The sequence below is a fragment of the Amphritea sp. 1_MG-2023 genome, assembly GCF_030547545.1.
Lineage (GTDB): Bacteria > Pseudomonadota > Gammaproteobacteria > Pseudomonadales > Balneatricaceae > Amphritea.
Genome location: NZ_JAUOQE010000004.1, coordinates 1 through 115,343 on the forward strand (window position 1 = coordinate 1; position 115,343 = coordinate 115,343).

General features: G+C 48.6%; 104 protein-coding genes and 1 tRNA gene (1 of these 105 running past the window's edge). 31 read left to right on the forward strand and 74 right to left on the reverse strand.

What is annotated here, in order from left to right:
- The 11 genes from Q4488_RS03565 to ylqF all read right to left on the reverse strand — a co-directional run.
- Positions 1–830: transposase (locus Q4488_RS03565; RefSeq protein WP_303579087.1), on the reverse strand; the 830-nt coding region annotated here is incomplete at its 3' end.
- Between the two features lie 83 nt (positions 831–913).
- The gene (locus Q4488_RS03570) at positions 914–1,525 is read right to left on the reverse strand and encodes a sulfotransferase family 2 domain-containing protein (RefSeq protein ID WP_303579088.1); all 612 of its coding nucleotides are present in this window, start codon (positions 1,523–1,525) and stop codon (positions 914–916) included.
- A 197-nt stretch (positions 1,526–1,722) separates the two neighbouring features.
- Positions 1,723–1,875 carry a transposase gene (locus Q4488_RS03575; RefSeq protein WP_303579089.1) on the reverse strand — a complete coding sequence of 51 codons (153 nt, stop codon included), beginning with the start codon at positions 1,873–1,875 and terminating at the stop codon, positions 1,723–1,725.
- 2 nt (positions 1,876–1,877) lie between these two features.
- Positions 1,878–2,660, reverse strand: coding sequence for a transposase (locus Q4488_RS03580; protein WP_303579090.1), 783 nt, complete (start codon positions 2,658–2,660; stop codon positions 1,878–1,880).
- Between the two features lie 568 nt (positions 2,661–3,228).
- On the reverse strand, positions 3,229–3,489 hold the full coding sequence (locus tag Q4488_RS03585) for a hypothetical protein (protein ID WP_303579091.1): 261 nt from the start codon (positions 3,487–3,489) through the stop codon (positions 3,229–3,231).
- An 86-nt stretch (positions 3,490–3,575) separates the two neighbouring features.
- Complete coding sequence (locus Q4488_RS03590; RefSeq protein ID WP_303579092.1) at positions 3,576–3,878, reverse strand: type II toxin-antitoxin system RelE/ParE family toxin; 303 nt, start codon at positions 3,876–3,878, stop codon at positions 3,576–3,578.
- A complete protein-coding gene (locus Q4488_RS03595; protein WP_100689219.1) occupies positions 3,866–4,123 on the reverse strand; it encodes a type II toxin-antitoxin system Phd/YefM family antitoxin in 258 nt (85 codons plus the stop codon). The genes Q4488_RS03590 and Q4488_RS03595 overlap by 13 nt, the downstream gene beginning before the upstream one ends.
- A gap of 508 nt (positions 4,124–4,631) precedes the next feature.
- Positions 4,632–5,810, reverse strand: a complete 1,179-nt coding sequence (locus tag Q4488_RS03600; RefSeq protein WP_303579093.1) for an NAD(P)/FAD-dependent oxidoreductase — start codon at positions 5,808–5,810, stop codon at positions 4,632–4,634.
- 76 nt (positions 5,811–5,886) lie between these two features.
- Positions 5,887–6,132: a CDGSH iron-sulfur domain-containing protein gene (locus Q4488_RS03605; RefSeq protein WP_303579094.1), complete on the reverse strand. Its 246-nt coding sequence runs from the start codon at positions 6,130–6,132 to the stop codon at positions 5,887–5,889.
- Between the two features lie 89 nt (positions 6,133–6,221).
- On the reverse strand, positions 6,222–6,497 hold the full coding sequence (locus tag Q4488_RS03610; RefSeq protein ID WP_303579095.1) for a hypothetical protein: 276 nt from the start codon (positions 6,495–6,497) through the stop codon (positions 6,222–6,224).
- A gap of 1 nt (position 6,498) precedes the next feature.
- Positions 6,499–7,455, reverse strand: coding sequence for a ribosome biogenesis GTPase YlqF (gene ylqF, locus Q4488_RS03615; RefSeq protein ID WP_303579096.1), 957 nt, complete (start codon positions 7,453–7,455; stop codon positions 6,499–6,501).
- 176 nt (positions 7,456–7,631) lie between these two features.
- Between ylqF and Q4488_RS03620 the strand changes: the two genes are divergently transcribed.
- A complete protein-coding gene (locus Q4488_RS03620; RefSeq protein ID WP_303579097.1) occupies positions 7,632–8,855 on the forward strand; it encodes an EAL and HDOD domain-containing protein in 1,224 nt (407 codons plus the stop codon).
- A 90-nt stretch (positions 8,856–8,945) separates the two neighbouring features.
- On the opposite strand, the gene maiA is transcribed toward Q4488_RS03620, so the two are convergent.
- The 6 genes from maiA to Q4488_RS03650 form a co-directional block, all read right to left on the reverse strand.
- Entirely contained in the window at positions 8,946–9,578 is a 633-nt protein-coding gene (gene maiA, locus Q4488_RS03625; RefSeq protein ID WP_303579098.1) for a maleylacetoacetate isomerase, read from the reverse strand.
- 88 nt (positions 9,579–9,666) lie between these two features.
- The gene (locus Q4488_RS03630; RefSeq protein ID WP_303579099.1) at positions 9,667–10,581 is read right to left on the reverse strand and encodes a LysR family transcriptional regulator; all 915 of its coding nucleotides are present in this window, start codon (positions 10,579–10,581) and stop codon (positions 9,667–9,669) included.
- A 160-nt stretch (positions 10,582–10,741) separates the two neighbouring features.
- A complete protein-coding gene (locus Q4488_RS03635) occupies positions 10,742–11,224 on the reverse strand; it encodes a universal stress protein (protein WP_303579100.1) in 483 nt (160 codons plus the stop codon).
- Between the two features lie 55 nt (positions 11,225–11,279).
- Positions 11,280–12,608 carry a TRAP transporter large permease gene (locus Q4488_RS03640; RefSeq protein ID WP_303579101.1) on the reverse strand — a complete coding sequence of 443 codons (1,329 nt, stop codon included), beginning with the start codon at positions 12,606–12,608 and terminating at the stop codon, positions 11,280–11,282.
- Positions 12,609–12,659: 51 nt separating this feature from the next.
- A complete protein-coding gene (locus Q4488_RS03645; protein WP_303579102.1) occupies positions 12,660–13,175 on the reverse strand; it encodes a TRAP transporter small permease in 516 nt (171 codons plus the stop codon).
- Positions 13,176–13,185: 10 nt separating this feature from the next.
- Entirely contained in the window at positions 13,186–14,208 is a 1,023-nt protein-coding gene (locus tag Q4488_RS03650; RefSeq protein ID WP_303579103.1) for a TRAP transporter substrate-binding protein, read from the reverse strand.
- A 584-nt stretch (positions 14,209–14,792) separates the two neighbouring features.
- Here Q4488_RS03650 and paaX point away from each other — a divergent pair.
- Together paaX and Q4488_RS03660 are read left to right on the forward strand one after the other, a co-directional pair.
- Positions 14,793–15,713, forward strand: a complete 921-nt coding sequence (paaX, locus tag Q4488_RS03655; protein ID WP_303579104.1) for a phenylacetic acid degradation operon negative regulatory protein PaaX — start codon at positions 14,793–14,795, stop codon at positions 15,711–15,713.
- A 103-nt stretch (positions 15,714–15,816) separates the two neighbouring features.
- Positions 15,817–16,395 carry a DUF2889 domain-containing protein gene (locus Q4488_RS03660; protein ID WP_303579105.1) on the forward strand — a complete coding sequence of 193 codons (579 nt, stop codon included), beginning with the start codon at positions 15,817–15,819 and terminating at the stop codon, positions 16,393–16,395.
- Between the two features lie 222 nt (positions 16,396–16,617).
- Here Q4488_RS03660 and Q4488_RS03665 read toward each other — a convergent pair whose 3' ends face one another.
- The 4 genes from Q4488_RS03665 to rluC form a co-directional block, all read right to left on the reverse strand.
- Positions 16,618–17,565 carry an RluA family pseudouridine synthase gene (locus tag Q4488_RS03665; protein WP_303579106.1) on the reverse strand — a complete coding sequence of 316 codons (948 nt, stop codon included), beginning with the start codon at positions 17,563–17,565 and terminating at the stop codon, positions 16,618–16,620.
- An 80-nt stretch (positions 17,566–17,645) separates the two neighbouring features.
- Positions 17,646–18,620: an HTH-type transcriptional regulator CysB gene (gene cysB / locus Q4488_RS03670; RefSeq protein WP_303579107.1), complete on the reverse strand. Its 975-nt coding sequence runs from the start codon at positions 18,618–18,620 to the stop codon at positions 17,646–17,648.
- A 95-nt stretch (positions 18,621–18,715) separates the two neighbouring features.
- Positions 18,716–19,822: a hypothetical protein gene (locus tag Q4488_RS03675; RefSeq protein ID WP_303579108.1), complete on the reverse strand. Its 1,107-nt coding sequence runs from the start codon at positions 19,820–19,822 to the stop codon at positions 18,716–18,718.
- 22 nt (positions 19,823–19,844) lie between these two features.
- Positions 19,845–20,813, reverse strand: a complete 969-nt coding sequence (gene rluC / locus Q4488_RS03680; protein ID WP_303579109.1) for a 23S rRNA pseudouridine(955/2504/2580) synthase RluC — start codon at positions 20,811–20,813, stop codon at positions 19,845–19,847.
- A gap of 501 nt (positions 20,814–21,314) precedes the next feature.
- Between rluC and rne the strand changes: the two genes are divergently transcribed.
- A complete protein-coding gene (gene rne / locus Q4488_RS03685; RefSeq protein ID WP_303579110.1) occupies positions 21,315–24,566 on the forward strand; it encodes a ribonuclease E in 3,252 nt (1,083 codons plus the stop codon).
- Between the two features lie 363 nt (positions 24,567–24,929).
- On the opposite strand, the gene murB is transcribed toward rne, so the two are convergent.
- The 8 genes from murB to Q4488_RS03725 are packed head-to-tail and all read right to left on the reverse strand — an operon-like array spanning position 24,930 to position 31,857.
- On the reverse strand, positions 24,930–25,955 hold the full coding sequence (gene murB, locus Q4488_RS03690; protein WP_303579111.1) for a UDP-N-acetylmuramate dehydrogenase: 1,026 nt from the start codon (positions 25,953–25,955) through the stop codon (positions 24,930–24,932).
- Complete coding sequence (locus Q4488_RS03695; RefSeq protein WP_303579112.1) at positions 25,952–26,425, reverse strand: low molecular weight protein-tyrosine-phosphatase; 474 nt, start codon at positions 26,423–26,425, stop codon at positions 25,952–25,954. The genes murB and Q4488_RS03695 overlap by 4 nt, the downstream gene beginning before the upstream one ends.
- A gap of 16 nt (positions 26,426–26,441) precedes the next feature.
- Positions 26,442–27,206, reverse strand: a complete 765-nt coding sequence (gene kdsB, locus Q4488_RS03700; RefSeq protein WP_303579113.1) for a 3-deoxy-manno-octulosonate cytidylyltransferase — start codon at positions 27,204–27,206, stop codon at positions 26,442–26,444.
- A gap of 5 nt (positions 27,207–27,211) precedes the next feature.
- A complete protein-coding gene (locus Q4488_RS03705) occupies positions 27,212–27,397 on the reverse strand; it encodes a Trm112 family protein (RefSeq protein ID WP_303579114.1) in 186 nt (61 codons plus the stop codon).
- Positions 27,398–27,448: 51 nt separating this feature from the next.
- Positions 27,449–28,444, reverse strand: a complete 996-nt coding sequence (gene lpxK, locus Q4488_RS03710) for a tetraacyldisaccharide 4'-kinase (protein ID WP_303579115.1) — start codon at positions 28,442–28,444, stop codon at positions 27,449–27,451.
- A gap of 2 nt (positions 28,445–28,446) precedes the next feature.
- Entirely contained in the window at positions 28,447–28,866 is a 420-nt protein-coding gene (locus Q4488_RS03715) for a biopolymer transporter ExbD (RefSeq protein WP_303579223.1), read from the reverse strand.
- Positions 28,867–28,878: 12 nt separating this feature from the next.
- Positions 28,879–29,499, reverse strand: coding sequence for a MotA/TolQ/ExbB proton channel family protein (locus Q4488_RS03720; RefSeq protein ID WP_303579224.1), 621 nt, complete (start codon positions 29,497–29,499; stop codon positions 28,879–28,881).
- Positions 29,500–29,559: 60 nt separating this feature from the next.
- Positions 29,560–31,857: a DNA internalization-related competence protein ComEC/Rec2 gene (locus Q4488_RS03725; RefSeq protein ID WP_303579116.1), complete on the reverse strand. Its 2,298-nt coding sequence runs from the start codon at positions 31,855–31,857 to the stop codon at positions 29,560–29,562.
- Between the two features lie 104 nt (positions 31,858–31,961).
- Here Q4488_RS03725 and Q4488_RS03730 point away from each other — a divergent pair, with 104 nt between their 5' ends.
- Entirely contained in the window at positions 31,962–32,597 is a 636-nt protein-coding gene (locus Q4488_RS03730) for a DUF2062 domain-containing protein (RefSeq protein ID WP_303579117.1), read from the forward strand.
- Positions 32,598–32,641: 44 nt separating this feature from the next.
- Here Q4488_RS03730 and lolD read toward each other — a convergent pair whose 3' ends face one another.
- Positions 32,642–33,328 carry a lipoprotein-releasing ABC transporter ATP-binding protein LolD gene (lolD, locus tag Q4488_RS03735; protein WP_303579118.1) on the reverse strand — a complete coding sequence of 229 codons (687 nt, stop codon included), beginning with the start codon at positions 33,326–33,328 and terminating at the stop codon, positions 32,642–32,644.
- Positions 33,321–34,565: a lipoprotein-releasing ABC transporter permease subunit gene (locus Q4488_RS03740; protein WP_303579119.1), complete on the reverse strand. Its 1,245-nt coding sequence runs from the start codon at positions 34,563–34,565 to the stop codon at positions 33,321–33,323. The genes lolD and Q4488_RS03740 overlap by 8 nt, the downstream gene beginning before the upstream one ends.
- 98 nt (positions 34,566–34,663) lie before the next feature.
- Here Q4488_RS03740 and Q4488_RS03745 point away from each other — a divergent pair, with 98 nt between their 5' ends.
- The 3 genes from Q4488_RS03745 to Q4488_RS03755 are packed head-to-tail and all read left to right on the forward strand — an operon-like array spanning position 34,664 to position 36,412.
- Positions 34,664–35,230, forward strand: a complete 567-nt coding sequence (locus tag Q4488_RS03745) for a PilZ domain-containing protein (RefSeq protein ID WP_303579120.1) — start codon at positions 34,664–34,666, stop codon at positions 35,228–35,230.
- Complete coding sequence (locus Q4488_RS03750) at positions 35,223–36,071, forward strand: DNA replication terminus site-binding protein (protein ID WP_303579121.1); 849 nt, start codon at positions 35,223–35,225, stop codon at positions 36,069–36,071. Before Q4488_RS03745 ends, Q4488_RS03750 begins: the two co-directional genes overlap by 8 nt.
- Positions 36,072–36,079: 8 nt before the next feature.
- Positions 36,080–36,412, forward strand: coding sequence for a hypothetical protein (locus tag Q4488_RS03755; RefSeq protein ID WP_303579122.1), 333 nt, complete (start codon positions 36,080–36,082; stop codon positions 36,410–36,412).
- Between the two features lie 349 nt (positions 36,413–36,761).
- Here the strand turns inward: Q4488_RS03755 and sthA are convergent, their stop codons facing one another.
- The 10 genes from sthA to Q4488_RS03805 all read right to left on the reverse strand — a co-directional run bounded on the left by sthA (position 36,762) and on the right by Q4488_RS03805 (position 47,196).
- Positions 36,762–38,162 carry a Si-specific NAD(P)(+) transhydrogenase gene (sthA, locus tag Q4488_RS03760; protein ID WP_303579123.1) on the reverse strand — a complete coding sequence of 467 codons (1,401 nt, stop codon included), beginning with the start codon at positions 38,160–38,162 and terminating at the stop codon, positions 36,762–36,764.
- A gap of 119 nt (positions 38,163–38,281) precedes the next feature.
- A complete protein-coding gene (nqrM, locus tag Q4488_RS03765; RefSeq protein WP_303579124.1) occupies positions 38,282–38,521 on the reverse strand; it encodes a (Na+)-NQR maturation NqrM in 240 nt (79 codons plus the stop codon).
- Between the two features lie 9 nt (positions 38,522–38,530).
- Positions 38,531–39,565 (reverse strand): FAD:protein FMN transferase, encoded by a 1,035-nt coding sequence (locus tag Q4488_RS03770; protein WP_303579125.1) that lies wholly within the window; start codon positions 39,563–39,565, stop codon positions 38,531–38,533.
- A 7-nt stretch (positions 39,566–39,572) separates the two neighbouring features.
- Positions 39,573–40,799 carry an NADH:ubiquinone reductase (Na(+)-transporting) subunit F gene (nqrF, locus tag Q4488_RS03775; RefSeq protein ID WP_303579126.1) on the reverse strand — a complete coding sequence of 409 codons (1,227 nt, stop codon included), beginning with the start codon at positions 40,797–40,799 and terminating at the stop codon, positions 39,573–39,575.
- 37 nt (positions 40,800–40,836) lie between these two features.
- Positions 40,837–41,445: an NADH:ubiquinone reductase (Na(+)-transporting) subunit E gene (gene nqrE, locus Q4488_RS03780; protein WP_303579127.1), complete on the reverse strand. Its 609-nt coding sequence runs from the start codon at positions 41,443–41,445 to the stop codon at positions 40,837–40,839.
- Positions 41,445–42,104, reverse strand: coding sequence for an NADH:ubiquinone reductase (Na(+)-transporting) subunit D (locus tag Q4488_RS03785; protein ID WP_303579128.1), 660 nt, complete (start codon positions 42,102–42,104; stop codon positions 41,445–41,447). Before Q4488_RS03785 ends, nqrE begins: the two co-directional genes overlap by 1 nt.
- Positions 42,105–42,107: 3 nt before the next feature.
- Complete coding sequence (locus tag Q4488_RS03790; protein ID WP_303579129.1) at positions 42,108–42,896, reverse strand: Na(+)-translocating NADH-quinone reductase subunit C; 789 nt, start codon at positions 42,894–42,896, stop codon at positions 42,108–42,110.
- The gene (locus Q4488_RS03795) at positions 42,883–44,094 is read right to left on the reverse strand and encodes an NADH:ubiquinone reductase (Na(+)-transporting) subunit B (protein ID WP_303579130.1); all 1,212 of its coding nucleotides are present in this window, start codon (positions 44,092–44,094) and stop codon (positions 42,883–42,885) included. Before Q4488_RS03795 ends, Q4488_RS03790 begins: the two co-directional genes overlap by 14 nt.
- A 2-nt stretch (positions 44,095–44,096) precedes the next feature.
- Positions 44,097–45,434 (reverse strand): Na(+)-translocating NADH-quinone reductase subunit A, encoded by a 1,338-nt coding sequence (locus tag Q4488_RS03800; protein ID WP_303579131.1) that lies wholly within the window; start codon positions 45,432–45,434, stop codon positions 44,097–44,099.
- Positions 45,435–45,759: 325 nt separating this feature from the next.
- The gene (locus tag Q4488_RS03805) at positions 45,760–47,196 is read right to left on the reverse strand and encodes a glyceraldehyde-3-phosphate dehydrogenase (protein WP_303579132.1); all 1,437 of its coding nucleotides are present in this window, start codon (positions 47,194–47,196) and stop codon (positions 45,760–45,762) included.
- Between the two features lie 320 nt (positions 47,197–47,516).
- On the opposite strand from Q4488_RS03805, the gene mfd reads away from it, so the two are divergent.
- Complete coding sequence (gene mfd / locus Q4488_RS03810) at positions 47,517–50,963, forward strand: transcription-repair coupling factor (protein ID WP_303579133.1); 3,447 nt, start codon at positions 47,517–47,519, stop codon at positions 50,961–50,963.
- 2 nt (positions 50,964–50,965) lie between these two features.
- On the forward strand, positions 50,966–51,697 hold the full coding sequence (locus tag Q4488_RS03815; RefSeq protein ID WP_303579134.1) for a CsiV family protein: 732 nt from the start codon (positions 50,966–50,968) through the stop codon (positions 51,695–51,697).
- Positions 51,698–51,833: 136 nt separating this feature from the next.
- On the opposite strand, the gene Q4488_RS03820 is transcribed toward Q4488_RS03815, so the two are convergent.
- The 6 genes from Q4488_RS03820 to sohB form a co-directional block, all read right to left on the reverse strand.
- Complete coding sequence (locus Q4488_RS03820) at positions 51,834–52,244, reverse strand: DUF2750 domain-containing protein (protein WP_303579136.1); 411 nt, start codon at positions 52,242–52,244, stop codon at positions 51,834–51,836.
- Positions 52,245–52,285: 41 nt separating this feature from the next.
- On the reverse strand, positions 52,286–53,407 hold the full coding sequence (locus tag Q4488_RS03825) for a mechanosensitive ion channel family protein (protein WP_303579137.1): 1,122 nt from the start codon (positions 53,405–53,407) through the stop codon (positions 52,286–52,288).
- Between the two features lie 18 nt (positions 53,408–53,425).
- A complete protein-coding gene (gene nagZ / locus Q4488_RS03830) occupies positions 53,426–54,445 on the reverse strand; it encodes a beta-N-acetylhexosaminidase (protein ID WP_303579138.1) in 1,020 nt (339 codons plus the stop codon).
- Between the two features lie 7 nt (positions 54,446–54,452).
- Positions 54,453–54,929 (reverse strand): L,D-transpeptidase, encoded by a 477-nt coding sequence (locus Q4488_RS03835; protein ID WP_303579139.1) that lies wholly within the window; start codon positions 54,927–54,929, stop codon positions 54,453–54,455.
- 23 nt (positions 54,930–54,952) lie between these two features.
- Complete coding sequence (locus Q4488_RS03840; protein WP_303579140.1) at positions 54,953–55,612, reverse strand: TetR/AcrR family transcriptional regulator; 660 nt, start codon at positions 55,610–55,612, stop codon at positions 54,953–54,955.
- 143 nt (positions 55,613–55,755) lie between these two features.
- Complete coding sequence (gene sohB, locus Q4488_RS03845; protein ID WP_303579141.1) at positions 55,756–56,826, reverse strand: protease SohB; 1,071 nt, start codon at positions 56,824–56,826, stop codon at positions 55,756–55,758.
- Positions 56,827–56,951: 125 nt separating this feature from the next.
- Between sohB and Q4488_RS03850 the strand changes: the two genes are divergently transcribed.
- Positions 56,952–57,287 (forward strand): SCP2 sterol-binding domain-containing protein, encoded by a 336-nt coding sequence (locus tag Q4488_RS03850; RefSeq protein WP_303579142.1) that lies wholly within the window; start codon positions 56,952–56,954, stop codon positions 57,285–57,287.
- Here the strand turns inward: Q4488_RS03850 and nudC are convergent.
- Complete coding sequence (gene nudC / locus Q4488_RS03855) at positions 57,284–58,060, reverse strand: NAD(+) diphosphatase (RefSeq protein WP_303579143.1); 777 nt, start codon at positions 58,058–58,060, stop codon at positions 57,284–57,286. The genes Q4488_RS03850 and nudC overlap by 4 nt on opposite strands.
- A gap of 244 nt (positions 58,061–58,304) precedes the next feature.
- Between nudC and nhaB the strand changes: the two genes are divergently transcribed.
- The gene (nhaB, locus tag Q4488_RS03860; RefSeq protein ID WP_303579144.1) at positions 58,305–59,804 is read left to right on the forward strand and encodes a sodium/proton antiporter NhaB; all 1,500 of its coding nucleotides are present in this window, start codon (positions 58,305–58,307) and stop codon (positions 59,802–59,804) included.
- 137 nt (positions 59,805–59,941) lie between these two features.
- Here nhaB and dnaQ read toward each other — a convergent pair whose 3' ends face one another.
- The 3 genes from dnaQ to Q4488_RS03875 are packed head-to-tail and all read right to left on the reverse strand — an operon-like array spanning position 59,942 to position 61,890.
- Positions 59,942–60,661: a DNA polymerase III subunit epsilon gene (gene dnaQ / locus Q4488_RS03865; protein WP_303579145.1), complete on the reverse strand. Its 720-nt coding sequence runs from the start codon at positions 60,659–60,661 to the stop codon at positions 59,942–59,944.
- A gap of 10 nt (positions 60,662–60,671) precedes the next feature.
- The gene (rnhA, locus tag Q4488_RS03870; protein ID WP_303579146.1) at positions 60,672–61,121 is read right to left on the reverse strand and encodes a ribonuclease HI; all 450 of its coding nucleotides are present in this window, start codon (positions 61,119–61,121) and stop codon (positions 60,672–60,674) included.
- A complete protein-coding gene (locus Q4488_RS03875) occupies positions 61,105–61,890 on the reverse strand; it encodes a class I SAM-dependent methyltransferase (protein ID WP_303579147.1) in 786 nt (261 codons plus the stop codon). Before Q4488_RS03875 ends, rnhA begins: the two co-directional genes overlap by 17 nt.
- A 123-nt stretch (positions 61,891–62,013) precedes the next feature.
- Between Q4488_RS03875 and gloB the strand changes: the two genes are divergently transcribed.
- From gloB to Q4488_RS03910, 7 genes are all read left to right on the forward strand, one after another.
- Complete coding sequence (gene gloB, locus Q4488_RS03880) at positions 62,014–62,805, forward strand: hydroxyacylglutathione hydrolase (RefSeq protein WP_303579148.1); 792 nt, start codon at positions 62,014–62,016, stop codon at positions 62,803–62,805.
- 87 nt (positions 62,806–62,892) lie between these two features.
- A complete protein-coding gene (locus Q4488_RS03885) occupies positions 62,893–64,539 on the forward strand; it encodes a LysM peptidoglycan-binding domain-containing protein (RefSeq protein ID WP_303579149.1) in 1,647 nt (548 codons plus the stop codon).
- A 36-nt stretch (positions 64,540–64,575) separates the two neighbouring features.
- Entirely contained in the window at positions 64,576–64,824 is a 249-nt protein-coding gene (locus Q4488_RS03890; RefSeq protein ID WP_303579150.1) for a hypothetical protein, read from the forward strand.
- A 79-nt stretch (positions 64,825–64,903) separates the two neighbouring features.
- Positions 64,904–66,712, forward strand: a complete 1,809-nt coding sequence (locus Q4488_RS03895) for an extracellular solute-binding protein (protein ID WP_303579151.1) — start codon at positions 64,904–64,906, stop codon at positions 66,710–66,712.
- Positions 66,713–66,717: 5 nt separating this feature from the next.
- Positions 66,718–67,818, forward strand: coding sequence for a microcin C ABC transporter permease YejB (locus Q4488_RS03900; RefSeq protein WP_303579152.1), 1,101 nt, complete (start codon positions 66,718–66,720; stop codon positions 67,816–67,818).
- 30 nt (positions 67,819–67,848) lie between these two features.
- On the forward strand, positions 67,849–68,874 hold the full coding sequence (locus Q4488_RS03905) for an ABC transporter permease (protein WP_303579153.1): 1,026 nt from the start codon (positions 67,849–67,851) through the stop codon (positions 68,872–68,874).
- Positions 68,867–70,471 carry an ABC transporter ATP-binding protein gene (locus Q4488_RS03910; RefSeq protein ID WP_303579154.1) on the forward strand — a complete coding sequence of 535 codons (1,605 nt, stop codon included), beginning with the start codon at positions 68,867–68,869 and terminating at the stop codon, positions 70,469–70,471. The genes Q4488_RS03905 and Q4488_RS03910 overlap by 8 nt, the downstream gene beginning before the upstream one ends.
- A gap of 160 nt (positions 70,472–70,631) precedes the next feature.
- On the opposite strand, the gene Q4488_RS03915 is transcribed toward Q4488_RS03910, so the two are convergent.
- The 5 genes from Q4488_RS03915 to nfuA all read right to left on the reverse strand — a co-directional run bounded on the left by Q4488_RS03915 (position 70,632) and on the right by nfuA (position 76,468).
- Positions 70,632–72,512 (reverse strand): SurA N-terminal domain-containing protein, encoded by a 1,881-nt coding sequence (locus Q4488_RS03915; protein ID WP_303579155.1) that lies wholly within the window; start codon positions 72,510–72,512, stop codon positions 70,632–70,634.
- Positions 72,513–72,664: 152 nt separating this feature from the next.
- A tRNA-Asp gene (locus Q4488_RS03920) sits at positions 72,665–72,741 on the reverse strand.
- Positions 72,742–72,780: 39 nt separating this feature from the next.
- On the reverse strand, positions 72,781–73,056 hold the full coding sequence (locus Q4488_RS03925; RefSeq protein WP_303579156.1) for an HU family DNA-binding protein: 276 nt from the start codon (positions 73,054–73,056) through the stop codon (positions 72,781–72,783).
- A gap of 128 nt (positions 73,057–73,184) precedes the next feature.
- Positions 73,185–75,614 (reverse strand): endopeptidase La, encoded by a 2,430-nt coding sequence (lon, locus tag Q4488_RS03930; RefSeq protein WP_303579157.1) that lies wholly within the window; start codon positions 75,612–75,614, stop codon positions 73,185–73,187.
- A gap of 260 nt (positions 75,615–75,874) precedes the next feature.
- On the reverse strand, positions 75,875–76,468 hold the full coding sequence (gene nfuA / locus Q4488_RS03935; protein ID WP_303579158.1) for a Fe-S biogenesis protein NfuA: 594 nt from the start codon (positions 76,466–76,468) through the stop codon (positions 75,875–75,877).
- Between the two features lie 353 nt (positions 76,469–76,821).
- On the opposite strand from nfuA, the gene Q4488_RS03940 reads away from it, so the two are divergent.
- Entirely contained in the window at positions 76,822–77,991 is a 1,170-nt protein-coding gene (locus Q4488_RS03940) for a cation:proton antiporter (protein ID WP_303579159.1), read from the forward strand.
- 69 nt (positions 77,992–78,060) lie between these two features.
- Here the strand turns inward: Q4488_RS03940 and Q4488_RS03945 are convergent, their stop codons facing one another.
- A complete protein-coding gene (locus Q4488_RS03945; RefSeq protein WP_303579160.1) occupies positions 78,061–79,059 on the reverse strand; it encodes a glycosyl transferase family protein in 999 nt (332 codons plus the stop codon).
- 241 nt (positions 79,060–79,300) lie between these two features.
- On the opposite strand from Q4488_RS03945, the gene rlmD reads away from it, so the two are divergent.
- Together rlmD and Q4488_RS03955 are read left to right on the forward strand one after the other, a co-directional pair.
- The gene (gene rlmD / locus Q4488_RS03950; RefSeq protein ID WP_303579161.1) at positions 79,301–80,695 is read left to right on the forward strand and encodes a 23S rRNA (uracil(1939)-C(5))-methyltransferase RlmD; all 1,395 of its coding nucleotides are present in this window, start codon (positions 79,301–79,303) and stop codon (positions 80,693–80,695) included.
- 1 nt (position 80,696) lies between these two features.
- The gene (locus tag Q4488_RS03955) at positions 80,697–81,335 is read left to right on the forward strand and encodes an RluA family pseudouridine synthase (protein WP_303579162.1); all 639 of its coding nucleotides are present in this window, start codon (positions 80,697–80,699) and stop codon (positions 81,333–81,335) included.
- Between the two features lie 119 nt (positions 81,336–81,454).
- Here Q4488_RS03955 and Q4488_RS03960 read toward each other — a convergent pair whose 3' ends face one another.
- The 3 genes from Q4488_RS03960 to dapA form a co-directional block, all read right to left on the reverse strand.
- Positions 81,455–82,408 carry a 2-hydroxyacid dehydrogenase gene (locus Q4488_RS03960; RefSeq protein ID WP_303579163.1) on the reverse strand — a complete coding sequence of 318 codons (954 nt, stop codon included), beginning with the start codon at positions 82,406–82,408 and terminating at the stop codon, positions 81,455–81,457.
- Positions 82,409–82,517: 109 nt separating this feature from the next.
- Complete coding sequence (gene bamC, locus Q4488_RS03965) at positions 82,518–83,897, reverse strand: outer membrane protein assembly factor BamC (RefSeq protein WP_303579164.1); 1,380 nt, start codon at positions 83,895–83,897, stop codon at positions 82,518–82,520.
- 18 nt (positions 83,898–83,915) lie between these two features.
- A complete protein-coding gene (gene dapA, locus Q4488_RS03970) occupies positions 83,916–84,791 on the reverse strand; it encodes a 4-hydroxy-tetrahydrodipicolinate synthase (RefSeq protein WP_303579166.1) in 876 nt (291 codons plus the stop codon).
- Positions 84,792–85,016: 225 nt separating this feature from the next.
- Between dapA and Q4488_RS03975 the strand changes: the two genes are divergently transcribed.
- Entirely contained in the window at positions 85,017–85,484 is a 468-nt protein-coding gene (locus Q4488_RS03975) for a peroxiredoxin (RefSeq protein WP_303579167.1), read from the forward strand.
- Between the two features lie 87 nt (positions 85,485–85,571).
- Here the strand turns inward: Q4488_RS03975 and Q4488_RS03980 are convergent, their stop codons facing one another.
- Positions 85,572–86,654: an AI-2E family transporter gene (locus tag Q4488_RS03980; protein ID WP_303579168.1), complete on the reverse strand. Its 1,083-nt coding sequence runs from the start codon at positions 86,652–86,654 to the stop codon at positions 85,572–85,574.
- Between the two features lie 12 nt (positions 86,655–86,666).
- Entirely contained in the window at positions 86,667–86,903 is a 237-nt protein-coding gene (locus Q4488_RS03985; protein WP_303579169.1) for a sulfurtransferase TusA family protein, read from the reverse strand.
- Between the two features lie 121 nt (positions 86,904–87,024).
- Here Q4488_RS03985 and Q4488_RS03990 point away from each other — a divergent pair, with 121 nt between their 5' ends.
- The gene (locus Q4488_RS03990) at positions 87,025–88,455 is read left to right on the forward strand and encodes a M48 family metalloprotease (protein ID WP_303579170.1); all 1,431 of its coding nucleotides are present in this window, start codon (positions 87,025–87,027) and stop codon (positions 88,453–88,455) included.
- Between the two features lie 133 nt (positions 88,456–88,588).
- On the opposite strand, the gene Q4488_RS03995 is transcribed toward Q4488_RS03990, so the two are convergent.
- Positions 88,589–89,014 (reverse strand): heme-binding protein, encoded by a 426-nt coding sequence (locus tag Q4488_RS03995; RefSeq protein WP_303579171.1) that lies wholly within the window; start codon positions 89,012–89,014, stop codon positions 88,589–88,591.
- Positions 89,015–89,220: 206 nt separating this feature from the next.
- Between Q4488_RS03995 and Q4488_RS04000 the strand changes: the two genes are divergently transcribed.
- Both Q4488_RS04000 and Q4488_RS04005 read left to right on the forward strand, forming a co-directional pair.
- Positions 89,221–89,562 (forward strand): DOPA 4,5-dioxygenase family protein, encoded by a 342-nt coding sequence (locus Q4488_RS04000; protein ID WP_303579172.1) that lies wholly within the window; start codon positions 89,221–89,223, stop codon positions 89,560–89,562.
- A 553-nt stretch (positions 89,563–90,115) separates the two neighbouring features.
- A complete protein-coding gene (locus Q4488_RS04005; protein ID WP_303579173.1) occupies positions 90,116–90,433 on the forward strand; it encodes a NifB/NifX family molybdenum-iron cluster-binding protein in 318 nt (105 codons plus the stop codon).
- A 142-nt stretch (positions 90,434–90,575) separates the two neighbouring features.
- Here Q4488_RS04005 and Q4488_RS04010 read toward each other — a convergent pair whose 3' ends face one another.
- From Q4488_RS04010 to Q4488_RS04020, 3 genes are read right to left on the reverse strand one after another with little or no spacing between them, the layout of a single operon-like run.
- A complete protein-coding gene (locus Q4488_RS04010) occupies positions 90,576–91,631 on the reverse strand; it encodes a succinylglutamate desuccinylase/aspartoacylase family protein (protein WP_303579174.1) in 1,056 nt (351 codons plus the stop codon).
- A 6-nt stretch (positions 91,632–91,637) separates the two neighbouring features.
- The gene (rimK, locus tag Q4488_RS04015; RefSeq protein WP_303579175.1) at positions 91,638–92,549 is read right to left on the reverse strand and encodes a 30S ribosomal protein S6--L-glutamate ligase; all 912 of its coding nucleotides are present in this window, start codon (positions 92,547–92,549) and stop codon (positions 91,638–91,640) included.
- Positions 92,550–92,557: 8 nt separating this feature from the next.
- Positions 92,558–93,013, reverse strand: a complete 456-nt coding sequence (locus tag Q4488_RS04020; RefSeq protein WP_303579176.1) for an ATP-dependent zinc protease — start codon at positions 93,011–93,013, stop codon at positions 92,558–92,560.
- A gap of 695 nt (positions 93,014–93,708) precedes the next feature.
- Here Q4488_RS04020 and Q4488_RS04025 point away from each other — a divergent pair.
- Positions 93,709–95,442, forward strand: coding sequence for an autotransporter assembly complex family protein (locus Q4488_RS04025; RefSeq protein ID WP_303579177.1), 1,734 nt, complete (start codon positions 93,709–93,711; stop codon positions 95,440–95,442).
- The gene (locus tag Q4488_RS04030; RefSeq protein ID WP_303579178.1) at positions 95,439–99,287 is read left to right on the forward strand and encodes a translocation/assembly module TamB domain-containing protein; all 3,849 of its coding nucleotides are present in this window, start codon (positions 95,439–95,441) and stop codon (positions 99,285–99,287) included. Before Q4488_RS04025 ends, Q4488_RS04030 begins: the two co-directional genes overlap by 4 nt.
- A gap of 16 nt (positions 99,288–99,303) precedes the next feature.
- On the opposite strand, the gene mtgA is transcribed toward Q4488_RS04030, so the two are convergent.
- Positions 99,304–99,996 (reverse strand): monofunctional biosynthetic peptidoglycan transglycosylase, encoded by a 693-nt coding sequence (mtgA, locus tag Q4488_RS04035; RefSeq protein WP_303579179.1) that lies wholly within the window; start codon positions 99,994–99,996, stop codon positions 99,304–99,306.
- 152 nt (positions 99,997–100,148) lie between these two features.
- Between mtgA and Q4488_RS04040 the strand changes: the two genes are divergently transcribed.
- Positions 100,149–101,138, forward strand: coding sequence for a 5'-nucleotidase (locus Q4488_RS04040; RefSeq protein WP_303579180.1), 990 nt, complete (start codon positions 100,149–100,151; stop codon positions 101,136–101,138).
- Positions 101,139–101,171: 33 nt separating this feature from the next.
- Here the strand turns inward: Q4488_RS04040 and Q4488_RS04045 are convergent, their stop codons facing one another.
- Positions 101,172–102,050, reverse strand: a complete 879-nt coding sequence (locus Q4488_RS04045; protein WP_303579181.1) for a DMT family transporter — start codon at positions 102,048–102,050, stop codon at positions 101,172–101,174.
- A 58-nt stretch (positions 102,051–102,108) separates the two neighbouring features.
- On the reverse strand, positions 102,109–105,015 hold the full coding sequence (locus tag Q4488_RS04050; RefSeq protein WP_303579182.1) for an insulinase family protein: 2,907 nt from the start codon (positions 105,013–105,015) through the stop codon (positions 102,109–102,111).
- Positions 105,016–105,380: 365 nt separating this feature from the next.
- Between Q4488_RS04050 and Q4488_RS04055 the strand changes: the two genes are divergently transcribed.
- Positions 105,381–105,977 carry a phasin family protein gene (locus Q4488_RS04055; RefSeq protein WP_303579183.1) on the forward strand — a complete coding sequence of 199 codons (597 nt, stop codon included), beginning with the start codon at positions 105,381–105,383 and terminating at the stop codon, positions 105,975–105,977.
- Between the two features lie 95 nt (positions 105,978–106,072).
- Here Q4488_RS04055 and Q4488_RS04060 read toward each other — a convergent pair whose 3' ends face one another.
- Together Q4488_RS04060 and Q4488_RS04065 are read right to left on the reverse strand one after the other, a co-directional pair.
- Positions 106,073–107,299 carry a UbiH/UbiF/VisC/COQ6 family ubiquinone biosynthesis hydroxylase gene (locus Q4488_RS04060; RefSeq protein ID WP_303579184.1) on the reverse strand — a complete coding sequence of 409 codons (1,227 nt, stop codon included), beginning with the start codon at positions 107,297–107,299 and terminating at the stop codon, positions 106,073–106,075.
- Positions 107,300–107,567: 268 nt separating this feature from the next.
- The gene (locus tag Q4488_RS04065) at positions 107,568–108,041 is read right to left on the reverse strand and encodes a Crp/Fnr family transcriptional regulator (RefSeq protein WP_303579185.1); all 474 of its coding nucleotides are present in this window, start codon (positions 108,039–108,041) and stop codon (positions 107,568–107,570) included.
- Positions 108,042–108,192: 151 nt separating this feature from the next.
- Between Q4488_RS04065 and Q4488_RS04070 the strand changes: the two genes are divergently transcribed.
- On the forward strand, positions 108,193–108,441 hold the full coding sequence (locus tag Q4488_RS04070) for a GrxA family glutaredoxin (RefSeq protein ID WP_303579186.1): 249 nt from the start codon (positions 108,193–108,195) through the stop codon (positions 108,439–108,441).
- A gap of 14 nt (positions 108,442–108,455) precedes the next feature.
- On the opposite strand, the gene recD is transcribed toward Q4488_RS04070, so the two are convergent.
- The 3 genes in view from recD to recC are tightly spaced (each overlapping or abutting the next) and all read right to left on the reverse strand, a layout consistent with a single transcriptional unit that may run on beyond the window.
- On the reverse strand, positions 108,456–110,348 hold the full coding sequence (recD, locus tag Q4488_RS04075; protein WP_303579187.1) for an exodeoxyribonuclease V subunit alpha: 1,893 nt from the start codon (positions 110,346–110,348) through the stop codon (positions 108,456–108,458).
- Positions 110,348–113,884 (reverse strand): exodeoxyribonuclease V subunit beta, encoded by a 3,537-nt coding sequence (recB, locus tag Q4488_RS04080; RefSeq protein WP_303579188.1) that lies wholly within the window; start codon positions 113,882–113,884, stop codon positions 110,348–110,350. The genes recD and recB overlap by 1 nt, the downstream gene beginning before the upstream one ends.
- On the reverse strand, positions 113,881–115,343 hold the final stretch of the coding sequence (gene recC / locus Q4488_RS04085) for an exodeoxyribonuclease V subunit gamma (protein WP_303579189.1). The gene runs 1,813 nt beyond the window's last position; 1,463 of the gene's 3,276 nt are visible here — the last part of the coding sequence; its start codon lies beyond the right edge, outside the window; its stop codon occupies positions 113,881–113,883. Before recC ends, recB begins: the two co-directional genes overlap by 4 nt.

A 115,343-nucleotide genomic window follows, 5' to 3' on the forward strand; every position in this document is an offset into this window, starting at 1 on the left:
AGAATGGGCGGATAGCACTCAGAGATAAAGCCGTGCTTATCTTCCCGCTGGCAGCGCCCGGCCCAATCGACCAACGCCAGATAATCGGCATAATCAAAAGAGATCGCGTGTTCGCTGTCCGTCTGAGTGGCGGATAAGGCTTTCAGTTTTGGAGTATCCGGTTCTTCACTGGCTTGAGCGTCTTCCCGGATTCGCTGCTGCACCGAGGTAAAATCCGAGTGTTCCGGGCAATCAGCCATGCCAGCCCGCACCGGGTTCAGGTCAACATATGCCATGCAGGTTAACAGTGCCTGCTCATCCAGCAGCGCCTGACTTTTAAAGCGTCCTTCCCAGAAACGCCCCGTACAGTCATCTTCTTCATTCGATTTTCGGGCGATATATTCATTCAGGCCCCGCATAAACCAACTGATATCCATCAGACGCTGCCGCCAGTCCTCAATGATTTCAGCCGCCCTTTTATGCTCGGCATGACTGCTGCATTGGTTTCTCTGATAGCGCTCAATAAGAACTGGGGCTTTAAACAGCAGCAACCAGCGGCGGATAACCTCTTCTTCCGGCCAGGACTCAGCCTCTTCCTGATTGATATACAGAACCAGATGGTAATGATTAGACATGATGGCATAAGCACAAACATCCACGGCGAACATTCGATCCAACACGGTTAAACGATCCAGAATCCATTGGCGGCGGTGCTCATAGGACCGACCGGAAAAGGCATCTTCACCGCATAAGAATGCCCGCCGAACACAGCGGGCAATACAGTGGTAATACGGGGTATCAGCGGTGCTGATCTGCTCATTGCGGGCATGGGTCATGGTGTGATCCTCCATAATTTCACCAGTGCTTTAAGCGTAGATCAGACGGCTGATTTTGGTAGGATTAAATTATGGGTGTCCCGGTTTTCTCCGGTTTTTTAGGCATTTTTAAAGCTATAATTGCCAAATTCAATTTCTTCTTTGAATCTGTCTTCAACCAATTGGATGAGTTCGCTATCATAGTACTTTGAGTAATGCCTTCTATTTGATTGATTTCTCCTTGGAAGAGTGATCTCAGGGATACCCAAATTTTTGCACACTATGCCAAAATCTTCATCCAAGTTTTCAAACTTTATTAAATAGTCCAATTCTGAATCGACTTTGATAGATTGCGCCCCTTCACAAACATAATGCCGAAGGGGTGCAACATTATTTAGAAGGGCTATGAAATTATTTCGATCCCATTTTTTTACCCCCCGGTGAGGTGAAAAATAAAAAGAGATCATTTTTTCCCACGGGTTTCTTATGGTTGCGAATTTAAACAATGATTCATATGTGTCTGGCTCTAAAACAGACTTATAATGAGATAGAATCGAGTGTTTTTTAATATCATATATTTTATTTCTTACTTCAAACCTTTCGATGCCATCCTGGTGTTTAGCCAATACAACTATGTCATCTTCAGAATAAACTTTTAGTATGTTTTGTATGCTATTCCCACCTGTTTTTGGTACATGGATGAAAAGAAATTTTTTCTGTATAGAGATCAAGATGTTTCCCCCTTTTTTTGCTGCCTAACGAGACTGTCGGATTAGACATTTTGACAAAAAATATCTAACTACCGCAGCCTCTTCCTTTTCGTTTTAGTTTATTGACTGAAGAGATTACACTTCACCCTTCAGTTTAAACGCTCGGTTTCTGTTCCTTTCAACCTGATAAGAGCATTTTTTAACCCATACCCTGTCACTTAATCCCTTATCTCGCCCTGCGTCGCGATTTTCTCTATATTATGCACCATGCAGTACATCAACCATTGCGCATTGACCTTTTCTTTGCCTCTGAGCGTAAATCGCTTCAGGCCTTTATTGCTTTCCAAATTGCCAAACACCGGCTCAATCATACCTAATCGTTGACTATAAATATGGCGCCCCATCGGGCTTCGCGCCAAAGGGTTCCTGACCCTTTAGTCATTTTGGCGCTATCATTATCGGTGATATTGCTTTTAACTGGGCGGCCACGCTGACCGAGCCGTTCAGGTTCGGTCGCTAAGTGCTTTTTTATCTTAGCGGACACCTCTTCCAGCTTTTTGATCTGCGCCTGTTGCCGCTCGGTGATTTCTGGTTGCTGGTCTGTTCTGTCGGTTTGGTGATGCGACTGCATCATACGTTCGACAGCACGCTCAATCTTGGCTTGTTTACGGTTCAGTTCCGCCCGTGTGCCGCTCCACTCTTTCGACGCATTGGAGGGCATCTTGCAGCCATCAATAACGAACATCTCCCGACCAATCAGGTCCATGCCATCACACACCATCAGGATCTGGGTAAACAACGAAGCAATAACGTCATCCATGCGCGTAATGAACTCAGCGATGGTGCTGTGGTGGGGCTGACTGTCCGCTGACAGCGCCATAAAGAAAACACCCTCACGGCAGGCCTGCGCGATTTTACGACTGGAGGTCATCCCGCGTGAGTAAGCGAATAAAACAATCTTCAGCAGGATAGTCGGATCATAAGCCGGTGCACCGTTATAATCATTGCGATAACGGGATTCAAACAAACTCATATCGAGATCATTATCGACCACATGACTAAGAGTATATTCGAAAGTACCTGGATGAATCTGATCCGCAAACCGTTGCGGAGTTATCTTAGTCTGGTTGTAATCGTAGTGTTTATAACGCGCCATCCCTTGCATCCTGCGGGGTAAAGTTCTTTTGATCGATTGTAGCGGGAGCGACATCCATCTACCAGATGGCTGCAGGACTTATCCGACAGCCTCAACGCCTCAATAACCGGCGCGCTTTGGCGCGCCAGGCGCCGAAGGCCCGTAGTTGATTGATTTGTTATACCCTGCTTCCATACTAAGCAGAGTTCTCAAACTCAGTTAGCGATAGCGCTTTAAAACCATTAACTCTCGTTCGATGGAAGGGCTGGCTTCCACCAAGGAAGCCCACAACTGCTGGATAAGGTGTACCCAGCTTTTCTAGCACGGGCTTGGTTAAATTTGAGCATTCCCACCCAAAGTTTTATTGCCGCTTTAGGCCAATGTAGGTTCACGGGAGTGCATAGCGCGCCATCCAGTTGAACAAATGCTAATTCATCTTTAGAAGTGTACTGATCTGCTTGAAATTCAAATTCGAATACCAGCCTTTCATCATCGAAAGTGATGTGGCGCCAACATATGTATAGCCCCCTAAGCTGACAATCATCGATGAACAATCCATCTGGCCCAGTAAAAGCATCAATTATCGGTTTTAAGCAATTATCAATATCCGCCTTTGTGTCAGTTTCAAATCTACTTTTTTCTGGCAGTAACCACACCACGTGACGTTCAACATTATTTCGCCAGTGAGCAAGTATTCAGTATTCTTGAAGAGGCTCTTTATAATGGCTAAGCAGGCATCTCTTGCTGCCTTTTTAGATTGAACCGAAGCTGGGGTGCCAGGAACGACATATTCGGCTTTCCCAAAAGGGGACGGAATTTCCCGATTCTTCGCCTTTTCAAGATCTGTCACTAGTTCTCATTGGGTATAACGCCGAAGCCCACCGGTGGCTTTGATGTAGCAAAACGGAAACAAAGGCATCCGAGTGACGCGCCTGGTTAGCTGTTCCCAAGCATGTAAGCCCTAAGCTGCCGCTCCTCTCGCATGACATAGAGGACGAGAACACGCTTCCCATCTTCACGATAGAAAATGCGACACGGTTGAACCACTAACTCCCTGTATACCGAATCAGGGAGCTCAGGAGGAATCCGTCCGGATTGGGGAAAGTTCTCCAGACGCTCGATCTTACCGAAAATGTTCTGGACCAGATGACTTGCTGCAGCAGGATTATCCAGAGCGATGTACTCAGCAATGGCATCCAATTCTTGAAGGGCGGGCTCTGTCCAGATTACTTCAGCCATTTACTCATTTTCTCTCTGGCCTCACTTTGGCTGTACGTTCTTCCCTCAAGTACAGCACGCTCTCCCCGCGAGAGCCCCTCAAGCAGCTCAAGTCGGCGCTGCATAAACTCGTAATCCTGCACATCAACAAGGTATGCGGATGGCTGACCGTGCTCCGTGATCAGTACCGGCTCTTTAGACAAGCGCAGATCTGCCAAAATTTTTGTGGCTTGGCGCTTGAGGTTCGTAACAAGTTCAACCTTCATGGACTCACCCTGAATCTGACTAATAGTGACACTATAGTATCACTTTCCGGACGGCGCAGTAACAGCTAACACCTAAAGCAGCCGCGCAGTATGCGTAGGATGACTTTTCTTGTTAAGTGTTTGATAGTGCTTGTTTGCACCGACTAGTTTAATAACGGCCCAAAGCATAAAGGCCGACTATAATTCTAGGAATACGACAACCCAAAGGGAAACTTAACCTTATATATCAGTAGGTTAAGAACATTCAAAAGAAGCACTTAACAGAACTTTAACAGAACTATAGTGCCGATCGAGGCTGCATCCCTGCCATAAACGTGCCTCAATCATAAGAGCTAGATGCGGTTAAATCAAAGCGCTCGCTCAATACTTTTTGTATTCAAGGGTAAGATTGATCTGGCAACAGCCCGTTGAACAAGGGTCATGCCCCTATCACTAATATCCCTTTAGACGGTTAGATAAACGAACGTTTGTCTAAAATGTAAATACACTCACACACGTTGCACAAAACCTACACCACCTGCCCTGCCGCCACGCCCGAAGCCCAGGCCCATTGAAAATTATGGCCGCCTAGATGACCAGTCACATCGAGACATTCACCGATAAAATACAACCCTTCTACCTTCTTCGCTTGCATGGTTTTCTGATTGATCTCATCGGTGTCGATACCGCCCAATGTGACTTCCGCGGTACGGTAACCTTCGGTGCCGGAGGGTTTAATACGCCAGTGACGAAAAGCCGTATTGATCGCTTCTAGCTGTTTATTGGATAGATTACCCAGCGCACCGGTCAGCTCAAACTTACCGCAGAGAACTTGCGCCATCCGCTTGCTCATCTGTTGCGCCATAATCGTGGTGATATCGGCTTTGGGTCGGCTATCACGCTGCTCTTTTAACCATTCGAGTAGGTCGAAGTGTGGAAACAGATCGATCTCGACCTCTTCACCCGGTTGCCAGTAATTGGATATTTGCAGGATAGCCGGGCCGCTTAACCCCCGATGAGTGAACAGCATCATTTCAACGAAGCGGGTGTCGCCGATACTCGCTTTCACCTGATGAGAAACACCGGAAAGCTCGCTCAACACCTCTTTATCTTTCGGTTGCAGCGTGAAAGGCACTAATGACGCGCTACGGGGTAACACGGTTAGCCCATACTCGGTGGCGATATCATAGGCAAAACTGGTCGCCCCGCCATTAGGAATCGACAATCCACCGGTGGCGATAACCACCGAGGTCGCACTGATATTGCCATGACTGGTTTGCAGCTGAAATCCGCTTGGGGTTTGTTTGAGCTGATGCACTTCGGTATTGGTTTTAATCTCCACCCCAGCCCATTCACATTCGGTCATCAAGACCCGCAAGATCTCTTTGCTGGATTCATTGCAAAATAGCTGACCCAATGTTTTCTCGTGATATTCAACGCCATGACGATCAACAAGATCGATGAAGTCCTGTGCGGAATAACGACTCAAGGCTGATTTACAGAAGTGAGGGTTTTGCGAGATGAAGTTCGCGGGGGAGTTATGGATATTGGTGAAGTTACATCGTCCACCACCGGACATCAGAATTTTTCGCCCAATTTTTGCGCTATGTTCCAATACCAGCACCGAGCGGCCACGATAACCCGCCGTGGCGGCACACATTAAACCGGATGCACCGGCACCCACGATCACCACATCAACCTGTTGCAAGGGATACTCTTCCTGCTGAAAAAAAGAAACGCATTGTACCCAGTCAGGCGGATTCTAGCGAGGGCTATTGACCTTGTTATGCTGACTTATGACTGCCATCACACAGCGGCGGTGTCTTGGTTTGCTTACAGGTACAGAGGAATACCGTTTCACTTTTGCGGGCAACAAACACGACCGGATCGATACCCGTGCCTTGATGCGAACCATCACAGAAGGGTTGTGTTGCTGAGCGACCACAGGCACACCAGCCGTAGGTTTCGCCCTCTATTAGATCGACTTTGATGGGCCGGTTACCCGCCCGATGAACATCAGCATGTGACATAATCTGATCTCCGTTTTAAGCCTGCCGTTTATCGACAGGTATCGATAAACGTAGATCAGGCTTATCAAGAGATCAAACGATCGCAGCGATTATTCTGCTTCAGACGCGGCTTTGCGAGCTTCTTCGGCGCGTTTCAGGCGACGAATTTTATCCGCTAATGGAGTCTGACGCTGTGCGTCATCGTTATTATCGGCTTGTTCCGCTTCACGGGCTTTTTCATACACCGATTTATGTTTCTTTTTCTGTTCCAGATTACGCCGCTTACGGCTTTCATAACTATCGGGATCGGCCAGTTTTTCACTCCGACGCGGAATATCCAGAAAGATCGGTTTCGGGGAGGTGCGCTTTTTCTTTATACGTGACATATCATTTACCTTGTTGGCGGTGAGCCGAGCGATCACTCTGTGACTCTGCGTCTAACCGTTCCTGTTCTATTCGTTCACGCTCAAGGCGTTCGGCCTCAAGCTTCTGTTGTCGCCATTTTTCCTGCCACTCGGCGACAGTTTCATACGTGATCGGCCCGACTTGTCCACCACGCAGTTCAGTGAGGAGTATCTCCGAGGCTTTATGCATATCGATCACACCACCGGGCCTCAAACCACCGCGTTTACGTCCGATCGCTTCAAGCACCAGATCACCGCGTTCGGGCAGCTCTTTAAGTTTATAGCGACTCATCAGTAAATCAGGGTAATCCTGACGCAAAAACTCCGCCGCATAGAGGGCAATATCTTCATACTCGATAGCGGTGTTTTTAATCGCACCACTGGCCGCCAGGCGATAGCCCGAATCGATATCTTCAATTTTAGGCCACAACATCCCCGGTGTATCCGATAATGCCATACCGTTTTTAAGCGTAAAGCGTGTTTGCCCTTTGGTGACGGCAGGCTCATTACCGACCTTGGCAATTCGTTTACCGAGCAAGGCGTTAATCATGGTGGATTTACCGACGTTGGGAATCCCCATAATCATGGCACGCACCTGACGCTTATTATTGCTGCGCGCGGGCACCAGTTTATTGCACAGCTCAGGGATGCTATTAATCAGCTTTTTTTGCTGATAATCGATGATCAATGCCTGAGTATCGGGCAAACTGTTGTAATAATCAGCCCACTCCTGAGTGCGCGCTGGATCGGCGAGATCACTTTTATTCAGCAACTTGATGACCGGCGTTCCCTTGCGTAGCTGAGACACCATCGGATTTTCACTGGAAACAGGTAAGCGGGCATCGAGCACTTCGATTACCACATCAATCTCATCCATCACCTTGGCGATCTCTTTACGGGCCTTATGCATATGGCCAGGAAACCAGTTAATTGTACTCATAATCTCAGTCTGCTAAATCAGGGAGCAACATTATACCTGTCACATCGAAAACAGCGACTTCTTTCGCCCATTATCCTAATATCGCACTACCTGTATTGGTGAGTCAGCCTGCTGACAATCAAAGCCACTACCGATATGCTTAAATCAATTGTCTTATAATTTGGAAAAAATCAATCATGGACACCTCTTCAGGCGCACAAATCCTCATGTCTCGGCAGCCGATCTTCGATCGCAGCCAACGGGTTGTGGCCTATGAATTACTGTATCGTGATGGCCAAGATGCAGATAGCTCTCTGTTCAGTCAATCCAGCGCCACCAGCGAGTTGCTGCTGAATTCATACACCAGCATTTCCGATCAGGGTGAGCTGAAGCGCGTGCCTGCATTTATCAACCTCAGCCGTGAGTTACTGCTGTCTAATGATTTCCCAGCATTACCCCGGAAAAACATCGTCCTAGAAATCAATACCAATATTAATGTCGAGCGTGACATTATTGTCGCCATTTACCGTTTAGTTAAGGCCGGTTATCGCATCGCGTTGGATAATTTCATTTACAAACCCGAACATGAACCCTTATTCAAAATGGCCCAAATCATCAAACTCAATGTTAAAAACATGAGTTTTGACGATATTGCTAAACAGGTTAGTCTCCTCTCGCCTTTCAAAGTGACGCTACTCGCCGAGAAGATTCAGACCGTCGAGATGCTAGAAGAGTGTAATAAGCTCGGTTTTAAGCTGTTTCAGGGGCACTTCCTCAGCAAACCCAAATTAATCAAGGGTAAAAAGGTCGATCCCAATCAGGCCGCCCTGTTTGAACTCGTACAAGAACTACAAAACCCCAACACCACACCGGAGCGCCTCGAAAGCCTCATTATCCGCGACCCCGTGCTCACCTATAAGCTGCTGCGCATTATAAACTCGGCCGCCTATTCGCTAGTGCGCAAAGTTGAATCACTGACTGAAGCCATCGTCATGCTCGGCATGGCACAGATTAGAAAGTGGGCAACCCTCATCGCTCTCAACAATCAAAGCGGCAAGCCTGAAGAGATTTGCCGTGGCTTACTGGTACGTGGGCGCATGTGTGAAGAGATTGCCTTAGCCAGTAAACGACCAAACCCAGGCAGCTATTTCATGACGGGCATGATGTCGAATCTCCACCTGTTACTGGATATCGATCGTGAATCAATGCTGAAAGAGGTACCACTCAGCGATGAAATCAAGAATGCCATTCTCCTCAATGAAGGCGAGATGGGTGAAACATTGATGCATGTGGGTAACTATGAGACCGGTGACTGGGATCTCCTACCCACTAACTTCGATGCTACCCTTTATGAAAGCTGTTATCGTAAATCACTCGAATGGAGTAAGGAGGCGATGCAGGCCCTCAACGACTTAGATTAGTCAGCGCCCTGCTTCGCCACGACCATCAACCCCACACGCGTTGAGTCGATGAGCTTATCCTCAGCGACTCAACGACTACCGAGCACTTATTTATGCCGTGCCTTGTCGATCAGGGTGCGCATCAATGAAGCCTTTCAGTTGCAGACAGTTATCATTCACTCGACAGATGTGCGGATAACGACTCATATCACAATTAAAACGATTGGCATTAAAAACCTGCGGAATCAGTGACACATCGGCCAATGATAGTTGATCGCCAAAACTAAACGCTCCGGCATTAACCGCTAGCATAGATTCCAACGCATCAAAGCCCTGATACACCCAATGCTGATACCACTGCGTTTTCTGCGTATCGCTTCCACCCAGCTCGGTCAGCAGATATTTCAACACCCGTAGGTTATTAAGCGGATGGATATCACACGCCACTAATAGCGCCATGGCTCTGACTTTGGCGCGATCGGCTGATGCAGCCGGCAACAAAGGCGTCACCTGCGGATAGGTTTCATCGAGATATTCACAAATAGCCATTGATTGAGTCAACAGCAATTCCCCATCGAGCAAAGCCGGCACTAAGCCTTGCGGGTTGCGGGCTAAATGCGCAGCCGAGCGCTGCTCACCAGCAACCAAATTCACGGGCACCTGCTGATAATCAATTGCTTTTAAATTCAGCGCAATACGCACTCGATAGGCCGCCGATGAGCGGTAGTAGTCATACAAAATCATATTATTAACACCTAGCCAAACAGGTTATTCGATTGCCACGCATGCCGCTTGCTTAAGCCCTCTCTCCTCGACTTAAAAGTGGCATACCTTATGACGAAAATGTTTGCTGCAGATTGTTCTCCAGCCACGTTTGAAAGAACTCAATAAATAGGCTAACTTTTGGCGGCACATACTGACGCTCTTGATACACCGCGTATAAGCTCAAGCGTTCGGCCTGATAGTCTGGCAATAGTAGCTCCACTTTTCCCTCAGCCACATAACGCTCAATCACAAAGGAAGCTAAGTTTGCGATGCCTCGATCCGCCAATACTGATTGTAATACCAGTAAGCTATTATTAGCTTTCAGGTCTCCACTAACCTCAACCACCTGACTGCCTGCGCTATTCGTCAGCGTCCAAACATTGGTATTGCTGGCTAACATAAACACCAAACAATTATGTTGTGTCAGCTCTTGAGGGGTTTGCGGCCGCCCCTGTTCAAGCAAATACTGCGGACTAGCACAGAGAAACAACGGTATGGAGGCAATTTCACGAGCAATCAAGCTGGAATCCGGCAGTTGCGGATGAGTAATTCTCAGGGCGAGATCGAATCCTTCTCGTAGCAACTCAACATCGCCATCATCGAGGGCGACTTCAAACTGTATCTCAGGGTAAAGCTGCATAAATTCAGGAATGGCTTTCGATAGCAACATCTGTCCAAACGTCATGTTGCAGTTGATTTTTAAGACCCCTTGAGGCGTTCCCTGCAACTGCGATACGAGATTCTCCGCCTCACTTACCTCAGCCAGAACCCGTTGACATTTTTCATGATACGCCGCTCCCACTTCAGTGACACTCAAGCGGCGCGTGGTACGCTGCAGTAACCTCGCGCCGACGTGTTTTTCTAAATGCGCAACCTGCTTACTGACCGACGAACTTGAGATGCCCAACTCGCCAGCCGCCAATGAAAAGCTCTTTAAATCAACTACGCGAACAAATACACCCATCGCTGACAGAACATCCATTCCCTATGTCTCCCTATCATAATCAAACTTAACGCTATCAAGCGTGGATAATTAAGTTCAACCCAAGCCGTGATATTAATGCCAAAAAGATAATAATCCACTATAAAGCAAAAACGGCCAATACCGGCCGTTTTTTTATTGAGACTAAATATCCGTTTTGTTAAAGCGGTACGATCAACACCGGACGCTTTGAACTTTGCATCACTTTATTAGCCGTTGAACCGAGTAGGAACTGCCCCATCGCGGAATGAGTTCGCGTACCCATCACAATCACATCGGCATCGATTTCATCGGCAACTCGCAGGATGGTTTTCCAAGGCGTACCCTCTTCAACCCGTGAAGTCAGAGAGCCCTTTTGCAACACCTCGCTCTCTTCAAGCTCCGTATCACAGAAACGCGTAATACGTTCTTCAATCTTGGCCTTAAGGTTTTGCAAGCTTTGATCCTGTAGCGCCTTCATATCTTGCTCGTTAATCATCGTTTGAACGATACTCTGAGCGGATGAGCTAAGCGGCTCAATTACATGCAGATAAGTGATTTCAGAATGATAGTGACCACACAAGCTAATCGCGGCACGAAAGGCCGGACGCGAACCCTTATCAATATCTGAAGCGTAGAGAATTTTTTTTACATCAGGCAACATAATTCAACCCTCATATCAAAAAGGCCCCTCAGGGCCTTAAACATATTTAACCACGTTAACGATACAGCAACTCGGGTAAGAAAAGCGATATCGAAGAAAACAGCGTAATCAACACCAGACGGAAAATATCAGCACACCAAAATGGCGTCACCCCTTTAAAGATAACACTGGCTTTCACATCTCTCAGCACGGCGCTTAAGACAAACACGTTCATGCCCACCGGCGGCGTGATTAGACTGATCTCCGTCACCACCACCACCACAATACCAAACCACACCAGATCGAAGCCAAGGCTTTGTACCAATGGGAAGAAAATAGGTACTGTCAGCAGCAACATGGATAAACTTTCAAATACCATGCCCAAGACAATATAGATCGCTAAAATGACTAAAATCACCACCATCGGTGGCACATCTAAGCCGTTCACTAATTCAAGTAGATCGGCAGGCAAACCCGCACGGTTAATGAAATTAGAGAAGATCAACGCGCCAATTAATACCGCAAACAGCATCGCCGATGTTCTGGCCGTATCGGTTAAAATATCAAACAGACTGCCAAACGTCAGTGAGCGACGATACAAGGCGATCAAGAAAGCGCCGCCCGCCCCAATACCCGCCGCTTCGGTGGGCGTGAAGACACCAAGATAGATGCCGCCCATCACCACCGAGAACAGTATCAGTACACCCCAAACACCATTCAATGCTTGTAGACGTTCGGACCATGCCATCTTCTCACCACAAGGGCCCGCGTCTGGATCACGCCATACCACGTACCTCACCGCCGCCAGATACAACATGATCCCCAGAAAACCTGGAATAAAGCCAGCAGCAAATAGTTCGCGAATACTGGTTTCAGTTAGCAAACCGTAGATCACCAAGATCACAGAAGGCGGAATCAAGATACCCAGCGTACCACCCGCAGCAATCGAGGCCGTTGCGAGTGAATCGGCATAGCCATATTTACGCATCGGCGGCATCGCCACCTTTGCCATGGTTGCAGAGGTCGCCAGACTCGAACCACAAATCGCCGAGAAACCACCACAAGCGACGACGGTCGCCATGGAAAGGCCGCCCTTACGGTGACCTAAAAACGCATAAGAGGCGCGGTACAATTCATGGGATAGCCCGGACTTTGTCACGAGGTTACCCATCAGTATAAACAGTGGAATAACGGATAAGCCGTATTCCTGTGAGGTATCGACAACACGCTTAGCGGCCATCGATAACGCCCCCGTCCACCGAAAATCCATCAAGTTATCAAAACCAAGACCTTGCATATATGCAAAGCCAAAAAAGCCTACCAGCCCCATTGCAAATGCAATCGGTACCCGGATGACCACGATAATCAGCAGCAGTATTGCAAAGCCAGTTAATGCAGTAATCATTCTGAACACACCTGTAACGTTATCAACGTATATATAGTGAAGTAACCAGGATCAGTCACGTGACAGGAACAACAAACGGTAAACACCGTAGCTGATCATTAAGGCGGCCGTTATCCAGCTCATAATCGCGATATATTGGACAACGTAGCCTATCGGAAACTGAAGATACTCAGTCACCTCTTCCCGTCGTAAAGAGCGTTCCGCTAGCTGAAAAATTCTAACGGCCAGAAAGTACAAGGATGTCGACATCAGAAAAGCTGCGAACAAGCCCAACACTTTAATCAATGAACTCCCCATCACACGATCGAGGATATCAACAACAACATGCCCGCCACGCCAAGTAATCACCGGCATTTCCGCAAATACCAAGATAGCAATGGCCATCTCCGTTAATTCAGTGGTTCCATCGACCGAATTGGCGAAAAAATAACGACCGAAAACATCGGCACAGGTTAGCAGCATCAATAAAAATAGGGTTACGGCAGCAATCAACTCTAGAAAAAAGGCCAGCCAGATGACTGGCCCTTTTTCCTCGTAGTGCGCTGTCAGCCAGGCACTAAAGGTCATAGTACGCTCCTCACTTATAGCTGCGGGCAATTTGACGCAATTCAGTTAGTGCTGCTTTTGCATCAACACCACGATCAGCGACAGCCTCATAGAACGCCTCATCCATACCCTCAGTTAGTGCCACGAACTCCTTATCTAAGGCATCATCTTGCTTAACCATGGTGATGTTTACACCGGCTTCTTCAGCGGCTTTAACCCCTTCGAGGTCGCCTGCATCCCAAGCACGACCGGCCATCGCCGATAATTTTTCACCGGAAACGCTGAGAATCGCCTGGCGATCTTTAGCGTCAAGATCGGCTAAGAAATCAGGGTTCATAAACATAGCAAAGCTGCCCATATACATACCGCCAGGCAACATAACGACATTCTGAGCCACCTCTTTCAGGCGCAGTGATTTTTGTTCGCCCATCGGAATGAAGACGCCATCAATAACGCCTTGCTGCATCATCTCATACACTTTCGGGGCCGGTGCACCTACCGAGGTTACGCCTAGACGCTCACCGATTTCTCCCTGTACACCACCGCCTAAACGTATTTTTTTACCTTCTAGATCGGCCAGTGAGGTAATCGGTTGCGCCATATGAATTTGACCCGGACCATGCGTAAATAAGCCGATCACTTCAAGACCGTCATGCTCATTCGCCTTAGCAAAGTATTTTTGATGAACACGCCAATGAGCAACCGAAGCCGCTTCTGCACTCGCGCCTAGCAGTGGCTGTTCAACCGCTTGCGTCAGCTTGAAGCGGCCTGGCACATAACCATGGTAGCTCCAAGAGACGTCAACCACGCCGTCTTCAACCAGTTCAAACATGGTTTTGGGATGTCCCAGACCATATTCAATTTCCACTTTAACTCGTCCATCGGTCGCGTCTTCAACCCATTTTGACCACGTTGGCCAAACAACAGTGTTCTGAGGATGGGTCGGTGGTAACCAGCTAGCCACACGCAGTGTTGTTTCTGCCATCGCACTAACCGAAAAGGATGTACCTAAAGCAACTGCGGCAGCAGTTTTCAAGAAAGTCATTTTTTTCATTCGTTCTATCTCCTGGCTATCTCTTAGACGCGATTACGTCCATTATTTTTATTAGAGATTAATGAGGCTTTGCCCCTAGTTATTATATGCCTTCGCATCTCTGCTGAAGGGTTGATGAATCATAACCAAGTATATGATACATTTCTATCAACAATTAATAAAAATACTGTATCAGTATATTAGTATTAAACTGTTCGCCTTGCATTACTTACTTTGCTGATTGAGTTGAACCTTAGTACAGCACCCTATGAACATAAGTGATTCACAGTGGCATATTATCGTTTTTAAGCGTCGCTCAACTGAACAATATAGTTAGCATGTTAACTAAATAAAGCGTACTCGTAAACACTTAAGAACAATATTCAAGCCTGAGGGCCATCGTCTAGGCCTCTTGCTAAGTGACATGCCACGCTTACTAGTGCGTGATCTCATACTCTTTATAGACTATCTAGGCCTGCCAACGACAGATAACGACATCTGTGCTTGATGGCATTATTTTTTGCACATAAACTCTTTATTTTTTTCGGGGCACTATCGATGCAAATGATATATTCCCTTTCTGGTCATAACTGTATGAGAACCGAATGAACAAACTTCGTTGTATTGAAGAGCTGGTTGATGACTTTAACAATCAGCGGCCGATTCGCGGTGGATCATTGATTATCACCATCTATGGCGATGCGATCTCTCCTAGAGGCGGCACGGTTTGGCTAGGAAGCTTGATCAAGCTGCTTGAGCCCCTCGGGCTTAATCAGAGACTCGTAAGAACTTCCATTTTTCGTCTCACGAAGGACGGCTGGCTGAATTCTTCACAGGTCGGACGCAAAAGTTTTTACAGCCTAACCGATGTGGGCCGCAAACGATTCGAAAGCGCATTCCGACGCATTTATGCCGAACTCTACCCCGAATGGGACGGCAAATGGGATATGATCATCACCACACAGTTAGATACTGAACTGCGTAAAGTCGTTAAAAAGGAACTCGAATGGCTCGGCTTTGGTAACATTGCCCCAAGCGTGATGGCTCATCCGATGGCCGATATGCTAGAAGTTAACGGCACACTGCAGGATCTATGTGTGCAAAATGATATTATTCATATGAGTTCTGAGTTAGTGAACGGGCAAACCTCCGCACCACTAAAGGAACTGGTCAATGAGTGCTGGAACCTAAATCAGTTATCCGATGATTATCAACTCTTTCTCGAACGCTTCCGGCCCATCCTAAGAGCCATTGAAAACCAACCGGAACTGGATCCTGAGCAGTGCTTTCAACTGCGTATTTTATTAATCCATCACTACCGCAGAATTCTCCTGAAAGACCCGCAACTCCCAGAAAAGCTCTTACCAGCGGATTGGGCTGGCACTTCAGCTCGAGTACTGTGTCGGAACATCTATCGACACATATTTCAGCCCGCTGAGAGTTTTCTCTCGGCAACTCAAGAAACGGCAGATGGTCGCTTACCGGAACCCGCGCCGCGCTTCTATAAACGCTTCGGCGGTCTGTAAGACCGCTGATTGATTGTTGCACTGCGAAACACATTGTGGGATAAATATATGGCTTAGCGAGCCATAATTGTTTCCTCTTCACTAATAATAAAGTACCGATTCTATGCCATTACCCTCTCCAACAGAACGCAAACGACTCCATACCCGCACCGTCACCTGTGAAGGTTTTAAGCGTGCCGACGGTTTGTGGGATATTGAAGGCCACCTTAGCGATATCAAAACAGTTCCCATTGAGATCAAGGAGCGCAATAACGGTGTTGTTGAACCCGGCGAGCCTATCCATCTGCTCGCTATTCGCCTAACAATCGATTTAGAGTTGAATATACTCGATGCCGTAGCCAGTATGGATAACACGCCTTTTCGCCTCTGTCCCTCGATTGCCGATCGCTACTCATTACTCAGTGGGCTACAGATAGCGCCAGGGTTTACGAAACAGTGTAAAGCACTTTTCAGTGGCGTTCAGGGATGTACTCACCTCCTCGAACTACTCGGCCCGATCGCGACCACCGCCTATCAGGCGACCCATCAAGAACGATTAGACAAGGCACGGCAAGATGAAAACCATACGCCGTTTAACCTCAATACCTGTCATACTTTCGATAGCGCAGGCGAAGTCGTCAAAAAATATTGGCCTCATGCCTATCAGCCTGCAGATCTAATTACTGTCAGTGAGATTGATTAGCCGACCATTCCGCGGCTCGAGCCATCATAAACTCAATCAACGGCTTATCTGCATCCCTTCAATACTGACAAGCTTCAATGATAGGTTGTGGCAGGGTATTTCACCAATACCCTCTGCCCGAATAGATGATTAACCGTCAGACCTTATGTACATCCAGAACACCCATGATGCTAATCCGCGAGGCGCAAACTATTGCTACCTAATACCGCTGTTTAATCACCGTCACAGCAAGCTTAGCCTATGGGTTGACGGCAAGACGATCTCCACCGTTTGTCCATCAATATCCAACGTTAGCGCAGCAGCCTGCAATAGATGATGTTTCGCACCGAGAATGGCAAAATCCGTCTCATCGAGCCCTTGATCGATGCGTTTAAGATAAAACCTACCTTGATGTGCATAAATTTTATCGCCAATCAGCGGATAACCTAGGTAACTCAGCTGAGCCCGAATTTGATGTTTACGGCCGGTCAATAACTGACATTGCAGTAATGCCTGGCCCTCATGTGTCGCTAACACTCGAAACAAGGTGCTACTCTCGCGGGGCTTAAGGTAGTCATACCGATTAGATACATCAGTATCATCCACCACATAAACCTGACTACGAATGGCACTTCCCTGCTTTTCTGATAACTGACATGTCATCTGTTTAGTCTGCCAAGTAGGCACACCGTCAACCCAAGCATGATAAAGCTTTCTCTGTATCAACTGATTCAGTCGGGGTTTCCAGCGACGGTCAGCGGCGGCATCTTTAGCCAAGAGAAGAATACCGGCGGTTTCGCTATCCAATCGATGCAGTAAGCGGGCATCATAATAACGAGTTTGCCGCTTCACTAGCGAGATCAAGGTGTTATACAGATTACGTGTGGTGCGACTAACAGGCAGATTATGTGGTTTAAAAACAGCCATTAACTCACTGTTTTCCCAAAGTAACTCCCAGCTTACATCGACTGAATCTTCGTGATGGTCTGGGAGCATAACGCTCAGCTGTGAAGCATTCTTTAAGCATGCGTGTAGTGTCACCGGTTGTCGATCAACGCTCACCAATTCTTGACGACAGAGCTCAGGCAAGCGTGCAAAATCTATCGCAGTCAATCGCGGCTGTAAAAATTGAGCCACTGACAAGTGATGATCATTCACGACATTAAACAAGAGGTTAAAATGGTCAGACACGCATGACCTTCCTAAACGAAACGAAAGAACTGACACCTAAAAAAAGCCTCATTAAGAGGCTTGATCAGGGTCAACAAGAATCACATATCCGGTAACACCTGATGCGCAAAGATCTCTTCAATCTCAGCCCGATTACTGCAAGCCTGCACTCTTTTCACCACATCAGGTGTCAGATGAGGGGCAAACTGTTGAATAAAGTCATACATATAACCGCGTAAAAAAGTCCCCTTGCGAAAACCAATTTTAGTGGTGCTGTAATCAAACAGATGACTGGCATCCAAATGCACTAGGTCTTGATCTTGACGCTCATCGAATGCCATCGAAGCAATGATGCCAACCCCCAGACCTAACCGCACATAGGTCTTAATGACATCAGAATCTACCGCCGTAAACACCACTTTAGGCTCGAGCCCTTCCTGACTAAACGCATCATCTAATTTAGAGCGTCCCGTGAAACCAAACACGTAGGTCACAATCGGGTACTGCGCAACATCTTGCAGTGTTAGCTTTGATAGTTGTGCCAGCGGATGATCTTTTGGCACCACGACCGAACGATTCCAGCGATAACAGGGCATCATAATCAGATCATTAAAGCGCGACATCGCCTCGGTCGCGATGGCGAAATCAACGGTCCCATTGGCCGCCATTTCAGCAATCTGCATCGGCGTGCCTTGATGCATATGCAACGAAACATCCGGATAGCTTTGCATAAAGCGATGAATAGTGACAGGCAGCGCATAACGTGCTTGAGTATGCGTGGTTGCGACCTCAAGACTGCCCATTTTTTCGTCACTAAACTCTTGAGCCACCTGCTTAATACTTTCAACCTTACGCAGAATATCGCCAGCAACGTCAAGAATAGCCTCACCAGCAGGTGTAACCCGAGTTAAGTGCTTGCCACTACGAGCAAACACTTCAACTCCCAGTTCATCTTCCAGCAAGCGGATCTGCTTACTAATACCCGGTTGAGAGGTATAAAGACTCTGCGCCGTTGCTGAAACATTCAAATCATGCCGGGCCACTTCCCATATGTAACGCAACTGCTGCAACTTCATTTATGCCCCCAAGAATACAAAAAACCTAACGTTAATAACTTTTAATTATAACACTGATCTGGTTTTCTAAAACCCATTCGCTATCAACGACTCAATTAAGCCAAGCGATTACGCAGTTTACGAATTTCCTCTTCGTAACTGTTAATTTTTTTCTCCATGGAGGCTAAGCGAGCAGTTGCACGCATTGCCTCTTCGGTTTTATCTTTCACCTGACCACGCAACATATTTTCCCGTCGAGAGGCATCATTCAACGTCAGCATATGCTTCTGATTCGTGCGCTGCAGTTCGTCTTTCATTTCATCGACCTTGCCCTCAAGCCGCTTACAACGATTCTGTTCCGATAACAGTGATCCGCTCAGTTGGCTTTTTTCTCTGCCCGACTGACTTTCTTCACTCTTGAAACGTTTAAGTTCGGTTTCTAGGGTTTTAATCTGAGTCGCGGAGGTATCTAACTTGACATCTTTCTTCGCCAATGAGGCCTGAAGATTATGAATATCCTTGGTTAAGGCTGACTCTTTACGGCCACATTCATCGCGGAATTTTTCCAATGCATTCCGATAATAACGGGTATCCGCTTCGGCTTTAGCCACCTGATCAAGACCATGACGCTGCTCTTCAATGATGCGCTGATCAAAAGTCCGCTTCGCATCATCTATTTTTTTCTGCAGCAGGTTGAGTTCCTGCTCGACATTCAACCGCCGCTGTTCTTCAGACTTCTGTGCTGTGGTCGCCGCCGTTAAGTTAATTTTCAATACCGAAATTTCAGCTTCTAACACCTGAATCTGATGCTTTTCCTGTTCAAGCTGCTGTTTTAGATCACGTACCTGCTGATCCATTTCCGCTTGCTGACTTTGCACCTTAAACAGCTCAGTCTCAGAATGACGTCGAGCATCTTCACTGGCCAACTGCTGAAACTGCTTATCCGTCGACATAGCCGACTGCGCTTCCTGCACGGCATGCTGCCATAAAGACTCAAAACTATGCACTAATGATTCCGGTAGCCCTGGAATCTTTACCGTGGTATCTCCCAACATCCGCATACGATCGGGTAATACACTCCACCACTGTTCGAGCAAAACCGTGACTTGGCTCTCTGCAGCACCAAAAATATTGCTCAATTCAGTCACATCAGGTGCTTTGCCACTTTTCAGCATGGCATCTGCTTCTTTATTAAATTCTTCAGTATTAATCTGTTGACTCATCAATAACGCCTTACTGGGCCGTTCACTGCCCATCAATTTTTTGCAACTGTTTCAGACCTTTTTCCAACTCATCCCCTAAGGGTGCGTGGAAAATCTTTCTACCGCCGGAAGGTAACGGCACACGCAGCTCTGCCGCATGCAGAAACAAACGTCGAATACCGTAACTTTTCATTTCTCGATTAACCGAGTCAGTACCATATTTATCATCGCCAATAATCGGATGACCCGCAAACTGACAATGTACTCGAATCTGATGCGTACGTCCGGTAATCGGTCGGGCTTCAACCAGAGTGACAAAATTACCAAACCGCTGCAGCACTTTATATTCAGTCAACGATGGCTTACCCAACGGATGAGCTTTTACTACACGCTCACCGGATTTAAGTTCGTTTTTCTGCAACGGGGCGTCCACTTTGGTTTTTCGCGCCGACCACTTCCCTTCCACCAATGCGTGGTAGATTTTAGTAATCTGCTTCGCTTGCAGTGCTGCATGAAGAAACCGCAACGCACTGCGCTTCTTGGCAACCATAATGCAACCCGAAGTATCACGGTCTAGGCGATGCACCAACTCAAGAAACTTCGCCTCAGGACGCATCTGACGAATCGTTTCAATCAAACCTAAACTGATACCGCTACCACCGTGTACGGCTAAGCCTGATGGCTTATTCAGCACCATCAGATCGTTATCCTCAAACAGGATAGAGCGCTCGACCAGCTCCCGCAGGTTACTACTCACCACGGCTTGCGGCTTTTCAGCACTTAACCTCACGGGTGGCACTCGCACCAAATCACCATCTTGCAGACGGTAATCAGGCTTGATTCTCTTTTTATTAACCCGCACCTCACCTTTGCGTAAAATGCGATAAATCAATGTTTTAGGGGCACCTTTCAAACGTGTGCGCAGGAAATTATCTATTCGCTGCCCAGCCAGCTCTGAATCAATTTCAAACCATTGCACAGCCGGGACAGATTGCTTTGTTTCTTCTGACATATTAATGGGATATCGGACCTTTCGATTGATGCTATCTATTTAAGCTGCTATATTCTAGCGCTGCTGCGGGCAGTTGGCTTTAGCTAATTTGAAATTCCCCGTTTTTTTGCCATTTAGTACTAAAAACCAAGCAAATAACGGGTATGAATCCCTCGTACAGCATCCATTTAAAGAGAATTACTACGTATTTCATCCTGCTGACAACGCCCTGAATGGCAAAACCAGTTGGAGGTGTAGATGTCAGTTGCCCAGAACCTGCCAATATGTACACGGCAGCCACAACCCGATCAGACTCACTATAAGCAGTCGATACGAGGCAACTGTTTCCTGCACCGTCGATAAGATCAAGCTACCTAACGCGGTAGCCTGACATTAAGTTGAACACCAAAGTCGTTACGAAGACTTTGTTTTGCGTGCCCGTTGATTTGATTGCAGGCACCTCTCTGTGTGGCTACCGGCTAGATGAAGTGCGTTAGTGTTATAAGAGAACGCTAACAAACAATGAAAAGAATGCTAATTAATGCAACTCAACAAGAAGAGTTGCGCGTTGCGCTGGTAGACGGACAACGCCTTTACGATCTAGATATCGAATCTAGCTCACGCGAACAGAAAAAAGCCAACATCTACAAGGGCAAAATCACGCGGGTTGAACCCAGCTTAGAAGCGGCTTTTGTTGAATATGGCTCCGAACGTCATGGCTTTCTTCCCCTTAAAGAGATCTCCCGCGAATACTTCAAGAAAGGCTCCGATAAAGGCGGCCGGCCAAATATTAAAGAAGTTATCGCTGAAGGCACTGAAGTCATTGTTCAGGTTGATAAAGAGGAACGCGGCAATAAAGGCGCTGCGCTAACCACCTTCATCAGCCTAGCTGGACGATATTTAGTCCTGATGCCTAACAATCCTCGCGCCGGCGGCATCTCTCGCCGTATCGAAGGCGAAGATCGTAAACAACTCAAAGAAGCGCTCGACGGTGTCACCATCCCCCCTAAAACGGGTGCTATCGTGCGCACCGCCGGTATCGGCCGCACCTCTGAGGAGCTTCAATGGGATCTCGATTACCTTATGACGCTGTGGGATGCGATCACCGGTGCCGCTGAAGAACGTCGTTCACCTTTCCTTATCTACCAGGAAAGTAATGTCGTTATCCGCGCCATTCGTGACTATTTACGGCAAGATATCGGCGAAGTTCTTATTGATAAGCCCGAAGTTTATCAAGAAGCCATGAACTTCGTGCAGCAGGTTATGCCGAGCTATCTCAATAAAATCAAACTGTATGACGAAGCGATTCCGCTCTTCAATCGCTTCCAAATTGAAAGTCAGATTGAAACCGCCTTCCAGCGTGAAGTACACCTACCTTCTGGCGGTTCAGTGGTCATAGACCCAACGGAAGCGCTAGTGTCTATCGATATCAACTCCGCCCGGGCAACTCGCGGTAGCGATATCGAAGAAACCGCACTACAGACCAACCTGGAAGCCGCTGACGAAATCTCACGTCAACTACGGCTGCGTGATATCGGTGGCTTGATCGTTATCGACTTTATCGATATGACGCCGATCAAAAATCAGCGCGAAGTTGAAAATCGGATGCGCGATGCACTTAAAGTCGATCGTGCCAGAGTTCAGTTGGGCCGCATTTCTCGTTTCGGACTGATGGAGATGTCTCGTCAACGCCTGCGTCCTTCGCTGATTGAAAGCCGCGGCGCGGTCTGTCCACGTTGTAATGGCCAAGGCACTGTGCGCGATACGGAATCACTGGCGCTGTCTATTTTGCGCCTCATCGAAGAGGAATCATCGAAAGATCGTACCGCTCAAATTCGCGCAATACTACCGGTCTCTGTGGCTACGTTCTTGCTCAACGAAAAGCGTAATGAAGTTCACGAAGTTGAAGTTCGTCATCGCGTCCGCGTTGTTATCGTGCCCAATCCCAATATGGAAACGCCGCATTATGAAGTTGTGCGTCTGCGGGATGACCATACGGTAATCAATACCAATGATGCTAGCTATACGCTTCAACCTGAGCCTGTAGAAGAGCTAAAAGTAGAAACATCTCAACCTCAGCCTGTCAGAGAACGTGCTGCCGTTAGCACCGTTGCGCCGGCGACTCCGGCTCCCGCAGCACAAGCACCGCAGCCTGCACCAACGCCGGTTCAGCCGGTCACAACGCCCTCTCTAACCAGTCGCATCTTCAGCGTCCTTGGAGGCTTGTTCGGTCATTCCGATAACGCTCAAGAAACCGCCCGACTCGAGCAGGAAAAAGCCAAGCTCGAACAGGAACAAGAAGAGCGCAATAAAAAGCAGCGCGGTCGTAATCGCAACAATAACCGCCGTGATCGCAACCGCAATCAACGCCGAGACAGCGATAAGATCATCGACAACTTGTCTGACACCACAGAAGCCAAAGAGTCGAAAGAAACGTCAGAGCGTGACACCGCTAGCGAAGATAGCGGACGTAGTCGTTCACGTAATCGTCGCCGTAACGAACGCAACCGCTCGTCACAGAAAGATCAGAGCGATGATAAAAACAAAACTCAACAAACGCGGCCTGAGAAAAACGCTGAGAAAAGCCCTGAAGCAAGCTCCGCGACAGAGCAAAACGAAGATGGACGCGCACGCGGTGAACGCCGTCGTGGACGTCGTCGTCGTGGCGAACGTAGCGGTAAGCGTACGGCCGATAGCAACAACACTGAGAACACCGAACTATTGGCACCCGCTGACACCAACACGGTAACCGCCGTAGCAGAAACAGCGACTCAAGCGCCAAAGGAAAGTGACGACAGTAGCCTTGCTGCCGACAAGCCCGCCAGCAAAGCCAACAAAAAAACCGACGAAGCCCCTCGCAAACGCCGTCAGCGTCGTCGCGGGCCCAAGTCTGAAAACAAAACTTCGGCCGAGACTAAGCCTACTGATGATAAAGCCGCCGCTGAAGTAACAACCGACGTCGCCGCAAAAGCACCCGTAGAAGCCACAGTCGAAGCAGAGACAGCCACGCATACCGTCGACGCAGCCAACGAGGTTAAAGCGTCAAGTGCTGCAACACCGGTCACGGACGTCAACGCGACCAACACGCACTCTACTGAAACCAACAGCACCGCAGAAAGCGACATCAAGCCTACAGAGGCAAGTAACACTGCCGCTGAAGTCGTCACGGAGAACGCCCCTAAAGCCGTCGCTGCAGAACAACCAGCGTCTCAGGCGGCCGCGCCCACAGAGATCGTTAAAGCCGATACGTCAGTGGCCGCAGCAATCTCAGAGACACCTGAAGAGGTCGCGCCGAAGGCAGAAGTATCGACAGCTGAACCTTCTACAGTAGAACCTTCTACAGTAGAACCTGCGCCAGTTGAACCTGCGCCAGTTGAACCTGCGCCAGTAGAATCTGCGCCAGTAGAATCTGCGCCCGCAGAATCGACTGCCGTAGAATCCGTGACAGCAGTAACTCAGCCAACGGTAGCAGCAGAAGAAAGCCGCTCTCCCGAGACTGAGACCGCCGTTGAAAAGCCCGCGGCGGCAGCACCGACTCCAACCACGGGTCGCCGTGTTCGCAAACGCCCTGATCTGACTGCGCCGACCGTTGCCCCTGAGGAAGTGATGACCGCTCGTCCTCGTCGTGAAGCACCACCGGCAAATACTGCCGCAGAGCCTGCTGCTCGGAAACGTCGTCAGCGTCGCGCGCCAAACGATCCTCGCCGACAAGCCAATGATGCCGCGGCAACATCGGCAGCTGCCAGCGACACTCAGGAACACAGCGAGCACTAAGCGCTGAAATCTGCACCACTAAAGCACCCGATACGGGTGCTTTTTTTTGCCTCTCTTTTGATAACCGCAGTTCAATGATAACGGCTTGATGCTAATGCCTTAGTACGTCGAGCAAATCCCGCCATCTGACCGGCAGATCGCTCAGCAGCTTCACCTCGTCGAAGCAGCAAGGGCGCTCGAGTGAAATATCGCTAACTTATTTCAGCGAGCCAAGCTCAATAAAAAAGCAAAAAAAGCCGCGAAACATAGCGCGGCTTTGATCATCGACGACTCTTATGACAAGCTTGATGACATTCTTTATCACAACCTTGATCACAATCTATATAAAAACGTTACTTAAGCCCTATCAGCAAGTCTCAACCATTAGGGATAGCAGCGCGGCTCGATCTCCAACATAATGCCAAACTGCTGATAGACATCCGCCTGAATCGCACCGGCCAGCTCAATAATATCCATACCGCTAGCAGCACCGTAATTCACCAACACCAACGCTTGCTGACTATAGACGCCGGCATCCCCTTGCCGGAACCCCTTCCACCCCTGTCGATCGATCAACCAGCCGGCCGCCAGCTTGCAATAACCCGGTCGATCGGCAAACACCACCATCTCAGGATAATCAGCCTTTAACTGCTCAACTTTGGCAGCCGGCAGCACTGGGTTTTTAAAAAAGCTGCCCGCATTACCTAACTGTGCCGGCTGCGGCAACTTAGCTTGACGGATATCACTGATGAGATCACTCAATTGCAATGGTTCAGGCGAGTGTATATGGCGGGCTTTAAGTTGCGCCTCAATACCGCCATAGTGCAACACGGGATTAAACTCACGACTTAAGGTAAAGGTGACCGCGGTGATCAGATAGCGACCCGGAAAACGCGTTTTAAACAGACTATCACGATAGCCAAACTGACACTCATCGGCCGTAAAAACAACCGACTCTCCCGTTTCAAGATCAAAGGCATCCAGAAAGCTCATGCAGTCTTTAAGCTCGACACCATAAGCGCCGATATTCTGTATCGGGGCAGCCCCAACGGTACCCGGAATCAAGGATAGATTTTCAAGGCCATAACCGCCCTGCTCTAAGGTCCAGCGCACAAAGGCATGCCATTCCTCGCCAGCCCCAGCAGTGACACTGACCGTGCCATCCGCTTGATCTTGCATCTGCAGCCCCTGAATGCGGTTAAGCACCACCAATTGATTCAAATCGGCCGTGAGCACCAGATTACTACCCCCACCAACAAACAACACAGGGAGTTTAGTCCGCGCAATAAAGTCACGTATCGCTGGTAACTGCCCGGCATCTTCCAATACGGCAAAATAGCGAGCAGACACATCAAAACCAAAACTGTTATACGGTTTAAGAGAGATATTTTCTTGAAACTCAATACTCATTGATTAAGCTCTGCCGCAATACGATCCAACAACGCTTCAGAGGCCGCCTCAACCAGATCAAGCACATGATCAAACCCCGCAGGACCGCCGTAGTATGGATCAGGCACTTCACGTTCGGATAACGCCGTCAGCGGCAAGAACAGTCCAAGATAGCCCTTAAAGTCAGCCGGACAGATCGATTTGAGCTCGTTCAGGTTCTCATTATCCATGGCGATAATAAAATCATAATGTTCAAAATCTGCCACCACCGCCTGTCGCGCGCGTAAATCACTTAAATCAACACCACGCTTTAAGGCCGCCGAGGCGGCTCGATGATCGGGCGGATTGCCCACATGATAAGCCGCCGTACCAGCGGAATCGATCTCCACCAGATGCGCCATACCTCTACGCTCGACTAATGTACGAAACACACCGTGCGCGGTTGGTGAACGACAAATATTCCCCAAGCAAACAAAAAGAACCCGTTTCATAGTCTTCTCCAGCTAATTAGCTTTCAAAAAGATGGCGAATCCGTTCAAGATCTTCAGGGGTATCGACACCGGCAGGCGGCAGTTCATCCGCCTCTTCGACATGGATAATGGCGCCATTCCACATCGCCCGTAACTGCTCAAGACATTCTGTCTCTTCAACTGGTGCGGGGGACCACTGAACAAAATCATTTAGCAATTTAACTCGGTAGGCATAAATACCAATATGACGCTGAAAGTTAACGCCTTCAGGCATCACTTGCTGACTCGCCGCCGTCTTAAAGGCATCGCGCGGCCATGGTATCGGCGCACGACTAAAATACATTGCACGTCCCTGATTATCCGCGACAACCTTGACAACATTGGGATTATAAACCGATTCAATATCATTGATAGGTTCACACAAGGTTGCAATACTCGCCTCAGGTACCGCACTGAGATTATGCGCCACCTGATTAATAATGCGGGGCGGAATCAAAGGCTCATCCCCCTGCACGTTGACAACAATATCATCGGCATAGAAACCAAGCGAGTGAACCACCTCTTGTAAACGATCGGTACCGGACAGGTGCGCGGCAGACGTCATACAGACTTCTGCACCAAAACCAATCGCCATATCGGCGATACGCTGATCATCTGTGGCGATAATAATCCGCTGCGCCTCACTTTGAATCGCGCGTTCGTAAACATGCTGAATCATCGGCTTACCGGCGATATCGGCTAACGGTTTACCTGGAAAACGAGAAGACCCAAAGCGCGCGGGTATAACAACAGAAAAAGCCATAATAGCTACTTCTCCAAACGCTCATCGGTGGTCAAAGTACGTGCTTCACTTTCAAGCATCACCGGAATATCATCACGGATAGGATACGCCAAACCCGAGCTACGGCAGATCAATTCGTTTGTTTCTTTATTCCATTCAACCGGTGCCTTAGATACCGGGCAAACTAAGATATCCAATAATTTTTTATCCATCGTCAGTGCCTCTGTATAAAATACATTAATCTATGCCATTTATCGCCAATACTACGGCCTCAGCATCGTTTCGAGTGAGGCAGAAAACCCCTCATCCATTTTCGCATTCACCTGCAAATACCAAGCGTTATCGAGTGCAATATGATCGCACTTTACGGCATCTTTTTCAGTCATTATCAGTGGCAACTGCTGCGCAAAGGCAAAATCATTAGCGCTGTAGTGATGATGATCAGCAAACGATCTAAGCCGCGGCTCAAAACCCAAATTTTCTAACGTACGCGCAAAACGGGCCGGATTACCAATGGCGGCAACCGCATTAATCTGTGACGAATCGCACCAATCTTCTGGATTAACATGAACGTGAGACTTTAAGGCGACTAACCGATTCGGCTGCAAGTTCATTTGAAACGCTTTCTTTGCATGAGAGGCACTCAACACTCGCTTAGGTGAGGCGCCATTAACCACAATCAGATCGACCTCATTCAATCGACTAACGGGCTCACGCAACGGGCCTTCGGGTAAGCAACGACGATTACCAAACCCTCTTGCGCCATCAATCACAGCGATCTCGATTGTGCGATTCAATGCATAGTGTTGCAAACCATCATCGCTGATAATCAGATCACACGACGTCTGAGCTAATAAAAACTTCGCGGCGGCGACTCGATCGGCTGATATCACCAGCGGCACTCCCGTGCGCCGAACAATCATCAACGGTTCATCACCGGCTTCTGCGGCGGAGGCCTCGGCGGTTACTAAATAAGGTATTGAGGGCGGTGAGGCACGATAACCCCGGCTAATCACACCCGGTGTATAACCCTGTCGTCGCAGGTGATCGACCAACCAAATAACCAAAGGTGATTTGCCAGTCCCTCCGACAGAGATATTCCCCACTACAATAATCGGCACTGACGCGGTCCAACTCGGCTTCGAACCATCACGGTATTGCTGTCGGCGTCGAGCCGCCAAATAACAAAACAACCAGGATAACGGCCGCAAAAGTTTGAGCCAACGATCCCCCTTATACCAGGCCTGTTCGAGCCCCATCGCTAACTTCCAGCCGGCTGCAGCGTCGTAATACTCAGGCCACTAAAACCTAGCTGCCCAGCCACATCCATCACTGTCACAACTGACTGATGCGGTGTTTTTGCATCGGCCGAGATAACAAAGGGAAGCTGTCGATTATCACCCGCTTGATCAACAATCGCCCGCCGTAGAGTTTCTGGCTGACTGTTGAGCAAGTGTTGTCCATTCACCGTATAGCCCCCTTCAACCCCGATCAGCACTTCCAATGTTTCGGCTTGAGTTTCAACCGCTTCCCCCTCTGCTTCAGGCAAACTGATTTGCAAATGGGTTTCATTGGTAAACGTGGTCGACACCATAAAAAAGATTAGCAGCAGAAATACGACATCAATTAAGGGGGTCAGATTGACGGAAACCTCTTCCGTCTGTTTTCGTCTAAACTTCAATCGACTCATTGGCTACTCGAAATCTACTTCGCGGTCGCCATGCACGACCTCAACCAGTTTTTGACACTCTTGCTCCATATCCATCAAGAGTGTCTCAATGCGGCGCTGAAAGTAACGATGAAACACCAGCGCCGGAATCGCGATAGACAAACCGGCAGCCGTGGTAATGAGCGCTTCCGATATACCGCCCGCTAAGACATTGGCATTACCCGTTCCCTGCAGCATGATTTCAGCAAAAACTTTAATCATGCCAATAACGGTGCCCAATAAGCCGAGCAACGGCGCGATCGCGGCAATGGTGCCCAATGAGTTAAGAAATCGCTCCATCTGATGCATCACATGCTGAGCCGCTTCCTGAATACTCTCCTTCATAATCTCACGACCGTGAGTGGAGTTATTCAAGCCGGCGACCATGATCTGTCCCAGAAAACTCTCATTACGAAGTTGCAACAGACGCTCAGGGGTCATTTCACCATTACGCACTAACAACCACACTTCTGATAAAAGATTAGCTGGCGCAACACGTTTGCGCTGCAACACCCAAAAACGCTCTAGACAGATAGCCAGAGCTATAATAGAACAGGCGATAATTGGTAGCATTAACCAACCACCAGATTGAATCAATTCAAACACCAGAATTCCTCCTTCGGACGGATCCATACTTTAGCATAGAGTCTAACGCCAGTGTAGTGATTAACCCGCTGTCCAGTAACGCTTTTTCTGCTGTCGATAGGATTCAGTCAAACAACCGTTCGGTGTACTCTCAAGCAATAGCGCGCCGGCTGCTGCGGTATTCAACCCAGGTAACTGTAAAGCATGCATTCGCTTTAACACTTCAGCTGCCGGATGGCCATATGGATTATCAAAGCCGGCACTGAACAATACCCAATCGGGGTGCAATGTACGCAACCACTCAGTCGAGCTGGAAAATCGACTGCCATGATGCGCAGCGACTAACCAGTCGACCGCCAACTGCGGATATTCAGTCAGAATCTGTCGTTCAACATTACTTTCAATATCCCCCGGAATCAGTAACGCACATTGCTCAGATTGCACCAACAAAACACAGGAGCGATTATTCTCATTCACAACCCCTAAGCGGGTGGGATGTATATAGCTGAAACGAACGCCGTTCCATTGCCAATGCGTGCCCGCAACACAAGGCCGAGCCGATAACGTGCGCTGCAATTCAGGACTTCCGGAATCAAGTGCCGCAATATCCAGACTGCCCTGCAAGGTCACATAACCACCGGCATGATCATTATCTTTATGGCTCAGAATTAATCGATCGAGCCGCGTAATCTGCCGACTTTTGAGTAACGGCACTAAGCTAAAGCGTGCTACACCGCGTCCCTTATATGCCGCACCACTATCGAAGACTAAGGCCTTCTCTGATGTTTCAATCAACACCGACAATCCCTGACCGATATCAACTACCGTAGCACGAAAGCGTCCCTCTTTGACGCGATCCTGCGCCGGAAAAATTAATGCTAATAACAAACATAAACCGAAAAAACCCATCCCACTCCAACGAGGTAAAATCAACAAGGCTGCGGCCAGTACGCCCAATAGAACCACTAGCACACCGGGATCACCCGTTAATATTCCCCAGGATTCAGGGGGTATACAAAGTTGCAGCAGAAACCAAAAACCATCCGTTAAACCATCGAGCAGAGCGACACCGGGAAACGGGACAAACACACATAGCAGCAGTCCTAGCATCACTCCAGGCAGCAGCACAAACGTCAATAATGGAATGGCAACAAGATTGATCAGCGGGGCAATCAAAGCAACCTGTCCAAGCCACAGCAACAACAGTGGTAACAAACCCAAAAACACCGCCCATTGAGTCGCCAACAGTGCTACTACCTTGCCCTTAGCGTCACCATCGAGCGTCAATAAGAGCGCTGCCACCGCCATAAAAGACAGCCAAAAACCAGGCTGATAAACACTCAATGGCTGCATCAACACAACCAGCACCATGGCTAATTTATATCGCTGCCAAACACCTATATGTCGATTAAAAAGCACCGGTAACAACATCGCTAACGCCATGATCAATGCGCGCTGCGTCGGAATACTAAAGCCAGCCAGTAAAGCATAACCCGATGCCAACAATAAAGCCGGCAGAATACGGTAAAGCCGAATATCAATGGAGCCGCGCCCAAACAAACCGCAGGCCACTTGTAAAAACCACCCCAAGCCATAACCTAACAAACAAGCAATACCAATATGCAGGCCGCTAATAACAACGAGGTGAACCGTCCCCGTTTGTCTTAAAACCTGCCATTGTTCATCCTGCAAAGCATGTTTATCACCCAGCACCAACGCCCGAACCGTGGCTTCGGTTCGCGCAGTTAACGACAACCCCGTCAGCCATTGTGATAACTGATAGCGCCAATAGGCTATTCGGTATGCGCCGGTTTCTTCGGGTGTGCGCAGTAGCTGCGCCGTCTTAACATAGCCACGCGCATTGACCTGATCGGCAAACAAACGTGTTTCATAATCGCTACTTCCCGGATTCATTAAGCCTCTAGGGGGCTTAAGCCTAACCAAAAACGACCACTGCTGACCCGGTATCACCTCCTGATCGGCTTTATACCAACTGAGTAGTAGATGTTTTAAATCGGCATTATTTAACGCAGGGGAATAGTGATCTACAGCAAATCTAAATCGACTCACGCCGGGTAAAGACTCAGGTAATTGACTAACACTGCCAACAACCGTCAACGTCTGTGCACTCATGTTCAAGGGCATACGCTGATTCAGATTGATATAGCCCCAAGCCGAGGCATACAACACGCCCAAAATAACACCGACGCTATGATAGCGTATATCGACACTGATTCGCGGTGCCACTCGAGCCAAACAAGCAGCCCGATAACCGATCAACAAAACGATTAACAAAAGTGTCAGCAACACCAGCATCCAATAAGGAAGCAGCTGCGGCAGCCAAGCTACTAACATCACTCCAAGCGCTATACTAATCATCCTTGATTACCAGTTGGCTTAATGGTTTGAAGGAGGCATAATTAGCCCCCCATCAGCTAACTATAAGTTCCATCCTGATGCCGCGCAAACTTATAAAAAAATTTATGCCAGATGAGCGTAAGCTCAAATCCAACCGTTACCTTAGTTGGCTGGGTAGCCACATACACGATCCAAACCTCTGGCATCTGACTCGTACATCAGTCAGTCGGGCGTTTTTTGTCGGGCTCTTCTGCGCCTTCATTCCCTTACCATCGCAGATGCTGATGGCGGCGCTGGCGTCTCTGTTCGTGCGGAGTAATCTGCCGATTTCCGTTAGCCTTGTATGGCTAACCAACCCACTCACCATTCCTCCAATGTTCTACTTTGCCTACTGGATCGGCACCCAGATCATTGGTGTCGATATGATGGCGATCGATTTTGAGGTCAGCCTTGAATGGCTGAAAGCCGAGCTAGATCACATCTGGCTGCCTTTACTGGTAGGCTCATTGATCTGCAGCCTTGTTAGCGGCACCTTAGGATATTTACTCATGCAGCGCTTTTGGGTCTGGCATGTGAATAAAAGCTGGCGCAACCGCAAGGGCGGTCGATTCGCTCGGCGCAAAGCGAAAGCCGAGCCAAGTAGCAGCGATGACAAAACATCGCCTGAGCCTCAAACAGATAAACCCCGCCCGCCAGCACAACAGCGTTCGAATAAAACCGACCCCGATAAGCCCCCTTCAGATAGCAAAAAGCCGGAATAAATTCCGGCTTTTTTGACATTAGCAGACTCAATACTCAAGCATAATTACAGTGTAATAGGCTGCAGCAATCCATCTTTTAACTCGACTACCCGCCCCTGTTTTTGCGCCAATTCATGATCATGAGTCACCACTACAAATGATATACCAAACTCATCATTAAGCTTATTCATCAACCCCTGCACCTCTTGCCCGGTGTAACGATCCAGATTACCGGTTGGCTCATCCATCAACACACAGGCAGGGTTCGTTACCAATGCTCGCGCGATGGCAACCCGTTGACGCTCGCCACCACTGAGCATGGCAGGCTTATGCTCCAGCCGATGGGAGAGCCCGACCGCCTTAAGTATCTCCGCCGCCTGTTCGCGCACCACGCTGATGGCCTCACCGCGAATCAATAACGGCATCGCAACATTTTCCAGCGCGGTAAACTCCGGCAGTAAATGATGAAACTGATAGACGAATCCCAAAGAACGATTACGTAGCTTAGCTCTCGCCTGCTCACTAATCTCAAACAGCGATTGATCATCAACACGTACATCACCGGAGCTTGGCAGATCCAAGCCTCCTAACATATTCAGCAAGGTACTTTTACCCGACCCCGAACTACCAACGATGGCCAACGTTTCACCACGCTCAACCGCTAGTTCAACACCGCGTAACACCTCAACGGCGATATCAGCGTCACCATATTGCTTTTTCAGGTCAACACACTGCAGCACCAGATTACTCATAACGTAACGCCTCTGCCGGTTGTGTGCGGGATGCTCGCCAAGCAGGATAAATGGTTGCCAAAAAACTAATACCCAAGGCAACCGTTATAATCACGAATACATCGTCCAATTGCAGTTGTGAGGGTAAATAGCTAATGAAATAAACATCGGCACTGAGAAACTGAATACCGAAAGCTTGTTCGACCCAGGCGATCAAATCGGTGACCGTCAGCGCTAAAATAATGCCAAGGACAGAGCCTAGTAACGTGCCCATCACTCCAATCACTGTCCCCTGCACCATAAAGATACGCATAATACAGCCTGGCGTTGCCCCTAGGGTTCGCAGAATGGCAATATCACCTTTCTTATCCGTCACGACCATCACCAGCGTTGAAACAATATTAAACGCGGCGACAAAGACGATTAAAAACAGTAACAAACCGATCATTTTCTTTTCTAACTGTATCGCCTGAAAGAGATTCCCGTGAGTCCGTGTCCAATCACTGGTGCGATAAAATCCACCTAGCTCGGCAACAATCTGCTTAATGCCTGCGGGCGCGGCAAATAAATCCTCAAACTGCAAACGAAGCCCATCAACACCGCTATCCATACGTTTAATACGCGCCGCATCCGCCATATGAATATACGCGAGACTGGCATCTAGCTCGGCGCCCACTTCAAATAAGCCGACCACCGTAAACCGCTTTAATCGAGGAATAACGCCCGCAACACTGATCGATGCCTCGGGCAAAACTAAGGTGACCTTATCGCCGATATTGACGCCCAATGAACGCGCCAATAGAGCCCCCAGGACGATACCATATTCTTTCGCTTGCAGAGCCTCTAAGCTACCCGCAGTAATATGGTCTTCCAAGATAGATATTTTGGCTTCCAACTCGGGCTCAATACCATTGATCAACACGCCGCGAACAACGCCGCGATTGGTCAGCATGCCTTGCGCCTGAATATAAGGAGCGCTGCCGACAATACCGTCCTGATGACTAACTTGCTCAGCAATCACTTGCCAATTATCGAGCGGTTTACCATAGTCAGAAAGCGTACCATGCGGCACCATACCTAAAATACGCTGTTTCAATTCCCGATCGAAGCCATTCATAACCGAGAGTACGACAATCAGCGCGGCGACACCCAGCATCAGCCCCAGCATGGAGACCAGCGAGATAAAAGAGATAAAATTATTGTTCCGTTTGGCTGCGGTGTAACGCAAGCCAACGTACAGAGAGAATGGAGTAAACATGGCTGAGGATTAAATCACAGACCGATGAAATTCTCTAACAAAATCAGAATAATATTCGCTATACTGAACGGAAATGACAAAATAATGGAGACAGTATTTTGAATCAGGAACGACGTCAATATTTCCGCATTAACGGCAAAGTCGCGGTTGATTATAAAATCATCAGTGAAGATGAAATGAAACACGGGCGTCTACCGACTCAATTTCAGGTATCTCCCTTCTTTTTACTGCTCAATCAGTTGCAAGCGTATAACAACGATAGCAGTTATCATCTGCGTAAGATTGCGCAAAAAGAACCCGCGATCGCCACCTATCTAGAGTTGATGAATGATAAGATCGATGCGATCGCACATGCGGTCGCTAAAAGTGATGTCGATTTTGATAATCTATCTTCTCAGGAGATTAACCTCAGCGAAGGCGGCATGTCATTTAATAGCCAAGCAGCGATTGAATTGAATAGCTATCTCGCCCTCAAAGTCGTCTTTGAAGAAACCCATAGCGGCCTACTGCTTTACGGTCAGGTACTCTATTGCAGCGAGAAAGGAGACGATGGACAGTACAAAATTGGTATAGAGTTTAGTGATATGCCCGAAAGCAGCCGTATGATTGTAGCGCGCTATATTCTTAACAGCCAAACCCGTGCCCGTCAGCAGACTCATGAGTGACATCAGTGCCGTTGAATTAATTGATAGTCTGAATCGCCTGCAACAAGCGCTAGTCAACTTTTCACAACATCTCAATAGCAGTAGCCAACCCTTCTGGCTACCAGGGCCCAACGCCACTAATTTATCTCAAGCCGCCAGCCTCTACACCGACATATGGTATCGAGATGGACAGGATGGTCGAACCACCGTTAGTCAGCACGGCCTCATCGGCGGCACAGCTGCGCTGATCGATGCCACCGTGCAACTGAATCGCGCCAAAGCCGAGTTTCAAACACTGGCGATCCACTATCGCTTGAGCCAGTCGACCGATACATTAGAAGCTCTGCAGCACAGAAGTAAAAAAATCGCTGATCTATTACATCGTCACGGCGCAGCCAGAATTCATCTAAAACAATGCTACCGACAGATACCCGTGTTACGACGTTGCCCAAGCAAAATCGGCTTCAGCTGGTATACCAGCGGGCGTAGCATTCGCAAACTCACCCCCCAGGAAGCAGAACAAAAACTTTTACAAATGGATATCAGCCAACCCCATATACAGCAACAACTTCAAGCCGTTGGCAACCTGCGCCCAGACGATCGACTGGCTCAGATTCAAACTCAAGTACCGGTTATGCGCGCTAATATAAGTTGGAAAGATCAACACAGCACCTTACGCAAAGCGCAGAATACCTCGCTACCGATTATTATCGCCATGGACAGTGAAAATCCACACCTGCCTGCGTATAATGAGCCACCGCTGACTCCTCCTGAGGCACGCAGCAGACTTAAACGTAGCGATCTCAAAATCGATCCGCATGCTTTTTTGCCCAGCCTCAGAGCCCACCGATATTTGGGATAATCTATTCAATGACCGATAACACTAAACCGCAGACGAACCACGCATCACGACCACACAATAAAATTCTTCACCATATAGCCACGGCGTGCGGATTACTGTTTTTAGTCGGCTATTACCTATTAATCGACAAGAGTGGTCTGTACGACTGGGTTACTGCGCAACTGCCGGCAAAATATGCCGGCTCAGGACTCATGCTGGGTATTATGATCGGCATGACGCCAGGCTTCTTCATCTGGAAATACTATAACCGCTGGATAGAGAAAAAACTCGGCGTGTCCGGCAAATACTATGAAGATGGTTTTTATAAAGATCCACCAAAAGCTAGCGATAAACACCGTTGAATCAGAGCTGCAACGCTACGACTATTCACAGTTGATCTTACAATAGCCCCTCAACCTCGTTGATGGGCAAGCGTTACCCCTTCTCTCACACCGTTAACATAGATATCGGACTATCCTTAAACGGTTAACCGCTTGTTGACGTTGTTTCACGCGCGTTTTTTTGGCAGTTTAATGCGACTGACAGTGACGAACAATAGTGAGGTATGCTGCAGTAAGCCCGTTACCATCATCGATGCCAACGACTGAGAGAGATAAGAAGGCTCTCCCGATTGGCTTGACCACCTAAGGAAGCAAGGAGAACCCCGTTATTAAACCGCCTCAATGACGGTTTTTGAAATACCAATTAATCTCAAAGATTCGAAATACGATTTAAACCCGCAATCGCCGCCACTCGGTAAGCTTCAGCCATTGTTGGATAGTTAAACGTGGTATTAACGAAATAGTTAATGCTATTCGCCTCACCCTTTTGATTCATAATCGCCTGACCAATGTGCACGATCTCAGAAGCCTGATCGCCAAAACAGTGGATTCCTAAGATCGCTAAAGTCTCTCGGTTAAAGAGAATTTTTAGCATGCCCACCGGCTCACCGGAAATCTGCGCCCGCGCCGTATCTTTAAAGAAAGCCTGACCCACTTCATAAGGCACACACTCATCGGTCAACTGCTCTTCGGTTTTACCAATTGAGCTGATTTCGGGAATGGTATAAATCCCCGTTGGCACGTCATTGATATAGCGGAAATCATCCGCATTCAACATATCCGAGGAGGCTGCACGCCCCTGATCCAACGCCGCCGATGCCAGCGCCGGCCAACCGATAACATCACCACAGGCATAAATACCTTCAGCCTTGGTGCGGTAATGCTCATCAACCTCAATCTGACCACGACCGTTCGCTTCAAGGCCAATATTTTCCAGCTTCAAGGTATCGGTATTACCGCTACGGCCATTACACCAAAGGAATGCATCCGCGCGGATCATTTTGCCCGATTTGAGCGTTAGGGTAACACCACGCTCATCGGCGACTACCGTCTCATACACTTCGTTATGACGGATTTTAACCGCGTTATTACGTAGGTGATAACTGAGAGAGTCTGAAATTTCAGCATCCAAAAACGATAATAGGCGATCCATTGAATCAATCAGATCGACTTTGACACCTAAGCCACTGAAGATAGAAGCATATTCAGAACCGATAACACCCGCACCATAGATAATCAATGTGCGCGGCGTATGACTCAGGGTCAATACGGTATCGCTGTTATAAATACGCGGATGCTTAAAGTCGATATTATCCGGTTTATACGGCCGAGAACCGGTCGCAATAATAATGTTTTTGGCCCGCAGTGTCTCATCACCTTTCACCGTACCCGAAACCAAAACAGTATTTTGATCAACAAATTCCGCCAGACCGAAAAAAAGATCGATACGATTGCGAGCGTAAAAGTTAGTCCGCATCATGACTTGATTAGAGATAACCTTCTCAGCACGATTAAGTACTTTAGGAAAAGAAAACCAGCGCGGCTCGCCAATATCGCGAAACATGGGGTTGGTATTAAACTCTATAATCTGCTTTACAGAGTGACGCAGTGCTTTAGATGGGATCGTGCCTTTATGAGTGCAATTACCACCCACAGAATTTTGAGTCTCAATAACAGCAACACGACGCCCCTTCTTTGCCGCGTTCATCGCAGCACCTTCTCCCGCGGGACCCGATCCAATTACAATGACATCGTAGTCATAAACAGCCATTACCTTCCCCTGTTATCAGCTAACTTTTCTATATTTATTAAGATTGAAACCAAACTAGGACTAGATGCATCCATCTATAGATAAAAACACCTAGCAGAAATACTCAACTAGAGACTCAATTAACGTTCAGATTTGGCATCGTACGCCAACGCCAATAGCTCTTCCTTACGGCTCTGCTTATCCTGCTCTTCTTCACACTTGCTTGGGTTACCGCCACAAATAGAGCACTCTTGATCGATACCAACGGCGGCCAGACCACCACAAGAACCCGCGATAGGCTTACGACCCATTAATACGCCGACCGACATGCCCGCCACCACCATTAACAACACGATAAACGTCAAAATCATAGTACTCATAATATCTCCTCATTCCACCAAGTAGTCGCTAAAACCCGGTGTCATTATTTCTCTAAAACCTATATCAGACTTGATGATCATTAGCGCTTCAACACCCTGCTGCTCGGCATACGCTTCGGCCTTTTCTGGCCCCAAGACCATCATCGCGGTTGCCAAACCATCAGCCGTCGCACAATCACGCGCTAATACTGTGACTGACGCGAGCTTATGGCTAATCGGCTTACCGGTAACAGGATTAAGCGTATGAGAAAAACGCACGCCGTTTTCCTCAAAATAATTCCGGTAATCACCGGACGTGGCAATACCAACATTATTCACTTTTATTATCCGCTGAACAACACGCTCAGCGGTAACAGGGGCTTCGACGGCTATTTTCCAATGACTACCATCGGGTTTGTTACCTTTGGCGCGCAATTCACCACCGATTTCAACGAGATAAGCACTAACACCCGCCGTCTCAAGTAACTCAGCCACTTGATCAACCCCATACCCTTTAGCGATAGCAGACAGATCAATATAAACATCCCGATCACGGGTCAATTGCCGTTCTGTTAGCGTTAAATGATGATAACCGACTCGCTGACGTAACGCCTGAATATCGGCGGCATCAGGCGCCTTAATAATACGCCCCTCTGGACCAAAGCCCCACAGATTAACCAAGGGTCCAACGGTCACATCAAATGCTCCGTCAGATGTATGACTAATCTCTAAAGCCTGTTGTAAAACTTGCGTCAAACCCTCAGACAACATCACCGACTCACCGGCCGGCATCTGATTGATGCGACTCAACTCTGAATCATTCTGATAGGTAGACATACTGTGATTGATATCGATCAACAGCTGATCGATTTTTGCGGGTAATGTTGCATCGAGCGATGCATCCGCAGAGACCCACTTGATTGTAAACGTCGTCCCCATTGTTGAGCCTTGATGACTAACAATCTGAGGCTGCCGACTGCATCCTGCCAATAAGGCGAACACAAACAAAGCGGCCAGCAGCAACGCTGCTGGCCGTTTAATACTACATTTGGTGATATCTGACATCTACTCTTTAGCCACCAAAGTCATCGAGGAAGATGTTTTCACGCTCAACACCCAAATCAACCAACATTTGGATTACAGCAGCGTTCATCATCGGTGGCCCACACATGTAATACTCACAATCTTCAGGTGCATCATGATCCTTCAGATAGTTTTCATACAACACATTATGAATGAAACCGGTTTTACCTTCCCAATTATCTTCAGGCTGCGGATCAGACAGTGCTAGGTGCCAGTTAAAGTTTTCATTTTCTTCCTGAAGCTTATCGTACTCTTCGTTGTAGAAGCATTCTCGTAGCGAGCGTGCACCATACCAGAAAGAGATCTTACGCTTAGAGTGCAAACGCTTCAGCTGATCAAAGATATGCGAGCGCATAGGCGCCATACCTGCACCACCACCGATGAAGACCATTTCATTATCGGTTTCTTTGGCAAAGAACTCACCAAATGGCCCATAAACAGAAATTTTATCACCCGGCTTTAAGCTGAACACATACGAAGACATCTTGCCTGGAGGCACATCAGTCCCCGGTGGCGGAGAAGCGATGCGGATGTTGAATTTAACCACACCACGCTCTTCTGGATAGTTTGCCATGGAGTAAGCCCGGATAGTGGTTTCATCCACCTTCGAGACAAAGCGCCATTGATCAAACTTATCCCAATCACCTCGGTATTCCTCTTCAACATCGAAATCCTTGTAATGGACTTCATGCGGAGGACATTCAAGCTGCACATAACCACCGGCGCGGAAGTCTACATTCTCACCCTCAGGTAAACGCAGTGTTAGCTCTTTAATGAACGTCGCTACGTTAGGGTTAGACTCAACCGTACACTCCCACTTCTTGACACCGAAGATCTCTTCTTCGAGTTCAATTTTCAGGTCTTGCTTAACAGCCACCTGACATGACAAGCGCCAGCCTTCTTTCGCTTCGCGCATGGTGAAGTGCGATTCTTCGGTTGGCAGCATAGAACCACCGCCTTCCAACACCTGACACTTACACTGAGCGCAAGTACCACCACCACCGCAAGCTGAAGGTACGAAGATACCGACATTAGACAGTGTTTGTAGCAGCTTATCACCGGCAGGCACCGTAATGCTCTTATCCGGATCATCATTAATGGAGATCGTCACATCCCCACTGCTTACTAATTTAGAACGGGCTGCCAGAATTACCGCGACCAGTGCAAGCACCACTGCGGTAAACATGACAACGCCGAGAACGATTTCTGCATTCATTAGCTTAATCCTTCTTTAGTTGATCATGCGACAGCAATTACAGCTGCACGCCGGAAAAAGACATGAAACCCAGAGACATCAAACCAACAGTAATGAAGGTGATACCTAGGCCACGCAAACCTTCTGGCACGTCGCTGTATTTAAGTTTTTCACGAATACCGGCCAGCGTAGCAATTGCCAACGCCCAACCAACACCCGCACCCGTACCATAAACAACCGACTCACCGAAAGTATAGTCACGCTCGACCATGAACAGTGCAGCACCCATGATGGCACAGTTCACAGTAATCAGCGGCAGGAATACACCCAACGCGTTGTACAGTGCTGGCACATACTTATCGAGGAACATCTCAAGAATCTGCACAATCGCTGCGATAACGCCGATATAAGAGATATAACCCAAAAAGCTGAGATCAACTTCAGGGTAACCGGCCCAAGCCAGTGCTCCTTCTCGCAGCAACAGATTATAGATCAGGTTATTGATGGGGGTGGTAATCGCCAATACAACGATAACCGCAATACCCAAACCAATCGCTGTCTGAACCTTCTTTGAGATTGCCAGAAAGGTGCACATACCCAAGAAGAAGGCCAGCGCCATGTTTTCAACAAAGATCGCCTTAACCGCAAGGCTGATATACTGTTCCATTACACAGCCTCCTTCTGAGTGTTCTTAGCCAACACAAACTCTGGCGCTTCGACCTGATCTTTCTTAAAGGTACGCACTAACCAAATGAAGATGCCGATAATAAAGAACGCGCTCGGTGGCAACAGCAGTAAGCCGTTAGCCTGATACCATCCACCATCAGTAATCAACGGTAATACTTCAATACCGAACAACTTACCCGCACCGAGTAGCTCACGAATAAAGCCGACAAACAGCAGGACAACACCGTAGCCTAAGCCATTACCGATACCATCCAAGAAAGAGATCCCTGGTGGGTTCTTCATAGCGAAGGCTTCAGCACGACCCATTACAATACAGTTGGTAATGATCAAACCAACAAACACTGATAGCTGCTTAGAAATTTCATAAGCATAAGCTTTCAGAATCTGATCGACCACAATAACCAATGAGGCGATGATGGCCATCTGACAAATGATCCGAATACTACCGGGTATCTGATTACGAATAATCGAGATGAACATGTTGGAAAAGGCGGTAACGACCGTTACAGCCAATGCCATGACACACGCAGTACCTAGGTTTGATGTTACCGCCAGTGCGGAACAAATACCCAGAATCTGCAGCCCAATCGGGTTGTTGTTAAAAATAGGTCCTAATAGGACATCCTTAACTTGAGACATGATTTACGCCCCCCCTGCTTTCAGATTTGATAGAAATGGTGCATAACCATTCTCACCCATCCAGAAATGAACCAGGTTAGTCACACCACGGCTAGTTAGCGTCGCACCGGAAAGACCATCAATCTGATACTTCGCATTCGCAGAAGCTGGATCGACATTGCCTTTAATCAGCCCTAACGCTGGCGTCATAGAGTCGTCGCGATATACCTGCTTACCCGGCCATAGCGCTTTCCAGTTCGGGTTATCAACTTCACCACCCAATCCTGGCGTTTCTGCATGAGAGTAGAAGCCTAAACCAACCACGGTGTTGAGATCGGACTCCAGCGCGAGAAAGCCATACAGCGTCGACCAGAGACCATAACCGTGCACCGGCAGAATCATCTTATCGAAGCCCTCAGGCGTATCGCTTTTCACCAGATACACAGGCATCACTTTCGCCTGCACCTTGATCGAAGCCGTATCGATATCGCGACTCAATTGAATCCCAGTATCCGCTTCTTTCGCCGCTTTAGTCGCATCATAGCGTGCTGGATCGGCGATATCTGTGTATTTACCGCTACGCAGATCAACAAAACGCTTTTCGATAAGCTCATCGAATAACGCCTGTACATCCTTACCGGCAGTCGATATCCCAGCCGCAGCCAGAATATTGGTTTGTCGGTCCAGGTTTTTATTGGCAACCTGCTTTGGTTTCAATAGCACCGCTGCTGCAGATACAACCACAGAGCAGACCACGCACAACAAAACAGCCACGGTAAGTGTTCTACCGATAGAATCTTTACTTGCTGACATGTCGCATCGCCCTCCGTTTGATGTTCGCCTGCACGACAAAGTTATCGATCAGTGGTGCAAACAGATTACCGAACAGAATTGCTAACATCATTCCCTCTGGGAACGCTGGGTTAACAACACGGATCAGCACAACCATCACCCCAATCAAAGCACCGAAGTACCACTTACCTGTATTGGTCATAGACGCTGATATCGGATCGGTTGCCATAAAGAACATACCGAACGCGAAGCCACCCAGCACCATATGCCAGTAAAATGGTAGCGAAAACATGGCATTGGTCTCAGAACCAATCAGATTCAATAGCGTAGCCATCACGGTCATTCCTAAGAACACACCCGCAACGATTCGCCATGCAGCCACCTTAGCAAACAACAAGACTAAGCCACCCAATGCAATCGCCAAGGTTGATACCTCACCGACAGAACCTTGAATGTTACCTATAAAGGCATCAAACCAAGTGATGTTTTGTGCCAGGATCGCATCAACGCCACCGGCCGCAGCCAGCCCTAACGGAGTCGCCCCAGAGAAGCCATCAACCGCAGTCCATATTGCATCGCCTGACATCTGCGCAGGGTAAGCAAAGAACAGGAACGCACGACCAGTCAATGCCGGGTTAAGGAAGTTTTTACCGGTTCCACCGAAGACTTCCTTACCAATGACCACACCGAAGGTAATACCGAGCGCCACCTGCCACAACGGAATCGTTGGCGGCAAAATCAGGGCAAACAGTATCGATGTTACAAAGAAACCTTCGTTAACTTCATGACCACGCTTCATGGCAAACAAGACTTCCCAGAAACCACCGACAACGAAGGTTGTCAGGTAGATCGGCAGCCAATACATTGCACCGTGAATGATGTTATCCCACAGACTATCGGGATTAAAACCGGTAAATAGTGCCGCTAGACCACCCTGCCAGCTTGATGGTTCAGTGATACCCATCGCTGCCATGGCAGTATTCGCCTGAAAACCGACATTATACAAACCGAAAAAGACGGCGGGAAAAGTACACATCCAGACCAGGATCATGATGCGCTTCAGATCAACTGCATCACGCACGTGAGCAGCCGATTTAGTCACATGACCCGGAGTATAAAAAATAGTATCCGCTGCTTCATATAGCGCATACCAATTTTCATATTTGCCGCCTTTATGGAAATGCGGCTCCATTTTATCGAGAATATTTCGTAAGCTCATGATCAGGCCTCTTTCTCTATACGCGCCAAATTGGAGCGAAGGATCTGGCCATATTCATACTTGCCAGGGCAGGCAAATGTGCATAGCGCGAGGTCTTCTTCGTCAAGCTCAAGACAACCCAGCTCCATCGCATGAACAACATCACCCGTGACCAGAGCACGCAATAACTGCGTAGGAAGAATATCCAATGGCATCAGTCCTTCGAACTGACCCACAGGCACCATGGCTCGCTCAGAACCATTTGTCGTGGTGCTGAAGTTAAACTTCTTAGACCGATTAAATGCAGAAGCAAACAAGTTCAGCACAGAGAACTTATTCGTACCGGGTACAATCCAGCCAAACAGTTCACGCTGATCACCCTCTTCCAGCACCGATACCTGAGTTGCATAGCGCGTCAGATAACCCAACGGCCCAGCCGCATGACGGCCATTCCAAACCGAACCACTGATGACTCGATTATGTGACCCTTCAGTACGGCCCGCCAGTAGCTCATCAAGATTTGCCCCCATACGGGTACGCAGCAACGTTGGCTTACTCACCTGAGGACCACCAACGGCTACCACACGATCGGTGTAAAGTTCACCGGTGGTAAACAGCTGACCAAAGGCAATCACATCTTGATAGCCGATTGTCCACACGGTTTTAGCCGCCGAGACAGGATCCAAGAAATGGATATGAGTCCCTGCGTTACCCGCTGGATGCACCCCAGCGAACTCTTCAACCGTCACACCCTCAGCCGTGGGTAAATCGGCACCCGCCGCTTTACACAAAAACACCTTACCCTCAGTCAGACGAGTCAACACGGTCAAACCGTTGATGAACGCCTGCTTCTGCTCGGCAACCACAACTTCAGGATTGGCTGCCAGAGGATTAGTATCTATCGCTGTCACAAAGATCGATGCAGGCTGCGTGCCTGGCACTGGAACTTTGCTATATGGACGTGTCCGCAATGCAGTCCAAGCACCCGATTTAACCAGGTTCTCCTGCACTTGTTCAGCCGTCAGTGACGACAACTGAGCGGGTTCATATTTTGCGAATTGCTCCGCTTCGTTGCCATCAATTTCAACAACAACCGATTGCAGAACACGTCTATCACCACGGTTGATCTCTTTAATCACACCCGCAGCTGGTGCTGTAAAATCAACACCTTCCGTTTTCTTATCGGAAAAGATCACTTGACCGAGTTTTACTCGATCTCCCACCTTGACCCGCATCGTAGGCTTCATGCCTGGATAATCGAAGCCGATCACGGCGACAGACTTAACCTCAACAGCTGCCGAAACAGTCTGTTCTGGTGCGCCTGCTATAGGTAGATCCAGACCCTGTTTGATCTTGATCATCCGCCTCACCCAATCTCTATTATAATTTTTCAGGGTCCCATCCTGCAGAGCACTATGCCTCCGACTCTGCAACACTGTCCCCTGATGTCGCAAACCAAAGCAATAACCCTACAACGGACGGGGCAACCCCAACCTAAAAACCGGTTAAGTATAAAGATCAGCAGGTAATTTTTCTACAAGAGCGACCATTAAAGCGTCCTTTTAGGTCGTTATTAGCAAAACAATTGCAGAACTTTATAATATAACCATATAACAAAAAAGAATATAAATAAAAAATCGATAAAAAACCGCCTGTTAGAGCGGTTTTTATTAACCTAAAGTTGCATTACACCTTTGCTTTAGGGAACGCCGGCAATGTGCACTTCGCCATACGCTGCGCCATACGAATCACCTGACTGCTATAACCGAATTCATTGTCATACCAAACATACAACACACAACGGTTACCTTCAGCAATCGTCGCCAACGCATCAACCACACCCGCTGCACGTGAGCCGACGAAATCAGATGACACCGCCTCAGGTGAGTTACTATAATCGATCTGCTTCTGCAGTGGCGAATGTAACGCCATATCGCGCAGATAAGCGTTCAACTCTTCTTTATCCGTCGCCGTATCCAAGTTCAGATTTAGAATGGCCATCGATACATTCGGTGTAGGCACACGGATAGCATTACCCGTCAACTTACCTTCCAACTGCGGCAGTGCTTTAGATACTGCTTTCGCCGCACCGGTTTCGGTAATAACCATATTAAGACCGGCCGCACGACCACGACGATCGCCTTTATGATAGTTATCAATCAGGTTCTGATCATTAGTATAGGCATGCACGGTTTCAACATGACCATTCGTCACGCCATACTTAGCATCAATCGCTTTCAACACAGGCGAGATAGCATTGGTAGTACAAGAAGCCGCCGATAGAATCTTATCGCTGTCTTCGATATCACCATGGTTAACACCCATGACAATATTTTTAATACCTTTACCGGGCGCCGTCAGAGCAACCTTAGCAACCCCTTTTGATTTCAGATGCAGCGATAAGCCGGCTTCATCACGCCAGATACCAGTGTTATCCAATACCAATGCGTTATCGATACCGTACTGTGTGTAATCAACCTGATCAGGACCATCAGAATAAATAACCTTGATCAGGTTACCGTTCGCGATGATCGCTTGTTCTTCTTGATCAACCTGAATCGTGCCACGGAAAGACCCGTGAACAGAATCACGACGGAGCAAGCTAGCACGCTTTTCCAGATCGTTAGCCGCTTTACCTTTACGCACAACAATCGCCCGTAAACGCAGAGACTGACCGCCACCAGTACGCTCAATCAATAACCGTGCTAACAAGCGACCGATACGACCAAAACCGTACAACACGACATCAGTAGGTTCAGACGCTTCACCATCAATTGCCGGAGCAAGCTCTGTCGCTAAAAAGTTTTCAATGGATTCACCATTGGTTTGTTCACGGAATTTAACGGCTAATTTACCGATATCCACGTGGGCACGTTTAACATCGATATTATCCAACGCTTTCAATACAGGATAGGTGTCATAAACTGACAATTCCTGCTCTTCAAGCTGACGTACAAAGCGATGTGCTTTGATCACATCGATAACAGAACGCTTAACAATAAGACGACCATACACAGACGTCTCAACATGCTTGTCACGATACAGACGCCCAACGAGAGGGATCATCTCTTCAGCTAATGCTTCGCGACCTTTCCAGTCAGCTAACACTTTATCTTGGCTCACGGCTCACTCCAAAAAGGTAGTAGTCTTAATAGCAGTCAATTTTGCTGGAGCGGATTATCCTCTTTTACCCCCCTATGAGCAAATCGGAAACACTACACTTTAGCGTTATATAAACCACTACCAAGCAAAAAAACCACCCAAGATAAAAAAATCAGGCTTAATGAGGCGCGATTTGATCGACAAAAAGGCGTTAGATATTGCGCTTTACAGGGTGTACTTTTGCCCCGCGCGCCGTAAGATATGCAGCCAGTTCAGCAGTATCCTTTATTCTGCATCACGGCGATATACCGCCGGCTTTCAGCTTACGGAGCTTGTCTTAAGTGTTTAAAGAAGAATATCAATTACCTCAGTCCAGCGGCGATATCCGCAGAATAGGTAACCTTTCAGGCAGTGCTCGCGGCCTGCTGAGCAGCGAAATTGCGCAACAACATGCCGGCTTGATACTCTGCATCACCAATGATAGCGACAGCGCCACACGACTTGAGTCTGAAATCGCCTTTTACAGTAATAATCGCTTGGAATGCATGGTGTTCTCCGACTGGGAAACACTTCCCTACGATAGCTTTTCGCCCCATCAGGATATTATTTCAGCACGGCTGAATACGCTGTTCCGACTACCTCAGCTACAACATGGTGTATTGATTATTCCAGCCAGCACGCTAATGCACCGTGTGGCGCCGCAAAATTTTCTCGATGGCAACGCCCTCATCCTCGATCAGGGGCAAGCATTCAAACTCGATGAAATGCGCCTTAAACTCACCGATGCCGGCTACCACCTCACCGAAACAGTCTATGAACATGGTGAATTCGCTATTCGCGGCTCCATCATTGATATTTACCCCATGGGTAGCACCGTCCCCTATCGAATAGAGCTATTCGATGATGAGGTCGACACGCTACGCAGCTTCGATCCAGAATCACAGCGTTCAATCGAGCAAGTCGACAACATTCGCGTACTACCTGCAAAAGAATTCCCCCTCGATGACGCCGCTATCAGCCATTTTAAGCAACGCTGGCGAGAAACCTTCGATGTCGACTATAAACGCTGCTCAGTGTATCAAGATATCAATGATGGCATGACGCCGCCAGGCATCGAATATTACTTACCTTTATTCTTCGATCGCTGCGCAACCTTATTCGATTATCTGCCAGAAAACGTGCTTATTTTGGCCGATACAGATCTCGAAGATCACTGCAAACAGTTCTGGAGCGATGTTCAGGAACGTCACGAAGAACGGCGCTATGATATCGAACGCCCAATTCTGCCACCCGAACAACTTTTCCTACCGACTACCGAGCTTTTCGGTATCCTCAAAACACGGCAACGAGTCCAATTACAAGCCCATAAAACTCAGGCAAAAGCCGCTGCAGGCCGTTATAACCTCGACCTTACCGCACCGGCAGATCTCACGGTGAATGCTCAAGCAGCCAAACCACTTGAAGCGCTCGAACGCTTTCTCTCTCAGACGCAAGATAAAGTCTTACTCTGCGCTGAATCCGCAGGGCGACGAGAAGCGCTGATTGAATTACTCGCTCGAATCGATATAAAGCCTCATCAAGTCGACAATCTGCAACAGTTTTTTGCCGCTGGCTACCCTATCAGTATCTGCATTTTCCCACTGGAAAATGGCCTCAGCGCTCCCGGTAAATTTCACCTAATCACCGAAACGCAGTTATTTGGTCATCAGGTTTTTCAACGTCGCCGGCGCTCGAAAGAACAAGAACAATCCGAACAAATCATCAAAAACCTGACCGAGCTAAACATCGGTGCGCCCGTTGTTCATATCGATCACGGGGTCGGTCGCTATCGCGGACTGGTAACACTAGAACTCGACTCACAAACCTCAGAATTCCTCAAGCTTGAATATGCTAACGAAGCCAACCTCTATGTGCCCGTCACCTCATTACATCTAATTAGCCGATACTCCGGCGCGGGTGATGAACTAGCGCCACTGCATCGCCTAGGCACCGAACAATGGAGCAAAGCACGTCGTAAAGCAGCGGAAAAAGTGCGTGATACCGCCGCAGAACTCCTCGACATTTATGCTCGCCGTGCCGCACGTCGCGGCCATCAGTTCGCCTCGCCTGACGAGCATTACGCTAGCTTTAGTGCCGCCTTTCCCTTTGAGGAGACTGCCGATCAAGCGAATGCCATTCGAGCCGTTATTAAAGATATGCAATCACAGCAACCAATGGATCGCCTGATCTGTGGCGATGTGGGTTTTGGTAAAACCGAAGTGGCGATGCGGGCCGCCTTCATCGCCATTCAAAGCAATAAGCAGGTAGCGATACTCGTACCGACAACGCTACTTGCACAACAACACTATGAAAACTTCCGCGATCGCTTCGCCGACTGGCCCGTCAATGTCGAACTCATCTCTCGATTTCGCTCAGGCAAGCAAAGCAATGCCGTGATTGAATCCTTACTGCAAGGTAAAACAGATATCGTGATTGGCACTCACAAGCTGCTACAAGGCGATATTAAATTCAGCGATCTCGGTCTACTAATTATCGATGAAGAACACCGTTTCGGCGTGCAGCAAAAAGAGCGCCTCAAGTCATTGCGCTCCGAGGTTGACATCCTCACTCTGACTGCCACCCCGATACCACGCACACTCAATATGGCGATGTCCGGCATCCGCGATCTATCGATTATCGCCACCCCACCGGCACGTCGACTGTCGGTCAAAACCTTTGTTCGACAAACCGATAAAGCCTTAAAAAAAGAGGCGATCCTGCGTGAATTATTACGCGGTGGACAGGTTTACTATCTGCACAATGAAGTCAAAGACATCGAACAAACCGCCGCAGAAATCAGCGAACTCATTCCCGAAGCTAGGGTTGGCATCGGCCATGGGCAAATGCCTGAACGCGAACTCGAACAAGTCATGTCCGACTTTTACCATAAACGCTTTAATGTACTGGTATGTACCACCATTATCGAAACCGGTATCGATGTCCCTAATGCGAATACAATCATTATTGATCGAGCCGACAAGTTCGGCTTAGCACAATTACATCAACTACGGGGCCGCGTGGGTCGCTCTCACCATCAGGCTTACGCCTACCTGATGACGCCGCACCCGAAAGCGATGAGCGCCGATGCTGCCAAGCGCTTAGATGCCATTGCCAACGCCGATGAGCTTGGCGCAGGCTTTACCCTCGCCACCCACGATATGGAAATCAGAGGCACCGGCGACTTGTTAGGTGAAGGTCAGAGCGGACAGATTCAAAATATTGGCTTCTCGCTCTATATGGAGATGCTAGAACAAGCCGTGGAGGCCATTCGCGAGGGCAAAACCCCCAACCTTGATACGCCATTAAAACAGGGTGTCGAGATCAATCTGCGCGTGCCAGCATTGATTCCCGATGAATACCTACCCGATGTGCACAATCGCTTGATCATGTACAAGCGCATCGCCAATGGCAAAAACGAAACAGAATTAAAAGAACTACAAATCGAAATGATTGACCGTTTTGGCATACTCCCAGAACAAACCAAACATCTATTTCGTCAAACAAGCCTGAAACTGCAGGCTGAACAACTGGGTATCTGTAAAATTGATGCAGGAGAACAAGGGGGACGCATCGATTTTGATACCGATACCGCCGTCGATCCCTTCACGCTAGTACAACTGGTACAGCAAGCCCCCCAAAAATTTCAGTTTGGCGGTGCTAGTCAGCTGAAGTTCGTCATCAAGACAGATAAGATAGAACAGCGATTTAAAGCAGTAGAACAGCTACTGCAGCAATTGACCGGGAATTAATAATGACCAAGCTCGCTTCAGGGATCATCATGGCGTTGACATTGATACTGTTAAATATCTCAACAGTTCAGGCCGACACCAGCAACTACAAGGTTGAACTACTGATTTTCAGCCAACAAACCTCCGCTACACTCAATGATGAGGTCTGGCCGCCAATCGATAGCATTCCTCAACTGCCCAGCCGGGCATTAGGATATTATCAAGCGAATCAACAAAACGGTTTTTTTACACGCTTACCAAAATCATCACTGTCACTCAGCGCCAAACAGGCCAGCCTGAGACGCAGTTCCCTGTATCGCGTTCTCTTTCATGAAGCGTGGATACAACCGATCAGCGGAATCAAAAATCAGTATCGCCTCAGAATCAATGGCGGAGACATTCTCGATAACGGCTTATATGAATTAGATGGCTATATCTCTATCGATAAAGGCCGCTATCTGCATTTCCGCAATGACCTATTTCACAGCCGCCGATTAAGCCCAAGCGATGCACAACTATTATTAAAACCAGGCCAATCAGCAACGGCGGCACCCGTCACGACAACTGCTAGCTCGGCGAGCTCGACACTGACAACCGATAGCAGTAACGGTAATCGCTACTTAACTCAAACCACAATACCCGACTTTCTGACCGTGGAAATGAAGTCTGCACGACGCATGCCCCGTGATGAACTTCACTACATCGATCACCCGCTATTTGGCATCCTGGTTAGAATCACTCGCGCCAACCCATAATCCTCACTCTTTCAAATAAGCATGATCGAGGCATAAAAAAACGGAGTTTTAGCTCCGTTTTTTTATGCCTCGATCACTCGCATCATCAGCCTTCGGCTAGCGCAAGCTGCCTAATGCAAGCTTCCTAATGCAAGCTTTAGGATGATTGCTTGCGTGAACGCTTCACCTCGCGCGTCAACATCATATCCAACTCTTCAGGCCAAACGACTAAACCATTCTCATCCTCGCCATCGGCCACTAATGGGAAAACAATCACCGCAAAGCCATCCTCTTCAAGACCCGGTGTCCAGCGATAATTCCACTGCTTCAGTGTAATCGGCATGGCCTCACACTCAGACCACTCTCCCGTTGCCCACTGCTCAGCAAAGGCCTGATCTGGCCAGACCGGCACACAATCTTCATCATCGGTATTGAGCATCACACTACCCTGCTCATCCGTCAGAATCCAAAGCTCTCCCGTCTCAACCACCCGACTAATCAAATAATCGAAGCGCTGCTCTGCATCACATTCTAATATTTTCTCTTGCCCACTCTGTTCAGCAGTCACACATATCTCCAGCGCCCAGTCGGGCAAAATTAACATAGCATTTAGTCACGCAAATTCGCATGATCAAGCAACGATTGAGACTCAGCCTCTTCGAGATGAAGCGTCTGAGTAGGAAAGGCGAAATCAGCGCCATGTTCATGCACGATCGCGATAATTCGCCCCATGACATCCTGTTTAATTTCATGAAAACGCACCCAGTTAGTCGTCTTAGTAAAGGTATAAACAAAAAACTCCAACGAATAAGGTGCAAAGCTATTCAGATTAACGATCAATGTTTGCCGACTATCAATCTCGGGATGATTGATCAGCATGTTCCGCACATCATCGATAACCCCATTAATTAGCGCCGAATCTTCGTAACGCAGACCAATTTTTTCATAAATACGACGATTACTCATGCGCGATGGATTCTCTAACGAAATACTCGCAAAGGTCGCATTCGGCACATAGAGCGGCCGCTTATCGAATGTTCGAATACAGGTCAGACGCCAACCAATATCTTCGACGGTACCCTCAATCTCTCTATCGGGCGAACGTACCCAGTCACCCACCTTAAAGGGGCGATCCAAGTAGATCATCAAACCACCAAAGAAGTTCGCCAGCAGATCCTTGGCCGCAAAACCCACGGCTAAACCACCGATACCACCGAATGCCAATACACCGGAAATACTGTAACCAAAGGTTTGCAGTACCACCAGCACCGTGGTGATAATAATCGACAACCGCAACAGCTTACCCAATGCACCAACCGTGGTCTCGTCCATCGGGTTTTTGACTTTCTCTTTACTGACCAACACGCCTTCAGCTTGCCGGATAAAGCGAATCAAGAACCAGGCCATCATCACAATCACCAAGCCGCGTCGCAACGGCTCGATCAACTTAACCAACACCGAGCCGGTTTCCGGATCCGTCAACTCAAACGCCAAACTCAAACCCAACACCCAGATCAACAATGCAATAGGACGACGAGCCGCGTGCAACAAAATATCATCCCAAACATTTCGCGTCTTAGCTAACTGACCTTCCAATCGATGAAATAACCTATTCGAGATAAAGTTGAGCAACATGGTCATAAAAACCACCAAGAACACTTGAAAGATCCAAGCATCCTTATAGCCGACCAAACCTAATTGCGTAAAAATCTCTGCAAGCTGTTGCTGCATCGTATCCCTCCCAAGCGCTTAATGAATATCGGTTAACTGATTGGCCAAGTTCACGGCCTGTTGCCACTGTGCCGTACGACGAATCTTATCAATACTGTACTGACGGCTGGCAGACATTCGCTCAATACGGGGCGATCCTGAGTGAGCAATCGTTTCTAGGTAAGTCAACACCTGCAATGCTGCCGCACGGTTATTACACACTAACAACATATCGCAGCCCGCCTCAAGCGCCTGCTCTGCCCGCGCCTCAAAACTACCGGCCACACTGGCACCTTCCATCGTCAGATCATCACTGAAAACAACGCCATCGAAGCCCATTTCACGGCGCAGTTTCTGAGCAATCCAGTAAGGTGAAAAACCCGCTGGACGATCATCAAACTGACGATAAATCACATGTGCGGGCATCACCGCCGCCAAGCCTTGCTGCATCAAACCGACAAAGGGAAGCAGATCTTGCGCTTCAATCTCTGCCGGCGATCGCTCATCGATAGGAATCTGATGATGCGAATCTGCAACGACCCCGCCATGCCCGGGAAAATGCTTCCCGGTGGCAGCCATCCCCGCATCATGCATCCCTTGAATGAATGCGCCTGCCAACTCAGTCACCGCTTCCGGCTGAGCTGAGAATGCGCGATCACCAATGACCTGACTCACCCCAAAGTTAAGATCCAACACTGGCGCAAAGCTAATATCAATACCATAACCGATGAGCTCAGCCGCCATCAGCCAACCTAACTGAGCGGCAGCCTCGCAACCCTGCACAGGATCATCCTGATACAACGTCCCCAATACCGCCATCGGTGGCAGACGGGTAAACCCATCTCGAAAGCGCTGCACCCGTCCGCCCTCTTGATCAACGGCAATCAATATCTGCGGCGCGCAAGCACGAATATCGCGTACCAGCGCGGCCAGTTGTTGTGGTGATTGATAATTACGACTAAACAGAATAAGACCGCCCACCTGAGGATGCTGCAACAACACTTTATCTTCTGCTGTCAGACTCAGACCGGCGATGTCCAGCATCAATGCTCCAGACATTAGCAATTTACTCTTCTATGAAAACTCGGGTACCTACATCCACACGCTCAAACAAGTCGACAATATCACTATTGCGCATACGCACACAGCCATGTGATAACGGTTGTCCCATCGGCTCACTATCCGGCGTGCCGTGAATGTATATATAGCGCTGCATTGTATCAACGCAAGAGAGACGATTGCGACCTATTTCACAACCTGACAGCCAGATAATGCGTGTAAGAATCCAATCTCGCTGAGGGTATCGCTTTGCCAGCACAGGCGTATAAATTTCGCCCGTAAAGCGACGCCCAACAAACACGCTATTAAGTGGCTTTCCCGCACCAATTTTGGCGCGCACAAGATGCGCTCCTCGAGGTGTGCAGCCGCTATTTTTTTGCTCACCCGCCCCCTTCAATGCGGTCGAGACAGAATAAGCAGCAACACAGATAGACTCCCGCCACAGCTCAAGACGCTGACGGGATAATGAAATTAATAGAGACATCACAGGGGAAAATCAGCGCAGCGTTAAAGACGGCTAAAGGGCGTACTATCAGCACGGGCGTGCAAACCCGCAACCAATACCGGGATCATACGATGCAGGGTCATCTCAACCTCAGCCGCACGTTCAAACTCACGCATCTCGAGTGCAACCAATGTCTGAAAGTTAGACAAGGTAAAAATAATCGATCCCATCAAAAAATGTAACCGCCAGAAAAACTCTTCATCCTTCATCACCGCCGAATCTTGACGCAGCAACTCAATAAAATGAGCGAAAGCGCTGCGATAACGGATAATCATCGCATTACGCAGCTCATCCTGATTTTTCATATAGATCAGTTCTAACAAACGCATAAACACAGGCAACGCAAACTGTTTCGATTTACCCACTTGCAACAGGGTGCGCATGAGCATCTCTAATAACTCTTCCGTCGTTGGCGTGCTATCAGGCTTCAGCAGCAAGCGCTCATCAATGGCATCATTAAGATGCGTCACCAGCGGCGTAAGATATTTCTCAGCCACCGCTGCGATCAAGCCCTTTTTCGAACCAAAATGATAATTAACCGCCGCTAAATTTACGTTGGCAGCACTGGTAATTTCCCGCATGGTCGTCTCTGCAAACCCCTGCTCAGCGAACAGCGCCTCGGCAGATAGCATAATTTTCTTCGCAGTGGCAGATTGTCGCATCGAAACTCCCTTAACAGTTGATCATCCTAATTTACCGCTCTCTCTTTATGCCACTTTAGTATCAGACGCATATGTTTGAAACGAATATTTGAAAATTATAGTCAACATTGATTGAGATACAGAATTTTATCTCACCAATTTGGTTACTTAGCCAGTAAGTGAGAATTTAAAATTCGCCCCGCCCATTTAGTAAACAGGCTATCCGTTGTTTTAACAGACATTTCTGAGATGCGATCCTGCAAGGTTTTCTTATATTCATATCGTACTAAAAATACATCCGCGTCGGCACACGCTTTTGTCAGATATTCATCACTGGTTGAGATCTCATCAATCAGATTAACGGCTAACGCTCGACGACCAAACCAAACCTCACCGGTTGCCACTTTATCAAGATCGACTTGAGGCCGAAATTCACCCACAAACTCTTTAAACAAGCAATGTGTGTCTTCCAACTCTTCAACAAACTTCTGTCGACCTTTCTCGGTGTTTTCACCCATCACCGTCAATGTGCGCTTATACTCACCGGCGGTTAAAACTTCATAATCAATATCATGCTTTTTCAGCAACCGATGAAAGTTAGGTAACTGCGCGACCACACCGATGGAGCCGAGAATCGAAAACGGTGCCGCGATAATTTTATCGGCTAGACACGCCATCATATAACCACCACTAGCGGCGACCTTATCAACGCAAACAGTCAACGGCACACCCTGACGCTTAATACGCTCCAACTGCGATGACGCAAGACCGTAACTATGCACCATACCACCCGGGCTCTCCAGCCGCACAACCACTTCATCTTTTTCGGTTGCCATCGTCAGCACAGCGGTAATCTCTTCACGCATAGGCTCAAGCTCAGAGGCTTTGATATCACCATCAAAATCAAGTACGTAAACCCGCTTACGCTCGGCTTCGGCAACCGGCTCAGCCTTTTTTAACGCTTTCTTGCGCGCCTTGGCATCGATTTTGTCTTGTTTCTCTTCTGCTTTAAGCTGCTGCTTATAAACCTCAGGATCAAGCACAACCTCTTTCAGGGCATGTTCCATATCCTCCAGCGTCTCATTCATGCTATGAACGCTAAGATAGCCCTCTTTATTATCCTTTTTATTGCGTGATGCCACTGCGGCCACCGCCACAATCACCAAAATCAGCGCACCTACTACCGTCAGTGCTTTCGCGAGAAACAACCCGTAACTTGCCAGAAAATCGACCACCTAAGACTCCAAATAAAAACGCCCATTCAGGGCAATTCAATATATTGATTTATAACTAGGTAATGTAACATACAACCTGCTTAGGCAATATCATTGATCGTCAAATTTGGAGAGCTGAATAGCACATGTCTGATACCATCACCGTCACCCAAGTTATCGAAAAACTTTCCAGCCGGTTCATCCCCGAAAACACCAAAGACGTCAGCGCTACCTTTCAGTTTGTATTGCATGATGCCGATGACTTTTATTTCAGTATCGACAATCAGCAACTCAGCGTCGCCTTAGGCGAGCATCAAGACCCCGATATTACCCTTATCACCAGCAGTCAGACGTTTATTAAGGTCGTCACCGGTGACAAAGATGGTATGAGTGCTTACCTCAGCGGTCAGCTTAGAGCCGAGGGCAACGTCATGCTCGCAACGCGATTAAGTAAGTTTTTCAGTAAACAAAAGCAGCGTTAAGCCTGAGTTAGGCACTGTTTTTTAAACACATCTATCAGCTGTCGAGCGATTGTGAAGGGCGGCGGAATCGGCGCCTCATCCAATTCTGTATAATGGAACCAGCGAGCATCAACAATCTCTCCGGCTTCCGGCACGATATCACCTGACACATAATCAGCAAAATAACCTAACATCAAAGAGTGCGGGAAAGGCCAAGATTGACTGCAATAGTAACGAATATTATTGACCTCAAGACTCACTTCTTCTTTAACCTCTCGCATCAAGGCCGCTTCGGCGCTTTCGCCAGCTTCGATAAATCCAGCTAAGGTACTATAACGCACCTCGGGAAACCGAACACCATGGGCAAGCAAGCAATATTCACCCCGAGTGATCAAGGTAATAATACAGGGCGATAATCGAGGGTACTGAGTTAAACCGCAGCTACCACAATGTTTCGCAAGATCCTGTTGATGCTGCGCTAATGCCCCGCCACAACGCGGGCAGAAGCTATGGTTTTTACTCCACGTCAGCACTTGAGCTGCCCGAGATAGCAACGGAAAATCTGCATCCGCTGTCTGAGATAATAGTTGTCGAAGATGCAATCCCGAGGCGTCATCAGCTAACACCGTCTCAGGCATTACCATCAGCCGAATCTGCTGCTCAGGCACTAGAGTTAAATCATATTCTTCTTCTACTAAGGCATGATCACAACAGGGCTTATCAAATAACCAACGCCCCTGTTGATTCGACCAAATCTGCTGCCCAACCGCATAAATATACTCAATTCTCATCATATTATTGAAACCCAAACAAAAATCAGACACTTAAACTAGGATTGCAGGCATACATATCACCTGACAACTAAGGTATTATTAATAGGTTAAGCAGGCTTTTGATTTATCAAAACTCCTGCTAACCTACCGCGAAATTTTAAATACGTTAACAACTTCACTTAGATTGGAAAGACTGTCACTAGACAAATCAGCATCCTATACAGACCCTTTTCATTAGGCCGAACTGGCACAGGACCCCGTATCGATGACCACTACGCAGGCTCTTATTAAGAACTTTCTTGGTAACTCTCCCATATGGTACAAGCAAGCCATTGTACTTTTTCTTATACTGAATCCTATTCTGCTCTATACCGTGGGCCCCGTTGTTACTGGCTGGACCTTGATTTTCGAATTCATATTCACCCTCGCACTGGCGTTGAAATGTTACCCATTGCAACCCGGCGGCCTACTCGCCCTAGAAGCCATTATCATCGGGCTCGCGAGCCCAGAGACGGTGTATCATGAAGTAGAATCCAACCTCGAAGTTATCCTGCTACTGATGTTTATGGTAGCAGGCATCTACTTTATGAAGAACATGCTTTTATGGGTATTTACCAAGCTATTGCTAAAAATCCACTCTAAAATAGCCCTCTCTCTGACCTTTTCACTGTTTGCCGCACTGCTGTCAGCTTTTCTCGATGCACTCACCGTCACCGCCGTACTCATCAGCGTTGGCGTTGGCTTTTATGCGGTTTACCATAAAGTTGCCTCAGGTAAACAATTTCAGCATGAAGAACATGATCACGGTGATGATCAACTAGTACAGTTAGATCAACATGAAACCTTGGCGCAGTTTCGCGCATTCTTACGCAGCCTACTCATGCATGGCGCGGTCGGTACCGCATTAGGCGGCGTATGCACCCTGGTGGGTGAACCTCAGAATCTACTCATTGCACAAAAAGCAGACTGGGATTTTGTTGAGTTTTTCATTTTAATGGCGCCAGTAACCATGCCCGTGCTCGCGGCAGGTTTAGCCACCTGCATGCTGCTAGAAAAACTGAAGTGGTTTGGCTATGGTGCGGATATTCCTAGATCTGTCCGCGGTATTCTTGAAGAGTTTTCGGCGGAGCAGGACAGAAAACTCACGCCATCCGATAAACTCGCCCTGTTTGTACAAATTGTAGTGGCCATACTACTGGTACTCGCCCTCGCCTTTCACCTTGCAGCGGTAGGACTCATCGGTTTAACGGTTATTATTCTATTAACCGCTTTCAACGGCATCGTAGAAGAGCATCAGATCGGTAAAGCGTTTGAAGAAGCGTTGCCGTTTACGGCCTTACTGGTGGTGTTCTTTTCTATCGTCTCGGTTATCCATGAGCAACATCTATTTCAGCCCATCATCGCCTCAGTATTGGCGCTGGATACTCATGTGCAACCCGGTATCTTCTTTATTGCCAACGGCGTGCTATCCGCTATTTCAGATAACGTGTTTGTCGCTACGGTGTATATCAACGAAGTGCTCGAAGCACTCCATGCAGGTTCAATCAGCCGCGAACACTTCGATCTATTGGCCATCGCTATCAACACCGGCACCAATATCCCCAGTGTCGCTACACCCAATGGTCAGGCGGCTTTTCTGTTTCTCCTAACCTCAGCGCTGGCACCACTGATCCGCTTATCTTACGGCACGATGGTCTGGATGGCGCTTCCCTACACGGTAGTGATGAGCCTAACCGGTTATTTCGCCGTCACTCACTTTTTATAAGCGCTAACCAAGCCGTCTCGGCGAATAGCCGAGATCACCGAGCAGCGCATAAAAAAGGCTAATACGTTATGTATTAGCCTTTTCCTTAATCGGTACCGGTCAACAAATCGCGCAAGCCACAGCGCGGAACGTTCCGCTTATTCAGGGTCCGTCGCAACGACACCTATCTGCCCCCAGATACTGCCTGCCTTACCATCCAAATGACGAATATAACGGTTATGCGCCTCTAGCTCGGCCGCATCAGCCGATTGCACCGTCAGATGATATTCACCGTGCTTTAAACGACGCACCTGATCAACACCATCATAGCCTTCCTCTTCTCCCGCTAACAGGAGGTTTTTTTGCCCACCGGTTAACAACAAGTAAACATCGGCAAGAATCTCAGAGTCAAGCAACGCGCCGTGCAGCTCGCGGTGACTGTTATCTATTCCATAACGACGACACAATGCATCGAGATTATTTTTCTGCCCAGGATGTTTTTTTCTCGCCAGCGCCAGGGTGTCTGTTACATGACAAAAATCCCCAACCTTCTCATTATGGTTATTCAGCTTTAGCTCATTATCCATAAAGCCAACATCGAAGGGGGCATTATGGATTACCAGATCAGCCCCTCGAATAAACTGCAAAAATTCATCCTGAATGTCGGCAAAGCGAGGTTTATCGAGCAAAAACTCATTGGTAATCCCGTGTACCTGTATCGCTTCTTCTTCAATCTCACGATCCGGATTCAAGTAACGATGATAGGTGCGACCGGTCAGTCGACGATTCATCATCTCGACACAACCAATCTCAATAATCCGATGACCCTCTTTAGGATCAATACCGGTCGTTTCGGTATCTAGTATTATCTGTCTCATTAGGTGTTTATCACTTACGCTGTTGCAGGGCCTGCTCGACCCCTCGGTTAGCTAGTTGATCCGCCAATTCATTACCTGGATGACCGCTGTGCCCTTTCACCCACTTCCATTGAATCTGATGACGCGCATTCTGAGCATCAAGGCGCTGCCAAAGATCGGCATTCTTAACCGGCTTTTTAGCCGCGGTTTTCCAGCCATTACGCTTCCAACCAGCCAACCATTCGGTAATGCCTTTACGCACATACTGAGAATCGGTGGTCAGCGTTATATCACAGGGTTCTTTGAGTATTGTCAGCGCCTCGATTGCGGCCATTAATTCCATCCGATTATTGGTGGTCGTTAACTCGCCACCAAACAGTTGTTTCGCATGTTCACCATACTGAAGCACCGCTCCCCAGCCGCCAGGACCGGGGTTTCCCTTGCAGGCACCATCGGTATAAATATTAATTTTTTTCTTCACTCACACTTCCTCGAGCACCTCGCGTTGAGGGTTCAACGCGGGGTAAATTGATCAACTTACGCTTTTTTGAAACAGGCTCAACGGGCGTCATCCCGCCAATATCTTTACGTGCGACTTGCAGCATAAAAGCACCACAAGAAGACGAACAACGCTGCGTCATGGCATCAATCAAACGAGCACGTTGACGCCACGACTGTTTTTCAAACGGTAAACAATAATAATCTGACAATTCTTTAACGACCGTTAACTCAAGTAAAGACAACCAATCATGCATCCGTTGAGAACTGATAAAATGCCCCTGCCAAGGCACGCTCTCTTGATTGAATTTAAGCTTTCGATACAGTCCCCACCAACTGATGGGATTAAAACCAACATTTAACAAGAAACCACCAGGCCTTAACACTCTAGCAGCCTCACGCAGAACCTGATGCGGGCTTTGAGCAAAATCAAGCGCGTGATGCAGCACCACCACATCGACACTATTATGGGCAAACGGTAGCTCTTCATTACGACTGATGACGGCGCTATCGGGTAACCCCAATTCAGTCACCGGGTTAACTTTTATTTGATGTCTCACGGGGCTTTCCCGCGCCAAATCTAAGCGATTATCGACACTAATCTGTAGCAAGTGATAACCGAACATGGTCGGCAACAAGCGATCTAACAGGTCTCGTTCACTCAGCAGTAACTGCTGACCGAGATCGGTCTCAAACCATTGACGTAATTCGGGTAACCATTCACCCAAGGGGGGCTGTCGTTTAAAAAACATACATTATTAGCGCTTAACGCTCCGCTTTGAATAGGTTAATCTTGTCAACGGCGAACATGCTCGCCACTACGAACGATCCTTGCACTACTATATCTGACAAATCTAATTCAGCCGAGGCTTAAAATGTTTAATGTCACCCCGATCCCCGCTTTCAATGATAACTATATTTGGGCTCTGACTGTACCCGGTACTGATGATATTGCCGTGATTGATCCAGGTGATGCCGAGGCAGTGAATGACTATTTGACGCAAAACAACGTCAATCTCACGGCCATCTTGATTACCCATCACCACGATGATCATACCGGCGGCGTCGCTCAACTGTGTCTGCAACACTCTGCCGACGTCTATGGACCGGCAAACTCACCTTTTAAAGGTATCAACCACACACTGACCGATGGCGATCAAATTGAGCTATTGGGTCAGCAACTTATTATCCATGAAGTGCCGGGCCATACGCTCGACCACATCAGCTATTTTGTCGCCGAAAGCAGCAATACACCACCGAATATTCCTCAAGTTTTCTCCGGCGACACCCTGTTTCTCGCAGGTTGCGGCCGACTCTTTGAAGGCTCCGCAGAACAGATGCATACGGCGATGGAGTATTTCAAAAGCTTACCCGATAACACCCAGATCTATTGTACGCATGAGTATTCCCTAGCAAACCTTGCCTTTGCCGCTGCAGTTGAGCCCGACAATGCGGAGATATCAACGGCGATCAAACGTTGCACACAACTGCGTGACGCACATCAGCCAACCCTGCCTTCAACGATCGCCATCGAGAAGCAGATCAACCCCTTTCTACGTTATCACACCGCCACCGTCAAACACGCAGCCGAACAGGTTTCAGGTGCTCCGTTGAATTCCGAGGTCGCCATCTTCAGCGCCATTCGCGACTGGAAAAATCAATTTTAACGGCCAATTTACTATTTAAATCAATGCCATTGATATACAGCAGATAAGCGGCATTAACGGTTGACCCGCTGATACGGGCCTCATAAAATGCTGCCTTCAATTCACCATGGGGCATCGTACTCAATGCAGTTGGCCAGAAAATTTGTTGTACTTACCGCTGCCGGAGTTCTGCTCACTGGCTGTCAAAATAATCTGGTTAACAACCAGCCGTTACCGACTTCAGCCTCGCAGACCGAGGCGCAAGTCTCGCCCGCCGCCACTCGTAACAAGCTAATCGGCGAGGCAGACGCCCTCGCTGAGTCGCATCAGTCAGCCCAAGCCATCAACAGCGATGATCTCTGGCAGCTAACGCGCGAGCATATGCAGCTCAATCTAGATCAACCAAACTCACGTCTGCAGAAGCAATTTGAGTGGTACAAGAAGCATCCTGAATATATGCAGCGAGTCACCACCCGAGCCGGTCGCTACTACTACTATATTTTACATGAAGTCCTGAAGCGGAAGATGCCCGCTGAAATCGCACTCTTACCGATTGTTGAAAGCGCCTACGATCCTTTCGCCTATTCCCATGGTCGCGCTGCCGGCCCTTGGCAGTTTATTCCTAGCACCGCGAAACACTTTGGCCTCAAATCCACATGGTGGTATGACGGTCGCCGCGATATTATCGCCTCAACCGATGCCGCACTAGATTATTTACAACAATTACATCGCCGATTTGATGATTGGGAGCTCGCCTTAGCCGCCTATAATTGTGGCGGTGGCACCGTCTCTAAAGCGATTCGCCGCAATAAAAACAAGGGACTAGCAACCGATTTTTGGTCACTCAATCTGCCTAAGGAAACCCGTGCTTATGTCCCGAAATTACTAGCAATCTCTCGTCTTATTAGAGATGCGCAGCAAGCACAGTTAACCATTGCCCCGTTAGCCAATCGCCCCGTGTTTGAACAAGTCGAGCTAGACAGTCAAATCGACTTAGCGCAAGCGGCCGAACTCAGTTCAATTTCTACTCAGGAGCTGTATCAACTGAATCCTGGCTTTAATCGCTGGGCAACCGACCCGGACGGCCCGCACCGCTTATTGATCCCTAGCGCTTCGGCTGAGCAATTCCGTCATCAGTTAGCCGCCTTGCCTGCCGAACAGCGAGTCAACTGGAGCCGCCATAAAATTCGCTCTGGGGATACCATCAGCACTATAGCCGCAAAATACCAAACCACCTCAGCCGTGATTCGCCACGCCAACAAGCTGACTAACAATACTATTCGCGCGGGACACTATCTACTCATCCCCAGCGCTAAACATGAATCCAGTGAATACTCTTTGAGTCAATCACAGCGTTTCAATCGCAAACAGAATCAACTCGCGTCTAGCAACCGCACCAAGACCTCGTATCGAGTTAAATCCGGCGATAGCTTCTGGAGTATCGCTCGTCGCCATAATATCAGTGTCGCCGAACTCACCGCTTGGAATCAAATGGCCCCTAATGATCCTTTACGTGCCGGCCATACCTTGATCATTTGGAAGACCAATACTCAGGCGGTGCTCAGCCGTAGCGACAAACAGATGATCAGAAGAATCGGCTACTCCGTTCGTCATGGCGACTCGTTATCGGTCATTGCCAATCGATTCAGTGTTTCTATCAGTGATATTAAACGCTGGAATAAGCTCGAACAAAGCCGCTATCTGCGGCCCGGGCAAGGTCTGACACTGTATGTCGATATCACCAAAGCACACTAGACTGTTATTATCTGTTCGCAACACAGGAATCAGCACATGGACGCACTCAGTATCGGCATCATTCTCTTCGCCACTGTCACCGCTTTGCTATTCAAGTTTGTGCTGTATCACAAAATTTGCCGCTGGATGGATCAGGATCTAATTAAAGGCTTGGCAGAAGGTGACACGGCTAAGCAACGCTTTCTGACACAAAAACTCACGGAGATGAAAGTCGACAAAGTCAAACGCAAACATCAACACCAACGTTTGACTCAACTCGCGATTGATTTTGAACAAAACCACTGATCCGTACTCATATGACTAGCTATAACCCTTTCTGCCTGTTATAAATTAACAGAATATCAATCTGGCTGGATAATTACGGATGAATTTCAAACAGTTATCTAAGCAGATATTGCTATCTGCAACACTGATCTGCACGCCATTGGCTATGCTTCAAGCGGCGCTCCCCGAACATGGTATTTCGATGTATGGTGAACTGAAATACTCACAGGGCTTTCAACACTTCGATTACGTAAATCCCGATGCGCCGAAAGGCGGCACCGCCTCTCAGGATGCTATCGGCACGTTTGACAGCTTTAACCCCTTTATTATTAAAGGCGCGGCAGCCGATGGCATCGGTCTGATCTATGACTCACTACTCACCAAAGCCCAAGATGAAGCCTTCTCACTCTATGGTCTGCTAGCGGAATCCCTCGAAGTGGCCGACGATCGCCGCTGGATCATTTTCAATATTAATCCCCAAGCGCGTTTCAGCGATGGCCACCCCGTGACCGCCGAAGACGTTATCTATAGTTTTAAGCTACTGCGCGAACAGGGATCACCTTTTTATCAATCCTACTACCGTGAAATTTCGAGCATAGAAGCGCTCTCAGAGCGACGCGTTAAATTCAGTTTCAGTGACAGCCAAAACCGTGAATTACCCCTGATTGTTGGCGAAGTGAGCATTTTACCCAAACACTATTGGCAACACCGTGATTTCAGCAAGCCCAGTCTCGATATACCGATCGGTTCAGGCCCCTATGTTATCGATAGCTTTGATGCTGGCCGAACCATTAACTATCGCCGTAATCCGCACTATTGGGCTGCAGATCTAGCGGTTAACCGGGGTCGCTTTAATTTCGATAATATTCGCTACGACTATTACAAAGACGGTAACGTTGCCCTCGAAGCCTTCAAAGGTGGCGAATATGATTTCCGTCAGGAGACATCCTCTAAGCAATGGGCAACCGCCTACAGCGGCGCCGTTTTTGATGACGGCAAGATCATCACACGTAATATTAGCCATGAAAATCCCACCGGCATGCAGGCGTTTATCCTCAATAACCGTCAAACTTACTTTAGCGATAGCCGCGTCAGAGAAGCCCTCGCATACGCATTTGATTTTGAATGGACCAATAAAAACATTTTCTATAACGCTTATACCCGTACCCACAGTTTTTTCTCAAACTCTGAAATGGCTGCACAAGCGCTACCTACCGCCGATGAACTCGCTATTCTCGAACCCATCCGTGATCAGGTGCCTGCTGAAGTCTTTACACAGGTCTATCAAGCCCCCACGACCAAGGGCGATGGTAAAACGCGAGGCCAGCTCAGGAGCGCTCTACGCTTATTGAAAAGTGCCGGCTGGGTGCTAAAAGATGGCCGTCTATTAGACCCTGACGGCAATCAAATGACATTTGAAATCCTGCTAGTACAACCCGCGTTTGAACGTATTGTTGCGCCATTTACCCGCAACCTCGAACGCATGGGTATCAAGCCGACTGTCCGCGTGATTGATGCATCACAATATATCAATCGCGTACGTAGCTTTGATTTCGATATTATCGTCGGTAGCTTCGGCCAATCAACCTCACCGGGCAACGAACAGCGCGAATATTGGCATTCTGTCACCGCCGATCAACCTGGCAGCCGGAATATCATTGGTATCAAAAACCCTGCGATTGATTACCTTATCGAGCAAGTTATACAGGCACCGAATCGCGCTCAATTAATACTCCGCACTCGAGCACTGGATCGAGTACTGCAATGGAATCATTATGTAATTCCTCAATACCATATCAACAGTTACCGAGTCGCCTATTGGAATAAATTTGCCTTTCCCGCGCAACATCCAAAATATTCACTCGGCTTTGATACTTGGTGGATCAAGCCTGAAAAAATGGAGCAATAACCGCTATGGCGGCTTACATTCTGCGGCGCTTACTCCTCATTATTCCCACCCTATTGGGCATATTGAGCATCAACTTTTTGATTATTCAAGCCGCCCCTGGCGGCCCTGTTGAACAAACCATCGCTAACCTTCAGGGGCTCAATGCCAGCGCTACGGCGCGTTTCGATGGCTCGGCACAATCGGATCTTAGTGGCGCTTCTCAAGCCGCTACCGAGAATAACAGCAGCTACCGTGGTGGCCGCGGGCTAGACCCACAATTAGTCAAACAGATTGAGGCTCAATTCGGCTTCGATAAACCCGCTCATGAACGCTTTTTGCAGATGCTAAAAAACTATCTGGTGTTCGATTTTGGTGAGAGCTTATTCAGTGGTAAAAAAGTCACTGATCTGATTATCGAAAAACTACCGGTATCGATCTCTTTAGGCCTCTGGACAACACTGATCACATACTTAGTCGCGGTACCGCTAGGTATCAAAAAGGCGGTGCGAGATGGTACCGCTTTTGATGTCTGGAGCAGCTCGATCATTATTATCGGCTATGCGATCCCTAACTTCTTATTTGCCATTTTGCTCATCGTACTCTTTGCCGGCGGCACTTATTTTAGCTGGTTCCCCCTGCGCGGGCTGACATCAGCAGACTTCGATCAACTCAGTACTTGGGGACAGATTAAAGATTACTTCTGGCATATCACATTACCCGTACTGGTGTCAGTCATTGGTAGCTTTGCCACGCTCTCCATGCTAACCAAGAACTCCTTTCTCGATGAAATCAATAAGCAATATGTTATTACCGCGCGAGCGAAAGGATTATCCGAGAATCAGGTGCTCTACGGTCACGTTTTCCGTAACGCGATGTTACTGATTATCGCCGGCATGCCGGCAGCCCTGATCGGCATATTCTTCACCGGTTCAATGCTTATCGAGGTCATCTTTTCACTGGATGGTATCGGCTTGCTCGGTTATGAAGCGGTCATCAAACGGGATTATCCGGTGATCTTTGGCACACTCTATATCTTTACGCTCATCGGCTTACTACTGAAACTGGTTAGCGATCTCACCTATGTCGCTGTCGATCCACGTATAGACTTTGAAAGCAGAGAAAACTGAGGCATGTGGAATCCCTTCAAACACGACAAAATGAGCCCTATCAACCTACGGCGCTGGCAAAATTTCCGCAATAATCGCCGTGGTTATTGGGCGCTATGGTTATTTTTGGCGCTATTTATCAGCAGCCTATTTGCCGAATTAATTGCCAATGATAAGCCCCTACTGATCCACTACAACAATCACTTTTACTACCCCGTAGCCATCGATTATTCAGAGCTCGAATTCAATGGTGAATTCGACACCTTCGCCGATTATAAAGACCCTTACATTCAAGAGTTGATTACCTCTCAGGGAGGCTGGATTGTCTGGCCCCCGATTCGCTTTAGCTACCGCACTATCAATCAAGATTTACCGGTGCCGGCGCCCTCGCCGCCGAGCAGTGATAACCTGCTCGGTACCGATGATCAGGGGCGCGATGTGCTTGCCCGCGTCATCTATGGATTTCGGGTATCGGTACTGTTCGCCCTAACGCTAACGCTTATTAGTTCTATCATCGGCGTTGCCGCGGGTGCCGTACAGGGCTACTACGGCGGTAAAGTCGATCTCTTGTTGCAACGCTTTATCGAAATATGGTCGGGCATGCCGGTGCTGTTTTTGCTGATTATTCTCGCCAGTATCGTGCAACCCAACTTTTGGTGGTTATTAGGTATTATGCTGCTGTTCTCTTGGATGCAATTGGTTGATGTCGTGCGGGCTGAGTTTTTACGCGGACGTAATCTCGAGTATGTCCGCGCGGCACGCGCGCTAGGGTTGGACAATCGACTCATCATGTTTCGCCATATCTTACCGAACGCCATGGTAGCAACCCTCACCTTTATGCCGTTTATCTTTAACGGATCCTTGGTGACGCTCACGGCTTTAGATTTTCTCGGCTTCGGTCTACCACCCGGATCTGCCTCACTCGGAGAACTCGTGGCACAAGGCAAAGCGAATCTACATGCACCTTGGCTCGGACTCACCGCCTTTATCTCACTCTCGATTATGCTGACCTTATTAATCTTTATCGGCGAAGCGGTTCGGGATGCGTTTGATCCAAGGAAAACCCTCAATGACTGAAGCCCTGCTCTGCGTTCGTGACCTGTCGGTTCGTTTTGGCCAAAACAGTCAAGCCGTTGATGCCGTCAAACGAGTCAGCTTTGATATCAAAGCAGGCAAAACCATGGCCTTGGTGGGTGAATCCGGTTCTGGCAAATCAGTCACCGCCATGTCGATTCTCAAATTACTGCCCTACCCCAAAGCCAGCCATCCGACGGGAGAGATTTTATATCAGGGCACCGACCTGCTACAGAACACTGAAGCGCAGATGCGCGCACTTCGCGGCAATCGCATCAGCGTGATTTTTCAAGAGCCGATGACATCGCTTAACCCGCTGCACAATATCGCGCGGCAAATAGGCGAGACATTATTACTCCACAAGGGCCTAACAGGCGCACAGGCCCGCGAGCGCACCTTAGAGCTACTCGATCTGGTTGGTATCAAGGAAGCGGAGAAACGCCTTACCAGCCATCCTCATGAGCTATCCGGCGGTCAGCGTCAACGAGTGATGATCGCTATGGCACTGGCAAATGATCCCGAGTTGCTAATTGCCGATGAACCAACCACCGCGTTAGATGTAACAATTCAGGAACAAATACTCGAACTACTGCAGTCACTACAGCAAAAAATGGGCATGTCGGTTCTCTTAATCACTCACGATCTCAATATCGTCCGGCGCTACAGCGATGACGTTTGCGTGATGTATCAGGGCAGTATTGTCGAGCACAACCGTACGGCGCAACTCTTCGCACAACCGCAACACCCTTATACCCTCAAGCTGCTCAATGCAGAACCCAGCGGCCAACCTCCTGCGGTTACGCCACAGGGTAAGCCCATACTGGAAACGAATAATCTCAAAGTCTGGTTTCCCATCAAACGCGGTTTACTCAAAAAAACCGTGGATCATATCAAAGCCGTTAATCCCTGTGATATTCGCCTACACGCTGGGCGCACTCTAGGGGTTGTTGGTGAAAGCGGTTCCGGTAAAACCACTCTCGGGCTGGCGATACTACGCCTGATTCAATCAGAGGGCGGTATACATTTCGCAGGAACCGCGATTGATAAACTCAATCAGCGCGCCATTAAACCGCTACGGCGCAGAATGCAGATCGTCTTTCAAGACCCTTACGGCAGCCTCAGCCCGCGAATGTCGGTGGCGGAATCCATCAACGAAGGGCTAGAGATTCATAATATCGGTTTAGCAACAGAACGGCAGCAGATGATTATCGATGTACTCCACGAGGTAGGGCTTAATCCCGACGATCGTCATCGCTACCCGCATGAATTTTCAGGTGGTCAGCGGCAACGCATTGCCATCGCCCGCGCGCTGATCTTAAAGCCAGAGCTAATCATCCTCGATGAACCCACCTCAGCGCTCGATCGCACGGTACAGGCTCAAATCATAGAACTGTTACGGGAACTACAACAGCGCTATCAACTCAGTTATATCTTTATCAGTCACGATCTAGCCGTTGTCAAAGCGCTGAGTCATGACTTACTGGTTATGCAACATGGCAATGTGATTGAGCAAGGCCCCGCCGCTGAGGTGTTCAGCAACCCCAGCCAAGCTTATACGCGGCGCTTACTCGAGGCCGCTTTTGCTGCGTTAGAGGCGTAGGTTAGAGGCGTAGTAGACGTTGATGACACGCCGTTAACACACTCACACAATAGCCTTTAGCGACTCACTGCCGACTCTTGTCACAGCGCTGAAAACAAAAAAGGCTGATACATAACCGATCAGCCTTTTTAATTAACGCTTGTTTATTAGCCCGCCGACATCAGAGACGCTCGATCTCAGCCGCCGCCTTACGGGCTTCGATCATGGCCTGATAAGTAAACTGACCGGCACGCTGACCCAATACATTACGCATTCCCTGACGCTCTTCTACAGCGACATCAGCGAGGTCTGGCTCATTAACTGCCGTCACCGCTACAAGCGCTCGTGCGCCGTCTGCTAAGGTAATCAAACGGTATGATGCCATCTCATCAGGCTTCGGTAATTTGAATGCCGCCGACATAATCGCCGCAGGCTGATCTCGATCCGCTCGACCAACCGCTTCAGCAACCTGCCATTGAACGCCATTGATAGCAGTTCGCTCAGCCCCTTGCTGTAACTTTTCCAGCTCATCCGTCAATGACGCCTGCAAAGCTTCACCCGCTTTTTCAACGGTCAAGGTATCGGTAATCTGTAATTTAACCTCATCCTCGGTTAACTGACGCGGGCGAATATGCTCTTTGATGCGTAGCACCAGGGTACGTCCAGCATCCAATTCGATCGGATCGCTATTCAAACCATCACGAATCAGCTCTTCATTGAATGCTGTTCGAATCACGCGCGCATTAGAGGTGATATCATCATCTCCGCCGTTACGGCCAAAGGCTGCTGCAGTCACGATGCTTAAGCCTAGCTCCGCGGCAGGCTCCTGCAGATCGCCAGCAGAAAAAGAGACATCGGTTAACAGGCCGACGCGATCAACATAGAGTTGCTCAACCTTATTTTCCATCTGCTCGGCGATCAGTTGATCTTTCACTGCCTCAAACTCAGGCGCTTCAGAGCTCGATAATGAGGTCAGTTTAATCAAGTGATAACCAAAGGCCGTACGAATCGGTGCGGATACCTCACCCTCTGTCAGCGCATACACAGCCTGCTCAAACGGACCATCCAACATACCCTTCTGATAGACACCCAGATCTCCGCCACTGACAGCCGAGCCAGGATCATCGGATTCAGCTTGAGCTAAGGCGGCAAAATCTTCACCCGCCGACAAACGCTTTGCCAACGCCTGCGCTTTAGCGAGCGCGGCGGCATCGTCTACACTGTCTGAAACCTGCACCATGATATGCGCGACGTTACGCTGCTCTTCGGCATGGAATACGGCTTTTAACTGATCAAACTGAGCTTGTAACTCGGCCTCATCAATCTCAACGTCTTTGAGCAGATCCGCTTTATTAATCAACAAATACTCTATCGCTACCTGCTCTTCGGTCATGAAGTCGGATTGATGCGCATCATAATAAACACTCACCTCTTCATCTGAAACCGATACATCGGCCATATAATCATTCAGACCGATAGAGAGGTACGCCACATCCCGGGTTTCGCGATCGAGCTTCATTATATTGTCAACATCACTATCGAGCACGAAGGCGGACAACATATAACCGGCTCGCTCATAATCGATTAGCGTCTCTTTACGTAACATGTCCTTATACATCATTGGCGACAAGCCCGCGTTACGCAGCACCGCCTGATACTGATCCGCGTTAAACACACCATCCACTTGAAAGTCTTGCGTGTTAATGATCATCTGATCCAACATCTGATCAGAAATAGCCATCTGTTGATTAACCGCCGACTGAACCAGTACTTCTTGCTGCACTAAATTATCCAGTGTCGCCTTATTAATCAGGTTATCGTCGAGCAGCGTTGGATCTGCGTTTTCACCCATCTGGGCGAGTAATTGTCGTCGTTGCAGATCAGCCCCTTGCAACAGGTCACGCTCACTAATTTCAACGCCGTTAACCGTTGCGGGAGCATTTGAACCTGAGGTCAGGCTGACCAGGGACTCCACCCCAAACAGTGCAAAGGTAACGATGATCAGACCAACGATGATCTTGGCAACAATTCCCTGGGAGTTATCTCGGATATTCTGAAGCATGATGCCTCTGGGCCTCTAAGGTAGTGTACAAATCGAAAAAAAGGCGCATCCATACCGGATGCGCCTTTTATATGTTTGGCAAAACGGCACGACTCATGTCGGTTACCGTTACCCAGAAAAATACTAACGAGTAACGTTAATATTCTCACTTTTGGCGGAACGGACGGGACTCGAACCCGCGACCCCCTGCGTGACAGGCAGGTATTCTAACCAACTGAACTACCGCTCCGGGTGCCAATGATCCCTAAGGATCAGGCGCTAACGTTGATTACTTATTAACAGCGTCTTTCAGAGCCTTACCCGGCTTGAAAGTCGGCAAAGTCGCGGCTGCGATCTGAATTGGCTGACCAGTCTGAGGATTACGACCCGTACGTGCAGCACGCTCTTTAACACCAAATGTACCAAAACCTACTAGAGCAACAGAATCACCCTCTTGAAGCGCACCTGAGATAGATTCCAAGGTAGCATCCAGCGCACGGCCAGCAGCTGCTTTAGGAATATCCGCAGATGCGGCGATTGCGTCGATTAATTCAGATTTATTCACATTGTTCCCCTTATATGAATCATTTTTTATATTCTGTAGCCCAAGCCCAGCAAGATAACAGACAACTTATACCAAGTGCACAATTCAGGTGTCAAGCGGGTTGCAGCCTGATTGGTGACTATTTCCAGTTAATGCGGTTTTATTTGCCCCCGCTCATTTTTAGCTTGCTTTTTCTTTTCAGAAAAGCTTGCTTTCTGCTCTTCAGTCAACGGTTCAGGACTGTATTTAAGGGCAATTTGCAACACTTCATCAATCCATTTTACCGGACAAATTTTAAGGTCTGCTTTTATATTTTCAGGAATTTCCTTCAAATCACGCTTGTTCTCATCAGGAATAATAACCGTTTTAATGCCTCCGCGATGAGCCGCCAGTAATTTTTCTTTCAAACCACCGATAGGCAACACTTGACCACGCAGTGTGATTTCTCCAGTCATTGCCACATCAGAGCGGACTGGAATACTGGTGAGCACAGATACTAATGCAGTACACATCCCGATACCAGCACTTGGGCCATCTTTTGGCGTTGCACCTTCAGGAACGTGAATATGAATATCGTTTTCTTCATGAAAATCAGGATTAATCCCCAAAGATTCCGCGCGACTGCGAACCACCGTCATCGCCGCCTGAATCGATTCTTGCATTACATCGCCCAAAGAACCGGTACGAACTTGACGCCCCTTACCTGGCACCACCGCCGATTCAATGGTGAGAATATCACCACCAACCGAGGTCCAAGCTAAGCCTGTCACCTGACCGATACGATCTTCCTCTTCGGCAATACCAAAGCTGCACTTACGCACCCCAGAGTATTTCTCCAGATTGTCACTATTGGCTACCACTGAAGCGTTTTTATCATCACACAGGGCGACCTCTTTAATCACCTTACGACAGACTTTAGCAATTTCTCGCTCCAACCCACGCACACCCGCCTCACGGGTATAATAGCGAATCAGATCGATCACCGCGCTATCTTCGATCGTTAGCTCTTTATCCTTCAAGCCGTTTGTCTTCATCTGCTTAGGAATCAGATATTTACGCGCAATATTTAATTTCTCGTCTTCTGTATAACCCGGAATACGAATGATCTCCATACGGTCCAACAAAGGCCCAGGGATATTCATCGAGTTCGACGTACAAACAAACATCACATCGGACAGATCATAATCGACTTCGAGATAGTGATCATTGAAGGTGCTATTTTGCTCAGGATCAAGCACTTCCAGCAACGCGGAAGCTGGATCGCCACGCTGATCCATACCCATTTTATCGATCTCGTCCAACAGGAACAGCGGGTTTTTCACCCCAACTTTGGACATTTTCTGAATCAGCTTACCCGGCATCGAACCGATATAGGTACGACGGTGACCACGAATTTCAGCTTCATCACGCACACCACCCAACGCCATCCGTACATACTGACGATTAGTCGCTCGTGCTATCGATTGTCCCAGTGAGGTTTTACCCACACCTGGAGGGCCAACCAAGCAAAGAATTGGGCCTTTTAACTTACGTACTCGACGTTGCACCGCCAGATATTCAAGAATCCGATCTTTCACCTCTTCGAGGCCGTAATGATCTTCATTCAGAATCGCTTCGGCACGCTTCATATCATGACGTAGCTTAGAGCGCTTCGACCAAGGAATTTGCAACATCCAATCGATATAGCCACGTACAACAGTGGCTTCAGCGGACATCGGCGACATCATCTTCAGCTTATTGTACTCATTCAGGGTTTTATCGAGTGCTTCTTTCGGCATTCCCGCTTCATCGATACGCTTTTTCAGCTCTTCGATATCAGTAGTACCATTTTCATCCAGATCACCCAGCTCTTTCTGAATGGCTTTCATCTGCTCATTCAGATAGTACTCGCGCTGACTTTTTTCCATCTGCTTTTTGACTCGGCCGCGAATCCGCTTCTCAACCTCAACCAGGTCGATCTCAGATTCCATCAGAGCCATCAAATGTTCAAGACGCAGTTTATCGTCCAGAATTTCGAGTATCTGCTGTTTTTCCTCTAATTTGAGGGACATATGCGCCGCAATCGTATCGGCTAGACGACCGATCTCATCGATCGAGCCGAGTGATGTCAGCACTTCCGCCGGAATCTTCTTATTTACCTGAACAAAGCGTTCAAACTGATCCAACGCAGTGCGCTTGTAAATTTCAGCCTCGTTGTCACTGACTTCATCGATCGGTAACACCGTGATATCAGCGGTAAAATGAGGCTCAGTGGTATGCAACGTTTCGATTCGCGCACGATAGTCGCCCTCGACCAGTACTTTAACCGTACCATCAGGCAGTTTCAGCATCTGCAGCACACTGGCAACGGTTCCGATAGCGAACAGATCTTTACCATCCGGCTCATCATCTGAGGCATTTTTCTGAGCAATCAGCAGAATTTCTTTATTCTGCAACATCGCCGCCTCAAGGGCTTGAATTGATTTTTCCCGGCCTACAAACAGGGGGATCACCATATGTGGATAAATAACTACATCACGCAACGGCAAAACCGGCAGCAGGGTGGTAGTGATCTCTTTATCATTCTCGAGTGGTGCCATATTGGACCTTACTCCTTTGTCGAAAGAAACTGCGGGAGATACAGCAGTTACGGGCTGTACGATATATCGCTCTTACTGATAAATGGGGCTTAGACTAAAAAAAACAACCACTTCAGGGTAAAAGTTACAGAAAAAAGTAACAACGATTAAGTACGGTTTTACCAGTTCAGGGGACGACTAACAATACACCAAAATGGTGAGTATTTTTTTATCATCAAAAAAGCCCGGAAAATCCGGGCTTTTTCAGACAAGTTCAGGCGTTACTTATAATAAGCGTTATCGGTGACCGAGTGATCGGTAACATCACGAACCCCCACCAGACCGTTTACCCGCTCCACGAGGGTTTTCTCAACACCGTCTTTCAACGTCATATCGACAGCACTACACCCTTGACAACCACCACCAAACTGCAAAATAGCAACTTGACCTGTAGGCTCTTCAATCAATTCAATCAATTTAACTTCACCGCCGTGAGAAGATAGACCCGGGTTAATATCCGAATACAGGATATAGTTTATCTGCTCTTCCATAGGGCTATCTTCTGACACATTCGGCACTTTAGCATTCGGTGCTTTAATGGTTAGCTGACCACCCATTCGGTCGGTGGCAAAATCGACCGTTGCTTCTTCAAGATAAGGTAAGCTATTATTCTCGAAGTAAAACTTTACTTTTTCCATCGGCATTACCGCATCGTCTTCGACGATCTCATCAGGACGACAGTATGCCAGACAGGTTTCTGCGTAAGGCGTTCCCGGCTGGGTAACGAACATCCGCACAGCAATGCCTTCGACGTTTTGCTTTTCAAGCAATTCGGCAAGATAGGTTTCAGCTGATTCGGTAACGGTAATATTCATCAAAATTCCTGTTAAATCACTTTCTCAATATGCAGCTCAGGATACACCCTTTCCAATCCCTAGTAAAATACTCAGTTATTCATCTGATGCGTCTTTTACCCAGAAAGGCTAGGCCGTCCAGCGACGGAGCATCTATCAAGCATGATCAACATGCTTTTTCAGCGTAAGCGATCAACCGTTTCAGAGCGTCGCAACGACTGCGGCGTTGATATTTATATGCAGATACCGTAACACTGGGTTCATATCCGCCTATAGATTAGTTAAACTAACGCTTAAGCGCTGACTATGCGGACCTCTTCTCAGTTGCCTCAGCGGCCTCTCCAGCCCCGAATCTACCGGACACACCCTTAGCCATGATGCAACAAAGCTTGGTTTTCTCGTTTTTTCTGATTTTCACCGGTGCCGCTGTATTGGCCTCTATTGCTCTGTATACCCGTCAACCGCTGTTAGTTGCCTATATTGTTCTCGGTGCGATCTTAGGGCCTTACGGCTATAGCTACATTCAAGATACCGCCTTACTGTCGGATATTTCTCATGTCGGCATTATCTTCCTGCTATTCTTACTCGGGCTCGATATGCAGCCTAGCCATTTGGTGCATATGCTTAAAAAAGCGACTCTGGTGGCTATTTTTAGCGCGATTATTTTCATGGCGATCGGCTATGGCGTGGGTGTCGCCTTTGGCTTCACTCGAACTGAAGCGATCATCATCGGTGTCGCCTTAATGTTTTCCAGTACTATTATCGGTATCAAGCTACTTCCGACAACTGTACTGCACCATAAATACACTGGCGAACTCGTGGTCGGCTTGCTGCTGCTCCAAGACGTCATTGCTATCTTAGTATTACTGCTGCTTAATAGCGGCGATGGTGAAGCCAGTCAATTATTGACCTTTCTAAAAACAGCCATTGCCTTACCGTTGATTATTGGCGCAGCACTGCTGCTGGTTCGCTATGTTTTACTCCCTCTCATTCGAACCTTTGATCGATTCCACGAATATATCTTTCTCTTAGCCATCGGCTGGTGTCTTGGCCTCGCAGAGCTCGCCCATGCGGTGGGCTTATCGGCCGAGATCGGCGCGTTTATCGCCGGCGTCAGTTTAGCCACCAGTCCGATCGCTCAGTATATTGCGACTAGCCTCAAACCGTTGCGGGATTTCTTTCTCATCCTGTTCTTCTTTTCTATCGGTGCTAGTTTCAATCTTAGTTTACTCGGCCAAATCATTGTCCCATCAATCATTCTGGCGCTATTGGTATTAGTCATCAAACCGGTGGTTTTCCGCTTTTTACTTCATACCATCAGCGATAGTAAAAAGCTGGCTTGGGAGGTCGGCTTTCGACTAGGTCAGATCAGTGAGTTTTCTCTCTTGATCGCCTATATGGCGACGGGGTCTGCGATGATCGGTCAGGAAGCCTCTCATGTGATTCAAGCCACCGCGATTCTTACCTTCCTGCTCTCCACTTATATCGTTATTTTTAATTACCCCAATCCCATCGCCGTGTCCGATAAACTCAGGCGAGATTAACCCCTGCCCGATAAGATCTGCCTTGGCTTTGCGCTTATCGGACACCTCATCTAACCTCGCAGAGCGATTCTAATATCGAGCTTTACTCCGCCCCTGCCACATTTGCTCTGCTAATGCGAAACAGCGCTGCTCGTCATCCGCCTGCTGTAACAGCTTCAGCAATACCGCCAAGGTTGAGATAACCGCTCCCTCACCATATTCATGCACGATTTCGCCGCGCCACAGAGATAACAAATCGCTAACCTCGAGCGGCTGCTTGACCAGACGCCGCGGAAAATAGCGAGACCACTGAGCAGTGGAATAGTCGCCAGCACGAGTCCATTGCAGATCACAATCATCATCCGGCTTAACCTCCGCCTCGCCACCATCACCCTTGATAGTCAGACCATTTTCAACCCCGAGTAACTGCGCCGCCTTCTGATGCATCGGCCCGTATGCCGGATGAAACACACCATCAACTGTATACCGAGCATGAAGCGGGTTGATCAGCCGACACAAGGTATGCACCGGTGATCGCAACCCTAAAACCGGCCGCAAGTTGATGATACGGCTCATTGGTGCGCTCAACACATCGATCGACATAAAGGCAAATTGAGTGGCATCCAACGATGCAGCAACCTCATCCCAACTGTTACAGGTGCGAAGTCCAAACATCGCCAAACAGTCTTCAGTATAGATGCGCCCCGGCGTATGCCCTTTGGCGCCATGCATAAACACTCGAATGCCGTTTTCGGCCAACAGCAGAGCCACCAGTATAAACCAAGGTAACTGCCGTTTTTTGCCCGCATAGGTTGACCAGTCAAGATCGACCTGCACCTGTTTCGGCGCATCACAGCGACCGCGAACCGCCTCAACAAAGCCAGCCAACTCTTCTGGCGATTCCTCTTTAACCCGCAGCAGCATCAGAAAGGCTCCCAGCTGCTCGGGCTCCACCTGCCCATCTAAAATCATCTGCATCGCTTCTCGGGCTTCACTCTGACTCAACGAGCGCGATCCCTGCTTCCCTTTACCGAGAATCCGAACAAAGGGGGCGAAAGGGTGCTCTACTGACGGCTGCTTCTGTACCATAGACCTGCTCTGTTTTATAAAATTAGTGTGCGCCAAGTTTATACCCTCAAAGCCAATCGCATGAACCCTTTACGGGGATTAAAATTAGATAACCGCTAATTTCAGCTCAACAAGGCCGGCATGGCAGTCAAACTGCGCCAGCATATGATCGAATCCTGCCTCATCAGCAGCTCTTTACGCCCTCTGCGGATGCTTTCATGAGCTGTCACTGGTAGAATCCGCGCTTCGTCAGGAGAAGCCCATGAAACCGAATCGTTCCCGTCCCAAACATCAGCGCCCGGCTCGCAAGCCAGCTCAGCCTCTACCCACCGAAGCCGTAGAGCTACATATCGAATCGCTTAGCCACGATGGCCGAGGCATCGGACGTTATCAGGGCAAAACGGCCTTTATCGCCAACGCCCTACCCGGAGAACAGGTAACGGCACGACTGACAGAAGAGAAAGCTAAATTCTATCTTGGCCATACTGATACCATACTGACGCCCTCTAGCCATCGAGTCGAGCCCGCTTGCCCGCACTATCAGCAATGCGGTGGTTGCGATCTACAACATCTCGATAACGCCGAACAACTCGCCTTAAAACAGTCGCTCGTGATCGAGCAATTGGAACGTATCGGCCACACTCAACCCACCCAGCTATCAGCCCCTTTAAGCGCGGCGGATTGGCACTATAGACGCAGCGCCCGTATCGGTATCAATCAACTATCCGATGGCGAACCGATCGTCGGCTTTCGTCGCCGCGGCAGCCACCTGCTGAGCCAGATCGATAGCTGTGCCGTCTTGGATCAACGGGTTAGCGATATCTTTAGTCGTGTGCGCGACGCCTTACGCGATAGCGGCGATATTAAACATATCACTCAACTTGATATCGATCTGGGTGATCAGGGCGGCTATCTCTCTTTACGCCTGAAAAAGCCACTAAACGATACCCATCTGGCCATCTTTACTAAACTGGCCGCTGAGTATAAGTTAAGCTTGCAACAACAAATCATTGGCAGCGACACGCATAATAACGACGCGCAGCCGGTTAGCTATTGCGTACAACAACAAACGCTGCAATTTCGTCCCGGTGATTTCATTCAAGTAAACGCTGAGATTAATCAGCAAATGGTCGCCAAAGCTTGTCAATTACTCAACCTCAGCCCGCAAGATAACGTCCTCGATCTGTTTTGCGGCTTAGGTAATTTTTCGCTGCCTGTCGCATACACGGGTGCAGCCGTCACCGGTATCGAGGGCAGCATGAATATGGTGTCGCAAGCCGAGCGCAATGCGCAATCCAATCAACTCGATAACTGTCGTTTTTTCTGTGGCAATCTGGCCGATGATTTAACCGGCCTGCACTGGTTTAAAGAATCTTATAACAAGATTATTCTTGATCCGCCTCGTAGCGGCGCTGCCTCACTGATTCCACAAATTAGTAAGCTGCGGCCCGAACTCATGCTGTATATCTCTTGCAATCCGGGCGCCTTAGCCCGCGATAGCGAACTCTTGACGGCCGAAGGCTATCAGCTGCAAGAGTTCCTCGTCATGGACATGTTCCCACAAACCCATCATATTGAATCGATGGCGCTATTTGTGCGCGGCAAAAAGAAGTCACACAAGAAGAAACTGTTTAGCGGCAAAGGAATTAAACGCTAAGATGATTGCCGCGATTGAGACACCAGATATCCTTTTCGCCGATAGCGAGATTGTGGTCATCAATAAAGCCGCCGACCTACTTTCGGTGCCGGGTCGCGGCGAACATAAACAGGATTGTCTGTGGCGGCGCGTACAATGCCGCTTCCCCACCGCTCGCATTGTCCACCGACTCGACTATGCGACCTCAGGCATTATGGTGCTGGGGTTGACGACTGAGAGTCATCGACACCTCAGTATTCAGTTTCAAGAGCGTCAGACGCAGAAATCTTATCAAGCGATAGTGGCAGGCCAGCTACCAACGGCAGCAGGCTGCGTCGATCAGCCTCTGCGTTGCGACTGGGACAACCGCCCTTTGCAAATCGTTGATCATGAAGCAGGCAAAACGGCGCAAACATATTGGCACATCATCGAACACTTAGAAGATGCCACTCGCGTCGAGCTGACACCGATCACTGGGCGCTCTCATCAATTGCGGGTACATATGCAATACCTAGGGCACCCGATACTGGGGGATCGCTTCTATGCCACCCCCGCACAACAACGTCGCGCCGAACGTTTACTGCTGCATGCTCAGTCACTGAGCTTTAGCCATCCGACCAACCATCAAGCGCTAACGTTCACCTCAAAGTGCCCTTTTTAAGCCGACTTTTTTACCACCTAAACATATAATCGGCTCGCCCGAGATCTGCCTCAGCGCCAGTTGACTATACTTCCCTCAATGCAGCACCGATCGGCATAACTATCCGCATCACTATCGGCCTAGTTAACCACCCGAATCAAGTTACCCTGTTTTAATCCTGCCACCGTTTCAGTCAACTGCTCGACAATTCGTTGCCGCGCCTCAACACTGCCCCAGGCGCTGTGCGGTGTTATTATCAGGTTGGGAATATCATCAGCCAGCAACGGATTACCATTAATCGGCGGCTCTTCGGTTAACACATCGGTCGCCGCGCCCGCTAATTTACCACCACGCAAAGCATCGGCTAAATCCGCTTCATTGACAATCCCACCACGAGCCGCGTTAATCAGAAAGGCGCCGGTTTTCATCTGTGCAATCCTAGCCGCATCCATCAGATTACGGGTCTGCTCCGTCAAAGGACAATGCAGACTCAATACATCCACTTGAGGCAGCAACTCATCCAACGCCACGCGACCTGCCACCGTATCACCACCGATACGCTGAGCCACCAATACCTGCATACCAAAAGCACCGGCCAACTGAGCCACCCCAGCCCCCAGATTGCCATAGCCCACAATGCCTAGGGTCTTACCCTTTAGCTCTTGAATCGGATAATCCAACAGACAAAATTGCTTCGCTCTGGCCCACTGCCCAGCGCGCGCGGCCTGATTGTAAGCGATCAGATTGGTGTGCAGGGCTAACATCAACGTCATCACATGCTGCGCCACAGAAGCGGTGCCATAGCCCTGACAGTTAGACACGCTAATACCCTGCTCAGACGCCGCCAACAGATCGACATTGTTCGTTCCCGTGGCGGCAATGCAGATATGTTTCAATTGCTTAGCCTTGGCTAACATCGCACCATCCAATACCACCTTATTGACGATCACGACCTCAGCAGTGGCGATCCGTTCGGCCACTTGTGCGCTTTGTGTCGTCGGATAGCCGATAAACTCATCGCACTGAGCCTGCAGCTCAGTTAAGTCGAGATCATCACAAGCCAAACTATCGAGATCTAGAAATACAGCCTTCATCGCCCCCCCCTTCATCACTATCAAAAAAAAAGGCCTTCATTCGAGAGGCCCTTTTAACATGGATTGATTTACCTACCTCAGCTAGGTATCAGCATTGATCTCACCGTGATCAGATCTTCTCTTTAATTTGCCAGAGTATCTCATCAGCCACCAAGGCCGGCGCAGAATAACCATCCGGTGTTTTAACGGTCAAGAATGCACCGCTAGCCGTCCGATTCATGTGCAACTGATATTGCCCAACATGCTCATACTTACCCGACTCATCGTTATACACGCCATCTTGATCATCACCGAAGATATACAGAACCTCACCCCCTAACCAGATTTTAAAACCTTTCCGGTTAGCGTCATCATTCTTGTCATCGACACTGTATTCCTGACCATCATCCAACGAATCTTCGACACCGTATTGCTTTGAACTATAGGTAGGACCACTGTTCTCTTCTTCATCATCAAAGCCAAGCGCTCGACCTACTTTGCCGGTATCGAAGGTGATATCTTTTCGATCCGAGTGCAACCATTCGAAGAAACCCATTTTTTCAGTCTCATCGACCGGCGTTGAGGTAGTGTAAGTCATATAGATCACCCCCGCCTGCTGATCACGCGTACCGATATCCAAGTCAGTCTTATCGATCGCTCGAGTGATCTGATCCCACGCCTGATCAACCGGCACGGTAATCTTCAACGCTGGATAGCCTTTCGAATCACGCCCCATCTGCGGCTGATCATTCTGCTGACGGCGTAACTCCAGCATACTCATACTGGACTGATTGCTAGTCGATTTACTCAGATAGCGTAGCATCTCAAACATCATGTCGGTTTTATAGCCCACATCGGCGGCATCATCAGCCCAGCTAACCGGCTGATCTTTCTGCTCCTGAGGCACTCTCACATGCTGCATAGCAATCATCGTGCGATTGTAGTCGTCAGCCACCGGACGCACCGATATACGTAGCTTATCACTCACCTGACCCTCTATATCCTGGAACGTCAGTCGCTTGATCATACTATCAACGAAACTCAACTCTTGACCATCGACATCGATCCAGTCGGTCTCGATGATGCCTTCTTGAGGCGCTGATTTCGCCAAACTGACATTATTAAAGCGCCAAAAATCCTGCAACTGTAACCACACATCGGCAATAGGCTCATCAACCACCAGAATCTTATCATCACCTTGACGTTTCAGATTTACCGTACCACTACCCGCATCGGCATAGAAAAACTCAGGACGAGGCACTTCGAAGTCACCGCTACGCTGAGAAGCCGTCTGCCCAGCATTCGGCACATCTAAGATATCTTGCATCGCTTTTGAGCGTGATTGAATAGCCGGCGGCAATTCGAGCCGCTTGCTTGCCTGCGCCTGTTCGTAATTTTGGCTGCGATCGTTAATAATTCCATTCTCACCGTAAATCGGGTTCGAGTAAGACCCACATCCAGCAATACTCAACACAGCTGCTGCCAGAGGCAACAAGGCAATTATTCTCATTATGCTCGTCCGTTAGTTTCAGATAATTTCGCAGGCTTGCAGTGCTTCACGCACCTGTTGATGATACTGCTCAGTCAACACCGTCAGTGGTAAACGAATACCCAATCCGATCAAGCCCATTTCAGCCACCGCCCATTTCACCGGAATAGGGTTCGCTTCAACAAACATCGCTGTATGTAACGGCATTAATGATGCCTGCATCGCCCGGGCCGCATCGACCTCACCCGCAATCGCCAAACGACAAAGCTCACCCATCTGCGCTGGCGCGACGTTCGCCGTCACCGAAATATTGCCATCACCGCCCAGCAACATCAGCTCAACCGCCGTGCCGTCGTCACCGGAATAGATAGCAAACTCTTTCGGCGCCGCCTCAATCAAGGTTTTAGCACGATCGAGATCACCGGTGGCTTCTTTAATACCGATAATATTAGGTATGTCAGCCAGTCGTAACACAGTTTCTGGCAACATATCACAGGCAGTACGGCCTGGCACATTGTAAAGAATCTGTGGAATATCGACCGCTTCAGCGATGGTTTTAAAATGAAGAAACAAGCCTTCTTGAGTCGGCTTATTGTAATAAGGTGTCACCAATAAGCAGGCATCAACGCCTACATTTTTAGCTGCTTGAGTCAGCTCAATCGCTTCCTGCGTCGAGTTTGCACCCGTCCCCGCAATCACCGGTATCGCACCCGCAACACGATCAACGACCCGTTTGATAACCTGACAATGCTCATCACAGTTCAACGTTGCTGATTCACCACTCGTGCCGACCGCAACGATAGAGTCAGTGCCCTTTTCCAGATGAAAATCGACCAGTTTATCCAGTGCGTCCCAATCGACCTCACCGTTTGAATTCATCGGGGTAACAAGAGCAACAATGCTGCCAGTAATCATCATGGTCTCCATCAAGAGGTATACAGAATGGCTTATGGTACTTGCCTGCGTTTTGCGGCTCAACCCATTTCAGCTCAACAAGTTAGCGTAATCTGAATATTCAAAAAACGATGTTTATAGAGGCTGCCAAAACTGTGTAATCTGTTATCGTATAAAAAGCGTATCATTCTAACTGATCTGAATAAGATAAGCGTAGCTTTTAAGACCGATTTTTAAGGAAAATACATGAGCCAGCCAATAATTGATCAACCAATAACCGACTTTACTGCAGCAGCCACCAGCGACACCACTGTGACGCTATCGGAGCTCAAAGGTTCCAATGTCGTTATTTATTTCTATCCAAAAGATAGCACCCCAGGCTGCACCACTGAAGGGCAAGATTTTCGCGATCTATATAGTGATTTTCAAGCGGCCAACACCATCGTTTTCGGCGTTTCACGAGATGGGATGCGCGCCCACGAAAATTTCAAAGCCAAACAGTCATTTCCTTTCGAACTGATTAGTGATCCCGATGAACACTTGTGCAAGCTTTTTGACGTTATCAAATTGAAAAAACTTTACGGTAAAGAACACCTCGGTATCGAGCGCAGCACCTTCCTGATTGATGACCAAGGTGTGCTTCGTAAAGAGTGGCGTAAAGTCAAAGTTAAACAACATGTCGCCGAGGTTTTAGCCGCGGCACAAGCACTCTAGACTCCACTAAACCGGTCCGCTAAGCCCCGTCATCGGGCCTAAAAAAACCGGCCTCGGCCGGTTTTTTTATTCGCCAAGCGCTATCATTTAACCATCAGCCCCAACATCATCTTTGATAAAAGCATGACTTTTCGGCCAAGCATTCAAAATAGCCTTAATCAAGGTCGCCAATGGGATGGCAAAGAAGACCCCCCAAAAACCCCAAATACTGCCAAATATCAATACCGCAATAATAATCGACACTGGATGAAGGTTAACCGCTTCGGAAAACAACAGCGGCACTAATACATTGCCATCGAGTGCCTGAATGATGCCGTAAGCCAGCATCAAGTACCAAAACTCGTTGGTCCAGCCCCACTGAAAAAAACCAATCAAAGCTACCGGCAATGTGACTAGCGCCGCACCGATATACGGAATTAAGACCGACAACCCCACGATAATGGCCAACAACGCAGCATAATTAATACCCAAAAAAGCGAATGCGACGTAAGTTACCGAGCCGACAATCACGATCTCTATCACTTTACCGCGGACATAATTGGCAATCTGTTGATCCATTTCGGTCCAAACCTGAGTCAACATCGCCTTTTTCTGTGGCAGAAAAGAGACCCACCAGCGGATCAAACTATTACCATCTTTCAAAAAGAAAAAGACCAGAATCGGCACCAACACCACATAGATAAGCAGTGCGACTAATCCAGTAATAGAGCTCAAGGAATAGGTCACCACCATCTGCCCTAGATTTCTCAACTCTTGCGTGGCGAGATCGATCAGCTGAGTAATCTGTTGTTCAGAAAAAATATCTGGGTATTGCTGCGGCAGTAATAACAAGACCTCTTTCGCTTGCGTCACCATCCCCGGCAATTCATTAAACAGATTCACTGATTGCTTCCATGCCAAGGGCATAATAAATAGCAGCAGTGATAATAAGGCACCGATAAACAACGTAAATACCAGCAACACCGAGGCAAAATGCGGCACCTGATGCTGTTTTAGCCAGACAATCATCCCTTGCATTAAAAATGCCAAAATAACACTGATAAAGACCGGCGTGAGCGCCTCTCCCAGATAGAGAATGACTCCCAACGCAGAAGCCAACAACACCAATAGCAGCAACACTTCTTCATTGGAGAAATAATTATCGATCCACTTATTAAAAATTTTTCTCACGCCGTGCTCCCTTTAGCCGCGCTGAATAATATAGATATACCGATCACCATCGCTGAACGATTTCAGCATCTGATGGTCTGATTGCTCGACAAAGACCTTAAAGTCTCGTTGTGATCCAGCATCGGTGGCAACCACTTTGAGAACCTTACCCGATTCCAGCTTATGTAAAGCCTGTTTCGCTTTCAATAAAGGCAGCGGACAATTTAGCCCACAAGCATCGAGTTGCGCATCCCAGAGAGGCTCAGTCATGAAAAAATTCCTAATACACCTTAAAGGCCAGCAATATATACCAAAAAACGGGGTATTATAATCCACAATGACATCAAACTGTTTTTTGTTGCCACGCAAACTCAGCATAAGGATTAACAATTTGCGCACCGGACTTATACGATACCTGCTCGCCAGCCTCTTGTCTTTAAGCTCTATCGCACCGCTGCAGGCCAACGAACTGCCACTGATTGCCAATAGTTCCGCGACAATTTCACTGGAACAAGAGTTTCAGCTGGGTCGCACCTGGGCTCGCTTACTGCGTGGTAGTGCACCCGAATATGGTGACCCGCTGATTGTTAATTATATCGATGGCTTGCTGTGGAAAATCGCTGCCAATAGTCAACTTCAAGATCATCGACTCGAACTGATTGTCCTCGACACCCCAGTCTTAAATGCTTTTGCAGTGCCTGGAGGTGTTGTTGGTATCAATGCCGGCTTGCTGCTCGGGGCTCAAGATGAACAAGAATTTGCCTCAGTTATCGCCCACGAGCTGGCTCACCTATCGCAGCGTCATTACGCTCAGCAATTAGAAGAAAGTCGCCGCAACACACCTTTATTGTTAGCCGGTGTACTCGCCAGCGTTCTATTAGCCACCGCCGATGCAGAAGCCGGTATGGCAGGTATAACCTCATCCATGGCGGCGGGACAACAAGCCAGCATCAATTTCACGCGCAGAAATGAACAAGAAGCCGATCGTATTGGTATGCAGAATATGGTCAATTCCGGTTTCGATCCCTATGCGATGCCACGCATGTTTTCTCGGCTGCAACGAGCCAGCCGTTTTATTGGCCAAAAAACGCCTGAGTTCCTGCTCACTCATCCCGTGACCGAGTCGCGCATTGCCGATGCTGAAAATCGAGCGAGTCAACTACCCTCGCCCGCTTACAAGCCTCAAAACTACGATTATCAACTGCTAAGAAAACGCGTTGAAGTCTTCTATACCGATAATCTCGATCAGTTAATTAAAACCTATCTCATCAGTGCGTCTGACGATCAAATAAGTGCCTATGGATTAGCCTTGGCATTACTCAAAAGACGGGATTTCACAGCCGCTGAAACGGCACTGAAGAACCTTCCGTCAGCGCTACAACGTCATCTTTATATCCGACTGACCTATGCCGAGCTGGCACTCGCTGCAGGCAAACAACAAGATGCGCTGCGACAGATGGAGCAATTGAATAAACTCTACCCCGATAGCTACCCCGTTAATCAACGTTATGCTAAAGCACTCAGTGCAAATCATCAGTTTACCAAAGCAGCCCGCGTGTTAAGCGAACTCAGTCGGCGATTTCCAAGCAATAGCTATATCTGGTATGAACTGGCAGAAACGGAAGGCCTGGCCGGCAATACTCTGGGGGTCCATGAAGCCCGCTCTGAATACTTCTTGCTGACCGGTGCGACGGATAAAGCGCTACGTCAAATTGACTTTGCACTACGAGAAAAAAACCTCTCGAATAGCGACATTGCTCGACTCGAAGAGCGCAAACGGGAAGTCGAACGTGTTAGAGAGCAAATCAAAAACACTCTCTGAGAGGTCCTAACCTCAAGCATTTACCAATAAGCGAAACCTCTCTGCAGGTCTCACTTAAGCCATATGCCACACATTATCAACGTAATGATTACTCATAGCCCTATAGCTTATAAATCAACGACTCTAACAGCCTTTAGCTGCTCAATAGCACTGCTATGGCGGCTTCAGCACAGTCGATATCCTCAGCGACCTTACCTCCAGACACACCAACAGCGCCAACCACCACGTCATCAAGTCTAGCCGGAAGGCCACCGCCAAACAGCGCCACTTTGTCATGTTGTGCTAAACCGTTGGCCAGCACCGACTGCCCTTCCAGCACATCAGCCCATCGATCTGTCTTGGATTTAAACTGCACCGCGGTATACGCTTTTTTCTCCGCATAATCCATCGATGGCAGCGGCGCCCCCGGTTCACGCAGTGACACCAAGCGGTTACCCGCACTATCGACCACCACAACATTAATCTTAATACCTAATGCATTACCTTTATTAATAGCGGCCTTGGCCATTAATAAAGCACTATCCAATGTCAGCGATAGTTGTACATGAGTCTTATTCATCGGTTTTCCTATGATATTTTCACTGTCGGCAGGTTGTTATTGATCTAGCGTTGATTACACCGTATTTTAAATCGACTCACGGGCTGACTCAAAACAGCGTCAGCTGCGCGTTAGATTTACTGCGACCCCGTCATCGTGTCATAACAATTGCATCGCTGAATCCCTTTACTCTATGATCGTTATACCCATAACCAACAGGACAGATTATGACACACATCACCTCAGAAATTTTAGCCTACCACGCGCATGTTTACTTCGACGCGAATAGCCTCAAACAAGCGGAAGAACTGTGCGAGCAGGCGCGTTATACACTGAATATATCGATGGGTCGAATCCATCAAAAATGCGTAGGCCCGCACTCTGAGTGGAGTTGTCAGCTATCCTTTAGCGCTGAACAATTTGCCGATGTCATCCCTTGGCTTATGCTCAATCGACATGGGCTCACTGTGTTTATTCACCCCGTGACAGGCAATGATCTCAACGATCATACGCACTACACCATGTGGCTAGGCGATAGTAAACCGCTCAATATCGCGCTATTTCAGTAAACAGCCTTCACCTGCCTCAGTAACGTCCGTTAGCATCAAACGCCATGCCTTGCGGCCCCCGCCGTAAGGTTGAACACAGCACGTCGTGCCTATAGTGATAATCATAACAACACGCCCCCTGTGAAGCTCAGCTTTACAGCGCCCGCCTTCGGCCTTAACAGCCACTTGCTTACTGTCGTCTCGACGAAAACAAGAATATGATGGATTATTAATTTAGCGATTGCTAATATATAAGTCAGCCTAAGACTTAGCTGCAATGAAACAGGCCAAATAAGCAGCCCTGAATCGAACGTTTTAAACTCAAAGCGCTCGATTAAAGCTTTGAATCAAAGTTCTGAATCAAAGTTCTGAATCAAAGTTCCGAATCAAAGTTCCGAATCAGAGCAGCCGACAACAGCAGCGTTTAACAAACGGGCATTTAACTAACAGGCGTTTAATACAGAGAAGCGCGGGTAAAAACCACAGATGCTCATCAGGCCGGTGAACATCCATAACCAGATAACGATACCGTCGCGACTTAAACAGCCATGCAATATCACTAGGAGATAGGCTTATGAAAATTGCCGTAACCAGCCAAAATCGGAAAACCGTGACAAAACACGCCGGCACCTGCCGTAAATTTTGGATCTACACTATCGTTGATCAACAGATCACCGAACAACAGTTACTCGAACTCCCCAAAGAACAGTCTTTTCATAACAGCGAAACCGCTGGGCCGCTCGTAGAGATGATCGATGTCCTACTCACCGGCGGCATGGGCGAAGGCCTGCCGCGACGGCTAGCCCGCAGCGGCATTACAGCACTGATTACCGATGAGACCGACCCGACTACCGCGGTCAATCGCTATCTGGAATCGCAGGTAGCGCTCTAAGATGAAAAGAGCTTACCCTGCCCGCCGGTTGACACAGCCTCGGGCAGGCTTAATAAATAGCGCTTACCGCCGACAAGCCATAACGGCAACAGTCATCGAGCCGTTGCCGAGACGCCCAGCCAGGCGACCTCAACTCACCATACTAACCCAGCTCGTTATCGAGATCTTCCGGCATGGGGTGAGCCTCGATTTGTTCGGTAATCCGCTCCACCTGCTTTTCGGCCGCTAAGCTACTCGCCTCAAAGCGTGCCAGGTGATACAAAGCATCACCCTCATTCACCACCGGAATATTATTCTGGCCGATGATAATACCCGAGTTCGGCGCTATCACTTCCTCCTCTTGAGTGCCAAATGGTGACGCGACAATACCCATCGATTGACCCTTACTGACGCGTTGCCCCACCGATACAACCGATCTAAAAACCCCATCTGAATTAGTTCGCAGCCATGACGAGGAGTTTGCCACAACCGAAGTTAACTCTTTTTTCGGGCGTTTCAGTGCCGGCAACATGTTGAGGTAACGCGCCACATTCATGACCCCTCGAATACCGCCGCGAATCGCACTATCATCGAAACGCAAGGCTTCACCCGCTTCATACAAAATCAGCGAAATACCCGCCTCATCGGCACACTGCCGTAAGGAGCCATCCCGAAGTTTAGAATCGATTATCACCGGTGCACCAAAGGCACTGGCCATCTCTCGCGCAATCGGATTATCAAGATTGGCTCTAATCTGTGGCATATTGCTACGATGAATAGCCCCCGTGTGCAGATCGACAACATGAGTACAATGCCCAAGGACTTGTGTACGGAAGATATAGGCAATACGGCTGGCCAACGAACCCTTTTCACTGCCGGGGAAGCAACGATTAAGATCGCGTCTATCGGGCAGATAACGACTCTGCTGAATGAAACCAAAAATATTCACTACCGGTACGATAATCAGTGTACCCGCTATCCGTTGCAGCGACTTATGTTTCAATAGCTGACGACAGATTTCAACGCCGTTTAGCTCATCTCCATGAATCGCTGCACAAACCATTAACGTTGGGCCCGCCCGTCGACCGTGAATCACCTCAATATCTAAATCCAAGTGAGTATTGGTGTACAAACGGGCCAGATCTACATGGATAGTTTTACGTTCCCCAGGCTGCACAACACAGCCGGCAATCTCGATAGGCTGATTCAATTTAGACATGCTTGCTTAACCTTTGCCACGAGTACGTGTTGAAGCCTTTTTGGCTTCCATATTTTTTTCAATAAAACTAATAATACTGGACGCGACATCTTTACCCGTCGCCCGTTCAACGCCTTCAAGGCCGGGACTGGAGTTAACTTCCATCACCAAGGGGCCCCGCTCTGAACGCAACAGATCCACTCCAGCAACATTCAGGCCCATCGTTTTCGCGGCTAACACCGCGGTTGCACGTTCTTTAGGCGTAATACGCACCAATGATGCCGAGCCACCGCGGTGTAAATTAGAACGGAACTCACCCTCTTTACCCTGTCGTTTCATGGCCGCAACCACCTTATCGCCAATCACTAAGCAGCGAATATCGGCCCCACCCGCCTCTTTAATAAATTCCTGCACCATAATGTTGGTCTTCATTCCCATAAAGGCTTCTAGCACGCTCTCAGCAGCCTTACGGGTTTCTGCCAACACCACACCAATCCCCTGAGTCCCTTCCAGTAGTTTCAGCACCACCGGTGCACCACCGACCATATCCAACAGATCAGGGATATCACCCGGTTTACTGGCAAAGCCCGTGATCGGCATACCGACTTTCTTACGGGAAAGTAACTGCATGGAGCGCAACTTATCCCTTGAACGACTAATCGCCACTGATTCGTTCAGGGGGTAGACTCCCATCATCTCCAGCTGACGCAGTACCGCCGTGCCATAGAAAGTCACGGAGGCGCCGATACGCGGAATCACCGCATCAAAGCTACCTAAGTCTTCGCCTTTAAAGTGAATACTGGGCTCTTCAGAGTTGATATTCATATAACAGCGCAATACATCTAACACTTTAACTTCATGACCCGCCGCTTCAGCCGCTTCGATCAAACGACGAGTGGAATACAGTGATACATTTCGGGACAAAATTGCAATTTTCATAAGAGTCCTTATAACTCAGGCTGTTGTGTGCCTGGGGATATTAAGTAAGCGCCTTCTGGGTCGACTAAAAAGCGGCCATTCATGGCAGTTCGACCAAGCAGCATTCGAAAACGCATGGTATCTCGGCTGGTCAATGTCAATTCAATCGGATACTGCTGCTCGCCAATCACGACATTAGTTTCAATCACGTAACGCTGACTCTGATGACCACCGGAATCGGTCACGGTGCGAATATCCTTAACCGGCATTTCACAGGTTACCACCTCGTCAGTGTCATACTGATGAGGATGAACATCGAAGCTGACCCAATCCTTTCCCTCGCGCTGAAAAGGTTCGACACGAAATGCATGTAAAGCAGAGGTACGCGCGCCTGAATCGACTTTCACTTTAATCTGTTGAATGCCCAGCTCCGGTAGTGATACCCATTCGCGCCAACCAATTACTTTTTTATATTCATTGCTCAAAACAATCCCTCCGCCATCCAACTGCGAATTTAAGTAACCTATGACAAACTGCAAAGTACAGCTAATTCACCGCCCCCGCGTTTACAGGTTAATGACCATTAATACCGCAATAGAGCAGGCTCATCTGCGTATTAGATACGTTAGGGAGACTATATACATCATTATTGACGGCACGGATAGCTGAGAAACAAAGTTATGAAAAAAACCGTCTTTTATCGATTCAATGCATCAAAACAACGCCGATTCACCCGACCATCCGGTACCCATCACTCCACCCGCGCACGCGCTGTTATCAAACGGCACTGAGATCAAACGACACGGGATTAACCATCACTAAGCTCGCTTGACGTTCCGCGTGGGAGCCCTGCCGATTTGAGCCCCACCAGCGGGCGAAACTCGTTAGCGGTCTCATTCATAACGGCTGACGCAACATTAATTGATTATAGTATTAAAACGGCGATCAACCGCTATAATTGCCTTGGGAAGGTGCGAATAAGTCCGTTATATTCTCTGCGGACATTAGAATGGCCAGATACGCGAAAGCCAGTGCAGCGAAATGTCTGGACCTTTTCAAGCTGGCTGACAAAGTAGATGACCATTCTAATATCCGCCCTTCGGGGCTTACAGAGGCGTAATTGACTTATTCGCACCTTCCCTTGAGGCCTCCTCAGCAATATAACAATAGACACCGGATAATGACTCTGACACGCCTGATACTCGTATTAATGCTCAGCAGCACCTCATTGCCGTTGCTAGCAGGCACGCTTGCCATCAGCCTTGAGGGGGTCAACGCTGAACAAACGCTCAATATCCGTCATTTTCTGAGTATTCAAGCACTGGAAAAACAGCAGATAAGCAATCCAAGTCGATTACGATACCTGCATAATCTCGCCGAAAGTGAGATCAAAACAGCGCTACAGCCCCTCGGTTTTTATCAACCAACAATCAATACAAAACTGATCAAACAGGGGCAGGACTGGCAAGCACACTACCGCATTGTCCCCGGTCCGCTGATGCGTATCACGCATGTCGATATTCAACTCTCCGGCGAAGCTCAAGACGATCCTGCCTTCACACAGCTGTTGTTAAAACCAACACTACGGATAGGCCAACCGTTCATTCACAGCCAATATGAGCAGTTCAAAAAACAGTTAAGTTCATTAGCCGTTGAACGCGGCTATTATGACGCCGAGCTCACACAACATCGGGTTGAAGTCAATCTGTCAGACTACTCATCAAGCGTGACACTGCATTTCAATAGTGGCCCTCGCTTTAAGGTCGGCAAGATTAGTTTTGCCCCCAACCCACTGGATAATACCTTTCTGCAGTCTTATGCGTTGTTCTCCTCGGGAGATCCGGTACACAACCGTCAATTGATCGATCTGCAAAGCGCCCTGATCGATAGTGATTACTTTCAACGGGTCGAAGTGCGCCCGCTCTGGAATGAGATGAGTAACACCGAAGTGCCCATATTCATCGATCTAGATGCCAACAAGAAAACCAAATATCAAACGGGGTTAGGTTATGGCACGGATACCGGCGCGAGAATGAAACTCGGCATGAGCAAACGCTGGCTCAACAATCAAGGACATCAGTTCAATACGCAACTGCTAACCTCCGAAATAATCACCAACCTCTCGGCAGAATATTCCATTCCGGGCGTCAATCCTCGTGAAGATCGTTATGCGATTCAACTGAGTTTACTGGATGAATATTCCGATAGCATCGATACCCGCAATTACACCATCGGCCTCTCGAAGCAACAACAACGGGGCAGTTGGCAACAAGTACTCGCACTTAACTATCAACAGGAAGCATCGACCTTTAGTGGCGAGACGGATACCTCTCACTTTTTGATCCCTCAAGTTAACTACAGCACACTGTCGACCAAAAACCGCCTTCGGGTTAAACAGGGTTATCGTCTGGCAGCGCAACTTCGCGGTAGCAGTCAAGCGCTGCTATCCACCGAAGACTTTATTCAAACCCGTCTGACGGCTAAAGGTATCTACAGTTTAAGCAATAAACTCCGCATACTCGGTCACGCAGAAGTCGGCACCACTTGGGTGAATAATTTCGACGCCCTACCCGCCAGCCTGCGTTTCTTTACCGGCGGTGATAACAGCGTACGCGGCTATGACTATAAAAGCCTCGGGCCGCGTGATGATAGCGATGACGTGATCGGAGGACGCAACCTGTTGGTCGGCAGTGTTGAAGTCGATTATCGCTTAATCGACAATTGGGGCGTGGCTGCGTTTATTGATAGTGGTAACGCCTTCGATGATACCCGCATCAGCCTGTATACCGGTATCGGCATCGGCTTACGCTGGTTCTCTCCCGTCGGCCCAGTACGTTTCGATCTTGCGGTGCCGCAAAATAACGACGCTGACAATAGTGTGCATCTGCATTTCAATCTAGGAGCCGATCTGTGACCGCTGAGACTCATCACACGGCAGCAGCCCCTCGATCGTACCTACGCTGGGTCAAATACTTTTTCAGCTTATTGGCCGTTAGTTGTGTTTTACTCCTCGCCATGAGTGCCTACTTGCTCGGCACCACCAGCGGCCTCCGACAGTTACTGACTATGAGTCAGCACCATCTCGCGGGCCAACTAGAGGTTAAACAGATTAACGGCTCGTTGTTTGATCGCCTTGAGCTAACCGGTGTCGACTATACAGAACCCAACATGACGCTATCTGTTAATCGAGTACAATGGGATTGGCAGCCAACCGCGCTGTTATCGGGTCACTTACAGATTATCCAACTCAGTATCGATCAGCCGGTTATCACCCTAACCCATCAGGCTAAATCTGACTCGCCCGCTGAGGCGGTAATACTCCCCGATATCAGCTTACCGCTGTCTTTGCAGATCGAGCAGCTACAGGTGCAGCAACTGCGCCTCAAGCAAGTCACTCAAGGCGGTCAAGCTAGCAGCGCGACGGTTATTGACAATATTCAACTGCGGCTGCATAGCGAAGCTCAAACACTAATACTCGAACAACTCGCTATTACGGCAGCGCCAGCCCATATCGCCATCGATGGTCAACTGACCCCTAGCGGACAGTTCCCTCTTCAGCTCAACACTCAATGGACCATTAAGTTACCCGAGAAACCCTCACTCAGCGGTCAAGGTGTCATTCAGGGCACCTTACAAGGCGACCGTCATGAGCTAACCATCCAACAGACACTCTCTGGTTTAATTAGCACCTCATTATCGGCGGCCGTACATAACCTGTTTGAGACTCCACAAGGACAGATCAAGCTCGATGATTTCAGCACCGACTTAGCGCCCTTCTCTACCGCGTTGTCAGACCGTCAGCTAAGTGGCTCGGCACACCTTGAGGGTAATATCGATACCGCGCAAATGCAGAGTCGCTGGCAAACCAGCCTGCCCGATATCGGTGATACCGCATTGACCATGAAACTCCGTTTAAGCGGCAGCCAACTCAACATTGAACAGCTGAATATCACTCAACTCGCGCCGCCTAAAGCCGATAAAGAGTCAACGCAAAAACCTTTAGCCATAAAAGTACACGGAGATATTAATCTTTCCACGAGCCCCTTAAGCTTTCATATTAATGGCCAATGGAACAACCTGCGTTACCCCTTGACGAGTGAAGCTGAATATCTGAGCCCCGCGGGGCAACTGGAGATTAAGGGTGATGTACAACACTATCGAGTCATGCTCAACAGTGCTCTATCAGGCCCCCGTCTTCCTGCTGGCCATTGGCAACTCTCTGCCACCGGTAGCGAGCAAGCCTTAACCGAGGTGGTCTTAACTGGCGATACCTTGGATGGCGCCGTGAAGCTGACCGGTCAGCTTGCTTGGCAACCCTATCTAAGCTGGCAATTCAATCTCGATGCACAACAATTAAATCCCGCTCAGCATTGGTCAGCCTGGCCAGGCAGACTCGATATCGCAGCCTCCGTTGAAGGTCGAAAAGCCGTTGATCAACCACTCCAACTGCAGCTGCAACTGACATCTCTGACGGGGACATTACGGCAACAACCGATCTTCGGGCAGGGCAACATTAATCTCAATGGCACGCGTATTGCCATTCCACAGCTGCGCCTAAATATTGCAACAACAGAACTAGAAACGCAGGGTTACCTCGATGAAGCATACGCACTGAGGTGGGCAATCCTCTCTCCCGATTTGCATCACTTACATCCAGAACTAAAGGGCAGTTTAACGGCAACAGGCAGCTTAACGGGCACGCGAGCCCAACCCCACGTCATAGCCAAGCTTGAAGGACAAACGCTGCAATTCAATCAACATCAAAGCGCTACGCTATCCGCCGATATCGATATTGACCTTAATAGAGCTAATCGTTCCTCTCTACAACTGTCAGCGACACACTTAATCCTTGCGGATCAATCATGGCAACAACTCAGCCTCAATGGTCAAGGCAAGGTAACACAGCATCAGCTCAGCCTCAAAGCGGAGCAAGGACCTATCGATATCGCGCTCAACCTGAACGGCGGCTGGCAAGCGGCTCAGTGGCGCGGCGATATCAGCCGTCTCGATTTACGGCAAGCAGATCTCGACGAATGGCAGATACAACAGCCAACTGGGCTGCAACTATCACAGCACTCATTCGCCTTAGATCAACTCTGTCTGCAATCGCGCCGTCAAGTAACCAGCGCCCTCTGCCTTAAAGGCAACGGCTCAACACTGAATGGCATAGCCGGCGCTTTAACCACGCAGCAACTATCATTGACTTTGTTACAACCTTGGATGCCAACTCAAGCGGTATTAAAAGGTAACCTTGAAGCGGATATACGCTTCTCTCAAGCCCCGCATAAAGCGCCGATAGTAACCGGCTATGCGCGCTTAAATGGTACCGAATTAAGCCTCGCAGAGGAGGATTTACAGATCGTTGCCGGCACGATCACCTTGGATATCGAGGCACAAAACAATCAACTCAAGAGCACCCTATCGCTGCCATTACAGCAACCGGCCGGTCAACTAACGGCACACATCAACATGACCGATCTTAACGCTAGTCAGCAACTCAATAGCGAGATTGATTTGGCTCTCAATGATCTTAAATTCGTATCCCTGTTTACGCCACAGTTACAGGCCATTAGCGGACAGATCCACTCAGCTGTATCAATCACTGGACGTGTTACTCAACCGATCGTTGAGGGTCACCTAACGCTTAGTCAGGCCAGCACAGATCTACCCGCATTGGGCATCAAACTGGAAGACATTAACCTTAGCGTTAAGGGAAAACCCGGCAATCATAACCTTCAGCTCAAGGGACAGTTTCAATCCGGTGGCGCTATTCAGGTGAACGGTCAATACAACCCGCTCCGCGATAGCGGCCAAATCTCATTCCAAGGAGAGCACTTTAAAGCGATCGCTACCGAAGAGATTCAAGCCTGGATTTCACCTGCGATGACACTCGCTATCGCTCCGACAAAAATCACTGTGCGCGGCGAGTTGAACATTCCCGAAGCCACGATTAAACCACCTAAACTAGACGCCAGTGCGGCACTCTCAGACGATGTCGTCATTATTGATCCGCACATCGAAACACAGCCGCTTGCCAGCGACAACCGTCTCTTAGATGCGCAACTACGTATTACGCTGGGTGATAAAGTTTATTTAGATGCGCTCGGCTTTAAGGGTCGCCTGCTGGGTAGCGTGCTCATCGAAGACAACGGCCGTCAGGTCACCCGCGCCACCGGTATCATGCAGGTAGCAAGCGGTCAATATCGACTCTATGGTCAGGATCTCGATATCGATCGGGGTAGCTTAATCTACAGTGGTGGCCCGATCGATAACCCCGGACTCGATTTACGCGTGGCTCGAACCATCGATAAGGTCACCGCGGGAGCCAAAGTCTCCGGCACCCTCAGTGACCCGCAGCTAGCGTTATATTCTGATCCCAGCATGCCAGAGAGCAGTCAACTCTCTTATCTAATATTTGGGCGTGCGCCGGGCGCCAGCGGCAGTTCATTCACCGAACAAGAGCTATTATTTAAGGCCGCCTCAGCGCTAACCCTGAAAGGCAGTAATAGCATCGCGGAACAGCTATCGGAAACCTTTAATATTGATGATCTTGGTGTGACGGGCGATAGCGCTAGCGAGACCTCGCTCTATATCGGCAAATACCTATCACCGCGCCTCTATGTTAAGTACGGCGTAGGGTTATTAGAACCCACGCATACTTTCTTTATGCGCTATCGACTGAATCAAGCCTGGAGCGTTGAGACACAGACGGCCAGCGAGCATAACGGCGGCGATATTTTCTACACCCTAGAACGCTAGCCAACAGCGACGCCGATCATGGGCGCCAATGATTAGCGCCTAGCAATCCCATCTGACGTTGAATCCACTGAACTCTCTGCCACACGTAGTCGCTCGGGTAAGCCGCACTTAAACGATAGGGATTAGGCAGTACGGCGGCTAATCTAGCCGCCTCTCGTTGCGTCAGCTGCTGAGCCGACTTTTTAAAATAGACCTGACTGGCCGCTTCAACCCCATAGATCCCGGGCCCAAACTCAACAATATTCAGATAGACTTCGAGAATTCGAGGCTTGTTCCATAACACTTCCAATAACACCGCGAGTCCGGCTTCAATCGCTTTTCGCAGATAACTCTTAGCGGGCCAAAGAAATAGGTTTTTCACCGTTTGCTGCGTCAAGGTACTTGCCCCTCTTACTCGCTCGCCGTTTTGATTATCGCTGAACGCATCCAGAATCGATTTAATATCCAACCCCCAATGGGAGGGAAAGGTCTGATCTTCCGAGGCGATCACCGCCAACTGCATCGCCGGCGAAATCTGCTGTAGCGCTACCCAGTGATGCTGACTCTGCGCCGGATAGCCATCGGGCGGATTAAGGTCTCGCTGCAGTTGCCACATCCATACACTCGGATCGACAAAGCGCAATAATAGCACCAGCAATACCGGAAGCAGCAATAGCAGTAACACTATGCGCCACAACCCTTTACGAAAACGACTCCAGAAAACTGTCAATGTCGGCCACCCTAAGAATAACAAGGCCGCATAATACCGAATACTGACGTTTTTTTGAACAATAGCCCGAGATGATTATTAACGCACTCTGTGTTTAACTACGCTAACGTGAGACCGCTATTAACCCTTAGCTGCAAGAGGATGCATCCAAGATGACATTTGATCTCAAAGAGGTGTTGGTGATTGGTGTTTCCAGTCGCGCGCTGTTTGACCTGGAACACGAAAACAGTATCTATCAGCAGCAAGACGTGGCGGCCTATCGTCGTTATCAATATGAACAAGAGCACAAATTACTCGGAAAAGGCACCGCTTTTCATCTTGTCGAGGCCCTGTTGAGCCTTAACAAGCTATCCGATGAACGCCTTGTGGAAGTGGTTGTGATGTCAAAAAACAGCCCTGACACCGGCTTACGCATACTCAAATCCATTCAGCATTATCAACTGGATATTACCCGTTCGGCGTTTACTGGCGGCGAACCTCTCAGCCCTTTTTTACACGCCTACCGTGTTGATTTACTGCTCACTCGTCACTCGGATGATGCTCAAGTGGCAATTGACACTCAAGATTGTGCCGCCGCGCTTATTTATGATCCACCGGCAAGCTATCAGCCCGACCGTGATAAAATTCGAATCGCCTTCGATGCCGATGCCGTGCTGTTCTCGGATGAATCTGAATACATTTACAAAACAGAAGGGCTAGAACGATTCCAACAAAATGAATCGGATAATGAAGATGTCGCCTTGCCCGACGGCCCGTTTGCGAAGCTCGTACGAGTATTATCGCGTCTCAACCGTAAGCTGGGGGTCGATCGCTCTCCGTTGAGATTATCGATTGTGACCGCCCGTAACGGTCCCGCGCACCTGCGTGTTATTAAAACCCTGCGTCAATGGGATGTGAATGTCGATCAAGCCTTTTTTCTCGGCGGAATGAGTAAAGAGCCCGTCTTAAGTGCACTGCGCCCACATATCTTTTTTGATGATCAGCCGGCGCATCTACTGCAAGCCTCGAAAAGAGTCCCCAGCAGTCAGGTACCTTATCGCAGCGACTCTCAGATTCAACAGCTGCAACCCGTCAAGCCAAAACACCAAACAACAGCAGAGACACTTAGCAAGCGCACGACACTGAAGCAGAAATCAACCTAACATTCAACGACTCAGCGCCCGTGGCAGCAGCGCTTACAGCGGATCAATCACACGCTTGACCGGCTCATGCTTGGCTAACATCGCCACGATGCCTGCGACACTGACACAGAAAATCCCCAGCAGTGTGTGCAATCCGAGTACTTCATTCCATATCAGCCAACCCAATAAAACCGCCATCACAACCGAACCATAGGTAAAGGGAGCCAATTGACCCGCTGACGCTAAGCCATACGCTTTACTCAGCAGTAACTGTGCAACGGTTGAGGTAGCCGCCAGTACGATCAGCCAGCTAAACTGCAACCCCGTTGGACCCGCTCCCGTTAGCCAGGCGGGTATCGCCGATAATAAGGCACTAAAAAAAGCAAAGTAAAACACGATCAACTGTGGCGATTCACTGACCCGCAGTCGCCGCACTGTCACCTTCGCCAAGGCCCCTAAACAGGCTCCCAGCAGGGCGATCAAAATGCCAATATTCAATGCCCCCTGCTGTGGATTTAAAATCAGTGCAACACCGACAAAGCCCATCAAGATAGCCAACTTAACGCGCTGTGTAATTCGCTCGCCAAGCCACCAAAACGCAATGAGCGGCATAAAGAAGGGAGCTGTCTGTTTTAATAACGCCGCCTGAGCCAAAGGCAGGTGACCCCAGGAATAAAACAAACAGGTCATGGCCGTGACACCCACCGCTGCGCGCATAAAGTGAAAACGTAAGGTTTGTGTTTGCAACACGGCAAGCCCCTTACGCATCAACCAAGGCATGAACAGCGCTAGACCGAGTAGATTACGAAAAAACACGATCATTTCAGTCGGCAGTTCGTCAGAAAGCTGTTTAATGACCATACCGGATAACACGAGGAACATCTCAGAGAGTAAGATCAGCGCCGCGCCCAGCAAAAGTTGATTACTTTTCATAAAGAAAAAAAGCCCGTCTGTCACTGACAGAGGGGCTTGATCGGTTCCTGCCAATAAATTAAATAGCAATAATTTCGAACTGATCCGTCAACGCAGCGGCCGCCGTCGGACTGGTGACCACAGCAACACTGGCGAGTTCAGGCTTCAGATAGCATGCCGCTACACGCTTGAGATCATCGAGCGTGACAGCCAGAATCCGTTTCCGGAAAGCCTCTCGCTGTTCAGGCGTACGTCCAAACAGCGCGCTATGATAAGCCTGTTTCGCTTCGCCCGCTGGTGATCCAGGCTTATCAATACTACTGACAATGCCAAGAATCGCTTCTTCCAGTTTTTGTGGCTCAAGTTCACTACGCTGCAACCACGCAATCGAGGCATCGAAGTCGGCCAATGTCTCCGTTAAACGAGGATCGCGATAAGAGAAGAAACGGAATACCGCATCGGCAGAATCCTGACCGGCACCGCCGCCATAAGCTCCACCCTGCTCACGCACGGCCCGATGCAGGAAACCATTACGTAAAAAATCACCCAACACGGTAAGCGGTGCCGCATCCGGATGCTCCACCGGCACGGTCGGGAAAGCCTTGGCACAAAAGTTAACCTGAGTGCTGGTCGTCCAAGCCTGCTTGACTGCCGCACGAGTAGGCGGCAATGAGAAGGCTTCAAAGTCGCTGCAACGCTCGGTTTCAGGCCAACGGCTCGCCATGGTTTCAGCCAATTGTTGTTGATGCTCTGCTTCCGTTACGATAAGAAAGCGCTGTGGGGCGTTAAGCATCTTCTGATGTAATTGCGTCAATTCAGCCGCCAACTGCTGCAACTTTTGCTCATCACGTAGGGCTTCATCCAGCGCTTTAATGGCACGAATGCTTTGCAATCCACGCTGCTTGTGAGCCAACTGCCCCCCTGGAGATAATTGACTCACCGCCGCCATCATCGCCAGACTATGTCCCTGACCGGTGACACTTTGCTCTTTACGGGTGCGCGTCTGCGACACTAACTCACGGATGCGACTCAATTCATCAAACCGCACGGTATGCAGTGTCTTGTACATGAGTTCAGTTAAGGCCGACTGTTTATTGAGTAACGCTTTACCCGATAACGTCATAAAGCCGCTCACTTGCTGCTCATCATTAATATTCGCACGCACCGACGCATAAGCATGAATACCACCGCAAACCTGAGATTGAAGCGCCTGAGTCTCCTGATAGCTCATGCCGTCACAACCTAGCTCAGTCAAACAATGACTATAGAGCGGTAAGAGTTGCTGTTCCGCCTCACTCAATGCCGGTAGATCCATAATCACCTGCTGATACACTAAGCCATTGGTTCCCTGCGGATAAAAATGATAGTGGAAGCCATTGAAAACGGCTTCACTCCCCTGAGGAATATGCATTTGCGCAGGCACATCCTCGATAGTCACTTTCGGTAATAGCGTTTCATCATCGATTTGATTTTGACGTTGCTCTAGCGCTTTAGCCTGATCGATTACCGCCTGCTTGTCGGTTTCACTCAACTGCTGCCGTCGCGCTTCTAGCTGTGCTTGTTCCGCAGCATCCCGTCGGCTTGCCAATTTGGCATCTGGGCGTAGGGTTAATCTGACGCGATGCGGGTTATCCAATAATTCACGCACCATCGCGGGAATAAAGTCAGTATCCTTGATCGCCTCACGCAGCTTTTCCAACACCGGATCAAGGTTAAGCAAGGCGATCGGATCGCCTCGGTGAATAGCCGATGATAGCGACGCCAAAATTAAGCTCATACCATAAGGGTAGCCGTCGCCACTGATCTCTCGCTGACTTAACTCAAGCTGATGTAGTGCCGCTTCAAGATGCGCTTGCGGCACCCCGTTTTCAGCGACATTGGCGAGTGTGTCCAACACCAGCTGTTCGAACTCGGCCGCTTTGTCAGGCTCGCTGCCCTCGATGCCACACATCAAGGCCATCTCTCGATTGGAATCCTCTAAACCGCACAGCGGTGAGGGTGACATCCCTAGATCGGTTGACTCAAGCGCATAACGCAAAGGTGATGAACTATTATCCAACAACACTCGAGATAACAAATGCGCCTTGAGCTGCTGCTCTAAATCAATACTGGGGCCTAACAACCAAGCCAACACATGATGTGTCTTAGCACTGCAATCTTCGTCATCTAAGGCATAGGCTTCTTCAACTTTAACTGGCGAGAAGTAGCGCTTTTCGTTGTCCACCGAAATTTCATCGCTCAGCTTGTCAAACTTGGACAACGCTTGTGCTTCGATTCGCTGCTGCAATTGTTCAACAGGAATATCACCAAAGGTCATAAAGACCGCATTGGATGGATGATAATGAGTCTTGTAAAAATGTAGTAATTGCGCATAAGTCAGATCGGGAATCGCTTCAGGATCACCGCCGGAGTTGTAATGATACGTGGTGGTAGGAAACAAATAGCGAGTCAACGTCTGCCACAGCATCGATACCGGCGAACTCATCGCGCCTTTCATTTCATTATAAACAACCCCTTTATACACCAGAGGACTGTCTGCATTTGTCGGCTCACTAAACTCAATCCGATGACCTTCTTGAGCGAAATCCAACGGATCTAAGCGAGAGAAAAACGCAGCATCAAGATAAACATCAAGCAGATTAAAATAATCTTTACGATTCTGACTAGCAAAGGGATAGGCGGTCCAATCACTACTGGTAAAAGCGTTCATAAAGGTATTCAGAGAACGTCGACTCATCATAAAAAAGGGATCGCGCACCGGATAACGGGCACTGCCACACAGCGCCGTGTGCTCGAGAATATGAGCAACACCACAGTTATCTTCGGGGACGGTACGAAACGCAACTAAAAATACATTTTCCTGATGATCCGCAGCAATATGATAATGCAACGCACCTGTCTTGAGATGGACGAACTCCTGTACATCGATGCCCAGTGATTCAATTGTTTCTGTGCGCTTAAGCTGAAAGGCCGTTTGGCGGGTCATAGCGTTATCCAATGTCGGTTATCTTATATCTAGATATTGAGATCATTGTAACTAAATCAACATCTTTTGACCTCCTCACATCAAAGAAATGCCACATTCCTGTTACATCCACCGCTAACTGAGCTACAGTTATTACCTGAAAGACCTATATAGTATGAAATTTCACCTAATGTCATATTCACTTCATGATTGAATTTTAGGATTGTACTATCAGGAACTTCTGCTAAACAGTTGTGTTCTTTTATAAAATATCGCTTTGTTGCACCGCATCAATTTAATTGACTTTATTATTATCGCCTAATATAGTATTGAAAATTGCTGCAACGCACAAAGTTTGAAACTCTTGCGATCACAGGTGAAAAAACATGTACGAAGATATGATGAAAGACGTTCAGGAAAATATGAAACCCGTTGTTGATATGGCTGAAATCAACAAGAAAGCCGTTGAAAAACTGATTGAACTGCAATCAGGCTATGTCTCTGACTTTGTTAATGCCACCATGGCGCAAATGCAGGCACTGTCATCTATCAAAGAGCCTAAAGAAGCGATCGAACTACAAGTTGATTATGTTAAGCAACTTGAGACTAAACTGAGCAACGTTGCAGAAGAAGAGATGGCCGCTCTTAACTCAGCTAAAGATGAGTTAACTGCCATTATTGAAAAAAGCTTCGAAGAACTGAACCTCAAAGACATGAACTACTTTGAAGAATTCAGTAAGTTCATGATGCCCGCCGCACCGGCATCGGTAACAGAAGCGCCAGCTAAACCTGCTGCGGAAGCAAAACCTGCCCCGGCGAAAAAAGCTGCGCCTAAAAAAGCCGCCGCACCGGCTAAAAAAGCCGCGCCTAAAAAAGCCGCCGCACCGGCCGCTGCGCCCAAAGTAGCTGCTGAAAAACCGGTTGAGAAACCTGTTGAGAAAAAAGCAGCGCCTAGCGCCAAGAAAGCGGATACCGCTAAATAAGCTTACCGAATAGAAAAATGGAGCCCAATGGCTCCATTTTTGTATCTTTCACCTTGACCGATTAAATACGCTCAGCACGGCGTGCCGTACTATTGTTAAACACCTATTGGCTCACCTCTGGCCAATGCTGGCAATTGACCTTCTAGCCCCATCGCAAAACGCATCACTCGATGCTTCGCCGGTGTGAAACGTTCGGCAGCACCTAAGCCTATATTTCTCAGTAACTTGAGCGGTAACACATCATTAGAAAACACCCGATAAAAGCTATCCATTAATTGCATCATCATTAAGTTATGATGGCGTCTCTGCTGTTCATAACGCTGCAACAACGACAGCTCACTCATATCTAATCCGCTATGATGCCCATCAACAAGCACCTCAGCGAGCGTCGCCGCATCGAGTAAACCAATATTAACGCCCTGCCCTGCCAGCGGATTGATCATATGGGCCGCATCTCCCACCAGCACCACGCCCTCTTTGACATATTGCAAAGCATGCTGACGGCGTAACGGGAATGCTCCTCGTTCCAGTAACGTATCAAGTGCGCCTAAACGATCTGGGAACGCAGTTACCAGCGCCTGTATAAACGCTTCACTGTCTAACGACAATAATCGCTTTACCTCGGCCGGATGGTTATACCAAACTAACGAGGCTCGATGCCCCGACAAAGGCAAAAACGCGCGAGGTCCACTCGGCGTAAATTGTTGCCAAGTAATATCTTGTTGAGGCTTGGCAGTGATCACCGAGGCGACCAGTGCATGCTGATCATAATCCCAACTGTGAACCCCGATACCCGCCGCCATGCGAACCTTTGAGCCACCGCCATCAGCGGCCACCATTAGCTTACCGATCAATTCACGCCCATCGGCCAATCTTATCAAGCTGCAACCGGGAGAATAATCAATATCATCAATCTCTGCCGGACAGATCAGATCAACATTCTCTAATTGCCCCAAACGTTCGAGAAGTGCTAACTGAATCACTCTGTTTTCAACAATGAAACCCAGATGATCAGCGCCGATATCTTGACTGACAAACTCTGTCGCGGCACGTTGCTCATCACTTTCCCACACCTTCATTCGCTGATAGGGACAAGCTCTACGACTGATAATGCCATCCCATACACCCAAGGTTTTAAAAATATTTTCGGACGCAACGCTTAACGCCGAAACCCGAAGATCATGTTCAGAACCGGCAACAAACGGAGGTGGATAAGCCTGATCGATAACCGCTATGTTGAGATCCGTATGACCTAATGCTGCTGCAATGGTTGCGCCTACCATGCCACCACCAACGATTAACAGATCGTACCTGTGTTTCATTCTTTCTCCGTTATTACTACTCAGTACTGTGGACCGACGAGCGATCGTAAGCCGATCAAGGGATTGAATTGTACCGTTACACGATAACCGACTGAAGCGATATCCAAGACCAACAGCAAGATGGCCAACAGCGACTTAATCGATAAATAGACTCATGCGTAGGCTTCAAATACAACAAAGCTCTAGCGTATTGCCAGAGCTTTTAACCGCGCCGTTGAGCCCTGCTAGCCAACATGTCAGGCAACGCTGAGCGTCATCGACGTAAAATCTATGTCGGCCTATCGTTATCTAGGCAAGCCACTAGGTGTTCATCGGTATCCCGCAGTCGACGACTCAGATCGCGCGCCATATTCATGAAAATCAACACATATTGCTCGGGATCGGCTTGATACACAGAAAACAACTGATCCGCTTTAATTTCCACCACTCGACAGGGTTCAAGTGCCTTCACAACACCGCTGCGGGGATACACCCCCAACAACGCCATCGCACCGAAACACTCACCCGGATTGAAACTACGGATCTGATACGCATGACCAGATGCACCCATCTTAAACAAGGCCGCACTGCCAGTCTCGACAATAAAAGAGGAGTCGCCCCGCTCGCCTTCGATAAAGAACGGTTCGCCTGCATCACGTTCAATGTATTGACTACCGTCAAGAATCAATCGAATGATATCTTCACGCAATCCACCAAATACCGGCATGTCTTTAAGCCGATGGACCGGAATATTTTCTGGCACAGTTTTACCTATCATATCGTTATATATTTCATTCTAAACTAAGAATCCCTTAACGATAACCTTTGTCTATCTAAAACATTAAAAAAGCCAATTTGTCTCAAGCTTGATAAACTGTTCCAATACATTCAAACAGATTTAAGGAGAGCAATATATGCAACGAATTACTATATTTGGTCGTAAAGGCTGTGGTTTTTGTACCCGTGCTAAGCAACTATGTGAAATGAAAGGCCTCGATCATCGTTATATAGATATTCATGACGAAGGCATCACCAAAGAAGATCTTGAAAAAACCGTTGGCAAGCCTGTCGAAACCGTTCCTCAAATCTTCCATGGGACTGAACATATCGGTGGTTACACCGAATTGGCAGCCTTTGTTGATGCACAGGAAGCTAATGCGTAATTAAGCTGCATCGCTCATGAGGAAGTCCCCTTAGAAGCAGCCCCTCTAGAACGCCACAAACGCCAGCTTAAACCGCTGGCGCGTTCTGTTCTTCGGTGACTTCCGGTAATTAACGCCTGAACCGTTGCATGTAACACAAACTCACGTTTGGCTCGGGTAATGCCGGTATAGATTAACTCTCGCGTCAACAAGGGACTATCCTCCCCTGGCAATATCATCACTACCTTATCAAACTCAGAGCCTTGACTCTTATGTACCGTCATCGCATAGACCGTTTCATGCTCGGGTAATCGTCCGGGTAGTACTCCTTTCATTTCGCCATCGGGAAGCTCAAACCAAACCCTTAGCCTACCCTCCGCATCCGCCACAGCGATACCAATATCACCATTATATAGCCCTAGCTGATAGTCATTACGGGTAATCATCACCGGTCGACCGCTATACCAACTGCCGGAAACACTGATCAGACCTTGGCGTTGCAGTTGCGCTTCAATCGCTAAATTCAACCCTTCAACACCATAAACGCCTTGACGTAGTACCGCCAACAGTTGAATTTCATTAAACGCAGACAATAAGCACTTAGGCTCGGCTCCGCCTTTTAATAACGTAAGGTAATTAGCATATCCTAAAGCAACTTCAATCACCATCTGCTGATAGCCAGCCTCTGATAAAGGCACAAAACGAATATCTTGCCAATCCTCGTTCAATAACTGCACCGCCCGCCGCCCTTCACCCGCATTAACGGCCCGCGCTAAATGGCCAATACCGCTGTTCTCGTCAAAACGATAACTCTTACGCAGCAAGGCTAAGGCATCAGCCACGGCCGATGAACCCGCTGCCGAAGGCGGTGTTGCTAGATCGCACACCTGCTGTAAATAATGCAATTGCGTCGGACCGTAACAAAGCTCACCCGAGACTTCGTGTTGCTGCCAAGCACAAATATCCCCTAACACACTACCCGCCTCAACCGAAGCCAACTGATCTCTATCACCAATCATCACCAATTGCGCATGTGCGGGTAACGCATCCAGTAACCGATAGATCATCGGCAGATCAATCATCGATGCTTCATCCACGACCAACAGATCGAGATGCAGAGGGTTATCCCGATGATGACGAAAGTTTTTACTATCGGGACGAGGCCCCAATAAGCGATGCAATGTTACCGCTTGATCGGGAATCATCTGCAGTACCGCAGCCGATTGCGCTAGACCCTTTTTAGCACCGGCTAATGACTCACTGAGCCTCGCAGCCGCCTTACCCGTTGGCGCGGCTAATTTAATCAGTGGCGCTCGCTCAACCTGCTGACTAAATAGTTCAGCATATAAACTCAACAAACGGGTTACCGTGGTCGTTTTACCCGTGCCCGGGCCTCCGCTGATCACGGAGAAGCGACGACTTAAGGCGATTGCCACCGCCACTTGTTGCCAATCGGTCTGCTCCAACGCTACAGGCTGAAATAAACGCTTCAATCCCGCTTTAATCGCCCCATGATCGATCGCTATCGGTGTTGTCAGCCGCTCAATGGTTGTCGCCACGGCGGTTTCGTAATGCCAATAACGATAAAGATAAAGACGACCATGACTACAGACTAAAGGGGTTTCATGCTGACCATCAGAAATAACAGAAAATAGCAGCAATTGCGCTTCCGTTACCTCCCTGAGAAGCGACTCCGCCTGCTGCTTTAACAGTACAGGCCAATGTTCAATCATCGCCTGACAACGGTTTAACGGCAGACAAACTTCCCCTCGACCTAACTGTAGGCTCACCAGCGCCGCCATTAACGGCAGCAGTTCAGTGTCTAGCGTGTCGTTATCCTGCCTGGCTTCAGCACGGATAAATCGAGCAAACTGAAGATCCAGCGGTCGAATCAATTGTTGCTGACGTAATGCCTGCAGTAACTCCATTACTGTCCCTCCCGAAACAACTGATCGAGTTGCTCTATTAACGGCTGATCAGGACGACAATGAAACACGCCACTGCCGGGTAATTCGGGCTTCATCCCCCGCAAAAACAGATAGAACACACCACCCATATGACGCTCGTAGTCATAGTTCGGTAGCCGCATCTTCAAGAAGCGATGCAAGGCTAATGTATACAGCTGATATTGCAGGTCATAACGATGTTCTATCATCGCATTCTCGAGGGCAGCGCCGTGATATAACTCGGCTTGATTGCCAAGATGATTGGATTTGTAATCGAGGATGTAATAACGGCCTTGATATTCAAATACCAGATCAATAAAGCCTTTCAACATGCCCTTCAAGGTATCAAATTCTAGCCTTCCAGCCTGCTGCGATAATGGATCATATTGCGTGATAATCTGATTCAATCGCGCCGCATTTAATCCCGCAGAGGGCAGCATAAACTCCATCTCAACGAGGCGCTTTTGCTGACTGATATCGGCCAAACGAGGCGTTTCATCTAACCCATTACTGCCCCCCAGAGGGCTATACAACACATCATTGAGTAACTGTTGCAACACCGGTATCCAGCGTGACTCATAACCAGCAACCTCACACTTCTGTTCTAAAGTCGCCTCTAACCCCTGCTCATGATCGGTAAAATCGATAACCTCAAACAGTTCATGCAAGAAAGTACCCGCTTGAGCGCCTTTTGGAAAACTGAAAATATCATCGACACTCTCTGCCGATCGCTCATCAGGCGTACTCTTCTCATCAATGACTTCTAAATCTAACCCCGGTAAAGGCGGCACCGAACTATGATGACTCACTAAGGCAGAATAACTAGAAATACGCCAATCACGGCGTAAACGACGCTTAAATTGACGTGCTTCACAGGCGGGTAGCGGGCTATCCGATCGTTCAAATAACCCCCGCTGTTGCGCCACAGTCGACGGCTCACGGTACTCGATAGACGAATCGGCACACAGGGCGTCTAATCGCGCTGATAAATCAGCAGCGCTATCGGCGCCCTGCAATAATAGATACCCCAGTGCGGTGCGGTGTAAACCACTTTTTTTCGCGCGTCCATCGGCAATCGCCGCCAAGCCAATATAACAACCGTAAACTGAGCGAGTCAGTGCCACATAGAGTAAGCGAAGATCTTCGGCTAAACGCTCACGCTCTGCCAGTGCCAAGCTATCCTCATGTTTCTTATCCAGATGCAAACAGAGACCCTCCTGTTGATCATGAAACAGCGGAGTGCTGGCTTTTCTAAAGGTACAGGCAAAGGGGAGAAACACCAGCGGATATTCTAGCCCCTTACTCTTATGCACGGTAATAACCGTCACCAGACCCGCATCACTTTCAAGCCTTAGGCGCTGCTCATCACTCTCGCCATTGGGATTCAGCAGCTGATCGCTATACCAACGTAATAGCGCCGCTATACCCTCCTGTTCCATACTGGCGCGCTGCAGTATCTCACCGAGGTGCAGTAGATCGGTTAGCCGCCGCTCACCTTGTGGCTGCTGTTGTAGGGTTTCAGCCAGTTGCCGTTGCCGCAGCAAACGACGTAACATCGGTAAAACCCCCAGCTTTAACCATTTTTCACGATAATCAGTAAACTCTGCGACTAATTGCTCCCATAACTGCTCATCATGGCTCAATTGATCCAACCAACTCGCAGGGTAATTCAATAACGAGCTAGCTAATGCCGCCCGCAGCCGGCTTTCATCCTGAGGCTCGGCGACCGCCTGCAGCAATAACTTCAGATCAAACGCTTCACGACTGTTAAAAACACTATCCCGACCACTCAGATAGACACTCGGAATACTCTGATCTGCCAGTGCGGCCATAACCGCCGCGGCTTCACTCCGGTTACGCACTAGAATAGCGATATCCTTGGCTTGTAGGCAGCGATCACCGATCAACGCCTGCCCTTCGGCGGCCGCTCGCAATTTCGTGTCGATATCACAGGCACAGGCCTGCGCCATCTGTTGTAAATATTGCTGTTTACTAACGCAGTCAGCATCGTTGTACCAAAACTGTAGCGCTGTCGGCGTGCGACCATACAGCGTAAACGGCGTGTTATCTGCCTTACCCGCCTCTTTCACCGGTAAAAACGGAATATCATCATGATAAATAAAGGGCGCTTGACTGTTTTCAAATAGCCGATTCACCGCAGTGATCATCTGTCGTGATGAGCGCCAATTGGTTTCCAGCGTGTAATGATCTGGCACCTCTCGACGGGCTTTAATATAGGTGAAAATATCCGCGCCACGAAAACCATAGATCGCCTGTTTAGGATCACCGATCATAAACAGTCCCCGTTGCGGGTTATCAGGATAGAGTCGACTGAATATACGATACTGCAGTAGATCGGTATCTTGGAACTCATCGATCATCGCTACCGGGTACTGCTTGCCAATGGCTTGCGCCAAGAGCTCACTACCCTCCTGCTGTAACGCCGCATCCAACTGACTCAGTAGATCATCAAACGAGAGCAAGCGATAATCTTGTTTTAGCTTAGCAAAACGCCCCTCTAGCTGTTGCCGGAGTCGTGTTAGCAGCAGCTCACGCAATGGCAAGCGTGCGTCGAAGTAGTCATCACACAGGGTAAACAACGGGTGTTCAGGCACCGCTTTACCCGGCGGTGTTTTCTCCAGCAGCCGTGATTGGCAAAACTTTTCCAGTTCCGCTTCGGGTACAACTGAGCTCTCCCCTTGCACGTAGCTGTAAATCGCGGCTAACCATTTAGCCACAGAGGCTTTGCGATAACTATTTTTGTTGACCCCCGAGGCCTGAATTAGCTCGGCGAGATCTTCCTCGGCGTGCTCTAAATGATGCCGCCACGGCTGACAAAAATCCTCTAATGCTTGCTGACTGTCTTGCCAGCGCTGTGCAATATCGCGGGTATCTAATGGCGGAATCAGCTTGAGATCGGGCTTACCCAGCATCGGCATAAGTTCAGCGTGTAACTTATCTGGGTTAGGCCAGATCTGCTGAATCGCTTCGCTCAATGCGCGATTCGCAGGATAAATCAGCTCACGCCAACAATCGAGCAACGCCTGTCGTTGTAACGGCGCGATATCGGTGATCAACTGCGTTTCAAATAAACTGCCACTTTCAAACGCGTGTTGCCGCAACATCCGTTGACAAAAACTGTGAATAGTGAAGATCGCCGCTTCATCCATCTGTCGACTGGCATATTCAAGCAGCCGCGCGGAACGTTGCAGGTCCTGTTGCTGATCACGCAAGGCCAACAAGAATGGATCGCTACTATCCGCTCCCCGAAACACCATAAAGGCGTCCTGAATGCGACTACGGATGCGATCGCGTAGTTCTTCTGTTGCCGCTTCGGTAAAGGTCACTACCAAGATTTGATCGACTCTCAACGCTGATGACAAGCCCTCGGGGCCGAGTAATAAACGTAAATACAGCGCGGTGATCGTATAGGTTTTGCCGGTGCCGGCACTGGCCTCAATAAGACGCCTTCCCGACAAGGGGAAGTGCAGAGGATCTAAGATCTGTACCTGACTCATAACGACTCCCCTTCAGCATCGCCGGTGTTAAGTGCTTCGGCCATGGGCCAATAAAACCGTTCTGCAAGTTCGCTGAAGCGCGGGCCTAGGGCCTCATAATCCGGGTAGACTCGACTGATATACAGATCGTTGGACTCACCTATCTGAGTATAAGGGTCGACACTAAAGCACTTGATCGCATCGGTTTCGCCACGTTCGTCGTCCTTTTCTAAGGTTTTCGATGCTAACACCCAAGCGGTATCGGCGGGCAATGGTAATGGCTCACACATACCCTGCCGATAAGCATTAAGCCAATCTTGCAGGTAATCGGATGCCTTAGCCTGCGATAGAGGTTCAAACCAATGCCGCCCATTCAAACCAAAAAAGTAAGCTTGCAAGCGATAACCACTGGCACACAGCACCAGATGTTCCAGCCACAACTGCACCACATCCCGCCCCTTTGCATTGGCGGCCCGATAGCGCACTAATCCAGCGCTATGCAGCCCCGTCAACCAACCACTGAGGCGTATCCCAGCGATATCCAGTTGACACTCGACTCGTCTTGGCTGATCGAGATGATCCCGTATTTTATCTGCCATTGCCTGAGAATCATCCCGTAACTTGCGCGTTTGCAGCTGTGCGGCTACGCCGACCGGCAATAATCCCGAGGCGACCAAGCGCTCAAAGCATTCGGCTTGCTGTCCATTAATCGCCGCCTCCAACAGCTGTTGCTTAAGTTGATAGCCGGTCAAGCCATCCACTTGAAAGGGCTCTTCATCCTGCAATTCGAGTACGCTGTTATTAAAGTAGACTTTCAGGCGACGCTGAAAAAAGTGTTTAATCGGATTACGGGCAAACCCTAGTAGATCAGATAATTCTAGCTCGTCCAGCGCTTCAGGCACTAATGGCCGATGCATAAAGCTCTGTTCTGCCAGCCCCTCTTTGCGCACCAGCGGCAACCACTCTTCGGCATAACTAAACAGCGCTGAGTCGGCGCTAAAATAATCTGCGTTAAAAGGCTGTAGAGGGTGTTCGGTCAGCAACTGCCTGAGGCTATCATCCGCGGCAAAACAATAATTTTGCTGACAGTACTCCATTAACTCGCTCACCAGCACTGACGGCACTTTGAGGCTGTTATCCTGCACGCTCCGGCCGATATAGCTAATATAAAATGTCTGTCGCGCCGATAGGAGTGCTTCGAGGAACAGATACCGATCATCATCACGGCGGGAACGATCACCCCGCTGCGGTGCTTCCGCCATTAAATCAAACCCCATCGGCGCGATCGAGCGAGGGTAAACGCCATCATTCATACCCAACAAACAGACCACTTTGAATGGGATCGAGCGCATCGGCATCAGGGTACAGAAGTTGACTGCCCCCATCATAAAGCGCTGACTCGCACGACTATTACCCAGCTCAGTGGTTAAATAATCACGCATAATCGCCCAACTTAAGGACGCCTGATAACAACTATCAT

What these genes read in the sequence shown, in the direction of transcription:
- Q4488_RS03575 (WP_303579089.1), bottom strand. Translation starts at nt 1,875, where the DNA reads ATGATTGAGCCGGTGTTTGGCAATTTGGAAAGCAATAAAGGCCTGAAG.
- Q4488_RS03580 (WP_303579090.1), bottom strand. Translation starts at nt 2,660, where the DNA reads ATGGCGCGTTATAAACACTACGATTACAACCAGACTAAGATAACTCCG.
- Q4488_RS03590 (WP_303579092.1), bottom strand. Translation starts at nt 3,878, where the DNA reads ATGGCTGAAGTAATCTGGACAGAGCCCGCCCTTCAAGAATTGGATGCC.
- Q4488_RS03595 (WP_100689219.1), bottom strand. Translation starts at nt 4,123, where the DNA reads ATGAAGGTTGAACTTGTTACGAACCTCAAGCGCCAAGCCACAAAAATT.
- Q4488_RS03605 (WP_303579094.1), bottom strand. Translation starts at nt 6,132, where the DNA reads ATGTCACATGCTGATGTTCATCGGGCGGGTAACCGGCCCATCAAAGTC.
- Q4488_RS03610 (WP_303579095.1), bottom strand. Translation starts at nt 6,497, where the DNA reads ATGTCACGTATAAAGAAAAAGCGCACCTCCCCGAAACCGATCTTTCTG.
- ylqF (WP_303579096.1), bottom strand. Translation starts at nt 7,455, where the DNA reads ATGAGTACAATTAACTGGTTTCCTGGCCATATGCATAAGGCCCGTAAA.
- Q4488_RS03620 (WP_303579097.1), top strand. Translation starts at nt 7,632, where the DNA reads ATGGACACCTCTTCAGGCGCACAAATCCTCATGTCTCGGCAGCCGATC.
- maiA (WP_303579098.1), bottom strand. Translation starts at nt 9,578, where the DNA reads ATGATTTTGTATGACTACTACCGCTCATCGGCGGCCTATCGAGTGCGT.
- Q4488_RS03630 (WP_303579099.1), bottom strand. Translation starts at nt 10,581, where the DNA reads ATGGATGTTCTGTCAGCGATGGGTGTATTTGTTCGCGTAGTTGATTTA.
- Q4488_RS03635 (WP_303579100.1), bottom strand. Translation starts at nt 11,224, where the DNA reads ATGTTGCCTGATGTAAAAAAAATTCTCTACGCTTCAGATATTGATAAG.
- Q4488_RS03640 (WP_303579101.1), bottom strand. Translation starts at nt 12,608, where the DNA reads ATGATTACTGCATTAACTGGCTTTGCAATACTGCTGCTGATTATCGTG.
- Q4488_RS03645 (WP_303579102.1), bottom strand. Translation starts at nt 13,175, where the DNA reads ATGACCTTTAGTGCCTGGCTGACAGCGCACTACGAGGAAAAAGGGCCA.
- Q4488_RS03650 (WP_303579103.1), bottom strand. Translation starts at nt 14,208, where the DNA reads ATGAAAAAAATGACTTTCTTGAAAACTGCTGCCGCAGTTGCTTTAGGT.
- paaX (WP_303579104.1), top strand. Translation starts at nt 14,793, where the DNA reads ATGAACAAACTTCGTTGTATTGAAGAGCTGGTTGATGACTTTAACAAT.
- Q4488_RS03660 (WP_303579105.1), top strand. Translation starts at nt 15,817, where the DNA reads ATGCCATTACCCTCTCCAACAGAACGCAAACGACTCCATACCCGCACC.
- cysB (WP_303579107.1), bottom strand. Translation starts at nt 18,620, where the DNA reads ATGAAGTTGCAGCAGTTGCGTTACATATGGGAAGTGGCCCGGCATGAT.
- Q4488_RS03675 (WP_303579108.1), bottom strand. Translation starts at nt 19,822, where the DNA reads ATGAGTCAACAGATTAATACTGAAGAATTTAATAAAGAAGCAGATGCC.
- rluC (WP_303579109.1), bottom strand. Translation starts at nt 20,813, where the DNA reads ATGTCAGAAGAAACAAAGCAATCTGTCCCGGCTGTGCAATGGTTTGAA.
- rne (WP_303579110.1), top strand. Translation starts at nt 21,315, where the DNA reads ATGAAAAGAATGCTAATTAATGCAACTCAACAAGAAGAGTTGCGCGTT.
- murB (WP_303579111.1), bottom strand. Translation starts at nt 25,955, where the DNA reads ATGAGTATTGAGTTTCAAGAAAATATCTCTCTTAAACCGTATAACAGT.
- Q4488_RS03695 (WP_303579112.1), bottom strand. Translation starts at nt 26,425, where the DNA reads ATGAAACGGGTTCTTTTTGTTTGCTTGGGGAATATTTGTCGTTCACCA.
- kdsB (WP_303579113.1), bottom strand. Translation starts at nt 27,206, where the DNA reads ATGGCTTTTTCTGTTGTTATACCCGCGCGCTTTGGGTCTTCTCGTTTT.
- Q4488_RS03705 (WP_303579114.1), bottom strand. Translation starts at nt 27,397, where the DNA reads ATGGATAAAAAATTATTGGATATCTTAGTTTGCCCGGTATCTAAGGCA.
- lpxK (WP_303579115.1), bottom strand. Translation starts at nt 28,444, where the DNA reads ATGGGGCTCGAACAGGCCTGGTATAAGGGGGATCGTTGGCTCAAACTT.
- Q4488_RS03725 (WP_303579116.1), bottom strand. Translation starts at nt 31,857, where the DNA reads ATGATTAGTATAGCGCTTGGAGTGATGTTAGTAGCTTGGCTGCCGCAG.
- Q4488_RS03730 (WP_303579117.1), top strand. Translation starts at nt 31,962, where the DNA reads ATGCCAGATGAGCGTAAGCTCAAATCCAACCGTTACCTTAGTTGGCTG.
- lolD (WP_303579118.1), bottom strand. Translation starts at nt 33,328, where the DNA reads ATGAGTAATCTGGTGCTGCAGTGTGTTGACCTGAAAAAGCAATATGGT.
- Q4488_RS03740 (WP_303579119.1), bottom strand. Translation starts at nt 34,565, where the DNA reads ATGTTTACTCCATTCTCTCTGTACGTTGGCTTGCGTTACACCGCAGCC.
- Q4488_RS03750 (WP_303579121.1), top strand. Translation starts at nt 35,223, where the DNA reads ATGAGTGACATCAGTGCCGTTGAATTAATTGATAGTCTGAATCGCCTG.
- Q4488_RS03755 (WP_303579122.1), top strand. Translation starts at nt 36,080, where the DNA reads ATGACCGATAACACTAAACCGCAGACGAACCACGCATCACGACCACAC.
- sthA (WP_303579123.1), bottom strand. Translation starts at nt 38,162, where the DNA reads ATGGCTGTTTATGACTACGATGTCATTGTAATTGGATCGGGTCCCGCG.
- nqrM (WP_303579124.1), bottom strand. Translation starts at nt 38,521, where the DNA reads ATGAGTACTATGATTTTGACGTTTATCGTGTTGTTAATGGTGGTGGCG.
- Q4488_RS03770 (WP_303579125.1), bottom strand. Translation starts at nt 39,565, where the DNA reads ATGTCAGATATCACCAAATGTAGTATTAAACGGCCAGCAGCGTTGCTG.
- nqrF (WP_303579126.1), bottom strand. Translation starts at nt 40,799, where the DNA reads ATGAATGCAGAAATCGTTCTCGGCGTTGTCATGTTTACCGCAGTGGTG.
- nqrE (WP_303579127.1), bottom strand. Translation starts at nt 41,445, where the DNA reads ATGGAACAGTATATCAGCCTTGCGGTTAAGGCGATCTTTGTTGAAAAC.
- Q4488_RS03785 (WP_303579128.1), bottom strand. Translation starts at nt 42,104, where the DNA reads ATGTCTCAAGTTAAGGATGTCCTATTAGGACCTATTTTTAACAACAAC.
- Q4488_RS03790 (WP_303579129.1), bottom strand. Translation starts at nt 42,896, where the DNA reads ATGTCAGCAAGTAAAGATTCTATCGGTAGAACACTTACCGTGGCTGTT.
- Q4488_RS03795 (WP_303579130.1), bottom strand. Translation starts at nt 44,094, where the DNA reads ATGAGCTTACGAAATATTCTCGATAAAATGGAGCCGCATTTCCATAAA.
- Q4488_RS03800 (WP_303579131.1), bottom strand. Translation starts at nt 45,434, where the DNA reads ATGATCAAGATCAAACAGGGTCTGGATCTACCTATAGCAGGCGCACCA.
- Q4488_RS03815 (WP_303579134.1), top strand. Translation starts at nt 50,966, where the DNA reads ATGACCAAGCTCGCTTCAGGGATCATCATGGCGTTGACATTGATACTG.
- Q4488_RS03825 (WP_303579137.1), bottom strand. Translation starts at nt 53,407, where the DNA reads ATGCAGCAACAGCTTGCAGAGATTTTTACGCAATTAGGTTTGGTCGGC.
- nagZ (WP_303579138.1), bottom strand. Translation starts at nt 54,445, where the DNA reads ATGTCTGGAGCATTGATGCTGGACATCGCCGGTCTGAGTCTGACAGCA.
- Q4488_RS03835 (WP_303579139.1), bottom strand. Translation starts at nt 54,929, where the DNA reads ATGTCTCTATTAATTTCATTATCCCGTCAGCGTCTTGAGCTGTGGCGG.
- Q4488_RS03840 (WP_303579140.1), bottom strand. Translation starts at nt 55,612, where the DNA reads ATGCGACAATCTGCCACTGCGAAGAAAATTATGCTATCTGCCGAGGCG.
- Q4488_RS03850 (WP_303579142.1), top strand. Translation starts at nt 56,952, where the DNA reads ATGTCTGATACCATCACCGTCACCCAAGTTATCGAAAAACTTTCCAGC.
- nudC (WP_303579143.1), bottom strand. Translation starts at nt 58,060, where the DNA reads ATGATGAGAATTGAGTATATTTATGCGGTTGGGCAGCAGATTTGGTCG.
- nhaB (WP_303579144.1), top strand. Translation starts at nt 58,305, where the DNA reads ATGACCACTACGCAGGCTCTTATTAAGAACTTTCTTGGTAACTCTCCC.
- dnaQ (WP_303579145.1), bottom strand. Translation starts at nt 60,661, where the DNA reads ATGAGACAGATAATACTAGATACCGAAACGACCGGTATTGATCCTAAA.
- Q4488_RS03875 (WP_303579147.1), bottom strand. Translation starts at nt 61,890, where the DNA reads ATGTTTTTTAAACGACAGCCCCCCTTGGGTGAATGGTTACCCGAATTA.
- gloB (WP_303579148.1), top strand. Translation starts at nt 62,014, where the DNA reads ATGTTTAATGTCACCCCGATCCCCGCTTTCAATGATAACTATATTTGG.
- Q4488_RS03885 (WP_303579149.1), top strand. Translation starts at nt 62,893, where the DNA reads ATGCTGCCTTCAATTCACCATGGGGCATCGTACTCAATGCAGTTGGCC.
- Q4488_RS03890 (WP_303579150.1), top strand. Translation starts at nt 64,576, where the DNA reads ATGGACGCACTCAGTATCGGCATCATTCTCTTCGCCACTGTCACCGCT.
- Q4488_RS03895 (WP_303579151.1), top strand. Translation starts at nt 64,904, where the DNA reads ATGAATTTCAAACAGTTATCTAAGCAGATATTGCTATCTGCAACACTG.
- Q4488_RS03900 (WP_303579152.1), top strand. Translation starts at nt 66,718, where the DNA reads ATGGCGGCTTACATTCTGCGGCGCTTACTCCTCATTATTCCCACCCTA.
- Q4488_RS03905 (WP_303579153.1), top strand. Translation starts at nt 67,849, where the DNA reads ATGAGCCCTATCAACCTACGGCGCTGGCAAAATTTCCGCAATAATCGC.
- Q4488_RS03910 (WP_303579154.1), top strand. Translation starts at nt 68,867, where the DNA reads ATGACTGAAGCCCTGCTCTGCGTTCGTGACCTGTCGGTTCGTTTTGGC.
- Q4488_RS03915 (WP_303579155.1), bottom strand. Translation starts at nt 72,512, where the DNA reads ATGCTTCAGAATATCCGAGATAACTCCCAGGGAATTGTTGCCAAGATC.
- lon (WP_303579157.1), bottom strand. Translation starts at nt 75,614, where the DNA reads ATGGCACCACTCGAGAATGATAAAGAGATCACTACCACCCTGCTGCCG.
- nfuA (WP_303579158.1), bottom strand. Translation starts at nt 76,468, where the DNA reads ATGAATATTACCGTTACCGAATCAGCTGAAACCTATCTTGCCGAATTG.
- Q4488_RS03940 (WP_303579159.1), top strand. Translation starts at nt 76,822, where the DNA reads ATGATGCAACAAAGCTTGGTTTTCTCGTTTTTTCTGATTTTCACCGGT.
- Q4488_RS03945 (WP_303579160.1), bottom strand. Translation starts at nt 79,059, where the DNA reads ATGGTACAGAAGCAGCCGTCAGTAGAGCACCCTTTCGCCCCCTTTGTT.
- rlmD (WP_303579161.1), top strand. Translation starts at nt 79,301, where the DNA reads ATGAAACCGAATCGTTCCCGTCCCAAACATCAGCGCCCGGCTCGCAAG.
- Q4488_RS03955 (WP_303579162.1), top strand. Translation starts at nt 80,697, where the DNA reads ATGATTGCCGCGATTGAGACACCAGATATCCTTTTCGCCGATAGCGAG.
- Q4488_RS03960 (WP_303579163.1), bottom strand. Translation starts at nt 82,408, where the DNA reads ATGAAGGCTGTATTTCTAGATCTCGATAGTTTGGCTTGTGATGATCTC.
- bamC (WP_303579164.1), bottom strand. Translation starts at nt 83,897, where the DNA reads ATGAGAATAATTGCCTTGTTGCCTCTGGCAGCAGCTGTGTTGAGTATT.
- dapA (WP_303579166.1), bottom strand. Translation starts at nt 84,791, where the DNA reads ATGATTACTGGCAGCATTGTTGCTCTTGTTACCCCGATGAATTCAAAC.
- Q4488_RS03975 (WP_303579167.1), top strand. Translation starts at nt 85,017, where the DNA reads ATGAGCCAGCCAATAATTGATCAACCAATAACCGACTTTACTGCAGCA.
- Q4488_RS03985 (WP_303579169.1), bottom strand. Translation starts at nt 86,903, where the DNA reads ATGACTGAGCCTCTCTGGGATGCGCAACTCGATGCTTGTGGGCTAAAT.
- Q4488_RS03995 (WP_303579171.1), bottom strand. Translation starts at nt 89,014, where the DNA reads ATGAATAAGACTCATGTACAACTATCGCTGACATTGGATAGTGCTTTA.
- Q4488_RS04000 (WP_303579172.1), top strand. Translation starts at nt 89,221, where the DNA reads ATGACACACATCACCTCAGAAATTTTAGCCTACCACGCGCATGTTTAC.
- Q4488_RS04005 (WP_303579173.1), top strand. Translation starts at nt 90,116, where the DNA reads ATGAAAATTGCCGTAACCAGCCAAAATCGGAAAACCGTGACAAAACAC.
- Q4488_RS04010 (WP_303579174.1), bottom strand. Translation starts at nt 91,631, where the DNA reads ATGTCTAAATTGAATCAGCCTATCGAGATTGCCGGCTGTGTTGTGCAG.
- rimK (WP_303579175.1), bottom strand. Translation starts at nt 92,549, where the DNA reads ATGAAAATTGCAATTTTGTCCCGAAATGTATCACTGTATTCCACTCGT.
- Q4488_RS04025 (WP_303579177.1), top strand. Translation starts at nt 93,709, where the DNA reads ATGACTCTGACACGCCTGATACTCGTATTAATGCTCAGCAGCACCTCA.
- Q4488_RS04040 (WP_303579180.1), top strand. Translation starts at nt 100,149, where the DNA reads ATGACATTTGATCTCAAAGAGGTGTTGGTGATTGGTGTTTCCAGTCGC.
- Q4488_RS04045 (WP_303579181.1), bottom strand. Translation starts at nt 102,050, where the DNA reads ATGAAAAGTAATCAACTTTTGCTGGGCGCGGCGCTGATCTTACTCTCT.
- Q4488_RS04050 (WP_303579182.1), bottom strand. Translation starts at nt 105,015, where the DNA reads ATGACCCGCCAAACGGCCTTTCAGCTTAAGCGCACAGAAACAATTGAA.
- Q4488_RS04055 (WP_303579183.1), top strand. Translation starts at nt 105,381, where the DNA reads ATGTACGAAGATATGATGAAAGACGTTCAGGAAAATATGAAACCCGTT.
- Q4488_RS04060 (WP_303579184.1), bottom strand. Translation starts at nt 107,299, where the DNA reads ATGAAACACAGGTACGATCTGTTAATCGTTGGTGGTGGCATGGTAGGC.
- Q4488_RS04070 (WP_303579186.1), top strand. Translation starts at nt 108,193, where the DNA reads ATGCAACGAATTACTATATTTGGTCGTAAAGGCTGTGGTTTTTGTACC.
- recD (WP_303579187.1), bottom strand. Translation starts at nt 110,348, where the DNA reads ATGGAGTTACTGCAGGCATTACGTCAGCAACAATTGATTCGACCGCTG.
- recB (WP_303579188.1), bottom strand. Translation starts at nt 113,884, where the DNA reads ATGAGTCAGGTACAGATCTTAGATCCTCTGCACTTCCCCTTGTCGGGA.